Annotated in this window: 113 protein-coding genes and 4 tRNA genes (1 of these 117 cut by a window edge); 46 read left to right on the forward strand and 71 right to left on the reverse strand. The window is 48.0% G+C overall.

Annotated features, from left to right (window positions below):
* Positions 1-352: 352 nt before the first annotated feature.
* Positions 353-1,090: a hypothetical protein gene (locus tag NWF04_04425; protein ID MCW4005827.1), complete on the forward strand. Its 738-nt coding sequence runs from the start codon at positions 353-355 to the stop codon at positions 1,088-1,090.
* Between the two features lie 21 nt (positions 1,091-1,111).
* A complete protein-coding gene (locus NWF04_04430) occupies positions 1,112-1,372 on the forward strand; it encodes a GIY-YIG nuclease family protein (protein MCW4005828.1) in 261 nt (86 codons plus the stop codon).
* A gap of 25 nt (positions 1,373-1,397) precedes the next feature.
* Here the strand turns inward: NWF04_04430 and NWF04_04435 are convergent, their stop codons facing one another.
* Together NWF04_04435 and NWF04_04440 are read right to left on the reverse strand one after the other, a co-directional pair.
* Positions 1,398-2,072 carry a hypothetical protein gene (locus NWF04_04435; GenBank protein MCW4005829.1) on the reverse strand — a complete coding sequence of 225 codons (675 nt, stop codon included), beginning with the start codon at positions 2,070-2,072 and terminating at the stop codon, positions 1,398-1,400.
* 291 nt (positions 2,073-2,363) lie between these two features.
* Entirely contained in the window at positions 2,364-3,608 is a 1,245-nt protein-coding gene (locus NWF04_04440; protein ID MCW4005830.1) for an HAD-IB family phosphatase, read from the reverse strand.
* A 252-nt stretch (positions 3,609-3,860) separates the two neighbouring features.
* On the opposite strand from NWF04_04440, the gene NWF04_04445 reads away from it, so the two are divergent.
* Positions 3,861-4,955, forward strand: coding sequence for an ATP-binding protein (locus NWF04_04445; GenBank protein ID MCW4005831.1), 1,095 nt, complete (start codon positions 3,861-3,863; stop codon positions 4,953-4,955).
* A gap of 166 nt (positions 4,956-5,121) precedes the next feature.
* Here NWF04_04445 and NWF04_04450 read toward each other — a convergent pair whose 3' ends face one another.
* A complete protein-coding gene (locus NWF04_04450; GenBank protein ID MCW4005832.1) occupies positions 5,122-6,510 on the reverse strand; it encodes a hypothetical protein in 1,389 nt (462 codons plus the stop codon).
* A 116-nt stretch (positions 6,511-6,626) separates the two neighbouring features.
* On the opposite strand from NWF04_04450, the gene NWF04_04455 reads away from it, so the two are divergent.
* Positions 6,627-6,714 (forward strand) — tRNA-Ser (locus NWF04_04455).
* Positions 6,715-6,852: 138 nt separating this feature from the next.
* On the opposite strand, the gene NWF04_04460 is transcribed toward NWF04_04455, so the two are convergent.
* Both NWF04_04460 and NWF04_04465 read right to left on the reverse strand, forming a co-directional pair.
* Entirely contained in the window at positions 6,853-8,697 is a 1,845-nt protein-coding gene (locus NWF04_04460) for a PQQ-binding-like beta-propeller repeat protein (protein MCW4005833.1), read from the reverse strand.
* A 53-nt stretch (positions 8,698-8,750) separates the two neighbouring features.
* Positions 8,751-9,389, reverse strand: coding sequence for a hypothetical protein (locus NWF04_04465; protein MCW4005834.1), 639 nt, complete (start codon positions 9,387-9,389; stop codon positions 8,751-8,753).
* Between the two features lie 224 nt (positions 9,390-9,613).
* Between NWF04_04465 and NWF04_04470 the strand changes: the two genes are divergently transcribed.
* Positions 9,614-10,420 carry a hypothetical protein gene (locus NWF04_04470; protein MCW4005835.1) on the forward strand — a complete coding sequence of 269 codons (807 nt, stop codon included), beginning with the start codon at positions 9,614-9,616 and terminating at the stop codon, positions 10,418-10,420.
* An 88-nt stretch (positions 10,421-10,508) separates the two neighbouring features.
* Here NWF04_04470 and NWF04_04475 read toward each other — a convergent pair whose 3' ends face one another.
* The 12 genes from NWF04_04475 to NWF04_04530 all read right to left on the reverse strand — a co-directional run bounded on the left by NWF04_04475 (position 10,509) and on the right by NWF04_04530 (position 22,885).
* The gene (locus NWF04_04475; protein ID MCW4005836.1) at positions 10,509-12,026 is read right to left on the reverse strand and encodes an NADH-quinone oxidoreductase subunit N; all 1,518 of its coding nucleotides are present in this window, start codon (positions 12,024-12,026) and stop codon (positions 10,509-10,511) included.
* Between the two features lie 15 nt (positions 12,027-12,041).
* A complete protein-coding gene (locus NWF04_04480; GenBank protein MCW4005837.1) occupies positions 12,042-13,589 on the reverse strand; it encodes an NADH-quinone oxidoreductase subunit M in 1,548 nt (515 codons plus the stop codon).
* A 263-nt stretch (positions 13,590-13,852) separates the two neighbouring features.
* Complete coding sequence (locus tag NWF04_04485; GenBank protein MCW4005838.1) at positions 13,853-15,355, reverse strand: NADH-quinone oxidoreductase subunit M; 1,503 nt, start codon at positions 15,353-15,355, stop codon at positions 13,853-13,855.
* Positions 15,356-15,359: 4 nt separating this feature from the next.
* Positions 15,360-17,378, reverse strand: a complete 2,019-nt coding sequence (locus NWF04_04490; protein MCW4005839.1) for an NADH-quinone oxidoreductase subunit L — start codon at positions 17,376-17,378, stop codon at positions 15,360-15,362.
* Complete coding sequence (locus tag NWF04_04495) at positions 17,378-17,692, reverse strand: NADH-quinone oxidoreductase subunit K (GenBank protein MCW4005840.1); 315 nt, start codon at positions 17,690-17,692, stop codon at positions 17,378-17,380. The genes NWF04_04490 and NWF04_04495 overlap by 1 nt, the downstream gene beginning before the upstream one ends.
* Positions 17,692-18,177 carry an NADH-quinone oxidoreductase subunit J gene (locus NWF04_04500; GenBank protein MCW4005841.1) on the reverse strand — a complete coding sequence of 162 codons (486 nt, stop codon included), beginning with the start codon at positions 18,175-18,177 and terminating at the stop codon, positions 17,692-17,694. Before NWF04_04500 ends, NWF04_04495 begins: the two co-directional genes overlap by 1 nt.
* Positions 18,174-18,563: an NADH-quinone oxidoreductase subunit I gene (locus tag NWF04_04505; GenBank protein MCW4005842.1), complete on the reverse strand. Its 390-nt coding sequence runs from the start codon at positions 18,561-18,563 to the stop codon at positions 18,174-18,176. Before NWF04_04505 ends, NWF04_04500 begins: the two co-directional genes overlap by 4 nt.
* 6 nt (positions 18,564-18,569) lie before the next feature.
* Entirely contained in the window at positions 18,570-19,562 is a 993-nt protein-coding gene (locus NWF04_04510; protein MCW4005843.1) for an NADH-quinone oxidoreductase subunit H, read from the reverse strand.
* A 37-nt stretch (positions 19,563-19,599) separates the two neighbouring features.
* The gene (locus NWF04_04515; GenBank protein ID MCW4005844.1) at positions 19,600-21,171 is read right to left on the reverse strand and encodes an NADH-quinone oxidoreductase subunit C; all 1,572 of its coding nucleotides are present in this window, start codon (positions 21,169-21,171) and stop codon (positions 19,600-19,602) included.
* Positions 21,161-21,691, reverse strand: a complete 531-nt coding sequence (locus tag NWF04_04520) for an NADH-quinone oxidoreductase subunit B family protein (protein MCW4005845.1) — start codon at positions 21,689-21,691, stop codon at positions 21,161-21,163. Before NWF04_04520 ends, NWF04_04515 begins: the two co-directional genes overlap by 11 nt.
* Positions 21,678-22,013: a hypothetical protein gene (locus NWF04_04525; GenBank protein ID MCW4005846.1), complete on the reverse strand. Its 336-nt coding sequence runs from the start codon at positions 22,011-22,013 to the stop codon at positions 21,678-21,680. Before NWF04_04525 ends, NWF04_04520 begins: the two co-directional genes overlap by 14 nt.
* 365 nt (positions 22,014-22,378) lie before the next feature.
* Positions 22,379-22,885, reverse strand: a complete 507-nt coding sequence (locus NWF04_04530) for a DUF1622 domain-containing protein (protein ID MCW4005847.1) — start codon at positions 22,883-22,885, stop codon at positions 22,379-22,381.
* A gap of 142 nt (positions 22,886-23,027) precedes the next feature.
* Here NWF04_04530 and NWF04_04535 point away from each other — a divergent pair, with 142 nt between their 5' ends.
* A complete protein-coding gene (locus tag NWF04_04535) occupies positions 23,028-23,297 on the forward strand; it encodes a hypothetical protein (GenBank protein ID MCW4005848.1) in 270 nt (89 codons plus the stop codon).
* A 194-nt stretch (positions 23,298-23,491) separates the two neighbouring features.
* Entirely contained in the window at positions 23,492-23,800 is a 309-nt protein-coding gene (rpsJ, locus tag NWF04_04540) for a 30S ribosomal protein S10 (GenBank protein ID MCW4005849.1), read from the forward strand.
* Between the two features lie 95 nt (positions 23,801-23,895).
* Here rpsJ and NWF04_04545 read toward each other — a convergent pair whose 3' ends face one another.
* Positions 23,896-24,714: a hypothetical protein gene (locus tag NWF04_04545; protein MCW4005850.1), complete on the reverse strand. Its 819-nt coding sequence runs from the start codon at positions 24,712-24,714 to the stop codon at positions 23,896-23,898.
* Between the two features lie 153 nt (positions 24,715-24,867).
* Here NWF04_04545 and NWF04_04550 point away from each other — a divergent pair, with 153 nt between their 5' ends.
* Both NWF04_04550 and NWF04_04555 read left to right on the forward strand, forming a co-directional pair.
* Complete coding sequence (locus tag NWF04_04550; protein MCW4005851.1) at positions 24,868-26,070, forward strand: DNA repair exonuclease; 1,203 nt, start codon at positions 24,868-24,870, stop codon at positions 26,068-26,070.
* On the forward strand, positions 26,070-28,172 hold the full coding sequence (locus NWF04_04555; protein ID MCW4005852.1) for an SMC family ATPase: 2,103 nt from the start codon (positions 26,070-26,072) through the stop codon (positions 28,170-28,172). The genes NWF04_04550 and NWF04_04555 overlap by 1 nt, the downstream gene beginning before the upstream one ends.
* A gap of 218 nt (positions 28,173-28,390) precedes the next feature.
* On the opposite strand, the gene NWF04_04560 is transcribed toward NWF04_04555, so the two are convergent.
* The 4 genes from NWF04_04560 to NWF04_04575 all read right to left on the reverse strand — a co-directional run bounded on the left by NWF04_04560 (position 28,391) and on the right by NWF04_04575 (position 31,411).
* Entirely contained in the window at positions 28,391-28,792 is a 402-nt protein-coding gene (locus tag NWF04_04560) for an acyltransferase (GenBank protein MCW4005853.1), read from the reverse strand.
* Positions 28,793-29,361: 569 nt separating this feature from the next.
* A complete protein-coding gene (locus NWF04_04565; protein MCW4005854.1) occupies positions 29,362-30,093 on the reverse strand; it encodes a class I SAM-dependent methyltransferase in 732 nt (243 codons plus the stop codon).
* Between the two features lie 174 nt (positions 30,094-30,267).
* Complete coding sequence (locus tag NWF04_04570) at positions 30,268-30,552, reverse strand: 60S ribosomal protein L22 (GenBank protein ID MCW4005855.1); 285 nt, start codon at positions 30,550-30,552, stop codon at positions 30,268-30,270.
* A gap of 388 nt (positions 30,553-30,940) precedes the next feature.
* On the reverse strand, positions 30,941-31,411 hold the full coding sequence (locus NWF04_04575; protein ID MCW4005856.1) for an emp24/gp25L/p24 family protein: 471 nt from the start codon (positions 31,409-31,411) through the stop codon (positions 30,941-30,943).
* A gap of 78 nt (positions 31,412-31,489) precedes the next feature.
* Between NWF04_04575 and NWF04_04580 the strand changes: the two genes are divergently transcribed.
* Together NWF04_04580 and NWF04_04585 are read left to right on the forward strand one after the other, a co-directional pair.
* Positions 31,490-31,810, forward strand: a complete 321-nt coding sequence (locus tag NWF04_04580; GenBank protein MCW4005857.1) for a hypothetical protein — start codon at positions 31,490-31,492, stop codon at positions 31,808-31,810.
* Positions 31,811-31,974: 164 nt separating this feature from the next.
* Entirely contained in the window at positions 31,975-32,661 is a 687-nt protein-coding gene (locus NWF04_04585; protein MCW4005858.1) for a DUF120 domain-containing protein, read from the forward strand.
* Positions 32,662-32,667: 6 nt separating this feature from the next.
* Here the strand turns inward: NWF04_04585 and NWF04_04590 are convergent, their stop codons facing one another.
* The 8 genes from NWF04_04590 to NWF04_04625 all read right to left on the reverse strand — a co-directional run bounded on the left by NWF04_04590 (position 32,668) and on the right by NWF04_04625 (position 38,882).
* On the reverse strand, positions 32,668-33,273 hold the full coding sequence (locus NWF04_04590; GenBank protein ID MCW4005859.1) for a rhomboid family intramembrane serine protease: 606 nt from the start codon (positions 33,271-33,273) through the stop codon (positions 32,668-32,670).
* 6 nt (positions 33,274-33,279) lie between these two features.
* A complete protein-coding gene (locus NWF04_04595) occupies positions 33,280-33,741 on the reverse strand; it encodes an FAD synthase (GenBank protein ID MCW4005860.1) in 462 nt (153 codons plus the stop codon).
* Positions 33,742-33,849: 108 nt separating this feature from the next.
* Positions 33,850-35,361, reverse strand: coding sequence for a hypothetical protein (locus NWF04_04600; protein ID MCW4005861.1), 1,512 nt, complete (start codon positions 35,359-35,361; stop codon positions 33,850-33,852).
* 178 nt (positions 35,362-35,539) lie between these two features.
* Positions 35,540-35,821: a DUF357 domain-containing protein gene (locus tag NWF04_04605; protein MCW4005862.1), complete on the reverse strand. Its 282-nt coding sequence runs from the start codon at positions 35,819-35,821 to the stop codon at positions 35,540-35,542.
* Positions 35,818-36,624 carry a diphthine synthase gene (gene dph5 / locus NWF04_04610; GenBank protein ID MCW4005863.1) on the reverse strand — a complete coding sequence of 269 codons (807 nt, stop codon included), beginning with the start codon at positions 36,622-36,624 and terminating at the stop codon, positions 35,818-35,820. Before dph5 ends, NWF04_04605 begins: the two co-directional genes overlap by 4 nt.
* A 140-nt stretch (positions 36,625-36,764) precedes the next feature.
* A complete protein-coding gene (locus tag NWF04_04615; protein MCW4005864.1) occupies positions 36,765-37,244 on the reverse strand; it encodes a phosphopantetheine adenylyltransferase in 480 nt (159 codons plus the stop codon).
* Positions 37,231-38,175 (reverse strand): hypothetical protein, encoded by a 945-nt coding sequence (locus NWF04_04620; protein MCW4005865.1) that lies wholly within the window; start codon positions 38,173-38,175, stop codon positions 37,231-37,233. Before NWF04_04620 ends, NWF04_04615 begins: the two co-directional genes overlap by 14 nt.
* Entirely contained in the window at positions 38,172-38,882 is a 711-nt protein-coding gene (locus NWF04_04625) for an ECF transporter S component (GenBank protein ID MCW4005866.1), read from the reverse strand. The genes NWF04_04620 and NWF04_04625 overlap by 4 nt, the downstream gene beginning before the upstream one ends.
* A gap of 263 nt (positions 38,883-39,145) precedes the next feature.
* Between NWF04_04625 and NWF04_04630 the strand changes: the two genes are divergently transcribed.
* On the forward strand, positions 39,146-39,490 hold the full coding sequence (locus NWF04_04630) for a hypothetical protein (GenBank protein ID MCW4005867.1): 345 nt from the start codon (positions 39,146-39,148) through the stop codon (positions 39,488-39,490).
* 224 nt (positions 39,491-39,714) lie between these two features.
* Here NWF04_04630 and NWF04_04635 read toward each other — a convergent pair whose 3' ends face one another.
* From NWF04_04635 to NWF04_04645, 3 genes are all read right to left on the reverse strand, one after another.
* Positions 39,715-40,224: a hypothetical protein gene (locus NWF04_04635; GenBank protein MCW4005868.1), complete on the reverse strand. Its 510-nt coding sequence runs from the start codon at positions 40,222-40,224 to the stop codon at positions 39,715-39,717.
* Positions 40,225-40,631: 407 nt separating this feature from the next.
* Positions 40,632-40,994 carry a hypothetical protein gene (locus tag NWF04_04640; protein MCW4005869.1) on the reverse strand — a complete coding sequence of 121 codons (363 nt, stop codon included), beginning with the start codon at positions 40,992-40,994 and terminating at the stop codon, positions 40,632-40,634.
* 163 nt (positions 40,995-41,157) lie between these two features.
* Positions 41,158-41,340 carry a hypothetical protein gene (locus tag NWF04_04645; GenBank protein ID MCW4005870.1) on the reverse strand — a complete coding sequence of 61 codons (183 nt, stop codon included), beginning with the start codon at positions 41,338-41,340 and terminating at the stop codon, positions 41,158-41,160.
* A gap of 199 nt (positions 41,341-41,539) precedes the next feature.
* Here NWF04_04645 and NWF04_04650 point away from each other — a divergent pair, with 199 nt between their 5' ends.
* The gene (locus NWF04_04650) at positions 41,540-42,196 is read left to right on the forward strand and encodes an HAD family hydrolase (protein MCW4005871.1); all 657 of its coding nucleotides are present in this window, start codon (positions 41,540-41,542) and stop codon (positions 42,194-42,196) included.
* Between the two features lie 143 nt (positions 42,197-42,339).
* Positions 42,340-42,954, forward strand: a complete 615-nt coding sequence (locus tag NWF04_04655) for a hypothetical protein (GenBank protein MCW4005872.1) — start codon at positions 42,340-42,342, stop codon at positions 42,952-42,954.
* A gap of 116 nt (positions 42,955-43,070) precedes the next feature.
* Here the strand turns inward: NWF04_04655 and NWF04_04660 are convergent, their stop codons facing one another.
* Both NWF04_04660 and NWF04_04665 read right to left on the reverse strand, forming a co-directional pair.
* A complete protein-coding gene (locus NWF04_04660) occupies positions 43,071-43,259 on the reverse strand; it encodes a 50S ribosomal protein L37e (GenBank protein ID MCW4005873.1) in 189 nt (62 codons plus the stop codon).
* Positions 43,260-43,264: 5 nt separating this feature from the next.
* A complete protein-coding gene (locus tag NWF04_04665) occupies positions 43,265-43,495 on the reverse strand; it encodes an LSm family protein (protein MCW4005874.1) in 231 nt (76 codons plus the stop codon).
* Between the two features lie 376 nt (positions 43,496-43,871).
* On the opposite strand from NWF04_04665, the gene NWF04_04670 reads away from it, so the two are divergent.
* The 4 genes from NWF04_04670 to NWF04_04685 all read left to right on the forward strand — a co-directional run bounded on the left by NWF04_04670 (position 43,872) and on the right by NWF04_04685 (position 46,473).
* Positions 43,872-44,120, forward strand: coding sequence for a hypothetical protein (locus tag NWF04_04670; GenBank protein ID MCW4005875.1), 249 nt, complete (start codon positions 43,872-43,874; stop codon positions 44,118-44,120).
* A 270-nt stretch (positions 44,121-44,390) separates the two neighbouring features.
* Positions 44,391-45,188 (forward strand): undecaprenyl-diphosphate phosphatase, encoded by a 798-nt coding sequence (locus NWF04_04675; GenBank protein ID MCW4005876.1) that lies wholly within the window; start codon positions 44,391-44,393, stop codon positions 45,186-45,188.
* Between the two features lie 107 nt (positions 45,189-45,295).
* Positions 45,296-45,904 (forward strand): VTT domain-containing protein, encoded by a 609-nt coding sequence (locus NWF04_04680; protein ID MCW4005877.1) that lies wholly within the window; start codon positions 45,296-45,298, stop codon positions 45,902-45,904.
* A gap of 62 nt (positions 45,905-45,966) precedes the next feature.
* A complete protein-coding gene (locus NWF04_04685) occupies positions 45,967-46,473 on the forward strand; it encodes an RNA-binding protein (GenBank protein ID MCW4005878.1) in 507 nt (168 codons plus the stop codon).
* A gap of 16 nt (positions 46,474-46,489) precedes the next feature.
* On the opposite strand, the gene NWF04_04690 is transcribed toward NWF04_04685, so the two are convergent.
* From NWF04_04690 to NWF04_04705, 4 genes are all read right to left on the reverse strand, one after another.
* Positions 46,490-47,242, reverse strand: a complete 753-nt coding sequence (locus tag NWF04_04690; protein ID MCW4005879.1) for an ABC transporter permease — start codon at positions 47,240-47,242, stop codon at positions 46,490-46,492.
* The gene (locus NWF04_04695; protein ID MCW4005880.1) at positions 47,239-48,171 is read right to left on the reverse strand and encodes an ABC transporter ATP-binding protein; all 933 of its coding nucleotides are present in this window, start codon (positions 48,169-48,171) and stop codon (positions 47,239-47,241) included. Before NWF04_04695 ends, NWF04_04690 begins: the two co-directional genes overlap by 4 nt.
* A 21-nt stretch (positions 48,172-48,192) precedes the next feature.
* Positions 48,193-48,459 carry a hypothetical protein gene (locus NWF04_04700; protein ID MCW4005881.1) on the reverse strand — a complete coding sequence of 89 codons (267 nt, stop codon included), beginning with the start codon at positions 48,457-48,459 and terminating at the stop codon, positions 48,193-48,195.
* Positions 48,460-48,591: 132 nt separating this feature from the next.
* Positions 48,592-50,088 carry a PAS domain S-box protein gene (locus tag NWF04_04705; GenBank protein MCW4005882.1) on the reverse strand — a complete coding sequence of 499 codons (1,497 nt, stop codon included), beginning with the start codon at positions 50,086-50,088 and terminating at the stop codon, positions 48,592-48,594.
* A gap of 312 nt (positions 50,089-50,400) precedes the next feature.
* Between NWF04_04705 and sepF the strand changes: the two genes are divergently transcribed.
* Positions 50,401-50,736, forward strand: coding sequence for a cell division protein SepF (sepF, locus tag NWF04_04710; protein ID MCW4005883.1), 336 nt, complete (start codon positions 50,401-50,403; stop codon positions 50,734-50,736).
* On the opposite strand, the gene NWF04_04715 is transcribed toward sepF, so the two are convergent.
* From NWF04_04715 to NWF04_04725, 3 genes are all read right to left on the reverse strand, one after another.
* Positions 50,723-52,645 carry a beta-CASP ribonuclease aCPSF1 gene (locus NWF04_04715; protein MCW4005884.1) on the reverse strand — a complete coding sequence of 641 codons (1,923 nt, stop codon included), beginning with the start codon at positions 52,643-52,645 and terminating at the stop codon, positions 50,723-50,725. The genes sepF and NWF04_04715 overlap by 14 nt on opposite strands.
* A 4-nt stretch (positions 52,646-52,649) precedes the next feature.
* Entirely contained in the window at positions 52,650-53,282 is a 633-nt protein-coding gene (gene psmB, locus NWF04_04720; GenBank protein MCW4005885.1) for an archaeal proteasome endopeptidase complex subunit beta, read from the reverse strand.
* Between the two features lie 216 nt (positions 53,283-53,498).
* Positions 53,499-54,224 carry an isoprenylcysteine carboxylmethyltransferase family protein gene (locus NWF04_04725; GenBank protein MCW4005886.1) on the reverse strand — a complete coding sequence of 242 codons (726 nt, stop codon included), beginning with the start codon at positions 54,222-54,224 and terminating at the stop codon, positions 53,499-53,501.
* A 184-nt stretch (positions 54,225-54,408) separates the two neighbouring features.
* Here NWF04_04725 and NWF04_04730 point away from each other — a divergent pair.
* Both NWF04_04730 and NWF04_04735 read left to right on the forward strand, forming a co-directional pair.
* Positions 54,409-54,486: transfer RNA gene (locus NWF04_04730), tRNA-Pro, on the forward strand.
* Between the two features lie 188 nt (positions 54,487-54,674).
* Positions 54,675-54,824 carry a hypothetical protein gene (locus tag NWF04_04735; GenBank protein MCW4005887.1) on the forward strand — a complete coding sequence of 50 codons (150 nt, stop codon included), beginning with the start codon at positions 54,675-54,677 and terminating at the stop codon, positions 54,822-54,824.
* A gap of 267 nt (positions 54,825-55,091) precedes the next feature.
* On the opposite strand, the gene NWF04_04740 is transcribed toward NWF04_04735, so the two are convergent.
* Positions 55,092-57,728, reverse strand: coding sequence for a hypothetical protein (locus tag NWF04_04740; GenBank protein MCW4005888.1), 2,637 nt, complete (start codon positions 57,726-57,728; stop codon positions 55,092-55,094).
* Between the two features lie 180 nt (positions 57,729-57,908).
* Between NWF04_04740 and NWF04_04745 the strand changes: the two genes are divergently transcribed.
* Positions 57,909-58,895: an AsnC family transcriptional regulator gene (locus tag NWF04_04745; GenBank protein ID MCW4005889.1), complete on the forward strand. Its 987-nt coding sequence runs from the start codon at positions 57,909-57,911 to the stop codon at positions 58,893-58,895.
* A gap of 31 nt (positions 58,896-58,926) precedes the next feature.
* On the opposite strand, the gene NWF04_04750 is transcribed toward NWF04_04745, so the two are convergent.
* Positions 58,927-59,715, reverse strand: coding sequence for a hypothetical protein (locus tag NWF04_04750; protein MCW4005890.1), 789 nt, complete (start codon positions 59,713-59,715; stop codon positions 58,927-58,929).
* A gap of 136 nt (positions 59,716-59,851) precedes the next feature.
* Here NWF04_04750 and NWF04_04755 point away from each other — a divergent pair, with 136 nt between their 5' ends.
* The 3 genes from NWF04_04755 to thiI all read left to right on the forward strand — a co-directional run bounded on the left by NWF04_04755 (position 59,852) and on the right by thiI (position 65,432).
* Complete coding sequence (locus tag NWF04_04755) at positions 59,852-62,185, forward strand: hypothetical protein (GenBank protein ID MCW4005891.1); 2,334 nt, start codon at positions 59,852-59,854, stop codon at positions 62,183-62,185.
* 285 nt (positions 62,186-62,470) lie between these two features.
* On the forward strand, positions 62,471-63,979 hold the full coding sequence (locus NWF04_04760; protein ID MCW4005892.1) for a PAS domain S-box protein: 1,509 nt from the start codon (positions 62,471-62,473) through the stop codon (positions 63,977-63,979).
* A gap of 274 nt (positions 63,980-64,253) precedes the next feature.
* Positions 64,254-65,432, forward strand: coding sequence for a tRNA 4-thiouridine(8) synthase ThiI (gene thiI, locus NWF04_04765; GenBank protein MCW4005893.1), 1,179 nt, complete (start codon positions 64,254-64,256; stop codon positions 65,430-65,432).
* A gap of 72 nt (positions 65,433-65,504) precedes the next feature.
* Here the strand turns inward: thiI and NWF04_04770 are convergent, their stop codons facing one another.
* A complete protein-coding gene (locus tag NWF04_04770) occupies positions 65,505-65,774 on the reverse strand; it encodes a ribonucleoprotein (protein ID MCW4005894.1) in 270 nt (89 codons plus the stop codon).
* A gap of 197 nt (positions 65,775-65,971) precedes the next feature.
* Here NWF04_04770 and NWF04_04775 point away from each other — a divergent pair, with 197 nt between their 5' ends.
* Together NWF04_04775 and NWF04_04780 are read left to right on the forward strand one after the other, a co-directional pair.
* Positions 65,972-66,889, forward strand: a complete 918-nt coding sequence (locus tag NWF04_04775; GenBank protein MCW4005895.1) for an ATP-binding cassette domain-containing protein — start codon at positions 65,972-65,974, stop codon at positions 66,887-66,889.
* Entirely contained in the window at positions 66,886-67,701 is an 816-nt protein-coding gene (locus NWF04_04780) for an ABC transporter permease (protein ID MCW4005896.1), read from the forward strand. Before NWF04_04775 ends, NWF04_04780 begins: the two co-directional genes overlap by 4 nt.
* Before the next feature lie 41 nt (positions 67,702-67,742).
* Here the strand turns inward: NWF04_04780 and tuf are convergent, their stop codons facing one another.
* Positions 67,743-69,047, reverse strand: a complete 1,305-nt coding sequence (tuf, locus tag NWF04_04785) for a translation elongation factor EF-1 subunit alpha (protein ID MCW4005897.1) — start codon at positions 69,045-69,047, stop codon at positions 67,743-67,745.
* Between the two features lie 225 nt (positions 69,048-69,272).
* Between tuf and NWF04_04790 the strand changes: the two genes are divergently transcribed.
* Positions 69,273-70,451 (forward strand): 50S ribosome-binding GTPase, encoded by a 1,179-nt coding sequence (locus tag NWF04_04790; GenBank protein ID MCW4005898.1) that lies wholly within the window; start codon positions 69,273-69,275, stop codon positions 70,449-70,451.
* A 65-nt stretch (positions 70,452-70,516) separates the two neighbouring features.
* Here NWF04_04790 and NWF04_04795 read toward each other — a convergent pair whose 3' ends face one another.
* Together NWF04_04795 and NWF04_04800 are read right to left on the reverse strand one after the other, a co-directional pair.
* Positions 70,517-71,107 carry a 30S ribosomal protein S7 gene (locus NWF04_04795; GenBank protein ID MCW4005899.1) on the reverse strand — a complete coding sequence of 197 codons (591 nt, stop codon included), beginning with the start codon at positions 71,105-71,107 and terminating at the stop codon, positions 70,517-70,519.
* Positions 71,108-71,116: 9 nt separating this feature from the next.
* Complete coding sequence (locus NWF04_04800) at positions 71,117-71,557, reverse strand: 30S ribosomal protein S12 (protein ID MCW4005900.1); 441 nt, start codon at positions 71,555-71,557, stop codon at positions 71,117-71,119.
* Positions 71,558-71,763: 206 nt separating this feature from the next.
* Between NWF04_04800 and rnhB the strand changes: the two genes are divergently transcribed.
* Positions 71,764-72,429 (forward strand): ribonuclease HII, encoded by a 666-nt coding sequence (gene rnhB, locus NWF04_04805; GenBank protein MCW4005901.1) that lies wholly within the window; start codon positions 71,764-71,766, stop codon positions 72,427-72,429.
* 15 nt (positions 72,430-72,444) lie between these two features.
* Here the strand turns inward: rnhB and NWF04_04810 are convergent, their stop codons facing one another.
* From NWF04_04810 to NWF04_04820, 3 genes are all read right to left on the reverse strand, one after another.
* Complete coding sequence (locus NWF04_04810; protein ID MCW4005902.1) at positions 72,445-73,140, reverse strand: fibrillarin-like rRNA/tRNA 2'-O-methyltransferase; 696 nt, start codon at positions 73,138-73,140, stop codon at positions 72,445-72,447.
* The gene (locus NWF04_04815; GenBank protein ID MCW4005903.1) at positions 73,124-74,446 is read right to left on the reverse strand and encodes a C/D box methylation guide ribonucleoprotein complex aNOP56 subunit; all 1,323 of its coding nucleotides are present in this window, start codon (positions 74,444-74,446) and stop codon (positions 73,124-73,126) included. Before NWF04_04815 ends, NWF04_04810 begins: the two co-directional genes overlap by 17 nt.
* Positions 74,447-74,542: 96 nt before the next feature.
* Positions 74,543-75,292 carry a hypothetical protein gene (locus tag NWF04_04820; GenBank protein MCW4005904.1) on the reverse strand — a complete coding sequence of 250 codons (750 nt, stop codon included), beginning with the start codon at positions 75,290-75,292 and terminating at the stop codon, positions 74,543-74,545.
* Positions 75,293-75,484: 192 nt separating this feature from the next.
* Between NWF04_04820 and NWF04_04825 the strand changes: the two genes are divergently transcribed.
* Positions 75,485-76,810: a carboxypeptidase-like regulatory domain-containing protein gene (locus NWF04_04825; GenBank protein ID MCW4005905.1), complete on the forward strand. Its 1,326-nt coding sequence runs from the start codon at positions 75,485-75,487 to the stop codon at positions 76,808-76,810.
* Between the two features lie 271 nt (positions 76,811-77,081).
* Positions 77,082-79,367, forward strand: a complete 2,286-nt coding sequence (locus NWF04_04830; protein MCW4005906.1) for a PQQ-binding-like beta-propeller repeat protein — start codon at positions 77,082-77,084, stop codon at positions 79,365-79,367.
* 76 nt (positions 79,368-79,443) lie between these two features.
* Here NWF04_04830 and NWF04_04835 read toward each other — a convergent pair whose 3' ends face one another.
* Positions 79,444-80,418, reverse strand: a complete 975-nt coding sequence (locus NWF04_04835; protein ID MCW4005907.1) for a hypothetical protein — start codon at positions 80,416-80,418, stop codon at positions 79,444-79,446.
* Between the two features lie 287 nt (positions 80,419-80,705).
* Between NWF04_04835 and NWF04_04840 the strand changes: the two genes are divergently transcribed.
* Positions 80,706-81,122 carry a DUF3795 domain-containing protein gene (locus NWF04_04840; GenBank protein ID MCW4005908.1) on the forward strand — a complete coding sequence of 139 codons (417 nt, stop codon included), beginning with the start codon at positions 80,706-80,708 and terminating at the stop codon, positions 81,120-81,122.
* 24 nt (positions 81,123-81,146) lie between these two features.
* On the opposite strand, the gene NWF04_04845 is transcribed toward NWF04_04840, so the two are convergent.
* Positions 81,147-81,833: a hypothetical protein gene (locus tag NWF04_04845; GenBank protein MCW4005909.1), complete on the reverse strand. Its 687-nt coding sequence runs from the start codon at positions 81,831-81,833 to the stop codon at positions 81,147-81,149.
* A 244-nt stretch (positions 81,834-82,077) separates the two neighbouring features.
* On the opposite strand from NWF04_04845, the gene NWF04_04850 reads away from it, so the two are divergent.
* Complete coding sequence (locus NWF04_04850; GenBank protein ID MCW4005910.1) at positions 82,078-82,797, forward strand: NERD domain-containing protein; 720 nt, start codon at positions 82,078-82,080, stop codon at positions 82,795-82,797.
* Between the two features lie 291 nt (positions 82,798-83,088).
* Positions 83,089-83,784 (forward strand): TIGR00266 family protein, encoded by a 696-nt coding sequence (locus NWF04_04855; protein ID MCW4005911.1) that lies wholly within the window; start codon positions 83,089-83,091, stop codon positions 83,782-83,784.
* A gap of 35 nt (positions 83,785-83,819) precedes the next feature.
* On the opposite strand, the gene NWF04_04860 is transcribed toward NWF04_04855, so the two are convergent.
* The gene (locus NWF04_04860; GenBank protein MCW4005912.1) at positions 83,820-85,364 is read right to left on the reverse strand and encodes an AMP phosphorylase; all 1,545 of its coding nucleotides are present in this window, start codon (positions 85,362-85,364) and stop codon (positions 83,820-83,822) included.
* 86 nt (positions 85,365-85,450) lie between these two features.
* Between NWF04_04860 and rbcL the strand changes: the two genes are divergently transcribed.
* The 3 genes from rbcL to NWF04_04875 all read left to right on the forward strand — a co-directional run bounded on the left by rbcL (position 85,451) and on the right by NWF04_04875 (position 89,139).
* The gene (rbcL, locus tag NWF04_04865; GenBank protein ID MCW4005913.1) at positions 85,451-86,680 is read left to right on the forward strand and encodes a type III ribulose-bisphosphate carboxylase; all 1,230 of its coding nucleotides are present in this window, start codon (positions 85,451-85,453) and stop codon (positions 86,678-86,680) included.
* Positions 86,681-86,941: 261 nt separating this feature from the next.
* On the forward strand, positions 86,942-87,748 hold the full coding sequence (locus tag NWF04_04870; protein ID MCW4005914.1) for an AAA family ATPase: 807 nt from the start codon (positions 86,942-86,944) through the stop codon (positions 87,746-87,748).
* Between the two features lie 62 nt (positions 87,749-87,810).
* Complete coding sequence (locus tag NWF04_04875; GenBank protein MCW4005915.1) at positions 87,811-89,139, forward strand: AAA family ATPase; 1,329 nt, start codon at positions 87,811-87,813, stop codon at positions 89,137-89,139.
* A gap of 5 nt (positions 89,140-89,144) precedes the next feature.
* Here the strand turns inward: NWF04_04875 and NWF04_04880 are convergent, their stop codons facing one another.
* Complete coding sequence (locus NWF04_04880) at positions 89,145-90,065, reverse strand: S-methyl-5-thioribose-1-phosphate isomerase (GenBank protein ID MCW4005916.1); 921 nt, start codon at positions 90,063-90,065, stop codon at positions 89,145-89,147.
* Positions 90,066-90,156: 91 nt separating this feature from the next.
* Here NWF04_04880 and NWF04_04885 point away from each other — a divergent pair, with 91 nt between their 5' ends.
* Complete coding sequence (locus NWF04_04885; GenBank protein ID MCW4005917.1) at positions 90,157-91,302, forward strand: GH3 auxin-responsive promoter family protein; 1,146 nt, start codon at positions 90,157-90,159, stop codon at positions 91,300-91,302.
* 8 nt (positions 91,303-91,310) lie between these two features.
* On the opposite strand, the gene NWF04_04890 is transcribed toward NWF04_04885, so the two are convergent.
* On the reverse strand, positions 91,311-91,691 hold the full coding sequence (locus tag NWF04_04890; GenBank protein ID MCW4005918.1) for a zinc ribbon domain-containing protein: 381 nt from the start codon (positions 91,689-91,691) through the stop codon (positions 91,311-91,313).
* A gap of 122 nt (positions 91,692-91,813) precedes the next feature.
* On the opposite strand from NWF04_04890, the gene NWF04_04895 reads away from it, so the two are divergent.
* Positions 91,814-92,308, forward strand: a complete 495-nt coding sequence (locus NWF04_04895) for a hypothetical protein (GenBank protein ID MCW4005919.1) — start codon at positions 91,814-91,816, stop codon at positions 92,306-92,308.
* Between the two features lie 23 nt (positions 92,309-92,331).
* On the opposite strand, the gene NWF04_04900 is transcribed toward NWF04_04895, so the two are convergent.
* The 6 genes from NWF04_04900 to NWF04_04925 all read right to left on the reverse strand — a co-directional run bounded on the left by NWF04_04900 (position 92,332) and on the right by NWF04_04925 (position 99,665).
* Positions 92,332-93,069, reverse strand: a complete 738-nt coding sequence (locus tag NWF04_04900) for a glycosyltransferase family 2 protein (GenBank protein MCW4005920.1) — start codon at positions 93,067-93,069, stop codon at positions 92,332-92,334.
* Positions 93,066-94,859: a phospholipid carrier-dependent glycosyltransferase gene (locus tag NWF04_04905; GenBank protein MCW4005921.1), complete on the reverse strand. Its 1,794-nt coding sequence runs from the start codon at positions 94,857-94,859 to the stop codon at positions 93,066-93,068. Before NWF04_04905 ends, NWF04_04900 begins: the two co-directional genes overlap by 4 nt.
* Positions 94,860-94,893: 34 nt before the next feature.
* Complete coding sequence (locus NWF04_04910; GenBank protein MCW4005922.1) at positions 94,894-96,156, reverse strand: glycosyltransferase family 39 protein; 1,263 nt, start codon at positions 96,154-96,156, stop codon at positions 94,894-94,896.
* Between the two features lie 88 nt (positions 96,157-96,244).
* Positions 96,245-97,363, reverse strand: a complete 1,119-nt coding sequence (locus NWF04_04915) for a mannosyltransferase family protein (protein MCW4005923.1) — start codon at positions 97,361-97,363, stop codon at positions 96,245-96,247.
* Positions 97,364-97,438: 75 nt separating this feature from the next.
* Positions 97,439-98,680, reverse strand: a complete 1,242-nt coding sequence (locus NWF04_04920) for a hypothetical protein (GenBank protein MCW4005924.1) — start codon at positions 98,678-98,680, stop codon at positions 97,439-97,441.
* 97 nt (positions 98,681-98,777) lie between these two features.
* On the reverse strand, positions 98,778-99,665 hold the full coding sequence (locus NWF04_04925; protein MCW4005925.1) for a cation diffusion facilitator family transporter: 888 nt from the start codon (positions 99,663-99,665) through the stop codon (positions 98,778-98,780).
* A gap of 358 nt (positions 99,666-100,023) precedes the next feature.
* Here NWF04_04925 and NWF04_04930 point away from each other — a divergent pair, with 358 nt between their 5' ends.
* Both NWF04_04930 and NWF04_04935 read left to right on the forward strand, forming a co-directional pair.
* Positions 100,024-101,046, forward strand: coding sequence for a flippase-like domain-containing protein (locus tag NWF04_04930; GenBank protein MCW4005926.1), 1,023 nt, complete (start codon positions 100,024-100,026; stop codon positions 101,044-101,046).
* 379 nt (positions 101,047-101,425) lie between these two features.
* Positions 101,426-102,907, forward strand: coding sequence for a formylmethanofuran dehydrogenase subunit B (locus NWF04_04935; protein MCW4005927.1), 1,482 nt, complete (start codon positions 101,426-101,428; stop codon positions 102,905-102,907).
* 120 nt (positions 102,908-103,027) lie between these two features.
* Here the strand turns inward: NWF04_04935 and NWF04_04940 are convergent.
* Positions 103,028-103,181, reverse strand: a tRNA-Tyr gene (locus tag NWF04_04940).
* A gap of 154 nt (positions 103,182-103,335) precedes the next feature.
* Between NWF04_04940 and NWF04_04945 the strand changes: the two genes are divergently transcribed.
* Positions 103,336-103,824: a DUF5752 family protein gene (locus tag NWF04_04945; GenBank protein MCW4005928.1), complete on the forward strand. Its 489-nt coding sequence runs from the start codon at positions 103,336-103,338 to the stop codon at positions 103,822-103,824.
* Positions 103,825-104,117: 293 nt separating this feature from the next.
* Entirely contained in the window at positions 104,118-104,495 is a 378-nt protein-coding gene (locus tag NWF04_04950; protein MCW4005929.1) for a cupin domain-containing protein, read from the forward strand.
* A 51-nt stretch (positions 104,496-104,546) separates the two neighbouring features.
* Here NWF04_04950 and NWF04_04955 read toward each other — a convergent pair whose 3' ends face one another.
* The 5 genes from NWF04_04955 to NWF04_04975 all read right to left on the reverse strand — a co-directional run bounded on the left by NWF04_04955 (position 104,547) and on the right by NWF04_04975 (position 110,727).
* A complete protein-coding gene (locus NWF04_04955) occupies positions 104,547-105,572 on the reverse strand; it encodes a DUF362 domain-containing protein (GenBank protein ID MCW4005930.1) in 1,026 nt (341 codons plus the stop codon).
* 158 nt (positions 105,573-105,730) lie between these two features.
* Positions 105,731-105,808 (reverse strand) — tRNA-Ala (locus tag NWF04_04960).
* Positions 105,809-105,870: 62 nt separating this feature from the next.
* Entirely contained in the window at positions 105,871-108,915 is a 3,045-nt protein-coding gene (gene ileS, locus NWF04_04965; protein ID MCW4005931.1) for an isoleucine--tRNA ligase, read from the reverse strand.
* 104 nt (positions 108,916-109,019) lie between these two features.
* Positions 109,020-109,592 carry a YkgJ family cysteine cluster protein gene (locus NWF04_04970; GenBank protein ID MCW4005932.1) on the reverse strand — a complete coding sequence of 191 codons (573 nt, stop codon included), beginning with the start codon at positions 109,590-109,592 and terminating at the stop codon, positions 109,020-109,022.
* 61 nt (positions 109,593-109,653) lie between these two features.
* Positions 109,654-110,727 (reverse strand): site-2 protease family protein, encoded by a 1,074-nt coding sequence (locus tag NWF04_04975; GenBank protein MCW4005933.1) that lies wholly within the window; start codon positions 110,725-110,727, stop codon positions 109,654-109,656.
* A gap of 140 nt (positions 110,728-110,867) precedes the next feature.
* On the opposite strand from NWF04_04975, the gene NWF04_04980 reads away from it, so the two are divergent.
* Together NWF04_04980 and NWF04_04985 are read left to right on the forward strand one after the other, a co-directional pair.
* Positions 110,868-111,158 (forward strand): winged helix-turn-helix domain-containing protein, encoded by a 291-nt coding sequence (locus NWF04_04980; GenBank protein MCW4005934.1) that lies wholly within the window; start codon positions 110,868-110,870, stop codon positions 111,156-111,158.
* A 74-nt stretch (positions 111,159-111,232) separates the two neighbouring features.
* Positions 111,233-112,228 carry a radical SAM protein gene (locus NWF04_04985; protein ID MCW4005935.1) on the forward strand — a complete coding sequence of 332 codons (996 nt, stop codon included), beginning with the start codon at positions 111,233-111,235 and terminating at the stop codon, positions 112,226-112,228.
* On the opposite strand, the gene NWF04_04990 is transcribed toward NWF04_04985, so the two are convergent.
* The 3 genes from NWF04_04990 to NWF04_05000 form a co-directional block, all read right to left on the reverse strand.
* Complete coding sequence (locus NWF04_04990; protein MCW4005936.1) at positions 112,225-112,809, reverse strand: DUF998 domain-containing protein; 585 nt, start codon at positions 112,807-112,809, stop codon at positions 112,225-112,227. The two genes, NWF04_04985 and NWF04_04990, sit on opposite strands and share 4 nt — an antisense overlap.
* Positions 112,810-112,845: 36 nt before the next feature.
* A complete protein-coding gene (locus NWF04_04995; protein ID MCW4005937.1) occupies positions 112,846-113,985 on the reverse strand; it encodes a DUF763 domain-containing protein in 1,140 nt (379 codons plus the stop codon).
* A 267-nt stretch (positions 113,986-114,252) separates the two neighbouring features.
* Entirely contained in the window at positions 114,253-114,420 is a 168-nt protein-coding gene (locus NWF04_05000) for a hypothetical protein (protein MCW4005938.1), read from the reverse strand.
* On the opposite strand from NWF04_05000, the gene NWF04_05005 reads away from it, so the two are divergent.
* Positions 114,398-115,343 carry the 5' portion of a right-handed parallel beta-helix repeat-containing protein gene (locus NWF04_05005; protein ID MCW4005939.1) on the forward strand. 860 nt of this gene lie beyond the right edge of the window, so only the first 946 of its 1,806 coding nucleotides appear in the window; it begins with the start codon at positions 114,398-114,400; its stop codon lies off the right edge, out of view. The two genes, NWF04_05000 and NWF04_05005, sit on opposite strands and share 23 nt — an antisense overlap.

Below are 115,343 nucleotides of genomic sequence, written 5' to 3' on the forward strand. Positions count from 1 at the left end.
TAAGGTTTGCAGAGTGCAGATAGTTAATGCGCCTACTGTTCTTTGTTGGCACATTCCAGCTTGCTTCTCAACCTGGGTATATAAAATACGTAGTCTATATAATATAAGCGTAGCGTCACAGAAAAATTACATCTGCAATTGACCTCTCAGGGTTTTTGACAAGAAAAATTAAATTAATCCATGTTGCTTAAGCGTGCGGACAAGAAATGATGGTGTGTATATAACTCTGGGCGCTGTGGAGAATCTGATGAGTCAGGGTAGTGTGCAGATGTTTTATTTATATAATCTTGAAGGTTTTTAACTGGTATTCACAATAGGGTATAGAGGCCTAATTTGTTGGTGTTGATTTGGGATGAGTAAGGGCAGGGTTAAGTTTGAGAGGGATATTAAAGCGCTTGTTTCGCGGTTGTCGCTGGACATGGAGACCCTGCATGCTCAGAAACTTTGCAAACTAAAAGATGACCTCATCGAAATGCACAAAGAAAACATTGTGAAAATCAACCACTCCGTAATGGAGCTCGTCTGCGCAAAATACCTTATCCAAAAAGGCTACGACGTCCAAGTCGAATACGCCCTAAACGACATCCTAACCTGCGACCTGCACGCCATCAAAGGCTTAGGCAACTTTATCATAGAAATCGAAACAGGCTACATCCCCCCTGAACACGCCATGGACCCCCTAACCTACACGTACACGCGGTTAGCCAGCAAAATCATACGCTACAGCAGCTTCTCAGGAAAATTCGCCATAGGCGTCCCACCCCACTACATTTTGCCGTTGCCGCGTACGTTGACGTTGCCGCCTAAAAAAAGAGCCGCCGCAGAAGTCGAACGCATCAAAAACCTATGCGACTATTACTACCAAAAACCCCCCGTCACCTACGAGGGCATATGCAACGCGCGCATACACGAAATTTACGTCATCGACGTAGACCACACCCAAGTCATACCCATGGACCCCGAAGCTTACACACGCCGAGTCCTGCACAAAGCCGCCCGATTCGCATTAGAAGAAGAACCCGTCGTGGAGCAACTGCAAACCCAAAAATCACTGCAGGAAACCGAAAAAATCGACCACTACTGCAAATAACACTGTGGAGAACACACAAGCATGAGTTACTATGTTTACATTTTGCTTTGTGAAGACGGCAGCTTCTACACGGGGTACACCAAAAACGTTGTCAACCGCGCCGCCCAGCACGCAAACGGCACTGGAGCTCGCTACACCAAAATGCACAAACCCAAAGAAATCGCATACACCGAACAGTTCCCCACCCGCAGCCAAGCTATGAAACGCGAAAAAGCCATCAAAAAACTAAGCCACGAGCAAAAAGCAAATCTGATCCTACAACAAAAAAAGGGTAGGGAGTAATTTTTGAAGTTATTTTTGAAATGATTTAGTGGTATTTCTTGTATGCAGCGAAAACCACGCCAGCAAGCATCACAGCAACTATGGTGGTAGCTATTGGGGTTTCAGGGACGACAAATAGGTCGAGTCCAGCTTTTACTAGACCTGATGTTTGAGCTTCACCGTCATCGTAGACTTCTATGTGCATTTTCATTGTGTGTGTTCCAGGTTCTAGGATAAATGATGCTTCGTATCCTTGAACGTGTGATGAATCGCCGTCATAACCTATTCCAACCCAAGCGAAGTCGGGGGGAACGCCGTCATTTCCAGAGTCACCGAAGAAAACTTTGTTGCCAGTTGCGTTGATTGCTGCCCATGCGTCAGATTCAGAGAGTAGACCAGGAACGCCTGGTTCAGTCAGAACTAGAACATACATGGTATGTGTGTTCATGTCGTAGCGTAGGTAGGCTTTTGCTTCAACGGGTTTGCTATCTTTGAATGCGCGGTACATGTCTGCAAAGTAATCTTGGGTCAAGTCCCACTCGCCGATGTTGCCATCTACTGTTGCGGTGCCGTAGGTAGGTTCAAAGGGATCAGCTGCGTTTACAATGCTAGCAAAGCCCATGAGAAGAAGCAGGGAAAGAGCAGAAAGCATAAGGAATTTCTTGCTGTGTAGTCTGTGTTTGCCAGTTTGGTTTCGCGAAATTAGTAGTTCTCTATTCAATGTGCCTTTATTCTCCTTTCTGTATATCACTTGTATACACGTACGGATATACAATAAAAACTAAGATTATACTATACTGCAACCAAAAGCACCCAAAACACACATAATATCAAGCAAAAAGCACATATCAAAAGCTAAAATGACCTAAAAACTAAAAAATCTCACCCAAATTCTTTCACGCATTTGAAGCGCGAATTTTTTAACTTTTTATCCACAATCAAACCACCGCGCTGAACGAATCAAACATAAAATAATACACAAAAAACGCAAAGCAAACAAAAATCAATGTAGCTACACAAGAAAAACAAGCAGCAACCCAGTCCCCAACGGAATCAAAAGGTTATCATTCACAGGCAAAGGCAAGTATTCAATAGCCATCGCAGTAACTGCGCCAACTAAAGCAATCCAAGGAGACACAAAAACGGTTCCAGCCAAAAAAGCAAAGAAGAAACCTGCTAGGGTGCCTTCTAGGGTTTTTGTTCGGTTGAAGGGCATGGGTTTTTTGGATAGGGTTCCGCCAAAGAGTGAGGCGGTGCTGTCTCCTAGGGCGAACATAGCTATGGCTGCGCTGCTTGTGGGTGCGGGGAAAATCAGGAGAGTGAGCATGATGCCAACGGCGAAGTATATGGGGGCTAGGGCGAATTCGCAAAGTTCGGTGTTGGAGGCGGCGTGGCGGGTTATGGTTGAGATGAGGGGCATGTTTGTGCCGCGTAGCCTTAGGAACTCTGAGATAGCGTAGACGCAAATCATGGTAAGGGTTATGGCGGTCATTAGGGGTACGCCAATTAGCATGGCAACTATGGGTACGAGGAAGCCTGACATGTGGATGGATTCGCGTAGCAGGTCTTTGTGGGAGGGGAAGGGTTTGGTTTTGGTTTCGCCGTGTATTATGGGCAAGATTTTGGTTAGTTTGCCTGTTACGACTACGTCTGCTTTGTAGCGTATCATGAAGTCGGGGTTGTAGCCGATTTTTTGGATGTCTTTTAGGTATATGCTGGCGTTGTTGCGGTCGTCAGCTACTACTACGCAGTCTTCTAAACGCAGGTTCTCAGCCTCCACAAGCTCCTTTAGAACCAAAACCTTGCCGTTTTGCTCGGTAACATCACCCCAAATCTCGCCTGTCAAAGCGCCGTCTTTAACGCCGATTTCCACACCCACAGCGTAATCTGCCCCAACTATAGACGCAATATGCTCAACCAAACGCGTAGGCACGCCTGAACTAACCAGCGCAGTCTTGCAGCCCTCAGATTTCAAAGCACAAAAAACCTCCACCGCACTAGGCAAAAACGGCATCTTATCCAAAACCTCCAACAAAAACTCCACCCTCACCCCACGAGCAACACCATAAACCCCACGCAACGCCCGCCTCAAACGCAACGCCCCAACCTCATACAAAAAACCATAAACCAAAATCTTAAACAAAGCAAGCACACCCAAGCTTTTGCCTACATCAAAAAACAGGCGATTCTTAGGAACCAACACACCCTCAACATCGAAAACAACCAGCTTAGGCTTCCTACCCCGCTCAACATTCAAAGATTTTCACATCAACCCGAAATTTTAGATACCCAAACTAATAGACACTGAAAACTAAAAAGCTCTTCCACCCAAAACCACAATAATAGCCAAACCAAACGAGGGGAGTCACATTCTTTTGGAGACCCAAATAGTTTTCAACTCTAATAATATTGGTAAACGACCCTAAAATTGAAAAGTTGAATCAAATATTGTTACGTTATGAAGTCACCAAGTAATCTGCGGTTTGGAAAAGAGGTTAATGAGGTTCAGTTGAAAGATATTCAGTTTTTAATCAACAATGGAATTGAAGAGTCCCAAAATCTTGAATACAAACAACCAAACCAAGAGGAGGAGTTCGGTGCCGATTGTGACAATATCGCTAGAATACTGTCTAGTTTCCTCAATACAGATGGCGGGATAATAGTCTATGGCGTTTCGGAAAAAAGGGAAAAAGTGCATAACCGCCCGGCTGAAATTAAATGGTGCACAGCAGAAAAGGAAAGAATAGAAAACCTTCTATTGTCTAGAGTTCAACCGTGGGACGAGAATACAAGAATAAAGAGAATAGAAAATAAAACCAAACGAAAAGAAGGCATTTTCGTTATTGAGGTCCCTAAAAGCAACAATCCCCCACACATGTACAACAGTATTTACTACCAGCGTTTGAATTATCAAACGAAACCCATGGGTCATGAAAGTGTTCTGAGGGCATTTCAAAGTAGTTATACAAGACGACGAGACATAGTCAAAAAGGTTATTGAGCCATTATACGCAGAAATAACAGAAATATGCGAAAGACTACAAAAGTTCAAGAGCACATCGGTGAGTAAACAACCGCAAATAAAACTGCATGATAGATACTTGTACGACCAGCTTAATCCGACTTTAACAAACAGAATTGACGAATTCTATGAAAGAGTCGTGAAGCTCCAACCAGTTTTGGATTGGCAAGCATATAAGATAGCAATAAAGATTATTCGCAACCAACTGATAGAAAGATTTCCTAGAAAAAAGGAAGCATTTCCAGAAGACAGCAACAATAACATCTTAGAACTATACATAAAAACAAAAGACGTGAGCGGAAATATAGAAAACAAGAGAAGCAAAATTGCGTGGGCACTCTTTAAAAAACAAACGATAGACGAATATCTAAAAGCCGAATACCCACATGAAACAATTGCAGGATATACACCAGAGGTTACTCCTTCAACTATCAAGTTTAGCAAGGAAGAATTCGAAGACTTTTGGAAGAAATGTCAAGTAAGTGCCAAACAAAATGACGAAAATCAAAAAGCATGGAACGAAATAACCGAACTTTTAGAAATAGGCAAAAAAATCTTGGAAGAAATTAAGGTACAGGCTTAAACAAACGCAATCAAGCAAATTAACACGGGTGGTAACCAAAACAATAGCCATGTATCGCAGACAGCAAAGAGAGGAGTTAAAAAAAGCAATTACGCATGATTACCAATATAGTCCTCAAAAACAGAATGAAAAAAGAACAGGTTTTCAAATAGCAATAATTAGAAATTTAGGCGGGGTGTTTGTTGAGTTCGGCCATTTTTTTGTGGATGGCTGCGACGGTTTTTTTGACGTTTTTGTCTTCGACGACTATGATGATTTGGCTGGTGTGGGGGGCGAATATGCCGCGTTTGATGTTTATGCCTTGGATTGAGCTGATGGCGGTGGAGGCTACGCCGGGGCTGTTTTTCATTTTGTCGCCTATGAGGGTTACGATGCCTAGTCCGTAGTCGATTTTGAGGTGTTCGTCGAAGCCTTTTAGGCGGTCTTCGTTTTTCTGTAGGTAACCGGAATCGAGGAATAGGAAGTCTCGGATGCGTTCGCCTGTTTCTAGGGTTTCGGCGCCTAGGTCCATGAAGTCGTTGCGGTGTTCCCAGATGCGCAGGGAGTCTTCGAGAGAGCGGCTTTTGTCGTCGCGCATGGAAAGTATGGCGCATCCTGATTTGCCTGTTAGGCATTTTACGACTTCGTCGCCTTGGCTTTGGGTTTGGATGGAGGAGTACATGGCTGGTTCGTCAATGGGCACCACGAGTAGCGGCACAGAGAAGCTGCGTGCTAGTGCTATGGCGGGGCCGTGTACGATTTTCATGCCCATTAGTGAGGCTTTGTGGGCTTCGTTGTAGGTCATGGAGGCGATGTGGCTGGTTTTTTGTCCGCGGACGACTTTGGGGTCGGCGCTTTGGACGGGGACGTCTTTGTAGAGTCTTGTTGTGGTTTCGTAGCATTCGTTGAGAAGGCAGGAAACAAAAACTGCGGTCAAGTCAGAGCCGCCTCTGCCCAAAATGGTTTCTAATCCGTCAGAGGTGACACCGAAAAAGCCGCCCATGACGACGACTTTGCCTTGTTTTAGGGGCTCGGTTAGCAGGTTGAGGCGTTTTCTGCTAAGCTCTAAGCTGGGTATGGCGTCTTCAAACATGTCGTCGGTAACTATGGGCCAGTGATGCGGGGAAACACAAGTTGCGTCTACGCCGTGGCTTTTTAGGATGTAGCACATGAAAGAGGCTGTGGCTAATTCGCCGCCGTAGGTTAAAACTTTGGCTCTTACGCTACCAGCGAAGCGTTTGTTCACTATGCGTAGAGCTTTTTGGGTTTGGGTTCTGTAGTACTCGAGTTCTTCTTGTGCGGATTCAAGCAGATCAGCGTTCACGTAACGTTTAACTAAATTGTTGTAAACCTGAAAGATAGCATCCACAGAGGACTGTTTGTTTTGGGCGCAGGATTCACCGATGTTTATTAACTCGTCAGTGCAGCCTGTGGGAGCCGAAAAAACCACCACAGGACCAACACCATCCAAAGCCTTACGCTCCTTAATACGTTTAACAATTTTAGGGATGCCCTTGCCTTCAATATCAAGCAAGCTGCCGCCGAACTTTGCAATTGAAAGTTTACCATTCATCATAGATAACGCCTTGACGCTCCCATATGGAGGCTCACCAAGACTTTAAATAATTTTTCCCCACCAACCCTAAAGATTTTAAAGACACAGTGAACAAGAGAAGATGAAACCAACAAAGAGCCGAGATGGCAGAGTGGTTAACGCGCGGGCCTTGAGAGCCCGTGGACCTTCAGGTCCGCAGGGGTTCGAATCCCTTTCTCGGCGCCACTTCCCCCTCCCACCAGACACAAAATCTTTTTGTCACTACAAAATCTGCAAGGGCTGGTTCAGCGTTAGCTACGGGTTGAACATGACGTACTTGGGTTTGCTTAAAAGAAAAAAGAAAGAAGGGAAAGGAGGAGGGTTTTATCTGCGTCGTAGGATGACTGCGGCTACTGCGACTATGATGATGATTGCTATGGCTGCTATGGCTATGTAGATGGTCATTGTGGAGGCGTTGTCGCTTGGTGGTGGGGCGGTTGTGGGGGATGCGGAGATTGCGGGTGTGGCTGAGGTTGAGCATACGCCTACTGCGGCTTCAGCGCATGAGCCAAAGTATGATTTGGAGCCGTCAAAGTTTGCGATGATTGTGTATTTGTCTTCTGTGGGTGGCTGCCACATGATGCTGTAGAAGCCGTTGGAGTCGCTTTGGGCGGTGCCGATTTCGTGGGAGCTGCCGCTTGAGTCAACAGCTGTTAAGTGCACGGGGACACCGTTTACTGATCCTGAGAGCGGTTTTTGCATGTAGACGTATTCCATCCACGCGGTCATGTCGTCGTCGGATATGGCAGGCATGCCTTCAGCTCCGGGGGACAGGTCGGTTACGGTGCCGCTTATGACTACGGAGCCGCCAAGGGGAACTGCAGTGTCAGGTGCGTCAACGGTTGTTTTTGTTTGTCCTTTGCCAAAGCAGTAGATTTGGTTGTCGTACGCGTTTAGCCCGACTAGGTAGCCGTCAGCAAGAGCAAAGCTTCCGCCCATGCCGCCGTTAGCCCAGAAGGATATCTTCCAGAGTTCATCACCGCCATCTGCTGTTAGGCAACGCATTTTGAATCCTGGTTCTAGTGAGGGTCCGGGGGAGTGTTCAGAGCCGTAGCAGTAGAGTTTGCCGTCTGCAGCTACACCAACAGATACAGGGGTGTTTGGCCAGTAGCCTGTGTTGCCCATGGATTCTGTTTTGGTGCTCCAGTCGAGGTTGCCTGTTTGTGCGTTGTAGCAGTAGACTGTTCCGCCTTCTCCGATGCTGTCTCCAGAGTACAGTTTGCCGTTGTAGAACTGGGCGGTTACGCCGTACATGTGCAGGTCGGTTTCAGAGGCGGATGGTCCCCAGAGTTTTTCGCCGGTGGTGGTGCTGTAGCAGTACCATTGGCAGGTTTCTTTGGCAAATACTGCGAAGTAGCCTTCGCCGACAGCGTCCACGCTTAGGGTCAAGTTGCCTTCAGGCCAAGGGTTCTCTTGTACCCACATGACTTGCCCAAGGGTTTGAGGCTTGATGCTTATGCCAAACGTAGTATACGATGCAGGTGTGGGGTAAGTTGCCATACCAAGCATGCCCATGCCGCTGGCGAAAACCATCACTTGAGATTCAGAGTCAATGCCGACGTTAGAAGCCATAGGAGGCAAAGGCGAAGAACTGGTCAAAGAGACATTGGTTGTCAAGCCAGAGGAGGCATCTATTGTTCCGCCAAGGGTGGGTCGCCACATCCAGTAGCCGTTGTTGGCTAAGGGCGAGTTAGAGGGGAACGAATCCAAGATGCACGCAGTGGAGTTCCAGACTGCAATGGTGTTTGTTTGCATGTCAACGTTGTATAGGAGTATGCTCCCTGCGGAGTCGATGTACTGGTTTGAAGCGCCAAACATTGCGCCGCCTGAGGGTACACCTTCAAGGGTGCATATCCAGTTGCCAGTGAAAGCGTCAAACATTGCCCACAGGGTTTGGCCATTTTCAGTGTAGGTTGACCACAGGTAGGGTAGGACGCCGTGCTGGTTTGGCGAGTTGTAGTTAAGCAGTTGCCCAAATGATAGTTGTGGGTATTGCTGGTTTAGGAAGCCGCCTGCGATTTGCATTGAGCCAGTGCTGTTCTGGTACCAGATTTCCTCGCCCGTGCGTAGGTCAACTGCGTGGAAGCCGTACATGGGCGGGTTTGGAGTGTTGTAGTAGAGTACGCCGCTGATGATTATTGGGGGCGACCAGTAGCTTTCATAGGACAAGCCAGTGTAGTAGGCATCGTTGCCGAATTTGCCGTCTGCGACACCACCAAAGGTTATGGGTTAGTCCAGACGATGTGTGCGCTTTCGGGGGCTTTGGTATAGGGGTTTCCTTGTCCGTTTCCTAGCCAGTTACCTGCAATTGAGGACCATCCGACTATGGAGTCGCTTATTGGGCGCTCCCAGTAGCCAGTGGGCATCGGAACGGTGTTGTCGGTTGGAATTTGCTCTGTCTGCACTACAATTGAGGCTTCGCTGGAGCTTGGCTCGAAGTAGTCACCTATGTAGGAGGCACCACCAAACATGGAGATGCTACCCCACCCTTCAGGAGGCGGGTTCTTGCCTTCTAGCACTTGTCCAGGGAATTCAAGTTTGAAAGTGTAGGTTCCCGTTTGTGTTGGTGTGTACCCTAAAAAGATGGTACCTACGGGGTCAGAACCAAAGGTTCCTAGTTCCTCAGTTGTTCCGTCGGGTTTGGTTACGGTGACTTTGAGGTTTTCCCATTGGTCGCCGTATTCGCCGCTTGCGGTCGGTGGGACTTTGTCTAGCCATGCAAAGATGTTTACGGGTTGGTTAACGCCTGTTGGGTTTGGGAATACTTCGATGTACGCGAAAGTTGGGATGTCAATTGGGGGGTCGTGTGCGGTGGCTGTGGGTAGAGCAGTGAAGACGATGGGCATTGTTAGAAGCAGCATTAGACAGAGAGGACATAGAGATTTCATTATTGATATTTTCAAATTTCTCTCTCCTGTTTTATGGAAGAAAAACTGTCTGAATTACGTTTTTAATTATTTGTAAAATACACAGTTACTTACAATGTATATGATGTTGTAAAACCATTCAAGCATAACGCAAAAAACATCAGGAAAAGCTTAATTAAGAATCTTTTAGCAAGTTCCAATAATCGGGAGAGGAAAAAATGTCACAAGCCCCAGACCACATTGAACTTTTAATGCAGCTTGGACTTACTCTCAATGAAGCAAGGGTTTACCTTACACTTTCTGAAATGGGAAAAGCCACTGCAAAAGCTCTGTCAAGAAACTCTGGAGTAACACGGGAATTCATCTATCAAATACTGCCAAAACTCTACAAGAAAGGAATTGCAGAAGTAGTCATAACGTCGCCTAAAACGTTTAGGGCTATTCCGCTTAAGAAGGCGTATGCTGTTTTGATGCAGCAAAAAGAACAAGAAAACTCAGAGTTGCAGCAGAAAATTGAGGATGCATGCAAACGATGCCCCGACGTAAGCAGCCAAAACCCCGATGAACCCCAAATATTTATGATACCAACTGGAAAAGCCATGTACTCAAGGATTTCTCAAGAATACAAGGACGTTCACCAAAGCATAGACCTTACAATTCCTTTAAAGAAATTCTTGGATTTAACAAAGTTTTTCTACAACATCTCCAAGGTCATGACAAGAAGAGAAGTCAAACTGCGAATACTTGTAGAAAAACAAGAGCAAGACAACGTAGAAAAATACGAAGACGTAACACCCATGGCAGAAATAAAATTCATAAACACCACCACCCCCACAAACCCCACACCAATTGAAATGATGCTTTTTGACAAAAAACGGCTCATGTTCTCAACTTCAGCCGAAAACAGCATAGACAAAATGACCTGGCTCTACGCAAATAACCCCTTCATAATAAAACTAGCCAGCAACTATTTCAAGACCAAATGGGCCCTAGCTGCGCCTGCAAAGATTATGCAAGCCACTTAAACGACGGATTTTTCAAAAACTTCTGCTATGCTGCACAGCAGGCAGGGCTTTGGTTAGATAACAAAGAAGAATGAAGGGGGATTTTGGTTTAGACAAATGTGGGGATGAGCAATCGGAGTTGCTCGGTTACTGGTTGGATGAAGTCGAGTACTATTTGTGGGTAGAGTCCCAGTACGATGATTGCTCCGATTAGTATGAAGACTGGGATGAGTAGGCGTTTGGGTTCTTTTATGCGTGTTTCGTCTTTGGGTTTTTTGGCGTACATGTAGTTTATGAGGCGTAGCAGGTAGGCGGTTTGGACAACGCTCATCAAGACTCCGATGATGGCTAGCCAGGTCATGTCAGCTTGTATAGCTGCAGTGAACACGAGAAACTTTGCAATAAAACCGCCCAGCGGAGGAACACCCGCAAAGGACAACGCGGCTATGGTTAAAGCCAACGCGGTGAGGGGCATTTTTCTGCCTAGCCCTGAGAAGTCCTCTAGGGTTCTAAAGCCGTAACGGTTGATGATGCCTACTGCCATGAACGAGACGGCGGTGGTTATGCCTCCGATTAGGAAGAAGTACAGGTTGCCCGTGATGCCTAGCGCGGTTACGCTGGTGATGGCTACTAGGTTGTAGCCGACGTCGGCGACGCAGATGTTTCCAATTAAGACTTTGACGTTGTTTTGTATGAGCGCGAACATGTTGCCTACGATCATGGTGAAGGCTGCCATGATGCCGAGCATGAATGTCCAGTTGAGGATTCCAAGGTCAGGGGTTAAGATGTAGATGAGGACGCGTATGAGCACGTAGTAGCTGCCTTGGTCGATTATGGCGGAGAGAAAAGCGGAAGAAGAGGATGGGGCTGCGGCATATGCGTCAGGTAGCCAGAAATGGAACGGTACGATTGCGGCTTCTATGGCGTAGCCTGCAGCTATGAATATGAAAGCTAAAATGAGAAGGCTCTTGTCAGCCAACACGGTTAGGGCTTCGCGTACAGCCCAGAAATTCAAAGTTCCCGTGATGCCATAAACAAGGGATAAACCAAAAACGATGAATGCAGACGCGATAACAATCATGACGATATATTTGAGGGTGGAGTTAAGCGACGTACGGTTTTTGCGGTACAGCATCAAGAAGCTTGAGCCTGCCGCGGCGGCTTCCCAGAATATGAACAGTGTGAGGAGGTCGCCTGCGCATACGGCGCCGATTAGGGCTGCGGTTAGCATGAGCATGATGGCGAAGTATCGTTCTGAGGGGCTTTCTTTGGGGTTGACGTGGAATATGCTGTAGAGCAAAATTACGGCGGTTACGGCTACGAAGATGATTACGAGGTAGAGGGATATTGCGTCTACCATGAAGGCGCTTGATACTGCGGCTATTTGCGGGTCTTGCGTGTTTGACAAAGTTATGTTGACTATGGACTGCTCAAGGGGCAGGGCGTAATACTGCGTAGCGAGGTTTGCAACTGTTGCAGAGGTTGCCACAAAAACTATAGCAAACCAGACAAGAGTCAAAGCAGTAACTTTGCTGGTTCTACGGATAAGCTTGAAAATTGGGATTGTCAAAAGTGCAAAAATAAGCAACGTAGCTATGGGTAACGCTACCTCGAAGATGCCAACCATCGTTTTCTCACGCCGTTAAATAAACCCTACCGTGTTAATCAGGTTTATAAAGAATGTGGGGTATACTCCGAGAATTACCACAAAAACTATCAAAATCAGCATTGCTAGTTTCATGTAGTTGGGTACGTCAACGATTTTTTTGTGGTGGGCGGTGTTTGCTGTTTCGCTGTCTGTGTTGCCCGTTTTTGATTGGCTAAGGAAGATTCGGTAGATAAACCGCAGAGAATACGCCAGTGAGAGCACGGTGGCTATGAGCATGAAAACGGTTGGGAGCAGGTAGAACTGGTTATGCTGGATAACTTCGAAGGCACCAACGAATATGAGGAATTCACTAATGAAACACGCGAACGGCGGAGAGCCCGCGATGCTTAGTGCAGCAATAATAGAGGAAGCACCAGTGAAGGGCATCTTCCAAGCTAAACCGCCCATATCGCGGATGTCACGCACTTCGGTCTGGTGCATAACAGAGCCTGCGGAAAGGAACAAAAGCCCTTTGCTTACTCCGTGAGTGAGTATGTGAAGCACGGTTCCCACAATCGCGGGGGTTAAGGCTAGCATTCCGCCTGCGAGGGGGTTAGCTGGGTACAAGGAGAGCCCAAACATGATGTAGCCCATGTGGGCGATGCTTGAGAACGCGATTATACGCTTGATGTCGGTCTCCACCAAAGAGATGAAGGCTCCAAAGAACGCGGTGATTACGCCAAAAACTGCCAAGCCGTGAAGGAAGGTGACGGCAAATTCTGTTCCTGCTATGGCGGGGAAAACGGTGCCCAAAGATAGACGTAGTATGGCGTATGCGCCTGCGCTGATGATTACTCCGCTAAGAAGGGCGGACATGGTTGCGGGGGCTTCAGAGTGTGCGTCGGGAAGCCACATGTGCACGGGGACAACTGCCATTTTGACTGCGAACCCAGCGGTTAGGGCAAGCAGTATCCAGCGGGCGATATCGGGGGAATTCATGAGGGCGGCTTGGACAGTGGTTATGTCTGTTGCGCCTGTGACCATGTAAATCGCGCCAATGCCTAGCAGCACGAAGACGGCGCCTGCATGGGTGAACACGAAGAACTTGAAGGCGGCGCGGTAGGATTCGCGGTAGCCCCAGCCTCCGATTATAAAGTACGCGGGGACGAGCATAAGTTCCCAGCAGAAGTAGAACAAGAGCAGGTTAGATGTGATGAAGACGCCTACGAGTCCTACGGAGAGCAGGCTTAAGAGGGCGTAGTAGACGGGGAGGTTTTTCTTGCCTTCCATGTATTTTATGCTAAAGATCGCCGAGACAAAAACCAGCAGTAAGCTGATTATTGCAATCGAGGCGCTGATGCCGTCTGCGAACAGTGTGAAGTCGGCGTTTAGGACGGGAATCCAACCGTATTGTTCGGTGTAGGTGGAGTGATCCATTATGGTTGGAACTGTTGTTAATACGAGTCCAATGTTGATAAGTGATATAAGCGCAACCAAGAGGGCTGCAATTTTGGGAGATTTCTTTCCAGCTAGATAAACAAGTGGCGCTCCTAAAGTTGGGAGCAGAAAGACCGCAAGCAGACTATATGGCAAGTTATGCACCTATAGCCAAGATATCATTATCGAATTCAATATAAATCTATCACAAAAAACTCCCAACCAAGTATAGCAAATGAATAAAACATCAAAAAACAGTCAGGGCATACGTTCAATATAACAGCAGTTTTAACGCGATTAACTCTAAGACCATTCAGCATACACCGTAAAGCAATATTCAAATGGAAAAAAGAAGGCGGAGCAGCGTAACAAACGCGCTTTCCCAGGCAGAAACGCTTCTGCAAGCAAAGTTTTCGGGTCTAAACGGTTTAGAGGAAGGTGGAGGTGGCGGCGTTTATGATGTCAACGAAGAACGAGGGGAAGATTCCGATGATGACGACTATAGCGGCTACGAGTATCATGGAGAATAGCATGAACCGTTTGTTTTCGAGTTTCTTGTTTTCGATGGGGGTCTTGGGGGTTCCAAGGAACACGTGTGAGATGAAGCGCAAGCCGTAGGCTAAGGATAGGACTGCGGCGGCTAGCATGAGGGCTGTTGGGATTATGTAGAAGCTGTCGACTTGGATCATTTGGAAGGCGCCCATGAATATGAGGAATTCGCTTATGAAGCAGGCGAAGGGTGGGGTTCCGCCAAGGCTTAGGGCTGCAATGGCTGAAGAGATGCCTGTTATGGGCATTTTACTGCCTAAGCCGCCCATTTCTTTGATGTTGCGAACTGCCACTGCTTGCATAACTGCACCTGCGGTGAAGAAGAACAGACCTTTGCTAAAAGCGTGTGTAACTATGTGAAGCACGGTTCCGGTCATGGCGGTTTCTAGGGTCATGGGTGCGAACAGGGAGACTCCAAAGAGTATGTAGCCCATGTGACTGATGCTTGAGTATGCAATAATGCGCTTAATGTCAGTTTCCACCAAAGCGACAAAAGAGCCAAAGAACGCGCTAATTACACCTAGAAGGGCTAAGGCATGTAGGAACATTGTTCCAAAGTCTGTTCCAGCGACTGCGGGAAAGACGGTTTCCATGGATACGCGTATTACTGCGTAGGCTCCTGCGCTGGTTAGGACACCACCCAAGAGTGCGGACATGGGTGCTGGGGCTTCGGAGTATGCGTCTGGGAGCCAGAGGTGTACGGGGAAGATTGCCATTTTTACTGCAAAGCCAGCCGTTAGGGCGAGCAGTATCCATTTGACGATTTCAGTGTTTGCAGTGAGTAGGAGTTGTTCGGCTTGGAAGAGATCGATGCTGCCTGTGACCATGTAAATCGCGCCAATGCCCAGCAGCACGAAGACGGCGCCTGCATGGGTGAACACGAAGAACTTGAAGCTGGCTTTGTAGGATTCTTTGTAGCCCCAGCCTCCGATAAGGAAGAACGCAGGGACAAGCATGAGTTCCCAGCAGAAATAGAAGAACAGCAGGTTAGATGTGATGAAGACGCCCACAAGTCCTATGAAGAGCAGGGTTAGCAGCGTGTAGTACACTGGCAGGTTCTTTTTGTCTTTCATGTAGTTTATTGAGTAGAGGGCTGCTGCTGCCATTAGCACCATAGTTATGATGACCATGGATAAGCTGATGCCGTCCACGTACAACGTGAAGTCAGAGTTTAGAACTGGAATCCAGTCGTAGCTCTCCACATAGTTATGTTGAGGGCTATCGAGCATAGTTGGAACAGTCGTCAAAGTCAACGCCAGCGTAGCCAGCGAAACCACAGCTAACAAGATAGCCGCGGACTTTGCAGATTTCTTTCCAGCTAAGTAAATGAACGGAACAGCCAAAGTTGGCAGTAGAAGAACAGACAATAGAATTGGCAACATTGTTTTACACTCCTATGCTTATTATGATTAATATGACGAGCATTATGAAGCCGATAAGGGCAGCTGCAAGGTAATGCTGTAAACTGTCGGAAGACCGTTTCGTCACTTTTTTGGCAGAATCCTCAGTGCGGTGTCCGACTACGTCAAGCAGGCGGTCAGCAAGGGAATCTATGGCTTTTACTTTGGAGGCTGAGCTTTCGGTTTTTCCAGCAGCGGCAGTTACCACGTTGTCAGCGGCGGCATCCAAGTATTTGTGGACTCCTCCAGCAAAGCGGATAACGCTTGTAGCGACGGCTTGCGGGAAAACCTCCAACGCCTTGACCTCGACAAACTTTACGCCTGAAGAGAAAGCGTTCAAGCCTCGTACGACGCCTTTTTCGTAGAAGTCATCAAAGAAGTACCCGTGCGCCAACAGTTTGGAGACGGGGTTGTTTGGGCTGCGTATGGCGGTCATTATGGAGTAGTTCTTGAAGTACGTCGCGTAAACGAGCAAGCCTGCGGGGACAAGTATGGCGGCGAATATGGCGGTTTCGATGTTTAGGAAGGCGCCAAGGAAGCTTGTGTGAGCTTCTGAAGCCAAGAAGGTACCTAGATAGGGCATAACAAAGCCCCAGATGATACACAGGGCGCCGAGGACTATGGCGGGGGCAAGCATGACTTTGGGTGCTTCGTGAACGTGGAGTTTTTGGATGTGTTCGGATTCTTTGCCCAGAAACACCAGCTTGATGAATCTTAGGCTGTACGCGAACGTCATGGCAGTTGCGGAGAATATCAAAATCAACTGTAGAATATTACCTGATTCCATGAGGCTTTCAATTACCAAGCCTTTGCTAAAGAACGCCGCGAACGGGGGCAAGCCGCTGGTGGTTATAATCATCAATACAGCCAAGACAAACGTGACAGGCATGAGCTTTCGCAGTCCACCCATCAAACGCATATCGCGGGTGCCCAGCGCGTGGATTATGCCACCTGCCAAAAGGAATCCCAGACCCTCGAAGAAGGCGTGGCTCATCATGTGGAACAAGCTGGCGAACATGCCCAAAGACTCAGGAGAATGCACCGTACCCAAAGCAGCCATCATGAAACCCAGCTGGCTCACGGTGGAGTAGGCAAGAACACCTTTGATGTCGGGCGTGTGAATCGCAAGGGTTGCACCCAAAAACGCGGTCAGGACACCTATCCAGGCTACGGTGGGCAACCAGAGGTCAAGGGTTGCGACCAAGGGTCCTGCGATTAAGATGAAGCGGGCAATTAAGTAGATACCTGCTTTGACCATGGTGGCAGCGTGCAGTAAAGCGCTAACAGAGGTTGGGGCTTCCATGGCGCTGTAGAGCCAAGTGTGCAAGGGGAGCTGCGCGGATTTTGCGACAGCCCCGCCCAGTATCAGAAACGCTATGGCTGTTAGGGTGGGGGTTGGAATCATGGCGATGTTGTCGATGGCGTATCGGAAGCTAAAGGAGCCAAGTTCGGTGAATAAGAGTCCGATGGCGCCCAGCAGTAGGACGTCGCCGATGCGGGTCATGAGGAAAACTTTGTTGCCTGCTTTGACGGATTCGGGGCGGTGGCTCCAGAAGCTAATTAGAGAGTAGCTGCAGAGTCCGACCATTTCCCAGAATATGAACATCTGCAAAAAGTTGTCGGAAACAACAAGGCCTATCATGGAGCCGATGAACAGGAGTAGGAAGAAGTTGTATCGGGTGAGGTTTTGTTCTTCTTTCATGTAGCCGATGGAGTACACGGCGATTATTAGTCCAAAGAAGCTTACCAGGCAGGCGAACAGGACGCCTAAGGGGTCAATGAAGACACCTGCGGATATGTTTTGGGTTACCCAAGGCACGTAGGATTCGAGTCCTGTAGAAGCCACTGGAATAAGTGAGAAAGCCAAAACAGCAGTTACCGCGCTTACTGCTACGACGTAGAGGTTTCGTGCGGTGCTGCCGATTTTAGCGATTAAGGGTACAAAGAGACAGGAAACTAGTGGGAGTATCCATACTAGCCATGCTGAAAGTTCGGTTAATTGCATTATTGTTTCTCCTCGGTTTCTGGTTCAGTTTCTGGGGGAACGATTTTGCTTATGTCGCTTGTTCCATACTTTTTGGAGACGACAACCAGTAGTGCCAAGATGACGGCGCTGACGGCTGTGTCGGTGGAGAACGCCAGTATCAGGAACGCTTGCCCGATGTCTTTGCTCATGGAGGAGGCAAGCATTACGAAGTTGAGAGTGGCGCCAGTTGCGATTAGCTCAATAGACATGAAAACTTTGAGCAGGTGACGTTTAGTTAACAAACCGTAAATGCCAATAGCAAGCATTATCATAGATAAAATGACAAAGTCCATTATTGTTCGTCGCTCCCTGAGTTTTTGTGTTTACGAGTGTAAAGCACTATGACCATGCCTACAGCCAACGTTAACACGACCAATCCTTGCAAGACCACGTCCACGCCTCTTAGGTCCCAAAGGGCTTCGCCAAAGGAAACATCGTAGGCGACCGAGTTGGGAGAGGATAGAGAGAACAGTATGGCAGGCAAGGACAAGACAAAGCCTGTGACCGCTACCGTGAGGGCTTTAGTACTGGAGGTTTTTGCTACGGGTTTTTCGCTGAGCATCTCGCCAGATAGGAACAGGATGGCGATGGTTCCGATGCCTACGGCGAACTGGAATATGGCGACGTAGGGTGCGCCTGTTAGGGCGTACAGTAGCGAGGTGAGTAGGAATGTTCCTGCTAGGGCTGCTACTGCGTAGATTGCTTCGTCTAAAAATATGGCTAGACATGCAGAGATAACTAAGCCTATACTTACTACTTCAAGTACTCCAGGTATCATGCTGTTGCACCTTCATCTTCACTTTTTTGTGGTATTTGGGGTTTGATAACCAGTGACCCTTTGTCTGTTGTTGCTAATTCGAATATGTCTGTGGGTTTGATGGCGTTTCTGGGGCAACTGTCGGCGCATTGGTAGCAGAAGATGCAGCGGTCAAGGTAGAACACTGGGCGTTTTTTGCCGTTCATCTCCACCATTTCAATGGCTTTTGCGGGGCAATCTCTGCTGCACAGACCACAGCTTACACACAAGTCAATATCAAAGACCTGTTTGCCTCTAAAGCCCTCTGCGGGGGTGCATTTAACGAAGGGGTATTTGCCCGTAGCGGGTTTAGCAAAGATGTGCGAGAGGACCCGTCGGAACATTGGTGATATTCGAAGTTTTACCATGTTTTATCAGACCATTGGGTAAATCCAGTATACTAAGCCGATTGTCAGCATCAAAGACAGAACTGATAGAGGCAACACAAACTTCCAGTTGATGTTAACCACCTGGTCAATGCGCAACCGTGCAAACAGCACCGTCAAGTATTCGGAGAGTATGATTATGGCAACTACTTTGAGTGAGAACCACAAAGTTCCCCAGAGTTCAGGCAGAAAACCAAACGGTACAGGACCTGCAGCGCCGCCCAAGAACAGCACGGTAATTAGAGCTGCTCCGAACACGACTTGTACGTCGCGGGCAAGCTTTAGGAAAGCCAGTCTGCCACCGCTGTATTCGGTTTCGTGACCCGCTACAACTTCGCTTTCTGCGTGGGGAACATCGAAGGGGTCTTTTTCAAGTTCGGCTTGCATAGTGATTATGAACAGTATGAACGCCCAGGGCGCTAAGATGGCGAAGGGTAGCCATTGGTTGGCTACTATGGTGGTTATGGTGAGGCTTCCAGCTAAGAATGCAGGTGCCAACGCGAGCAACACTAAGGGGAGGTCGTAGCCTAGGAACTGGGTTAGGACTCTTGCGCCTCCAAGGGAGCTGTAGGGGTTGCTGCTTGACCATCCAGCCAAGAACAGCATAAAGTTTGCAACAGAAACCAGCGTCATAACGAAAATCAAGTCGCCGCCAAAACTTACGTTGGGGATAACTGTTGCGCCATCAATGGGCAAAAAGGATAACGCGAAAACCAGGACAGACACCGCTATTACGGGGACAAAACGGTAGATTTGACGTTTTGAATCACCGGGGGTGATGTCTTCTTTGGTGAGCATTTTGATAAAGTCTGCTAAGGGCTGCAGTATGCCGCTTGGACCAGTAAAGCTTGGACCCATGCGGTTTTGCATGCGGGCCTCTATTTTGCGTTCTACCCAGTCGCAAAACAGGGTAAATGATAGTATGAAAGTGAAGCCTGGAAAGACAAGCACTCGGAAGAGGAGCAATAGGATGTCAATCATGTTTTTTCACGTGTTTTGTTGTTGTATTGTGTTGTGTTTATCTGTCTGTGCATGAGAAGCATGGGTCAAGGCTTACGAAGTTTGGTGGAACATCCGCGAAGGGTTCGCCAACTGCTGTTGTTAGGAAGGCGGGTATGTTCGCAAATGTGGGGGTTCGCACTTTGACTCGTTCGGGGGAAGTGGTGCCGTTGCTTTTAACGTAGTAGAAGAGTTCGCCTCTGGGGGCTTCCACGCGGTTGATAGCTTCGCCTGCGGGAACAACACGTGGGGCTTTAACCCTGAAAGGTCCAGAGGGCAAGTTGTCAAGAGCGTATTCAATGATGTCAATGCTTTGCTCGACTTCATCCATGCGAACGTTCATTCTTGCCCATGTATCGCCTGCATCATAGGTAATGACTTTGAAGGGAATCTCGCCGTAAGCTTCGTAGGGTTCATCTGCGCGTACGTCAATGTCTACGCCAGAGCCGCGTGCTACGGGACCAACAACACCAAGTTTGAGCGCGTTTTCACGGCTAAGAGTGCCGATGTTTTGCATACGCAATCCAATGCTGGGTTCTTCACGGTAGACCTTACTGTAAAACGGTAGCCGCTTACGAAGGTCAGCGAGGACGGATTTGATTCTTGGGATGTCGGTTTCTTTTACGTCGTGACGAACGCCGCCCACGGTCATGGAAGAGGATATGACGCGGTTGCCAGTGACCATCTCGGTGAGGTCCATAATGGGTTCGCGGTCTCGCCAGAAGTACTGGAATAGGGTTTCGTAGCCGATTTCTAGGCCTGCGTGTCCCAAAGTTAGTAGGTGGCTGTGGAGCCTGTTGAGTTCTAAAATTATGGTTCTTAGGTACTTGGCTCTTGGGGGAACGTCTGTTTTGAGGATTTTTTCTACGGATTCAACAAACGCGCATGCGTGGCAGCTGTTGCAGATACCGCAGATACGTTCTACCAAGTAGACGTCTTGCAGGTAAGTTCGTGACTCGGAAGCTTTTTCAACGCCGCGGTGGACGTAGCCGATTCGTGGTATGACCTGTTTTACGGTTTCGCCGTCAACGAGCACGGAGAACTTTTCGGGTTCCAACAGTGCGGGGTGCTGGGGGCCAATGACGATTTTTACTAGGTCGCCTTCGTCGGATTTTTCTTCAGGAGGGGATGGGTTGAGTTTGACTTCGTCGAGGTTTATGTCTTTGCGTAGGGGGTAGACGCCGTCGGGCCAGGTTTCTGGGAGGACGAAGTGTCCTGCGCTGGGGTTGCCTTCGAAGGTTACGCCTAATAAGTCGGTTACTTCGAGTTCGTGCAGTCCTGCGCTTGGCGCGACGTTGTTGGCGGTTGCAAGCGTGGGGTCTGTTTTGGGAACCTCAGCTTGTATGGTTATGAAAGCGTTGCTTGTGCGAACGTGATAGTAAACGCCGATGTTTTCTCCTAAATCGATGCCTGTGATTGAGGTGACCGCGGTTTTCTCGTCGGCTTCCACCATAGCCTTGAAAACGTCAAGGTGGTCGTTGCCTTTGGTTACAACTGCGGCGGTGCCAAGATGACCAGGCACAATTTGAACAGGTTTACCCTTCAGTTTAGTTTCAAGAATTTTTACAATATCAATTCCATTACTCGGCATCTTGTTTTACTTCCTCTTCAACTTTTTCTGGTGCAGAAGCCTCTTCTTTCTCGACAGGCGCAGGCGCTTCTTTTGCGGGTGCAGGTGCGGGAGGCGCCGCCAAAGCGTTGAGAAGCTTTACTACACCGTCAATTATGGCTTCGGGACGGGGGGGACAACCTGGAATGTAGGCGTTTACGGGAAGAACTTTGTCTACTCCGCCGAGGGTATTGTAGGTTCCTTGGAAGACGCCGCCTGAGCAGGCGCAGGCGCCTATGGCAACGACGAATTTGGGCTGGGGCATTTGGTCGTAGATGCGTTTTAGCCTTTCAGCGCATTGTCGGGTAACTGAGCCTGTTACAAGCAAGACATCAGCGTGCCGTGGGGTAGGTTCTAGCTTAACGCCGAAGCGTTCAACATCATATTTTGGTGTGAGTAAAGCGACAATTTCTATGTCGCATCCGTTGCAGGCTCCTGAGTTAAAATGTATAACCCATGGGGATTTTAGTCGTGCCCAAGTTGCTAAATCAGTCATGTTCATTGCCTCCATCCAGTAAGAGCAATCCAGCTATGAGCATCGTGGCAAGGTAAACAAGCATCAGGGGAACGTTCATTCCCATTTCCATGAATGATCCGTACGCTAAGAGTAATACGGCGCTGTCTAGGACTACGAAGTAGATTAGGTATTTGTAGAGAGATATGCTGATTTTTAGTTTGGGAAAAGTGATTTTTTCTCCGCAGGCGTAAGTGGAAAGTTCTGCTTCTGTTTGGACGGGTTTTGGTGCTGCTCTTCGACCTAGGTAGTAGATTAGTGAGGCAGCAGCTAGAATAAGCAAGAATGCAATTATGGATTCAATGATCAATTATGTTTTCTCCCCCTCGACAACGACTTTTGAACAAGTTTTCCACTTTTCCTCATTAATGTTTCCAAGTGTTTATAGAAATGAGACGTGGCATGAAAATATTTAAGCCTATCGCAGCGTTTTTGAGCTAACTGTTCATCAACATCAGAGAGAACATCAACTAGCCGATTGGACAAAAATTGGTTCCTCGAACAGTCTGATGATAGCCAATAAGGCATACCTTGTAATTTGCTCATGATGCTCCGAGCTTGACTTCATAGATTGACCGTAGGAAGATTTAAAGTTTAGCCCACTCAACCACCATTCAACATGGGGTTAAAGCAAAAAACAGGCAAAACAGGGCATAGAGCCGCAAGCAGCTGCGGTTACTCAGTTTCAGCGTCTGAACCGTGCCAGCGGCGTTCCAGATACAAAATCAAACTAAACAAGCCCCTGCTAAAGATTACAAGAATAAGCAACACAAACTCCTCATAAGTGCGCACAACCACGGTTTTTATAATCTCTGCACCTATGAAAAGCTCCAAACTCAAGGTCAAGTAACCTGAGAGAAAACGTGTAACGCATGAGGGCTGATACGGACTCTTAAGCTTACACTGCAAAAACCGGTAAGCCACCAACACCGCACCAAACGCAATCACACCCCCACCCAAAAGATACAAAATATCCGTAGCAATGGTCAGCAAAACATAGATGACCTCGTAAACTATGCCACCCGCAACATAAGGCACATCCCCAGGCAAAAACCACAAGCCAAAATCGGGGATAGCAAGGGTCAAGTAGGTACCGATGAGCGAGATGGCCGCAAGCAAAAGCAGTATCAAAACCGTCAAATGATCTTTGCCCTTGCGGGTTGGAACAGTACACTCAGCCATAACCAATCAACCACAGACAACAAAACATAACACCACAATAACCATATATCATTTACCACAAAACCCTCAAGAACAGCCCCAAATCACTCAACCCAAAACTATTATTGCCAAAACAGACAAAACCATAAACAGTGTGAAAACCATGGGACTTCTGGAACAGATTAGAACATTCGTAATTGAAAAACACTTCAAGCCTGCAATGTCCAAAGGAGAAAAAACAATCACGCTTGTCTCAGGCGTTATCCACAGACAAATGGGTCTAGAAGATAGGATGCCGGCAGTCTGTAATGCACTCAGAAGCAAAGATCCGTGGGGTTTCCCAGTCACCTTTGTAAAAGAAGAAAGAGCACCAACGGTTAAAAAGGATAGTTCAACAAACGAATACATCTTTACCATTAACAAATCCCAATAGTTTTCTGAGCACAATAGAAAGGCAGTGCTTTTGCTCGAGAATGCGCTTCATCTTCACAGCTAAACTGAGAGGTTTAGGCTACAAAAAACTAGATGGTAAGGCAGAAAACAAGGACGATAGGTTTTTATGTGCGGTTTATGTCTCCTTAGTGTTTGTAGCCTGTTAGAAGGGCAGAATTTAGGATTGATAGTTGAATGGTCAGAAAAGCTCGGATTCGATTAACAAGCACCGATTACGATAAGTTGGAAGATGTATGCGAAGAACTCAAAAGCATCGCCCAGAAGACAGGCGTGAAGATTAATGGTCCAGTGCCACTACCGACTAAACGGTTGCGTGTGCCCGTGCTCAAAGCACCCTCTGGAGCTGGAACCGCAACATGGGACAGATGGGAACTGCGCATACACAAACGCTTAATCGACATAGACAGCGAAGAACGCGTCATGCGAAGAATCATGCGTATCCGTGTACCCGAAGAAGTGCACGTAACCATCGAACTCATCTAAAACCCCCATCAACCTTTTCATTTTGAACTTAGTTTTTGTGTAAAGTTGCTTTTCGCGTTAGCTACGCAGGGGTTTGTTTGTGTAAAAAACGGTTTTTAGAGGCCTGTGTAGAGCATGTATGATGGGATGGCGAGGGCTATTGCGGCTGCGAAGGTTGTGACCCAGGCGAGTTTGTTCCAGCGGTAGATTTTGAAGCCGTCAAGTATGCCAAAGGGTATGAGGTTGAAAACTGCGATGTAAGAGTTTAGCAGGGCTCCTATGGCAAATGCCCAAGAGTACAGGTTGGGGATGACGGTGGCGGTAAGGAACAGGGTGGCGAGGATGATGTTGGTTATGGGTCCAGCTATGGAGATTTTTCCCATATCGTCTAGTCGCGATACACCTGCGATCATGACTGCTCCAGGGGAGATTAGTTTGAAGGGCGAGAACAGGGATATGACTGTGATTATAAGTCCCCAAGTGGTTACTCGGAATTCTGCCCATATGCCGCGTCGTTGGGCGGTTATTTTGTGGGCTAATTCGTGCAGTAGGAAAGATATGGTTAGGAGAGATGCGAGGATGCTTAAGCCAAAGATGACGACTGCGCCTTCGCCGCTAAGAAAAGAGCCTAACCCAAAGGATAAGCCTATGGCGATAATTAGCACGGTGCCTATGGCTAAGTGCATGAGTTCTTTGGGGCTAAAGTATATGCGTCCTTTTACGGGGCGGGGGCGCCCAAAGCTTACTGAGTACTCGTATGAGCTCTGGCGGGAACTAAAAGCGTCTGAAACGGTTTCGTGGCGTTGCGCATGAGCCAGCCCGATGTTGGGGCAACTGTGGTTTTCTGGCAGGCGATGGGCACTGCAGAATTGGCCGCCACAGTAAGGGCAGTGAAAAGGCATGAGGACGTCTTGTCCACATTTTTGGCAGTTCATAATGCGCAACTCTTTTGTGCATAGAGCAAATATGAGGGTTTATATCTTTCCCCTCAAGGCGCTAAAAACGGTTTTAGCCGTGTTACAGTAATTGTTAAGAGGTTCAAGCATGTTAAAAGGATTACTCGCCGCCAAGATTGAGGGGACTTTGGGTTGAAACCGTTTAGTTTCGTTCACACTGCAGATTTGCATTTGGGTTATGCACAGTACGGGTTAGAAGCCCGCAGGCAAGATTTTGACAAGGTTTTTGGAGAAATTGTAGAAAAAACCATCGAGTTAAAACCTGATTTTATGATTATCGCGGGCGATTTGTTCCATCAAGCGCGCCCCTCGAACGTTACCTTGGAAAATGCCATACGCAACTTCAAACGGCTACGCGACGCAGGAATTACAGTGTTAACGGTGGATGGTTCACACGATTCGGCACCTAACTCCATCACGGGCACCATACTAAACCCGCTTGACAGCGCAGGGCTAATTTATCATTTGCCACGCCACAAAGGGGCATGCTGGCGCAAAAAAGACAGCTGCTACGTCTATGGCATACCCAACTACCGAACCCGCCGCAAAACCGACGAAATGCTCCCAGCGTTTATGAAGCAAAACAAACCCAAACCCGACCCCACAGCCGCAAACATTTTCGTGTTCCACGGCGCCGTCGATTTGCCCAACTTCAAACCCCCATACATCGAAGCAGAACTATCACCCGAGCTCGTACCAGACGGGTTTGACTACTACGCGGCAGGACACATACACGAACAGTTCACAAACAAATTCAAAACAGGCACTCTAGTCTACAGTGGATGCACCGAAACCGTAAGCTACACCGAAGCACGCTACACAAAAGGCTTCTACCACGTACACGTAAACGAGCAAGGCACGTTCCAGCAAGAATGCATAGAGTTAGAGTCCCCGCGCAGATTCGTGGTTTTAGAAAATGATTTCACGGGTTTGAATTCTCATAGGATTACTGAGCAGGCGGCGCAGATGGTTAGGGATGAGGACGCGGAGGGCGCGGTTTTGATTCCTGTGCTTAGGGGGGTTTTGCCTTCCGAGGCTAGCAGGGGGGAGATTGATTTGGCGCATGTGCGAAGTGTGGCGGAAAAAGCGTTGCTTGTGCATCCTGTGGTTTTGCTTAAGGAGTCAGCGGTTTCCGAGGAGGTTGTGCGTTCTATTTTTGAGGGCGAGTTTAAGGATTTGAAGACTAAGGCGTTTGAGTATTTTTTGGAGATTTTTGGTGACCGCTACAGCCACGAAGATGCGGAGAAGGTTGCGCATGCGGCGGTGGAGCTTATTGAGCCACTTAAGCGTAAGCAGGAAGACGAAGTTCGCCAGAAACTGGAGGGGCTGCTTTAGTGAAAATCGACATTGTCAAGCTTGAGAACGTGCGTTCACACGTCAAATCCACAGTTCCGTTTACCCGAGGATTTAACTGCTTAGTGGGCGGTATGGGATGTGGAAAAAGCAGTGTACTGTACGCGGTGGATTTCGCGTTTTTTGGTGACCCTGTGGGCAGAAGCTTTGAGTACCTGCTGCGTGAAGGAGAAAACGAAGCAAAAGTCACCGTGCAGTTTGCGGTGAACGGGAACACGTACACGTTAACGCGAGCCATCAGGCGCCGTGGCAAGAGCATAACCCAGAACCTCGAAGAACTCAAGCTGCTTCAGGACGAAAAACTCTTGGCAAGCATGAACACAGGAGCCGTAGCTGAGCAACTCAACGCAATCACGGGACTTAACAAAGATTTGTGGCGCGAAATTGTGTGGGTTCGCCAAGAGCACCTCAAAGAATTAATTGACGCCCAGCCCCGAGACCGCCAAAAACGCATAGACGAACTCTTCGGGCTCTCTGACTACGAAACTGCGTGGAGCCGCATAGCAGAGTACCAACGCGACTACGAAGTAGAAAAACGCCTACTCGAAAAAGACCCCGACATAACAGGCAAAGACAAACTAAGCGCCGAATACGACCGCATAACCGAAGAATACACGCTCACCGAAGTTGAACTGGAAAACGCGCAAGAAAAAATCTATCAGACCCAGCATGTTATGGAAGAAACGGAAAAGCAACTGCAACAGCTCGAAGAGAAGAAACTGGCTATAGAGGAGCTGCAAAGAAAAGAAGCACGGCTACAGGCAGATATCAAGAACGCGAAGGATGCGGCGGCTAGGCTTTTGCAGCAGGCGCAAACTAGGCAAAGGATGATTAGTTCACTGCATCAGCGCCAGGGCAGTATGGATTCGCAGATGATCTCGTGTAAGGGCACATTGGAGAAGTGCGGAATGCCCTCGAACCAGCCTTTGGAGGTACTTCGGGGGGTTTTGCGGGATTTTGATGACCGCATAAGTGGTTTGAGGGCAGAGCAGGAAGCTACTTCGCGCAGTTTGCAGACCGACCAGAAACGGTTGGCGCAGCTCAAAACCGAAACGGATAACCAGTGCCCGCTGTGTCTGCAGCCGCTTAACGACGAGTACAAATCCAGCATGGTGCAACGAATTAACGAGGAAAACGCGGAGCGGCAAGCAGTTATTTCTCAGTTGCAGCAGGAGATTAGGGAGATGCAGGGGGCGAAGCGTTTGGCGGATGAGGCGTTTTCTACGTTGCAGACGCTGGTTTCCAGAGCAGACGAACTCAAAAGCCGCATAGCCGAGGAAGAGAAGAGCCTTGCAGAAGTAACCGAGGAACAGCAAGCCAAGAAGCAGTTGGAGAGCGAGCTTTTGGTTCAGCTTGAAGAGGTGCGCGTTAAAATCAGCGGGTTTGATGTGTCGGAGTTGGAGGAGGCGCGACGCAAAAAAGACCAAGCGTTTAGGCAGTACTACGCGGCAGAATCAGAACTAAAAACCAAAGAGAACCACAAAAAAGACTTGCTCCGCGGCATGGACGACATAACAGCGCGCATCGACCAAGCCCAACAAAAAATCGAACGCCTCGACAAAACCAAACAAACCATCCAACTCATAGCCGCCATACGCGACGCTTACCGCAGCATCCAACCCAAACTACGCAGCGAATTCATCAAAGTCCTGCGCAACTTTGTCCAGCAAGTCCTTGACAGCCTCGTAGGAGGAGAAGCACCCCTGCTAAACGTAGTCGTCGACGAAAAATACACACCCTACGTCAAAAGCGAATCAGGCGCAGACCGCGAAGTCGCCAACCTCTCAGGAGGAGAACGCACCCTACTCGCGTTTGCCTACCGCTTAGGCTTGGGGCAACTGATTATGCAGTCACGCACAGGACAAGGCTTAGGCATGCTCCTACTAGATGAGCCCACCGAAAACCTCGGAACCGAAGACGGCAGCATCGAACGCCTCGCCCAAGCCATCAGCAAATTCAAAGCCATCGAACAAATCATAGCCGTCACCCACAGCGAAAACTTCGCCGACCAAGCCCAACACGTCATCATCCTCGAAAAAGAAGCAAACATCAGCAAAGCATCCATCGCCAAAGACCAAAACTAACCCAAACAGAGACGTAAAAGAGGTTACTGGGTTATCGACAAGGCGTAAAAGCTAAATTCCAAACGTGTTCACATGCTCTACATTTGTGATAGCGCGTTTGGAGTTTGCTCGCCTAAACAATAGAACGCGCTACAAGGAAAATCCTGTTGAGTGTAATTTTGAGAAGAAAAAAAGGATTGCAGGGAAAGATGCTAAAAAATTAATGGGGAGCATTGAAGTTAAGGTGGAACTGGTTTTTTGATTACTTTAGCTGGGTTACCAGCGACAATACTGCCAGCGTCGACGTCTTTTGTTATGACCGAACCGGCTCCAACAATTGCGTCATGTCCAATTCGAACACCTTTAAGGATAATTGCGCGGCAACCGATCCAGACGTTATCCTCGATAATCACGGGCGCAGTTTTTTCAGGTTTTCCATGTATGCCATGGTAATCGCGGTCTAAAATAGTGCAATCCCAAGAGACCAAAACGTGGTTGCCAATGACAACTTTTTCACCTGCATGTATTTCTGTTCGGTCTCCAATTTGGCTGCCTTCTCCGATACGCAATAATGCAGATTGTGAACTTGAACCGACACAGCTTAAGCGTGCATTTCGATATAAATGCCCATAATTAGCCATTTCTATACCCCATTACGCACAGTTACCTTAACGCCCTCATCTACGTGTATAAAGGCGCGATGCGCAAATTTTCGTGATAAAGAATAGCCGCGTAAAAATGCATAAGTGACACGGCATTTACTCCAAAAACCAGGATATCGGCTTAGAGCATAACGGTAAAGTGAAAGGTAGGAGGAAAGGTTTGGAATTTTCTATCCCTCTTTGCGAATTTGTTTTAAAATGTTTCCAATGCTGTCCTTTGCGTACACATGACCGTGGCGTCTTTTGTAGACATATTTAACCCTCTGTCAAAGAGAGCATGAAGTTCAAAACGTAAATAAGTAATCAGATTAAGCGTTATCATTTAAATCACATCAAAGAAATATATGATAAGGTTAAAAGGTTTTTCCCATTCACTCGCCCCAAGCACACAACACCACAAAATAAGGACTTTCCACGACTTTCTAAGACACTTAGGGACTTTTCCAGACGCAATCAAACCCCAAAATAGCCTCTAAATCTTAAATGGGCTTTAGAAATCAAAGTTTTGTAAGATAGGGGGAGGGGGTGTGGAAGAAGAGAAGAGTGTTTTAGGTGGGTTTTAGGGTCCATAGGGCTACGCTCCAGTGTTGTGGGGCGTTGTCGCGTTCGGCTTTGAAGTGGTCTATCATGTTTTGGGCGTCAGCTTTGAGGTCGGGTTTTTCTTTGATGATTTGCGGTAGGGTTGTGAGGAGGGGTTGGACGTATTGTTCCCAGTCTTGTTTGGTGGAGGTGTTTTGGTAGATTATTTTTAGGTTGTTTTGTGTGAAGGTTTGCTGCATCTCGTCTAGGGTTAGGTAGGCTTCTTGGGTTATGCCTAGTTCTTTGAGGACGCGGGGGTCAACGGGTTTTTGGGTGTAGATGGGCTCAGTGAGGATTATGGTGCCGTCTGGTTTTAGCATGCTTTTGAGTTTTTGGAGGGCTTGGGTTCTGCCTCCGTAGATGTATACGTCAAAGCCCAGTGCCGCGACGACGTCATATTTTTTGTTGGGAGTAAAATCTGCGATGTCTTGACAGAAGTATTTGGCTTGCTCGTTGAGGTGTAAAAGTTTTGCACGCGCGTTAGCGTAGTCAACAGCTACTTGGCTACGTTCATATCCCTCAACTGTTACGCCAAAGGTGCTTGCCCACCGCAATGAAGGCGAAGCTTTGCCGCTTGCAAGGTCAATCACGGATATCCCCGGCGCCATCCCTGCAGCTTTGCCCGCAGAAAACAGCGTCTTAGCAGAAACGGGGTTCAGTAAGTCAGAGTTGCGAAAGATTTCAGTAAACGATAACTGCATAAGCTTCACACCACAACTCTCCAAATCAGCTTAATATGCCTATGCTCCAAAATCTATACACCAAAATCCAGCCATGAACCAGTTTAGGGTTCCATTACCTGCCAAATCGTAAAAAAGATACCCGCAGCTAGGCGGTTAATGAAAATGCAGGTTAGAAGAAAATGTTAGGGGCGGTTAGTCTTTTTCTTCGTAGATTTTGCGTTCGTTGATTAAGAGTGCGTTTTCGTCTCCGCCGATTACGCGGTAAGTAGCTTTGAGGTCGTTTTGGTGTAGGAATTTTTTGAGGAGGACTCGGATGTATTTTTTGTTGACGCCTACTTCGGGGGTTTTTACGTTGATTTTGCCGCCTTCGTTTGAGACTTCGGCGCTGGTTTTTTCTTTGAGGAAGCTAATTAGCTGCGATGTAACCGCTGCGCCTTCGCTTTTTAGTTTTGAAGCATCCACTTTTATTTCTGCCATGAAGCTTTCACCTTTGTTTGCTTTTACATAGACTCGTCAAGACAAGGAATGAACCTTAATTGCTAAGGCTGTGTCAATGCGCAAGCCATAAACCTTTGCATCCCACAACAGGAAACACGAAGGTCTGCTTTTCTTTTGTCCCTACCCAGATAAGTCTTACGCATCCCAATGCCAGTTTGCCCGCTTTAGCGTGTCAGTTTGCCCGTCGAGTCTACCTCACAGCCCAAGGGCTCAACGACTCTAGAGCTCATCATCCAACCAAACAAGACACGAAACAACTTAAGAACCTTACAGTTCCAAAAACCAAAAACACAAGGATACTTGAAAAACAGCAGATACACAGGCGCTTTTGAAACAAAAAATATTGGGGGTTGGAAGGAAGGATGGTTTAGCGTTTTCTTAGGGCGAATGCAACTGCGGCGATGACGATTATGATGAGGGCTCCGATTAGTATGAGCCAGAAGTCGGGAAGCGATGTGACGGCGCTTAGCAGGTCTATGTTATAGGATAGGGTGACGACTTTTGAGCTGAGTACTGAGAAGTCGTTGTTGAAGTGGAAGCTAAAGGCGCCTGATTTGTCTGCGGTGAAGTTGAAGGATTTGCCGTCGCTGACTCTGCCTAGGTCAAGAATTGTTTGTCCTTCGGGGTTGGTTACCCAGAAATCGATGTCGTTGTTGCCTCCGCTAATTGCGAGGGAGCCACTGAATTTGACGCCTTCATCTAAATTGAAGACTAAGACTTGTTCGGAGAGAGGGTCAACAGTTACGCTTTCAGTTTCTTCAGCAAAGGCACAGGGACAGACTAAAACGGAAAAAGCCAGAACCATAGTCACAGCTAAAGCCAATTTTTTACTACTCATAACAATCAGGTATAATATAACAGGAAAACCCCTAATAAGACTTGGCGTGACAACATCAGCACAAACCAGCAGGGTTTCTTGGAGCCGCCCATTGTTTGGTTAAGGTTTAATATGCGTGAGAAGCAACAAAGATTGGGTGTTGAAATGGGATTAAGCCAAGAAGAATTCAGAATAGTAAAGTTGTGGTTGGCGGAGAAGGATATTTCTGCAAAGTGTCCTGTTTGCGAAATATCTAAACAGAGCGTGGGAGATATTGTAGAGTTGCCGCAAAGACAAAATGCACAAGCAGATACGGAAGATAACAATGCAGAAAACTATTATGCCGCTGTGCCGATTACGTGTAGAAATTGTGGTCATGTTAGGTTTTTTAGCGCAAAGAAAATGGGTTTAGTCAAATAGCACAGCAACCGTGTTTTGGAAGTGCCCTTGGCTTGGGGAGAAACAGGTTAGCTGCGAAGTAATTGGGTATCTTGTTTTTATGGTTGGTTTTGCTGTGTAGGCTTTAAATATCAACTCAGGCAAGATAGTAAAAGCGGTTTAGAGTTGACATAGGGGTTATTTGGATGGATGTTCAGGAGTGGCGCCAGGTGTTTACGTTGCTTAAGCTTGCTGAGATGGGTGCGCATAAGCGAACAGCTAGGGTTAGTACGGAGTATTTGGCTCAGAAGCTTTTGGTTAGCCAGCAAACTGCTAGCCGTTACTTGATAGAGTTGGAGCATAAAGGCTGGATTGAACGCAGCATTACCCATGATGGCTGCTTGATAAGAATCAGCACCACGGGACTAACGCAGCTTCAAAACCTTTGCGCAGATTTGCGTTCCCTTATGGAGAAAACCACGCAGCCAAGCATAACCCTCGAAGGAACCGTCTTCACAGGCCTTGGCGAAGGAGCCTACTACATAACCAAAGACATCTACCGCAAACAATTCATAGAAAAACTCGGCTTCGACCCCTACCCAGGCACACTCAACCTTAAACTCACCACCGACTACGACATCAAAACCCGCATGGAACTCGAAACATACCCCGCCGTAGAAGTCGAAGGCTTCAAAAACCCAGACCGCACCTTTGGCACCGTCAAATGCTACCCCGTCCTAATTGGCAACAAAGTCAAAGGCGCCCTGATTTCGGCGCTTCGAAGCCACTATGACGTCTCAGTTCTGGAAATAATCGCTCCCGTCTGCCTACGCAAACACTTAGATATTAACAACGGCAACAAAGTCAAAATCCAAGTCCTCCCAACCAACTAAGCGGCGCTAGAAGGGCGTGCGGTAAGAGTAGTGGATTTCGTAGCTGGCTTCTGGTTTTCTGCGTGATGCCAACACGTAACCCATAATTAAGCCTGAAACCAATCCGCCGATATGCGCGAGGTAATTCACGTTTGCTCCAGAGCTTATGATTAGCAAAAAGAACGCGAAAATCAAAGCGCCTGTTATGGATTGTCCGATTCTGCGGCGGTCATAAACTACGCAGGCTCCAAACAGCGCAAATATAGCTCCCGAAGCACCAACAGACGAGAAAATAGGTCCCATAATCAAGGAAAGCAGGTTTCCCACTAAGCCGCCAAAGATGTAGATACCAAGGTATTCGGGGAGGGAGAACATTTCTTCGCCACGCAAGCCAAAGATTAGTAAGAAGAACATGTTTCCTGCAAGATGGATTATGGTAGCGTGGACAAACATGGAAGTGAAGAGTTGATAGTAAGAGCCTGCGAAGACTAGGGCGTTTACTTGTCCCCACTGCCAGACCACGGCGTTGCTGGTTGCTAAGAAGTTGTTGCTTAGTATGGATGTGTAGATGTAGAAGGCTACGTTTAGGGCGATTAGGATGTAGGTTGGTTTGTAGTTTATGCTGTTGGGCATGGTTGTTCATCTGGCGAATTTTTCTACTATTTTTTGTCGGATTTTTGAGGAGCTGTCGAGTTCTTCGGCTTCAAGTTTGCCGATTCTGACTACAGATATGTCAGGCCCGTGTTTTTGCACGTAGCTTTTCACTGCCGCCTCAACCTCTGCTTGGTCATACCCCAAAGCAATAACGTTAGGCTTAACGGTTTCTATAACGTTGCCCAAATCAAAACTTTCCACACCCAAAACAGCCAAGTCCACCACCTTCAAAGACTCAACCAAGGCGCGGCGCTGGTTTTCAGGCATCACAGGCTTGCGGTGCTTAGTTTTCTCCACGGTACTGTCGCGGGCAACAACAACCACCAACTGCGCGTTTTCGCCCCCAGCTTTCTTGGCTTCCTCTAAAAACTTGACGTGCCCAAGATGCAGCAAATCAAAGACGCCAGAAGCTAAAACGACCCTACGTTCACCCTGATGACTTGGCATTTAACTGACCCATACGCGGTTCAAAGATAAAAATTTGGTCATCCAAGTTCAGAAAACTACCTATCAAGAATCTTTGCAGCACCATGGGTTCAACGTGTTTTAGCAAAGCTATTGAAAAGGCAAGATAGGGGAAATAGGTAAACCAGGACGAATTAGCCATTCGCCATAGTTTGCCGTGACAGTGACGTCGGAGGAGGGAACAGTTAGGGTTCCTGAGGCGCCTGTTAAGCCGTTGCCGTTTGTCCAGCTTAGAAACACGTGGGATATGCCGTCCCAGCCCGTAACTGGAGTTGAGGCGACAACAGTGTGGGTTGAACCTATGTCCCATATGAAGTCAGTTTGGTACACTTGCCAGAAATCGTAGGTGAAGCCGTCGATTGTTAGGATGGTTACGCCGCTGTTTATGTTGCTTAATCCGTTGTGGTCAAAGCGTACATGCACCGTTGAGAGGTCATAGTTTGCTGTGACGGTGACGTCTTGTTCGGGTGTGATGAGGGTGCCTGAAACGTCTGTTAAGCCAAAACCGTTGGTCCAGTCCACAAACATGTGACCCACGTTATCCCAGCCTTTCACAGGAGTTATAGCCTCCACAGAATGCTCAGAACCAGCCACCCAAATAAAAGCCATCCAACCAATATCCGAAACCGTATATGTCGTGCCATCGATAATCATGATTTGACCGTTGTAGTTAGTTACACCCGTTGTTGAGAACCTAACAGTGTAAGATACCTTCTCGTAGTTCGCAGTCACGGTTGTATCTTGAGCAGGAACCGTAAACGTTCCAGACTCCGTGACTAAGCCGTTTCCGTTGGTCCAATCCGCAAACTCAAAAACATGACTATCCCACGCAGTAAGAGGCGTTGGGAAATTTACCGTATGAGTTTCTCCAGACACCCAATTAAACACCCTCCACGAAATATCTGACAACGAATACTGCACACCATCTATAACGATGCGATAAGACGAAACAGCAACGTTTTGCAGATTCGCCGTTGCAAACCGTATGGTAACAGGAACACCAGGAGTAGGAGACGGAGAAGGCGTAGGCGTTGGGGTAGGAGTTGGCGTGGGTGTAGGTGTTGGAGTTGGGGTAGGCGTTGGTGAGGGGGTTGGAGAGGGAGTGGGCGTTGGCGTCGGTGATGGCGTGGGAGTAGGTGTTGGGGAAGGTGTAGGTGTTGGTGTGGGGGAAGGAGTTGGCGTGGGCGTTGATGTTGGGGTGGTTGTGGGGTTTGGGGTTGTGGGTGTTTTGGGGATTACGGAGGTGGTTATGGAGATGCCGTTGGTGGAGACTACTTTTACTTTGATTAGTTCTCCTGTGGTTAGGGGGTTTGCTGTGAGGTTTAGGTATGCTACTTCGTTGACTGTGAGTTGGGGTGTCCATGTCGTGGGTGGGATTGTGGAGTTTTCTACGGCTATGTTGTTTACGTATATTTTGTCGAGTATGACCGTGTTGACGCCAGAGTTTCTAACGTACAGGTTTATGGTTCCTGTTGCGGCGTTTGCAGTTATGCTGTCAACTTGGAGTTCGCCGACGCCAGGACTGGGGATTTGTTGTGCATTACCCAACCAGCCTGTTACGTAAACATACACGACGGCACCTGCACTGACAGTAATAAGCATCAAAATCAGAGCTGACACAACAGCCGAAAAAGCCAGCCTGCTACGAAACAATCTACGAAATAGCTTAGTCATCCACTGTTTAACAGCAAAAAATTAGTTTTTATGGTTTGTTTACTCCAAATAAGTATCACAGCAACACGCAAAAACTAAGACTATTCAAAGACAAAAGCGGGTCGGGTTATTTGCCTTTTAGAGGGCTGGCGCTGTTGGGGGTCTGGGCAGCTCCGATAAGTTTTAGCGCGTCCAGCAAGCCTTCGCAGTAAGCAATGGAGACCAAGCTGGTTTCGTACTGTTTTTGGCTGTAAAAGTATTTTGCGTCTTGCAAGTAAGCGTTAACGTACCCAAACACTTCATCAATGCATTGTTTGCTGACCTGAAGGTTTTCACGTCGTCGTTGCATGCCTTGCAGGGTCTGCTCCATAGCCCGAATATACTTAACAGCCAACTCTTCAGCACTCATCGAATCAAACTCCTAAGCTTCACAGGCGCATCCGCCAACGCAATCAACGCCTCAACCTCCATAAAATGCAACTCCCCTGGAAAAACCAACGTCATAGGCGGCTCCCCAAAATCAAAACCCTTCAAAGCACCGACAAAATCCGCTTTCAAGGTGGGGTTTTGGCTTCCTGCTCGGGCTAAACCTACCGCCAGCGAGTTGGGGGCGGCGATGTTTTGCTGTTTTTGCTCTTCAACTTCGCCCAGTAGTGTCAACGCTTCGGAGATGGTTAGGTAGCGGTTGTTGGCGGCGTCCAAATCCAGCAGGCACAGCGTGTGTAGTCCGAGTTGTTTGTTTTGGGCTATCACGTTGTAGGGTGTTGCGCTAAAGTTTTCTTTGAAGGGTACGGTGACGGTTTTGCCGAATTTGTAGTTGTGTAGTCCTGAGAGGCTGATGAGGGCGGAGAGTATGGAGACTCCGTGGATTACGCGGGTTTTAATGCCGCGTTTGGTAGCGTCAATGCGCAACGTGATGTGGGTGGTTGCTATGAAAGGGTCTCCGGGAACTAGGAAGGTGGCTTTGCCTTTTTCAGCAGCGTCAAGGAGGAGTTTGCCGTTTTCTTCTTCCAAGTTGCATCTTTGTATGACCGTGACAGGCTTGCCCACTAACTCTTCAAGGCGCCGCAACGAAAAACCAGGCAGCAAACTCGTGTACAACTCAAGAAAAACCGCATCAGAAGCTTTGGCTTCCTCCAAACCCGCCAAGCTCAAACCACACTCATCGTTCAAGCCCAAACCAACAAACACAAGCTCCTTCAAAGCATCCACACAACAACACTACAGTCACACAAACAAAACTTAAACCGTTCGCCAACCAACCAGCACTACCTACCCCCTCCCCCTATCGTTTCTGCATACAAATAAAATTTGGAACCAAATAGACGGCAAATAGGTTAGTGTTTGGGGGGTTAGGGTTTGTTTTGTAGTAGGTGTCCTTCGTGGTCGATTTCGCCTTTGCGTATGCGGGTGGTGGATATGGGGTGGCTGTTTTGGGAGGGTACCATGTTGACTGCTATGATTTCTAGTGGGGGTAGAGCGTTTTTTTTGCGTTGTTGGTTGATTTTTTGTGCGGTGGGCTGGGTTTCGGCGCTGACTATGATGGCTTGAAGCTGGGGGTCTTGTGTTGAGGAGCCAAAAGCCGTGAACAACGGAATTACTTGTGCGCGGTCGGATAAACCCAAAGCTGCCAAATACTTCTGCAACCCTTTGAGTCGCTCTTGATACGACGCGGTAACATGCGGTTTGCTTAAACGGGACACAAGCTCATCCGAAGTTAAACCAATAGCGACAAACTCGCCAACCTCGAAAGCTTTAGCAAGCAACACCTTATGCCCCCGATGCAACTCATCAAAGGTTCCGCCAACCGCAACTCTACTAAACTTCTTCATGACTGCCTACCAGCCGAGCACCCAAAAAGTCAATCTTGCTCACAACTATTTTTTCTTTCGGTAAAACCGCCTCAAAAGCCGCCGCCACTGACCCCGCATCCTCATCACGCGCCACTGCATGCACCGCCTCACCAACCATGTTCTGCGTCGCTCCAACCGCGCCTGCCTGATTCGCAGCCTCCACCAAGCTCTTGACGCGTGAAGTTGCAAACCCCGCATCCTGAGCGAATTGCCAGCAGCAAGCCAAAAAATTCTCCAAAGACGGCTTGCGTAAAATCGCATCCAAAGTTTGCTTGCCAAAACTGTTGACCCTGCCGCGTTTCTCTGGGGAGGAGAGTACGTCTTTGGTTAGGGTGGGCTCGAAGATGCCTGCAACTATGGTGTAATCGGGCGTTAGGGGTAGGCGGTCTATGACGCTGTGGGTTGGGGCTCCGGGTTCAAGAACTAAATCAACGCCGCCTAGCATCATGGGGGTTGCGGTGCCTAAACCGGTTTTGCATTTGATTTCGGCTATATGTGCGATGGTCCCGATTTGGTTGCAGGTCAAAGGCAAATCCAACGTTTCGGATAGGGCTAACCCCGCAGTTAATGCTCCTGCCGCGCTGGTTCCAAATCCCGCGCCTACGGGAACCGCAATTTCATGCCTAACCTCAACACTGTATGCACCCAAGGCTTGCCCCAAAAGTTCCTGAACCACGGTTTTTGTGGTATAGGCTTGGGGTTCGAGTTTGCCGTTCAAGAAAACCTGCACGCTGTTTTCAGGTGCCTTTTTGACGCAAACGTGGGTTAGTACGCCTTTTTTGAGACCAAAGCCGCCGCCGCGTGAACCCATCTTGGCAAGGTCAGCTATGGGGGTGCCGTCGGGGTTTGTGTCGCAGATTTGAAAAAAACTGGAGATGCCAGCAGGAGAAAAAGCGGAGGCTGTTTTCACTGCTGTTCCCCGGGCTTGTCTTTTGGTTTGAGGTTGGGGAAGGCGCGGTATATGGCGCTTAGGATTGGGGGTCCTAGGACAAGCATGAAGGGGATTTCGGTGGCGAACGTCCAGACGGTGTAGGCGAATATGCCGCCCATGGTTAGGGGTTCCACGGTGGGGGCGAAGTATTGTAGGTATAGGGGTACCATTACGCCGATTATGGCGCTGCCGACTAGCAAGCCGATTACGGAGCCGATTTCGTAGCTTTGCCACTTCTTCGACAACAGCGCTACTGCCAAGAACATTGCGTAGCTTGCGGCTACGATGTACACGTACATTATGTCAGTGTAGAAGTACGCGGTCAACAAGAGCACGGCAAATAGGGCGGTGCCGACGATGTAGCTTTTCATGGAGTTTAGCCACGCGACTTTTTTGTTGGCGATGTATCCTAAGAGCCAAAAGCCTACAAAGTTGGAGGTTACTCCAGCCATTAGGCTCAGCAAGGGATTACCGCCAAGTAACAGGTCGTTTAGGAAGATGCCAAGAGCTGCGCCTAAGCCGCCGACCCAAGGTCCAAAAGCCACGGCGAACACTGCGGGAACCACGGCTTGGGGCCAAAACCGTACTGGTCCAAAGCTTAAGGGTAAAACGCTGTAGAACAGGATTCCAGCTACAACATATAAGGCTGCGTTCAAAGCAAAAGCTGCTATCTTTAGAGACTTCAATTTTCAACCTCGCTAATCAATTAGGCTAACAAGCGACAACGCAGACCCAATTAAGCATTCCGTATGAATTGTTTAAACATGTCTAAACTCGTTTCGTTACCAACAAAGCAAAAACAGAAAAACAAGCAACCCCCAACCAAGCACACCCTCACAAAAAATAACGTTAACATAAAGAAAAATGGCGTTCACAGTGATATGAACCCGAAGTTGTTTTTTGAAACCCTAATAAATGCAACGACCAATTATATAGGGAGGATATGAGAATGGCAAGTAAAAAGCCCGAGTCAAAAGATAGCCGTGACGAATGCGTAAGGAAAATCGCTGACGAACTCAAAAAGGACAGCTGGGAAGTCAAAGCAGATTTGGAGGGATTTGACAGGCCAGATAGTGTTGGGGGTTTGCCGCCTGCTATTGAAGCAAAGAAGGGCTGTTTAAGACGGATTTGTGAAGTAGCTACTGAGGACATGTTTGAAGGTGATAAAACCCGCTATATTGAACTGCGAAACTACTGCGACGAGTACGATTTTCACTTCTATGTTGTCGACAAGAAGGGCAAATACAAAGAAATCGACGCCGACAGCGTAGGCAAAAAAGAGCAAAAGAAATAGTTGGGCACCAAAGTATCAGGCGCGTGTTGGCGGCGCAAGAAGCAGTGAGGGGCAGGTTTAGAACGGTTTAAACGCGAGTTCTGCGTTTGGGGATTTGTAGTGTCTGTGATGAAATTCACGTCAGTATGAAAAGGGCACGGTTAGCTCTGGTGATTAGCTTTTGATTTTGCTTCTGAGACACTGCCTGTAGCACATGAAAAGCTTTGTGCGCCTCAAATGCTCGGTTAGGTTTGGGGTTGTTTGCAGATTATCCTTAGGGAGTCGAAGACTTTTTTGTTATGGGGCTGCTTGGGGTCAATTTGAGAGGCGATTTCGTCGAAGGGTTCCACGACTTCAAAGAGGATTTTGGTTCCGCTCATGCGGCAGATGACGTTGCAAAAGTCTGCGGAGACGTAGCCGCCGTCGTATAGTTGGAGTACGCGTTGGAAGTAACCCAGAACCACGCGTCGGGCACGGTTGATGGGCATAACAGAGAGGTCTTTGCGTTGGTAGCGTTCTCCGAATTCTTTTATGTATGCGTCTTTGTATTCTTCAACCCAGTTGTTTAGGGTCTGCAAGGCGTTGACCATGGCGTCTGCGGAGTATTCGCGTAAAACATCAACTAGCAGTTGAGCTTCCACGGCGTTGCGTGCAGTCTGAGTAACATCTTTGATTTTCCGTCCAATCCAAAACACAGTTACCGCTGTTACAACCGTAGCAACAACAGCAATCACAACACCAATTTCCGCCAACATAGACAACGCAACCTATGCCACGTCGTAACTTAAATAATTGCCCATAAAACCCTCAGCCCAAAAAGACAAGAACAAAACAAAAAGAGGTAAAAAAACAGAAAACCTCAAGCCACGAGGTTAGTATCTTCGGGGAGGTCTTCGTTTAGCATAACATTCGCGGCAGTAAACGGGTCTTGTGCCGTCAGGTTTGAAGGGAACTTGGCATTCTTGTCCACAGTCAGAACATGTAGCCGTGTGCATCTCTTTTTTATACATACTCATTTCTCAACTCCTTTAATTTGATGCGCAACAGGGTTTGCACAAAACCACCTATATCGCAAGTGGCGTTTAAGGTTTATCCATAAACCCGAATAGGTGAAGAAAAGAAAAGTAAACAGCACAGTAAAAGCGGGTAACAAAAAAAGACACTATTTTTTGTGTCGTTTGAGTCTGTCCTGTCTTTGGGATTTCATGCGCCAGTCACGTTTTCGTTGCGTTGTTACAGAAAAGCGGTTATGTCTTCGCTCAGAAGCAGAATCATGGCGGTAACGTGACACGTTGCGGTAAAAGGTTGGGGCGTCAATTTTGTTTTCTTTAAGTTCTTCAAGGTTAAGGTTTAGGTCCTGTTTTTCTTCAGCGTCAATTGCCCCGTCGAACAGTTCGGAGTAAACAAGGTATGCGGCGTGGAACTGAAAGTTTGAGGGGTCATCAATGAGGAGTTTTTCAGGGGATGCGTCTTGGTTGTTTAAGGGTTGTTCAGTCATGTCCATCCAGTCTTCAACGGGTAACAATGTACGACTTTCTACTTTATAGCTTTTACACATGTAGCTGCCACGTAACATATCATGAGGAGAACTTTGAGGAAACAGCACGCAAATCTGACAGTTCAAACATCAAACGAAAACAAAAACCGCTAAAACCAACGTTCATAAACCAAACCTAAACAAAAAACAGTCACTCATAGCCAAATGCGCCATGCTCAAGGCGCCTATGCACACCGCGAAAAGCATCCACATGCTTAGCTTTAGACTCACCCAAAGCATCCAAATGCCGCTTCAAATCAGCTTCACTACAAAAACAGCAAGCACAATGCGGACAACGACAAATATCCACAACAGCCTCTTTACGCTCGTCCACCCACAGCAACCTCCATTTTTGGCTAAAGCTAAACACACACCAATTTACGATGTCCTAAATAGAAGTTTGCATACAAACACCACAAAACGCCAAAAGGGGAACCCACGCCAACCCCTAAGGGCACGTTAATATTCAAATAAGCTTAACGCAACACTCTTATGAACGGAAAAAGCATTCACAGACTTAACAGGCATAGAAAATGAGAAAAGGCAAACTTGCAGTCAAAGGTTTACTTTGTGATTTAGACGGTACTTTGATGAATACTAAAGAGGCGTATGTGGAAGCGGCGAAGCTGGCGTTTTTGGATTTGGGTCAAGATCCGCCTGTGGAGGCTGTGGCGTTGGAGATTCCAAGGCGCATAGAGCAAAGGCTGCCGCTTACGGAACTGGTTAGCTGCGATGACATGGAGTTTCTACGAGCTTACTTGAAGGCGTTTTATTCGGTTTCAAAAGAGAAGGTTAAGCCGTTTCCAGATGTGAAGTCTACGTTGGAGGCGCTTTCGCAAAAAGCCAAGTTAGCTATAATTACTATGCGTTACAGCCCCAAAGAGGTTGTAGCGTCGGAGCTTAAACAGTTTGGTTTGGACAAATATTTTAGCTGCATCGTAACTGCTTGTGATACGCCCGAACCTAAACCCTCACCTGAAGCACTATTCAAAGCCGCTGAAGCCATCGACCTAAAAACAAGCGACTGCGCCATAGTAGGCGACTCCATAATTGATGTCCAAGCAGGCAAAGCCGCAGGAATCAAAACCGTAGCGGTTCTCTCAGGACTGTACTCCCACACAGAACTCTCAAAATCTCAACCCAACTATATTTTAGAAACCCTAACCCAACTCTCAGACCTTCTAGAATAAGGGCGCTACAGGCGATTTTGAGCTATTTCGAGGCTCGTAATATTGCCAAATTCCGCCTAAACCAGTTATATCTGAATTGTTAATAACCTTAATTAGAGCCTCAACATCATAGGTATAGTGGAGAAGGCTTCGAGTGGGTAGAAATGAACTACGTAGAAATAATATTAAGCGAGAAACTCAAAGACGCAGATCCAGCCCTTGACATCTTGGGGTCCGACCGCAAAGTTCTCTACATAGCATGCCAAGACTTCGCGAACTACCTAAAGTTACAGTGGAAACTTGTTGGCAAAGAAGCAAGCAATTTTGAGTTAGCTGAAAGAATTGAAAGACTCTTCAAGAGGGAACCCGAAGAAATTGAAGCTTTCCTGGCAGTCTGGACAGGCATGTGGCTCAAAAAATGGAAACAACGCGTCAAACTACTCATAGGAGACCAAAACGCCAAAAGCTGGAACAAAGTCTCCAAAAACATAGCCGACGCAGAACCCCTCTGGCGAGAAATAGAAAACAAACACGAAATCATGGAAGCCGTAGTAGCCACACTAGAAAAGAACGGCGAAATCTGCGGAACCGAAATCCTCGCAGAAAACCTAATCAAACTCGAACTAGGCGACAAAAACAACCACAGCCTAAACGAAAAAGAACAAATCTGCAACGTCCTCAACAAATCACTACGCAAAGCCCGAGAAATGGCACAAAGCAGAGGTCCACTGATCTTTGTCAAAGTCGACAAAGGCTACTACGATACGCTAGACGAATAAACCACCATTTTCCCTTTTTAGAATCCGTCAAGCTTTTTTGGCATAAAAGTTTTGCAAAAGCAGCCCTTAGAGAGGCAAGCTTGTTTTAAGAAAACTTTGTTAAAAGTAGAAGAGGTTTAGGCGACTCTTTGTCGTGCTAGAGTCTTTGTTTGCCAGTTGTAGCGGCGCAGTTTGGTTGTTTCGCCATACCCGCATGCAGCACATCGCTTGTCACGCACGTGATAGGCGCGCCTGCCGCATCGTCTACATCGTATGTGAACGACTTTGCCTTGGCGTTTACCCATTGATGGTGTTCCTTTACCCATTCATCTCACCTTGGCGGGGGCGAAATTAGAACTACGTTGTCACCGCGGACAATAATAAGTCCTAGTTTGCGTTGATTTTCAATGTTGGTGGTATCCTCTGTCTCTTCGAGAACTAAGTTAAGGTGCTGGTCAAAGCCCTTCAATCTACCGCGCAGGCTCTTTCCACCTTTCAGCCGCACAAGCACTATCTTACTAAGATTCTGCTCAAGGATTTCAGTTGTCATCTCACTCATAATGAACCCTTCGTCTGCTTACGCCCATCTAATTAAAACTAATAGAATTTAAACCTATTGACCAAAACGGGTCAGTCACCACGCGCCCAGTTCCCCTTTCTTTTTGATTTGTTTCTGATATAGTTTATTTAGCCAGGATGGCAAAACTTGGAAGTGATAATCCCTGTTGCTTCTATGACGTTTGAGGCGGCTTTACAGATGAAATTCCCATAAAACTCACGTACGCACTATTCGCAGGGCATAATTTTAAGGCATTAATAAAAGCGAGGTCTTGGAAAATAAGCATAACATTCCCGCAGTTTTTCAAACGGCTGCAAGAATTCACGATTTGCACTATTATTATAAGCTTGGCTTAACAATTCATTACTAGGTGTTTTCGTTGAGTAAAAAGCGACCAGTAAAACATACAGACATAGAAACTTTTGAACCAAAGGAGAATCAGGAATTAGAAACAGAAGACATCTACGACGATAAGCAGCGAGAAACAATGTTAAAAGAGGATGAAATAACCGCATCAGAAAATGCGTTTATGCAAGGCAGAGAAATGAATCTAAAAAAGAACCGTAAAGCAACTCATGATGATTCCATTTCAGTTGAGCTCTCTAAGCAAGAGTACGAAGAAGATTAATTACAAAAACTAATTCGTTTATTCCAGACTAAACGGATTTAAACTTAAGCCTAACCAAGAAAAACACAAACAACCCCATAAAACAAACTTTTTCTCACCTTTAGCCATGCAACGAGTGAGACAGATCAAGAAAAGCGCGAACCAATTTTCTAGCATTTTCTCGTTTTTTGCTAGGCATCTTGTGTTTGGGAGGATAGAGTTTTGGGTGAAAACCTTTTAGGGTTGGGGTTGTGATGTAGGGTATTAAATCTAGTGGTAGTAGGGTTTGGCTTGCTTGATCAACTGTTGCAGACGGTATTGCTTGGTTTGATTCAGGGCATTTCTGAGTGGCTGCCTATTTCCAGCACGGCGCATTTGAAGCTTGCGGGCATCTACTTGGGTTTGGATGTTACGCCGCTGTTTAACATTATCTTGCACGCTGGAACCCTGATGGTGGTTGTTTTCTTTTTCCGCCACGAAGTAAAAGCCCTACTCTCTGCGCTGTTTCGTTTGGATTTTAAGTCAGAAAACGGCCAGCTCATCCCGCGCATAGCCGTCGCAACCATACCTACCGCCGTCATAGCCCTCCTCTACGATGGCTTTTTGGAGAGCACCGCCCGAACCATACCCATAATCGCCTGCACCTTCCTCATCGGAGCCACCGTGGTCTACTCCACCAAATTCTCCAAAGAAATCAACCCAGGTCTGCCCTACAGCATAGTTTTGTTGATGGGTGCGGCGCAGGGTTTCGCGATTTTCCCAGGGCTTTCACGTAGTGGCATAACTATTTCTACGGCGTTGCTGTTTGGGTTGCGCCGAGAAAAAGCGTTTAAGTTCTCGTTTTTGCTTTCGATACCTGCGATTGCGGGGGATTTGATTTACGAATTCTACAGTAGCCGCGGGCAATTTGCGGTTGGGGGCTTGGGCACAGTTGAGGTTCTGGCGGGGGTTGTAGCTGCCATGGTTGTGGGTTACTTTGCCCTAAAGCTTTTAGCCAAGCTGGTGCGCGGCAAAAAATTCCACTTATTCGCGTTCTACACTTGGGCACTGGGCATCGCCCTGCTAATAATCACGTTCCTCACAGCATAAACTCGGGGCGGGCTATCTCTGGGCGGTTATTGCAGTTTTTGTGTTCATTATAGCTTATACTTAAATTAACCAAGCACGTATGCTATGCACGAATACGGGAGCATTCAATGGCGTCATTTATCGAGTTGCTGATTGTTTTACTCAGCGCCTTTGGGTTAAACCTCATACCCTTTGCGGGTCCATCGAACCTTTTCATAGCCTCAACCGCAGCATTGGGCATAGCAAACGCCGACGCCACCACGCTTGTAGCCATCGGGTTTCTCGTCGCCTTGGGAGCGTCCCTAGCAAAAAGCGTCCACTACATGGTCACGTTCTTCATCGGCAAACGCCTAAGCGAAAACCGCCGCAGAAAACTTGATGTGCAAGCGAAAAAAGTCAAGAAATGGGCGTTCTTGCTACTGTTTAGCGCCGCAGCTTCCCCAATTCCCGATGAACCCGTCGTCGTACCCTTGGGACTTATGAAGTACAGCCCCGTAAAGTTTTTCTCCGCGTTTTTCTTGGGCAAAATAACAATCACCATCGCAGGTGCGTTCTTAGGGGACTGGGTTAAAGGTGCCACGGCGGGCTGGATAAGCTCAGAAGTCATGATAGCCATATCCATCGTGTTAACCATCGTCGTAACTGTTGTCCTGCTCAAAGTCGACATAGACAAATGGCTAACAAAAATCTTCAAACGAAAAACCATCCCCGAAGAAGAGCCGCAGGCAGACGCTTAAGGGAAAATTAAAAAAGCTTAGTGCCATCTCGCATACTTGCATAGATGAATAGGAGATTTTGGATGCCTCAGAAAAACCGTCGCTACAACCTCAAAAGCAGGGAATCAAAGCAGATTACCCAGCAGACTGCGGAGCGTTTTCATGTGGATGCAGAAAATGTTTTTGGGTCAAAAGCCAGCGTGGAAGTTGTGGAAGCTGAGTTTGGAGATGTTTTACTTGTCAACGGAAAACCCCTGCTGTTTCGAGCCGAAGACAAAACGGTGTTTCCAACGCTTTTAGCACAGGAAATCGTGGAGCGTTTGCCTAAAGCTGTGGTGGATATGGGCGCGGTCAGGTTTGTTTGCAACGGCGCGGATGTTATGGCTCCAGGAATTGTGCGTTACGAAGGCAGTTTTGGCGAGGGTGATGCGGTGGCGGTGGTGGATGAGAAGCACGGCAAACCGTTGGCGCTGGGTGAGGCACTCTACGACTCACAAGAGGTTCAAACAATCAAGAAGGGCGCAGTCATTAAAAGTAGGCACTACGTCAGCGACAAAGTCTGGAACTTTGCCAAAGCCATCACAGAGTAGCCCCGCAACGTTTCTTTTATTTCCATTTGGTTAGGATTTCTTCTCGTTTGAAGGTTGCTTTGCTTAGGTAGAACAGGGCTAGGTCGGCTGCGGCTAGGGCTGCGGAGACGATTAGTGTCATGGTGGTTAGGGGGAACGTGGTCATGGTGGAGGCAAAGATTACCACTAAGATGAGGGGCATGATGACAAAGGCGCCTAGTTGTTGGGCGGCTCGTATGTCGTTGACTCGCGAGGAGATTATGACGTTGGCTTCTACGCTTAATACACAAGCCAACGGTGTTACTAAACCAAGGGTTATTGCCCAGTAAAAGTTGGGAAGCAGCAAAACCCCCAGGGTCGAAAGCGACCACGCATCGATGATGGCGATGAATATGGCGGTTCCGATGTAGGTTGCTCCGATGCAGGGCAAAAACGCAGCGAGGCTTTTGCCAAAGAGCAGTTCGCTATCGGTTGTTGGCGTGGCAAGCAGCGGTTCAAGGCTTTTCTCGGTTTTCTCACCTACGAAACTGTAAGAAGCAAGTATAGTAGGCAACACAGCGGCTATGATAACAAAGTAGGAAGTGAAGAGATTTAGCAGCATATCCGCTTCCTGCAAAAGACTCGCGGCGGGAAGACTTGCAGATTCACTTTGCAAAGCAAATATCAAAATCGAAGGAATCACAACACCCATCAACAGGGGCATGCCGATAAGCGAATACAAAATGTACTTGTTCTTTTTGAAAACCGCCAAATCTTTAGTCGCAACTATCCAAGCCTTCCAAAACCTCACTGCACAGTCGCCTCCCGAATAACTTTGAGGTAAACGTCTTCTAACGTGGATTTTAATTCGGTAACGTATTGGATGTTTGCGCCTGTAGCAACGATGGCGCGGATAAGTTCGGGGTTGTCGCGTTCGGGGTTGTCCATGTCTAAAATCAGCTTGTTTTCCATGATGCGTGTGCTTTTTACAAAGCTCAGAGTTTTTGCGGCGGCTTCGATTTGGCTGGTGACTTGCTGTTGGAAGTGCACGATGGTTTTTCGGTTGTAAAGGCTGCGTTTAAGTTCTTGAGGCGAACCGACGGTAACGAGCCTAGTTTTCAAAATAGCTATACGGTCACAAAGCCTTTCGGCTTCATCAAGGTTGTGTGTGTTAATGAATATGGTGCGTTTCTCTTTTTTTAGTTCCAAGACAAAGTCGCGTACTGTTTTGGAAGCTTCAGGGTCCAAGTTCGCTGTGGGTTCATCCAAAAACAGCAGCTGTGGGTCGTGTATTAGGGCTCGGGCTATGGCGATTTTTTGTTTGGTGCCCTTTGAGAAGCTGCCGACGTTGTCGTCTTTTCGCTCCCAGATGCCCAGTAGCCGTAGGAGGCGTTCGATGTTTTCTTGGCGTTTTTGCTCGGGCACTTCGTAGAGTTTCCCGTAAAAATCCAGATTCTTGTACGCGCTAAGGCTATCGTATAACCCAACGTTCTCAGGAAGAAAACCTACCAGTTTGCGAATAGCCAAACAGTCCTCGTTGCGGTCGACGTCGTATTCTCCGATGTGGGCGCTACCGCTGGTTTTGGAAATCAAACAGCAAAGCATGCGAACAGTGGTGGTTTTGCCTGCAGCGTTAGGACCCAAGAACCCGAAAACCTCTCCTTCACGAACGCGCAGTGTAAGGTTGTCCACGGCGGTTAGGTCGCCGAATTTGCGGGTGAGATTTTGGGTTTGAATCATGTGAGCCACCACGAAAACTGCTTAGGGTTTTTCGTATTTGGAATCTTCGATGCGTTTTCTTTCGAGTTCTTCGTCTGAAAGCTGCGTTTCCGTTTGCTCTTGCGCGGGTTCTTGCGGCGGCCAAGTCACAGGGTCACTTACAGACGAGTACAGGTTAAAGAAGCTGCGTTTTCCACAAGCGGGACATTTAAGAAAATGGAACGGACCAATATGTGGACCTAAAACAACGCCAGTTAGCATGTCCTGTTCGAAAACGTTTTGGCATTTTTTACATCGAAGCCTAGGCAAATTAGGGTCACCTTTTACCATACTGTACAAAATCGAACTTAAAAATGTGATATATCACGTAACTAAGAATTGTTAGAGCCAAAACCAACAGATGCAACAAAAATCTAATCGAATGCTAAAACGGAAACGGTGTTAGTTAGGTTGGGGTAGCTGGCAGGTAGCTTGTCCTTCTTTGTTTTGTTTTTTGGGTATGGTCATAACAAACTGTACGCCTTCGCCTTCTTTGCCTGTCTCTGTGATAGCCCAGCCGTAAGCGTCGCACATACGTTTCATCATGTAAAGCCCCATGCCCGTGCCTTTGCCAAAGCCTTTCTGGAACAAGTGACTTTTCAAGTTCTCGGGGATGCCGTTGCCGTCGTCTTCATAGATTAGCTCTACCGCATCGGGGTTTTGGGTGTAGCTGAGTTTGATGGTGGAGAGGTTGCCGCCGTATTTGATGGTGTTGTCGAGCAGGTTGTAGAATAATTGTCTGAGCAGGGAATCGGCAAGAACTTTTACGCCGTTGCATTTGTTGATTAACGTGTATTTGGATAGGTCAGAGAAGAGCAGGGTTGCTTCTTGGAAGTACATGCCAACGTCCACGTATGTTAGTTCTTCTGCGCCTACTTGCACGTAGATTTTTTCGCAGTCCAAAATTGAGAGGATTTGTTTGGAAGATGCCTCGAGTTGGGTCACGTAAGTTAAAAGTGTGGGGTTGTCGCGTAGCTGGCGTTTTAGCAGGTAGAGGTAGCCGTTCATGGCGGAGAGTTTGTTTCGTACGTCGTGTCTTGTTAGGCTTTCGACGACGTGTAGTTTTTCGTTGAGTTCTTGGATTTTGTCGATGGTTTCTGATAGGGCGTCAAGCATCCATTTCTGCTCAGTGATGTCAGTGAAAACGCTTATGCTACCTTGGAAAAAACCCGCGGCATCGAGCAGGGGAAAGTTTTTGACAAGCATGGCTAAGGGTCTGCCATCACGGCGTTGAACCACTTTCTCAGTCGTAAAAGCCACCCCCTCCTTTAGGCTACCAAGAATATCCGTAGCCTTATCGGGGAACACTTTAGAAATACCAGCCCCAAGCATCTCTTTTTCTGACCAACCAAAAACCTGCTCCGCCACAGAATTCCAAAAAGTTATCTTGCCATCCTTATCTGCAGCAACCACCACTTGCCCAACAGCCCCAAGCAAGCTAGCCTGAAAACGCAGTTTCTTGATGTTCGCTTTGTAAACAGTTATATCCCTAAATACGCACTGAACAATTTTTTGTCCCTTAACCTCAACAAAGTTTGATTTAATAGCCACATCCCTACGTTCACCTGATTTTGTAACCATTACGGTTTCGATAACTGTACCGAGGCGTTCTTTAAGATGTGCTTTGAAACGAGCCACTTTTTCTGTTTGGTCTTTAGGATAAAGCAAGGAATGGTGCATACCGATTAATTCGGATTTGGACCTGCCAGTGAGTTTTGTGGCTTCTTGGTTGCAGCCTAAAATAACCCCCGTTTCAGCATCTGACAAAACAATAGCGTCCATAGCACCCTCGAACAGGCGACGATATATCTCGTCTGAACCTGCGATAAAATGTTTTGTAGGTTTACCTGTGAAGCCTTCAACGTAGATTTTGTTTTCGGGGTCGACAATGGAATCCATCCCTTTTTACCTCAACATGCGGTGGCTGTGTCAGTACCAAAATCATAAATTTGCAAGTTAAAACCGTTATGAACACAAAATAGTGATTGCTGTTAACAAAAACCCTACAAAACATTGGGAGTTGGGGGCTTTTCGTTGTATGGGGGTTTTAGGTGTGGGGGTGGATGGTTGTAATTTGTGTTTGGTATGGAGAATTCTATTTGAGGAGAAAGAAACGCTTAACTGCACAAAACACTATACAAGTAACACTTGCAGAGTAAATCTTTGCATAGCAACAAGACTCTGTAAACTGGGCAGCATGAGGAAACAAGAATGCAAGAAGAAACCTCACCCGCCGACGTGCCAGAACAAAACGAGGCAGAGGTAACCTATTTACGAGCTATGCCTCTTCGTGACTTGTCAGATCTGGACTACATCAAAGCTCAAGCACAAAAAGGCAACATAATCATCATACGCATAACGCCTCTGGCAAACAAAAGCATCGAAGAAGTCAAACAGGCAATCAACGAACTCTACAGTTTTGTCGAAAACATAAACGGAGACATAGCACGCCTAGGCGAAGAACGCATAGTTGTTTGCCCACAAAAAATAAGAATCTGGCGAGAAAAAACGCCAGCCCAAAACCAGCCGCTGCCTACAACAACCTAAACGTTTCCAAACCCATAGGAACAATCGCGTTTATACCAGATTTGTTAGCTATGTAATTGGCTAGGTTGTAGATTTTGGATTTTTCGCCGTGGCAAAGGAACACGCGCTCTGGCTTGGGGGACATGTTTGTGAGGTAGCTGACTAGTTGCCTGCGGTCGCTGTGACCTGAAAAGCCTTCGATTGATTCGACTTGCAGGTTGCATTGAACCACGGACATTTTGCCTTCGTTGTCAAGCATGGGAACTTCGTTGATGCCTTTTTGGACGCGTTTGCCCATGGTGCCTTCGATTTGGTAGGAAACGAAGATTATCGTGTTTTTGTCGTCGGCTGCCCAGTGTTTGAAGTATTCGATTACGGGTCCGCCTTCAAGCATGCCTGAAGTGGCAAGGACAATGCAGGGCTCACCATCGATAATGCTTTGCCTAATGCTTGGGTGCTCCACGATAGTAAAGTAGTCAGACTGGAACGGGTTAACTTCTTCATGCAGTATGCTATGACGCACTTCCCTACCCAAATATTCAGGGTAAGCCGTGTGAATAGCTGTTGCCTCAGAAATCATACCCTCTATGAAAACAGGCGCTTCCTTCATCATGCCACGTTTCATGTAGCCATCAAGGATTAGCATGATTTCTTGAGCTCTGCCTACGGCGGGAACAGGAATAATCACTTTGCCTCCACGCTGCAACGTCGCATTTATGATGCCAGTTAAGCGCTCTTCAGATTCTACTCTAGAGGGCATGACATCGTCAGGTCCACCGTAAGTGCTTTCGGTAATTATGGTTTCAACACGGGGGAACTCGTTTGCCGCGGCTTCCAAAAGCATGGTCCTAGCAAACTTGTAGTCACCAGTGTAGACAATGTTGTGCAAGCCTTCACCGACGTGCAAGTGCGCCATAGACGCGCCCAAAATGTGCCCGCTGTTATGCAATGTCAAACGAATATCAGGTGCAATGTCGGTGACTACGCCGTATCTTAGGGGTATGGTGTGTAGGACGCATTCACGTACGTCTTTTTGGTCGTAGCAGGGGGTTACGCCTTGTTTGCCAGCGACGTCGAGGTAGTCAAGCTGTAGCAGAGTCATCAGGTTTGACGTAGGCGCTGAGCAGTACACGGGGCCATCGTAGCCGTACTTGTAGAGGAACGGCACCAAGCCGCAGTGGTCAAGATGAGCATGAGTAATAACCACGGCATCTAGGCTGTCGATTTGGAATTCGGGCGAATCAAACCGGGGATAACCCTCAAAGGGACGCTGTGAACCAGGGTTGATTCCGCAGTCAAGGAGCACGCTGCTTTCGCGGGTTTTAAGCAGAAAAGCTGAGCGCCCGACCTCTTGTGCGCCGCCAAGAACCGTCAAACGAATATCACCCACATCATAGGTTTTAGGGCGGAAAATGCGTTCGCCAATAGTGCGAAGCACACGTTCGCGTTCCTGACTCTCCGAATGCAGGTAATGACGCATGTTAGTTACAATTTTGGATTTTAGGGGGGGACTGCGCAGGACGTGGGGGCGCCAACGGGTTTTTTTGATGATTTCTTGCAGGACCACGCCGTTTCTGCCGATGACCAAGCCTGGTTTTTTGGTTTCGATGATGATTTCGCCTAGGCTGGGGTCGAAGTTGATGTCGGTTATTTCGGCTTCTTTGGCGATGAGTTCGCGGGTTATTTTTTCTGCCTCAACTTCTGGGAGCCTTACGGAGGGGTCGGGGCGAATCACGATTCGTTTGCGGATTACGCCGACGATTTCGGCTATGATTGTGCTTTGGTCTACGAGGACTTCGGGTTTTTTGGTATAAACGCTAAGCATGGGTCCTTCGTATTCGATCCTTGTGACCTCTGCTTCTTGGGGTACTTTTTGCAGAATGTATTGGCTTATTTCGATTTTGTCTTTGTCTTGGTGTGTTCGAGCCACAACTTTAACTTCCCTTTAACAAAAGAGCTTGCTTTTCCTCGGCTGAAAGCTCGCGGTAGCCGTCGCCGTTGATTACGATGATGTTGTAGTTGTTGCCGCTGGCTACGTCACGTTTCATGGCAGCGTTCACGGCTTTAGCGATAACAGGCAAAGCTTCCTCAAGCTTCATGCCTTCACGGAACTGGTCCTCCAAAACACCCAACGCCAAGGGCGAACCAGAACCCGTAGAGGACATGGTCTCCTCCATTAGGCTGCCCAAGGGATCCAGAGAGTAAACGTGAGGTCCAGTATCGTCGAAGCCGCCGACGAGAATCTGCGCCATCAAGCCCCGAGCGCTAAACAGCAGGTTAGAAGTCATACGCGCCACGGTTTTAATGGGCATGGGACGGTTCATGTTGATCCTGTAGAGCTGCGCGTTAGCGGTTATAATGTCAATGACCTTTTGGGCATCAGCAACGCTCCCCGCAATCGTCATACCCACATGCTCATCAATCTTGTAAACTTTCTTGCCTTGTTTATGGGCAACATAGTAACCCATAGTCACGCGTGTATCCGAAGCCAAAATAACGCCGTCTGTACAGACGACACCAACTGTAGTTGTCCCCTTAACAATGAGATTACCTGAATTTTGTGCCATATCATTTAGTCTCCCTAAAACGCTAATTCACGGAACTCAAAAAAGAATTCCAACCATAGGAAGTAGCATGGATGATAACATAGTGCGGACTTTATTAACATTACGGTGAACAAATTCATGCGAAAAAAGACGATTTTTTGAGGCATAAACACGTTTTACAGTGGCATTACAAGCAAATCTGCTAAGTTGAAGAGCTAAAAAGAGGGGGCTGAAGGGTTAAGTGGCGTGTTTTGGTGGTGGAGTTGGGGTTTGCAGCGGCGTTGGGTGTAAGTGGGGGATGAGGGAGGGGACGTTTTGTTTGTATTCTTGGAAGGCATCTCCGAAGCGTTCAAAGTTTTCTGCGTCTTCTTCTTTGCCAAGGCGGTAGTACATGACAACGAGCAAGGGCCACATGAGCAGCGTGAACAAAGTTGTCCACTCCAAGTTCATGCCCAAAGTCAGCAGCATGAAGCCAAGGTACTGGGGGTGGCGTATGCGCGAGTAAATACCCGACGTGACGAGCTGGTTGGTGGCTTGTCCTTTGTAGATTTCTTTCCACCCAAAAACTATGAGCAGTATGCCCGCTATCATGAGAAGGGCAGTTGCGGGGAATATGAAGTATGTGAAGGTCGTGTAGAAGAGCTCTTGCCCCAGAACGCCTGAGAGCAAAAACTCTAGCGTGTAGAGGTTGCTTGCGCCAAATGCCCAGCTAAAAAAGTACATGGTCAAGGGGACACCGTACATTTCCGCGTACAACCCAACTATGAAGGCAATGTAGATGCTTGAGGAGCGGCGGCTAACCTTGCGTTTAAACGGCATAAACAGCACAAACAAGCCAAAGAAACCAACATTTAACAAAACAAACCCCCAGTTAGAATCCATCCCAAACCCCTTACCACTCATCAAGTAGTACACTACCAAAAGAGCCACAGCCAAAAACCCAGCCGCAACCAAACGCTTCAAACCTAACATCACTAAATCACACTCCACTCAAAATCTAGGCTTATTTCGCGTAAAAAGCATTTTTGTAAGGATATTTTGACCAAACAAGCCCCCAACACCGCCCAATGCAAGTCAAGAAACCTTGACCTGAGGAAAACTTATCTTACAGACCACTCAATCAAAACAAAGCAACAAACACAAACATGGGGCTGTCGGCTAGTTTGGTCCAGGCTTGTAGCCTCGGGCGCTATAGACCCCGGTTCAAATCCGGGCAGCCCCACCACCAGTTGTATATTGGTTTGAAACGGTGTGCACAAGGCTCTGAAGCGTTTTCGAAATTTGATGGCAATTATGAGGCTGTCAAAATGCTTAATAGTTGAATACAGATAGTTTATGTTGGATACGGCTTTCATTTTTTCTATAATTGAAAATTCGAAAGCTACTTGATAGTGATGAGAGGAGTGTGTGGTTATGGAAGAAGCAATAGTGGCAATATTTTCTTGGGGTTCTCCTGTTGGACTAGCTATTTTCTTCGCTGGACTGGGGTACCTCTTGAAGGTCATCTTTTCGTTAGCACCAAAAGAAGAAAAAACAAAGAACAAATCAGAAAAAACTAGTTGAACCAAGCAACTTCCCGCCGACACATAAACTTTGCATAAGACTAAACAGCGTGCTCCAAGTTCTGCCAAACGAGTAGAATAGGGTTGAGCCTAATTTTTCACACAAGGTACAGCGGGGTTTGCTGGGGCTTTGGGTTCACAAGGAGGAAGAATGAAACCCATTAGTGATGCCTACCAATAGGAGTGATGTTCGCCAAAGCCCATTCAGCCCAGGGGTTGTGTTGGTGAGGAATAAAAAAGGTGGAGGAAGTGGTTTGTGTTTTGTTGGTTATTGTCGTTTGCGAAGGACGATAGCTGCTGCGATGATTATGATGATGGCTGCTGCGGCTCCGATTGCTATGTAGGTTGTTGTTGGCGTGTCGCTAGTTGGTGGGGGTGCGATGCTTGGGGAAGGTGAAGCGGATTGTGGGGGTGTTTGTGTTGGTTGTGTGGGTGTTGGTTGGGCGGAGGCTGCGGGTGTTGTGGAGGTTGTGGTTTCGCCGACTATGAAGTAGGCTGTTTGGGTTGAGCCGTAGTAGGAGTTGGTTCCGTGGAAGGTTGCGGTAACTTGGTAGATTCCTTCAACTGGAGGTGTCCATGCGACTGCGTAGTTGCCGTTTGTGTCAGTGGTAGCGGTTCCAAGGTCTTGGGTGTTGCCGTTGGGGTCGATGGCTGTTAGCTTTACTGTAACGCCGTCTGCGTCAGGGGGCATTGGTTTTTGCATGTAAAGATATTCCATCCAGTCGCTCATGCTCTCGTCAGAGACAGCGGGAACAACGTTGAATTCGCCTGTTTCCACTAACTCTTTGGCGCCTGCACAAACGTCCGTGACGGTACCCGTTATCAGCACCTGAGAGCCTTTAGGAAGCTCAAGCTGAGGAGCAGAGACAGTTGTCGCGGTTGGTCCTTTGCCTACGCAGTAGATTTGTCCATCGTATAGGTTGTAGTATGTCAAGCAGCCGTCAGCAATTGCCAAGGAGCGGTCGCCGCCCCAACCCATGATTGTCCAGACTTCGTCGCCTGTGGTTGCGTTTATGCAGCGGACTTCAACGCCTTTGTAGGGTGGCGCGTTTGGAGAGTGGTCAATGAAGTAAGTGTAGACTTTGCCGTCTGAGATTGCTCCTATGAGAGAGGAGTAGCCGCCGTAGGGTGTTGCAAAGCCGCTTGGGGTGCTGTAATTCCAGATCTGGTTGCCGTTGGACATATCGTAGCAGTAGAGTATGCCAGAGAAGCCTGTGGAGTAGAGTTTGCCGTATGCAACCATGGAGGTGCCTGCGCTCATGACGCCTGCGCTGGTGGCGTAGTAGTTAAAGGGATGCTCAGAAGCAGTTGGTCCCCAAACCTTATCGCCTGTATCAAGGCTGTAGCCTGTCCACTGCACAGCTTCCTTGTCGTACATGGTAAAAACGCGTGTTGCTGGGTCTATTTTGCCTGCTACGCGGGTGAGATTGTCGTTGGGTGCATCGTAGCTTTGTATCCAAAGTAGTTCGCCGCGGCTTTCAGGTTTTAGGCTTATCGCCCATAGGGTGTAGGGGTCAGGGGTTCCAAAGCCAGTTAGACCTGCAAATGCGCTGCTTCGCCCAAGCACCAAATCACCGGGGATAACGTCTATAATTGCTGATCCTGCGCTTATCTGCTCAGGCAACGTCACGTTCCACGAGTACGCGGTGCTTGCGTCAACGCTTTTGCCGCCTGGTCGCCATTGATACGCGTTGCTGCTTGTGTCATCTGCATTTGATGCTCCAGTTAGACCCCATGCGGCAGTGTTATTCCATAGAGCCAACCAGTTGGCATCAGAGCTAAGTACGTATCTTAGGCGTTCGCCGTTTGTGCCTACCTCGTTTGTGCCGCCAGGAACGTTGGTTAGGTTAAAGAGCCAGCTTCCAGTAAAGCCGTCATACGCCATCCATGTGCTTCCTACAACGCGCCAGATGTAGCCGTTAGGAATTACGCCGTGCTGGTTCATAGATTCATAGTCGTAGAGTTGCGCGAAGGGCAAACCAAAGGGTTCAGCTCCGAAAGATTCTTCGATTGTCCAGAGGGTCTCACCGTTTGTCAAGTCAACACAGGTAAAGCCGTAAGCAGAAGGTGAATTGCTAAGGGGCATGCTGTAGTATAGTCGTCCCTGCATTATGATGGGGTTAGCGAATTTGCATTCGTACATTAGTCCGCCGTAGTAGGTCATGCCGTCGCTGCCAACGTTGCTGCCTCCAACGACACCGCCGTAGTGAACTTCTTTAGTCCACATTACGTGGGCGCTGTTAGGGGCTGAACCGACTGTTTGGACTCTGCTGTAAGGGTATGCAAAGGGGTCGCTTAGCCAGTTTGAGGCTATGCATGACCAGTCAGTGTTTTGTCCTTCGATGGGGCGCGTCCAGTAGCTTGTTGGAAGCGGGGGGCTAATAGGGTCAGAAATCGGTTCTTCTTGCACAGTCAAAGTGGCAGTTGTGGTACTAGAGGAATAGGTGTCATTGACAAAGTCACTGGGGTTGCCCGCGACGCCCGTTTCAGGATGATAAAGACTAGCGGTTTGTCCAGGGAAATCTAACACGAAGGTGTAGGTGCCAACCTGTGTGGGGGTAAACATTGCGTAGCTTCCACCCACGGAGTCTGTTGTGAATGGTCCTAGAGTGTCTTTAGAGTTGTCGGGTGCAGTGACTTCGATTGTTATGTCGGTCCATCGGTCGCCGCCGCTGCCTGCTGCTGTTGGGGGAGATTTATCAAACCAGAAAACGATGAAAGCGGTTTGGTCGACGCCTATTGGATTTGGTGAAACGTTCATGTAAGACCAGATGGGTATGTCCCACGCTGGAGTGTGTGCGTTAGTGACGGGTAATGCTGCGAAAGCGCTTGCTAATAACAGAAATGATACCGAGATTGCCAGTAATGTTGTTTTAGTTAAGGGTTTTTTTGAGGTAATTTTCATTTTTATGCCTCGTTTTTGAGGCTCTGTATCCCCGAAACTGTATATAAAATTTTTCTCACAACAAGCCAAATAAGAAAAAAAATGCAGACAATCCCGAGTTGCATCACATAATTTGTCTACGGGTGGTGACAAGAAAATTTAACTGTGGGAAAGGCACATTAAAAGAAGATAGGCTTAACCTTGCAAGACCAAATAAGAATCGACGAGACTGATGCCAAGATTCTAAAGATGCTGCTAAAAGATGCACGCACCAGTTTCACCAAGATTGCCCAGAACTGCGAGATTTCTGTTGGCGCGGCACGAATGCGCTTTGCACAGTTGAAGAAAACAGGGGTAATCACAGGTGAGATTATGCAGGTGAATCCGCATATTCTTGGTTACAAATGCGTTGCTGATATTGGCATCATAACAGCAGTGGAAAATGTACAGGATGTTGTAGAGTTTCTTAAAACTAAGCCGTATATGCCTACAACTACAGGCAGATATGGAAAATACACCATTGGAGCTATAGTTGTACTGCGTGAGGTTGAAAGGCTCTCGAAGATTTTGGATGATATTGGTTCTAACCCGAAAATCAAACGCGTGGACGCTCAGATTTGGGTAGAAACCTCAAACATGGACCACACGGAAAATCTAGCAATTAAGCCACTTGGAAAAGAGTTGCCACCTAAGGAAACCAAGTCCAAACCCACAGAATATGCACCTGAGAAATTCCAGATGGACGAAGTAGACCGGCAAATTGCAAAGCTTTTGGTGTATGATGCACGAGTGCCGTTTAGCAGTATTGCAAAGCAAGTTGGCATTTCAACAAAAAACGTGATACAGCGGTACAGGCGGTTGAGTGGGCAATTGTTGACGTTATCCACTATAACTGTTGATTTAGCGAAGCTTGGGTACAAAGCGTTGGCACACGTTTTTATTAGAGTTGCAAACAGGGGAAAAACCGCGGAGATTCATGCCCAGCTGCTTAAAACTCCAAATCTCATGTTTGCCGTAAGGCTAATTGGCACATACGACCTAAAAGCCCTAATCGCGTTAAACGAATTCAACGACCTTTTCGAGCTAACAAATCAAGTCCACAAAATCCAAGGCATCGACCAAGCAGACATCTTCGTAGTCAAACCCTTCAAGTCATGGCCCCTAAACATCTTCGCTTCACTCATCTAACCAAAACACACACTCTTTTTCACGGGCACGATTATTCTGGCGTGACGTTATCCCACGTATTTTTGAAGTGGTCTTGGAGTATGGCTATGAAGCTGGGGTTGTTTGTCCACAGCGCGTTGGATTGTGTCCAGTGTGAGGTTGGGTGGGTGAGTAGGCTGGCTTCGTTGTGGTCGGATATTGTGAGAACTGCTTTTGGGGGTTCTGGGAGGTAGCGGATTTGGACGTTTTGGTGTTTGAGCAGGAGGCGGTGTTCTTTGGGGTAGTTGTCGGTTTCGTGGGGTTTTTCGGTTATGATGCGGATTTTTACTCCGCGTTTTGCGGCTTTGATTAGTTCTTCGTGCAGGTGGAAGGATGCGTGGAAGACTCTTCTTTTGGAGCTAATTACGTGGAAGGTTTTTTTGGCGTTTTCTATGGTTTGTTTCCTGCGTTTGAGGCTGGCTTCTTTTTGGGGGATTATCATGAAGTAGTGGTCGTCTTTTTGGTGACCGTTTTCGGGGGTGTTTTCGAAGTGCTGGAGCATTTGTGTTGCTTTTTGGTGTAGTTTGCTGTGGTGCTGTTTTTGGCGCTCCATCAAGATGGGTATGACTTCGTGGATTGGGACGGCTTGGAACGTGGTTGGGGAACCCAAGATGGTTTCGATTAAGCCTAGCCGTTGTAGGGCAGGCATTATGCGGTAGATGTCTTGGCGTGTGACCTTAGAGGCGGAGGATATTGTTTTTGCCGCAGAAGGTTTGGCAAGCCGCACAAGTTCAAGGTAGACCCTGCTTTGACATGAAGTTAAACCTAAACCAACCAAAGTTTGCACGTAACTTTCTTCCAAGTTGAATTGCCCCGCGAGTTTTCATGGCAAAAGGTAAACTTGCTGTTAAACATTCCCGTACTGTCAGTGGGAATCACACATGCTGCTCGTTAAATTTGAGTGGGGTGGTTTGTGATGTGGAAGGGACAAAAGGGGCATGAATTCAACGTGCCTAGACGGCAAAACCAAACGACGCAAACAACTCATTCTCGCAGCCATTTTGTTAGTGTCGTTTTCCAGTTTAATGCTTGAAATCCTAATAACCCGCATCTACTCAACAGTCATCTGGTACCACTACGCATTCATAGCCGTCTCCGTCGCCATGCTCGGCTTAGGCTTTGGAGGCGTCTTCTCACACTTCCTAGGCAAAAAACGCGAATTCCTCGACATAGCCACCGCCGCCACCCTCATCTTCTCAATATCCATACCCGCAATCCTCTACACCATCCTACGGTTCCCCATATCCATGTACGCCCTATACGTTTTCTACGCCGTATCTGTAATCCCGTTCTTCTTTTGCGGAGTCTGCATCTCGGCAGTTTTCCAAAGCCAAAGCAAAACCGTGTATTCTCTATATTTTGCGGATATGATTGGGGCAAGTTTGGGTTGCTTTTTGGTTGAGCCTGTTTTGGGGCCTTTGAGTGCGGGAACTGCCGTGTTAGTCGTGGGCGTCATAGTGGCGGTTGGGGGATTGTTTTTTGCTTTTGCTGCAAACAAACGCAAATTGATTGCGTTGGGGTTTGTGGTTTTGGTGGCGTCGTCGTTTATGGCGGCAAGCAACGCGGAGAATTCGTGGATACGCGCAGAACCTAACACGGCTAAATCGTTGTACCGCACCCTTGAAGACCCCGCGTTATTCAACGCTTACACGGACTGGAACTCTTTTTCCCGCGTTGACGTCGTGGCAGGTTACCCCGTGACAAGCCCCATAGCAGCCAGCATATTCATAGACGCAGATGCAGGAACCAACGTTTACCGCTTCAACGGCTCCCTCAACGACGCCGAGTTTCTCAGGAACATGATATACTACACGCCCTACAACGTGGTGGATGACCCGTTGCATACGCTGGTTATCGGTTCAGGCGGAGGCGGCGACGTGTTGATGGCATTGCAGGGAGGCAGCGACTTAGTAACAGCCGTCGAGATTAACCCAATTGTGATTCAGGTCGTGAAAGATTTGGGTGCAAAAGCGGGGAACATTTACAGTTATGATGATGGGTTAGCGCCGTATGATGACGTTAACGAAGTTATTGATGATGGCAGGAGCTACATTAGCCGCACTGAAGAAGAATTTGACGTTATTGTTTTGACTATGGTGGATTCTTGGGCGGCTTTGTCTTCGGGCGGTTATGCGTTGGCGGAGAATTACTTGTACACAGAGGAGGCTTTCCAGCAGTACTATGACCACTTAACCGACAGAGGCATTCTGAGCATAACACGGTTTATCAAGGAAGTCCCCAAACTCGTAACCACCGCCACGGAGTTGCTCCTCTCGCGGGGCGTCGCACCAGAGGACGTGAGCAAGTATATTTCGGTGACAACTTGGGAGTACGAACCCGGAAGAGTCGCCGCCCTATTCATGCTAAAGAAGACGCCCTTCACCGTGGAGCAAGCCCAAAACGTGCAAGTCAACACCCTCGCGTTAGGCGACAACCACGAAGTCGTAACCCTTGCCCACGTAAGCACCCAAGAACCCTACACACAACTATTCAACGGAGACATCACCTTAGAAGAGTTCTACGAAAACTCTGAGAGCCAAATTCGCCCCGCCACCGACGACAACCCTTACTTCTTCTCTTTTGAAAAAGGCATCCCTGAAAGCCTCCAGCCACTTGTCATAGCCGCCGCAGCCGCAGCCATAGCCGTCTCAGCAGCCCCGCTCATACGCAAACGCCAAGACACCAAAACCAAAGAAATTTTGCCGTTTGTCTTATACTTTGGCGCGCTAGGCATTGGGTACATGCTAGTCGAGATTGCACTGCTCCAGAAATTCATCTTGTTCTTGGGGTACCCGACTAGAACGCTTTCAGTTATCCTCTTCACGCTGCTGCTATCCACGGGCATTGGCAGTTTTGTGGGCAGGTTCATAAAACCTGTGAACTGGCTAAAAACCGTCATGATTGCAAGCGCCACCGTCATAGCGTTGACTACCGTGTATTCGGTTGCTTTGAATCCGCTGCTTGCCATGTGGCTGCCCCTTGACGCGGTTGTTCGAAGCGCCATAACCATCCTGCTAATCTTCCCGTTGGGCTTCTTCATGGGCATGCCCTTCCCCACAGGCATAAGCCTAATCAGCCACTCCGACACCAAAATCAGCATCCCCTGGATGTGGGCAATAAACGGCGTCATGTCCGTCTTAGGCTCAGTTTTAGCAACGGCAATAGGCATCACCGCAGGACTCTCCATCTCCCTCATAGCAGCCCTCACATGCTACCTCACCGTCTTCCTCATCAGCCTTAAATGGCAAAAAACCAACATCCAACCCGTATAAACAACAAACTTATACAAACTGATTTAAGGGACTACCCAGGTGAAGCGAATCTGCTTTTCTGCGTTGAAGGTTAAGTGTGGGACGGCTTGGGAAAAAGGGTTAGGTCCGCGTCGGATTGGTGGGTTTCTTGAAAATGAAAGTCAAAGGCGTTATCGGGTTCTTTTTGAGTTTTATACGGTTTAATCCGTTTAATTCCGTCTTTAACTCTTAATTTCATATACAAATTTCAAGTTAACAATGCTCTTATTTTAAGAACAGATAAAGTCAAGAAGAAAGGTATCGAAGATGGCAGCTAAAGCGTGTAGCATAGAGTATTATCAATCATTTGAATCATTGTTAGAAGCCATCCCTATTCCAGCAGTTATAATTGACTTAACTGGCAAAGTTGTCGCCGTCAATGAATTAGCAGAAAGGTACACTAGCTACAAAAAAGAAGAGATACTTGGAAGGACTATTCTTGAACAACTTTTTCTTGACAGAGAAGAAAAAACCCGTTTAATAGAGAATTTCAAAAAAAGATTACAAGGAAAAAACATTCCTCCATACGAGACACAATTTAAGCTAAAGAACGGCGAAATCAGGTTTACCGAAATCACAGCAAAAATAATCGTACATGAAAATGCAATCTTTGATTTGGCACTTTTCACCAATATCACTGAGCGCAAAAAAGCGATACAAGAATTAGCTGACAGCAAGCACCATATAGAAAACATGTTTAACTTAATGTACACAGGGGTCGTTGTCATAGATGCTGCCAGCCACCAAATTGTTGACGCAAATAAAATGGCGTTGCAGATAATTGGCGCCAGTAAAGAGGCAGTGTTAGGAAAAGAGTGCCACAACTTTATTTGTCCCACACAAAAGGGAAAGTGCCCAATAACAGATTGCGGGTTAGAAGTAGACAGCCAAGAAAGAATAATCTTGACGGCAAATGGGAAAAGGGTTCCAATTTTAAAAAGTGTAGTTAAGGCTAAGATAAAAGAGAAGCTTTTGCTAGTGGAAAGTTTTGTTGACATATCTGACCGTAAAAAGTTGGAAGAGCTTACGGTGAAGGCGGAGAGGCTTTCTTCGATAAGTGACTTAAGCAGACAACTGGGGCATGACTTACGTAACCCTTTGGCTGCCATCAAAAACTGTGCGTATTTTCTGGAGAAAAAGGGCGACACAATTGATGCTGAGCAAAGAGAAGACATCTTGAAGACGATTAACCTTGCCATTGACGATGCGGACAGGATTGTAACAAGCCTCATTGAGTATTCGGGCGAGGTGGTGCTGCATCCAAAACAGTGTACACCAAAAACGCTAATTCAAAATGCCCTGTCAAAGCTAAAAGTCCCACAAACCGTACGCATACAAGACAAAACCCGTAACGAACCCACTTTACTACTTGACGCCCAAAAGATAGAAAAGGTCTTTTTGAACATTCTTCAAAACTCCATCCAAGCAATCCCCCAAAAAGGAACAATTTGGGTCAACAGCAAAGTTGAGGGCACAAATATCCAATTCACTTTTAAAGACCAAGGAGTCGGCATACCTGAAGAACTCCAAAGAAGGCTTTTTTCTCCGCTAATTACAACCAAAGCAAAAGGCATGGGCATGGGATTAGCAATATCCAAAAGAATTGTAGATGCCCACAAAGGCAAAATCAGCTTTAAAAGCGCAGTTGGAAAAGGCACAACCTTCTCAGTAACACTACCGTGCGCCTACAACAGAAACAGCGGCGTAGAAAACGTAAAGAAAACAAGTCCAAAGACAAGTTTCACTGCCGTTGAGATACCAATCTACCAAAAGTAAAACCACAATCACCCAAACACACTACGCAGCAGTCTTCAGCATAAGCTCAAAAGGCAAAAAACCAACGCCTAACCCTAACCCCCCGCTTTTCACCAACCTATTTGCCGCCTATTTGGTTCCAAATTTTAATTGTATGCAGAAACGATAGGGGGAGGGGGTCTATGTGCTTGCTGGTTTTGGGTCGGGTACTGCCAGCAGTTGCCGTATTGGTTGGGAGGCATAACTGTTAAATCGGCTGTTGTGGTTCAGGTTTCTTAAAATTGTGAAGTAGGTTTTGGTTACGCAGCCCGATACGATTATTGTTCGCTTTAGTGGCGAGATTGGCATTAAAAGTGAGTGGACGAGGCGTGTTTATGAGAAGCAGACCCTGCAGAACCTCAAGTTGGCGTTGAAAGCGCAGGACCTCAAACCCAAGGCTGTTGTTCGTATGCGCGGCAGGATCTACCTGAAGACTTCTGAGCCTGAAAAGACTGCGGAGGCGTTGAGCCGCGTATTTGGCATAACCAGCATATCCCCCGCCGTGCAAACCACCGCAGACCTTGAAGATATTACCGCGACTGCCATAGAAGCCGCCCAAGAAGCCATGCCCAAAGGCAGCACGTTTGCAGTTCGATGCCACCGCGTCGGTACCCACCCGTACAGCAGCATCCAAGTCTGCCAGATTCTGGGCGAGAAAATCCTTGACAGCTTGGAAGAGCGCAGTCTCAAGGTGAATTTGACTGACCCGCAGGTTACGTTGACTGTTGAGGTGCGTGAGCAGGAAGCTTTTGTTTATGCACAGACGGTTCAGGGCGCGGGGGGTTTTCCGTTGGGGACTCAGGGCAAGAATGTTTGTTTGCTTAGCGGCGGCATTGACTCTCCTGTAGCGTGTTGGTTGGTTATGAAACGCGGCAGCCCAACGGTTCCAGTGTACATAGATAATGAACCCTACACGGATGCACAGTCGCGCGAGAAAGCCGTAGACGCCGCCCGCAAACTCCAAGACCACGCAATTGGCTACCTAAGCAAAATCCTCATAGTTCCAAACGGCGAAAACATGAAAGCCATACACCAAACGGGGGACAGGTACACGTGTCTTTTGTGTAAGCGTCTTATGTACCGCATCGCCCAAGAAATCGCAACGCAAGAAAACGCTGTGGGCATTGTTACGGGGGAAGCTATCGGAGAGCAAGCTAGCCAGACCATGCAAAACCTCTACGTTATAGACCAAGCCGCAACCCTCTACCCTATCCATCGCCCCTTGCTGGGTTTTGACAAAAACCAAACCGAAGCCGTAGCCAAAAAAATCGGCACCTACCCCGTATCCACAAGAAAAGATGCGGGATGCAACGCTGTTCCAAGCAAACCCTCTACCCAAGCCAAACTTGAAGCAGTCCAAGAAGCCGAAGCAAAACTAGACATAAACAGCATGGTCAAAACTGCAGTGCAAAACACAAAAACCATCCAGCTATAACACGCAAACCTAAAACGTAGAAAAGCAGAGCCACCGCTTATGCGGGTGGAAACTTAGAAGTAGAAGAAGGGATTAGTGGTGGATGGTGCTTAGGACAATGTAGAGCACGTTGTTTCCACGCAAAAGCACGTTACCATAGTTAGTGAGCATCTGTTCATCTTTGAATTCAGTTGCGCCTTCCAACAAGATATTCATGTGTCCGTCAACGCGTATCATTTTCCCTTTATATTCACATCCGTTTTTCAGAACTACCTCGATGTTACCGTGAAGCTGCTTGATGAGTACATTTAACGGTTTTTTGCTGGGTTCCATTACAGCACCGTGGTCCATTGGATTATTCATAACCACAAACCCCTTGCGGAATATAAAAGTTTTATGAAACAAAAAAAAGACAAGACCCACTCAAGGGGCAAAACATTTCGAATCCATCAGGTTTTGGGGGACGTTTTCTGCAGGTTTTTGCTGGCTGAAAGGTTTATAGCGTTGGGTTTTGAGAGTTAAGCTGTTATTGTGCACGGCAGGGTTTGTGTGGACAGCGTATGGTTTCTGAAGTTCTCATCAAAGCTGAAGGCTTAACGAAGCGGTTTAAGGAGTTCACAGCGGTTGACGGCATAGATTTTGAGGTCTACAAGGGCGAATGCGTAGGGTTTTTGGGTCCAAACGGCGCAGGCAAAACCACCACGGTAAGCATGATTTACTGTTTTTCGCCCGTAACCCAAGGCAGGTTGACGGTGGCGGGGTTGGATGTTTCGTTGCAGGCGCGGCAGATAAAGAGCATGATAGGTGTTGCGCCCCAAGAGGACAACTTGGACCCTGACTTTAGCGTCTTAAAGAACCTGCAGGTTTACGCCCGCTATTTTGATATGCCAAAGCAGCAAGCTACCCAACACGCCATGGAACTGCTAAAGTTCTTTGCTTTAGACGAAAAACAAGACGCTAACATCATGGAGCTCTCAGGCGGCATGAAACGACGCCTCATCATAGCCCGCGCATTAATCAACCAACCCAAAATCCTGATTCTAGATGAACCCACCACAGGATTAGACCCGCAGGGCAGGCACACGGTTTGGGATGAAATCCGCAGCCTACGCAAACAAGGTGTGACCATAATCTTAACCACGCATTACATGGAAGAAGCCGCGGCGTTGTGCGACCGCATCTTGATAATGGATAACGGCAAAATAATCCAGACAGGCGCACCTAAAGAGCTCATCAAAAAGTATGCTGGGGAAGATGTTGTGGAGATGTCCTACAGTCCTGAAACGTTAAAGGCTCTCAAGGAAGAGTTGCCTGACGCGGAGATGGAGGTTTATGGAGAGCAAATCCACGTGTATCTTCGAGAACACAGAGTTTTTGAGCGCATAGTCAAGAAATTTCCAGGGCAGCATATGTCCATTCGTAATGCTAACCTTGAAGATGTCTTCCTTAAAACCACAGGCAGGAAACTACGAGAATGACAAATCAGGCAGTGAACCCCAAGTTCAGGTTAACGTATCGCGTGTGGAAGGTCTGGCGGCGAAACTTTGATGTGTTCATGAAAACGTGGCAAACCAATTTCTTGCCGTCATTGCTTGAGCCGATTTTGTATCTACTTGCTTTCGGGTTTGGCTTAGGCACTTTTGTAAACGTTATCGAGGGCACATCATACATTCAGTGGATTGCCCCAGGATTGGTTGCAATTACAGTTATGTACGGCGCATTTTTCGAGTGCACGTATGCTTCGTTTGTACGCATGTACTTCCAACGCACCTTCAACGCAATTATTGCCACCCCCATCAGTGTAGAGGAAGTCATTGCAGGCGAAATCCTATGGGGCGCCACACGCGCAACCATAAACGCCACCATCGTTTTGGGAGTAATTGCGGCTTTCGGGTTGATTTCCAGCCCATGGGTTTTCTGCATGATCCCGGTTGCGTTTGTTGCGGGACTGCTTTTCTCAGCCATGGGAATGTGCTTCACCGCCATAGCACCCAGCATCGACTTCTTCAACTACCCTATCTTCCTTTTCATAACCCCCATGTTCCTAATCAGCAACACCTTCATCCCGCTATCAACACTTCCAGAAGCCATCCAAACCATAGCCCTTGCCACACTACCCCTAACGCACATAGCGAACCTGTCACGCATACTCATAATCGGAGAAATAACCACGCTAGGCGGACTATCACCCCAAATAATAATCATCTTAGCCGCAGCATGGACAACCGTAGTAACAATTGCACTTTTTGCGCTAAGCATCTATTTGATGAAAAAACGGTTAATCCGCTAAAACAAATCAACAAAAAAAGAAAACAAAAAGGAAGGAAAGGTTTACGGACCTTTCTTGGTGATTTCTTTGATGACGCCTGCAGCGACGGTGGTGCCCATGTCTCGGACGGCGAAGCGACCAAGTTCTGGGAATTCAAGGTATGTTTCGACAGCGATGGGGCGTAGGGGTTCCATTCTTACGATAGCAACATCACCAGTCTTGATGAAGCTGGGGTTTTCTTCTGTGACTTGACCAGAGCGGGGGTCAATCTTCTTTAGCAGTTGTGTAAAGCGGCATGCGATTTGTCCTGTGTGGTAGTGAAGTACGGGGGTGTATCCTGCGGCGATTGCTGTTGGGTGGTGGATAACGATGACTTGTCCGATGAATTCTTTGGCTACGGTTGGTGGGTTGTCAACTGGACCTGCGACGTCTCCGCGGTGTACGTCGTTTTTGGCGATGCCTCGAACGCTCATGCCGATGTTGTCTCCGGGTTCAGCTACGGGAACAGAGGTGTGGTGCATTTCCATGGATTTGACTTCTGCTTTCTTGTTGCTGGGCATGAAGACGACGCTTGTGCCTGGTTTGAGGACACCAGTTTCGACTCTGCCTACGGGAACAGTACCAATACCAGTGATGGTGTAGACGTCTTGTACTGGGACACGCAGGGGTTTGTTGGTTGGTTTTGGTGGAAGTTCTAGTGCGTCAAGTGCTTCAAGAAGGGTTGGACCTGTGTACCAGGGCATCTTGTCGCTTCGTTTGACAAGGTTTTCGCCTGTCCAGCCTGAAACGGGAACACAGTTGAGTTTGTCAACTTTGTAACCGACCATCTTGAGCATGCGGGTAACTTCGTTCTTGATTTCGTCGTACCTTTCTTGGCTGTAGTTAACCGAGATGTCGTCCATCTTGTTGATTGCAACGACTGCTTGGCGTACACCCAAGGTGAAGGACAAGAAGGCGTGTTCACGGGTTTGACCGCCTGGGCCAATGCCTGCTTCGAATTCGCCTTTCTTTGCAGAACAGAAGAGAACACATGCGTCTGCTTGGCTTGCGCCTGTAATCATGTTCTTTACGAAGTCCCTGTGTCCGGGGGCGTCAATGACGGTGTAGTTGTATTTCTTTGATTGGAACTGCAGGAACCTAAGGTCAATGGTTACACCTCGTTCTCGTTCTTCCTTTAGGTTGTCAAGAACCCAGGCGAACTTGAAGGTGCCTTTACCCATCTTTTCTGCTTCGTCTTGGTATGATTTGATAATACGCTCGTCAATTGCGCCTGCCTCATAGAGCAAGTGTCCAGTGGTAGTTGATTTTCCGTGGTCAACGTGCCCCATGATGATAAGGTTAATGTGGGGTTTATCGCTTTTGCTCATCTCAATTCATCCCTATTTTAATCTATTTTTCCTTAAATTTTAGTGATTTCGCTTAACACATCAGTTCATCCAATTATTTTAACTTTGTCGTACCCTACACGATGTTTACCACAAACAGCCAACCCAACCAGCCACAACAATTCACACTCCAAAACAGCCAGCTTACGCCCCAAGACCAGAAATTGTATTAAAGCCGTGTTTGCTGTATGTATGGCTGAAGCGTGTATGCCGGCAAATTTACCTCCTGAAGCAAAGGACAAATGGGCTGAGGTAGAAGCAACCAATGACCCAAGAAAGAAACTGCAGAAGTATCAGGAATTCTTAGCTGCGGTTCCCCAGCACAAGGGCACCCTCAAGCTTCGAGGGCAAGTCAAGAAGAAAATGGCAATTATCCGCAAGGACCTTGACGACAAGAAAAAGAAGGGCACTGGAAAAAGCAGTGGACCCAAGATTTTTGTGGAAAAAGGAGGCGCCGCACAAGTTGCCTTGCTGGGCATGACAAACGTTGGAAAAAGCAGTTTACTCTCAGCTTTGACAAACGCAAAAGTACCTGTTTCACCTGTGCCGTTTACGTCTCATGAACCCGTCCCCAGCATCATGACCTACGAGGACATCCAGTTCCAGATTGTAGAAGCCCCCGCCGTTATGGAGGGTTCCGCAGAGGGCAAAGTATGGGGCATGGCAACGATAGGGTCAGCTCGAAACGCAGATGGCATAATTTTAATGGTTGACCTTGCAGATAACCCTGTGCAGCAGCTCAAACTGCTCAGAGAAGAGCTTGAAAAAGCCCGCATACTCCTTAGCAGACCCAAAGGACGCGTAGAAATCGACCGCCGCCACACAGGCGTATCACTACGCATCATCTTGGTGGGCAAACTCATCGACACCACCATGAAAGAAGTTGAAGAACTCCTACGCAGCTATCGAATAAACGACGCCATCGTAAGAATCAGCGGCGAAGTCACCCTAGAAGAAGTCGAAGACTCCATTTTTGAGAGCACCATCTACAAACCCGCTCTAATCATAGCTAACAAGCTGGATTTGCCAAACGCCCAAGCAAACCTAAAACAACTACAAACCCAAGCAGCAGGCAAAATCCCAATCATAGCCATATCCGCCCAAAAACAAACAGGCCTAGACCAAGTCGGAGAAGCATTATTCAAAACCATGGGCATAATACGCATCTACACCAAAGAACCCGGAGCCAAAGAACCCAGCAAAAACCCCTTCACCCTCAAAAAAGGCTCCACCCTACACGACCTAGCCAAGAACATCCACGGCGAATTCGTCAAAGACTTTGCCTTCGCCCGCGTCTGGGCAAAACGTTTACCTTTTAGCCCCCAAAAAGCAGGTTTAACCTTCGTTTTAGACGACGGCGACATCGTGGAACTGCACACGAAATAGCCACAAAACTCTTTTTGAAAACAAAACTGCTGTAAAATAAAATAGAAGTAAAGAAGAGGGCGCGTTTATCTGGATGATTGCGCGACTCGTTCGATTTCGTTTCTTTTTGCTACGCCTGCGCTCTTGATGTCGTTGTTGGAGGCTAGGATTAGTTCGTCGGCTATGCATTCTTCGATGGAGCGGGGGTTTTTGGCTGCTGATGCGCGTGCGCCTACGGTTATGTGGCGTATGGCAAGGTCGATTCTGCGTTGGGGTGCAACGTCGACGGATAAGTGGTAGACGACTCCACCGTAGCTGATGCGTGTGGTGTCTTCGCAGGGTGCGCTGTTTTCTACGGCGCGGACTAGGATTTCAACGGGGTTTTTGCCTGTGCGTAAGTGTATGATTTCAAAAGCTTGTTTGACGATGTTTGCGGCTTTGGCTTTTTTGCCTGCGTTTTTGCCTGGGCGCATGAGGTTGTTGATTAGGCGTTCGACGATGTTGACGTTTGCTTTGCGGAATCTTTGGTGTTCGTGCCTGCCCATGCTGTGGGGGGCAACCATTGGGATTAGGGTCATGTAACGTTGTAGACCAAAGTCGGTGACTTCGATTTCTTTGAAGCTCCATTTCTGGAAGAGCTTAATTTCGTTGTCTACAGCTTGTGATGTTGTACTCATAACTTTTTATCACCTTGCGGGTTTTTGTTTCCTGCCGTAAACCATTTCGTTTAGGCTTACGCCGTTGACCATAACAACTTTCCAGCGTACACCGGGAATGTCACCCATGGCGCCTCCGCGGGTTCCGCCGATGCCTTCGACGGTTACTTCGTCGTGTTCATCTATGACGTTGAGGGCGCCGTCTCCGGGTAGGAAAGCGCTGATGACACGTCCGTTCTTGATAAGTTGTGTCCGGACACATTTGCGGATGGCACTGTTTGGCTGTTTTGATTCGACACCGACTTTTTCTAGTACGATGCCGCGTGATTGTGGTGCTCCCTGCATAGGGTCTACTTTTTCGTCGAGCATAAGCATGCGACGGTTGTAGTAGCGGTCGCTCCAACGGAAGTTCTTCCGTTTGTTTTGGAGTTTGCGAGCGGCGAATTCGCCTCTTGGAGACTTTGAACCCATTCGATCTATCCTCTTTGCACAGTTAGAATTCCAACACTCATATTTAAACCAGACGAACCAAAAAACACAACTACAGCGTATTCACCAAAAAAACAGCCCCAAAACTAACAAGCAACAACTCAAGAGGCACCCAACCCAAAACCCGTTCTGCGAAAAGCGTTATAGGATACAACATGCTTTAGGCACAGCGTAGGGAGCAATTTGGTTTGTTGGTTGCAGGGATAGATGAAGCAGGCAGGGGCTGTGTTGTGGGTCCTTTGGTTGTTGCGGGTGTTTTGATGGATGAAAATGAGCTGCATTTGCTTTCGGGTTTGGGAGTGAAAGATTCTAAGCTGCTTGCACCCAAAAAACGCGAAGCCATCGCCAAAGAAATCATCAACGTGTGCAAGAAACATTTTGTAGTGAAAGTGCCCCCAGCAGAAATTGACCGCGCCGTGGAAAGCCAAATCAAACTCTACAAGCTAAACAGGCTCGAAGCAAACACCATGGCACAAATCGTAGACCAGCTAAAACCCGACACCACATACGTCGACGCAGCCGACATCATAGCCGAACGTTTCGCCCAGCACATCCAACAAGCCTGCACAATAACAACCACTAGAATCGTCAGCGAACACAAAGCCGACAAAACCTACATCATAGTCTCAGCCGCATCCATAATCGCAAAGGTCGAACGCGACAAAGAAATCGCCGTGCTACGTGAACGGTACGGAGATTTTGGTTCAGGCTACCTAACAGACCCGAAAACCCCGGCGTTTCTTAAAAACTGGCTAAAAAATCATCCAGACTACCCAGAATGCATTAGAAAATCGTGGAAACCCGCAAAAACCCTAAAAGACCAGCAGGGAACCACCCAGACCAAACTGGGATAAACCCCAAGCGGCGGGTTATCTTTGGGCGACTATCATGGCGTGGGCTTTGTCGTAGGGGTCTAACTCGATGACTTGTTCGACTTTGAAGCCGCGTTTTCTGAGAACTTTTGCTTCTTGCTGGTAGACTTCTGCGGGTGGCTTGGTTACGTCGATGCTTTGGGATTTCACGGCAAGCATAACCCAACCCTCGGGCTTAAGCAGGACATCCGCGTTATCAGCCAACACCTTAGCCTGCTCAGGCTGCGCGATGTCACAGTAGATTTCGTCGACTTTGCCAGGTAGGAACATGGCGTATTTTTGGGGCATGCGTGCGTCGGCGAGGAAGGGGGACATGTTGAGGCGGTAGGGTATGACGTTGGTGACTAGGTCGCGTAGGCTTCTTTGGGCGAATTCGACGCAGTAGACGTGCCCGGTTTCGCCGACGATGTCGCTGATGTGGCTTGGCGTGGTTCCAGATGCGGCACCTAAATACAGCACCTGATGATTAGGCTTGATGGGCACGATCTCAAGTTTTTTGAGTATGGCGCCTGCAAGTTTGCTTCTAAAAGCGTCCCATAGGCGGTATTCTACGCCGTCGTAGCGGATTATGCGTTCGCCGTAGACTGTGCGTCCTTTGGCGAGGTTGCGTGTTGCTAAGCGGTGGGCGCCGTCTTCGAGGGTGGCTTGGTAGATTTCCGTGAATTGTGGGTGGGGCTTAACTCTTATTTGCACGCTTGTTCTTTCTCCACTTTCGGTCACGTCCGCCGTCGCCGCCGCGTCTAAAGTTTCTGCGTTTGTCTCCACCGCCACGGAAGCTTTTGCGGTCTTTGAAGTCGCGTCTTTGCTCACGGGGTCGTTGCTCTGCGGGTTTTTGCTCTTGAACTGGAGGCGGCTCAGGATACTTTTGGTGGATTTCTTCGATGCGGCGGTTCAAATCAGCCTTTAGCTTCTTGCCTGCGTACTGTCCACCAAACGCGTCGATACGCGCAGCTATGGAAAGTTTTCCTGCAACTGCGCGGGCGATTTTTCCTCGTTGCCACCGTTTAGCATCATGAATTAGGGTGTGCTGGAAAATCAAGCCGTGCTTTGGAGGTCGCGCACCCGTTTTCAAGGAACGAAACAGCGCTTTCTCTGCACCCAAAACCTGCATGGTACTGGCTGGGCGACGCGCAAGATTTTGCAGTCCACCAGCTATGGAGATTAAACGTGCACCCAACAAAGAACCGACAATGGCTTTGATGTTGGGGGCGATTTCGTCCATGGTGTTATCCAAGTAGGCTTCCATGTTTTCGCGCAGCTTGTACATGTCAAAAACATTTTTGCTCAACGCCTGAATCTGGTTAAGGTCAACTTCGGCGGTGTCGGCGCCCATGGAGGATTCAGCGATGCGGCTAATCTGCTCCACTTTATTTTTGGGCAAATCCTCTTTTTGGAGGGCAACGGCGGTAAAGTTTTCCTTGGAACCCAAGTCCAAGACTAATCTGGCGTAGGTTTCGTGTTTCTCAACTAGCCTGTCGAGTTCGGGGAAGTGGACGCCGTACCATTCGCGTAGGCGACCCATGAACAGGTTTAGGGTGCGGTCGAGGTCGTCTAGGGTTTGGATGGCTTGGGCTACGATGAGGTCGCGTTTTTCGGTTTCGCCTTTGACTTGGAGTTTGGCGAGTTCCATGGTTACGTTGCGTGTCCACAGGGCAAGTTCTTGGGCGTCTTTTACGAACCCCACAGCCACGGCTAAGTTTTGCGAGTTAGCGCGTATCGCCTCTGCCTGTTTGGGCGTGGCTACTTCAGTTTGGATGCCCAGTTGAGTTTTGGTTTGCTCTGCTAGCTGGGCGTTCTCAAAAAACAAGGTGTCATAGCCAAGGGTTTGAAGAGAAGAAACCAAGTTTTCAATGTCGCTTGTGAGTTTTCCCGATTCAAGCTTTGAAATTATTTTCGCGGCAGCTTGCGCACGCTTAGGAAACAGGGCTTTCTCAACAACTTGACCTTGCTCACCAAAAGCCACCAATCCAAAGGGAAACTGCACTATAGATGATTTCATTACGTGATGTCACCGTTACTAAACTGGTATATTGCACGCAATGTCTTAATAAATAGATTTGCATCCCAACCCCCATCTGCAACGCGAAACAAGGAGTTATTGGGTCTGACTTGTGTTTTGGTCTTCGGGCGTTGTTGGTTGTTCTTTGTGAGGGGTGGTGAGGACGGCTTTGACTTTGTTGGTGATTATGGGTCCTAAGCCGTTGACGGTTTTGCTCCAGTCGTCTATGTTTATGAGGGCGTTTTGTGGGGTTTGGTAGGATTTGAGGATGGCGGTGGCTTTTTCTCTGCCGATGTTGGGTAGGCTGGCTATGAAGTAAAGTTGTGATTCAGAGATGGTGTCGAGTTTTTTGCAGGCGTGAACGATGGGGCTGCGTTTTTCTACGATTTGTTCTTGGCGCGCGGCGACGTAGAGGAAGTCAACGGTTTCTTTGTAGCTGTTGGTGTTGACCATGGCGACCCCGTTTTTGGCTAGGTTGAACATGGCGCCCCAGACGGCTACGGGCTGGATTTTGCTGAACTTGTAAATCATGGGCAGGTAGCCTTCGATGAGCAGCAGTGATTTGGGGTAGGCTTCTTTGAGGCGAAAAATCTGCTCGAAAAGGTACCTGCGAGTAAGCGTGTAGACAAAGTCGCTAACGGTTTTGCGTTCCACTGCACATTGGTCACTTAAGATGTAGTCGCCTTTCTCCAACGCCTGAGCCTTAACCACGGCACCTCGCTCCCGCAACCCCTTAACAACCTTCGCCGCGCTAGTAGCTTCACGGCTATCCACAATGATCGTTGGAGCTTCCTCACCATTCTTCTTTGGTTTGACAAAGGGGATTAGGGTTTCAGTGCCAGACATGCATTTTTCACCTGTGCGTGCCAAGTTAAGCTCAAGCTTGAATCTTATTTCATTTTCGTTTCTAACCACCTGTGCAAGGCAAAGCAGCAAAGACATGCAGCTCATAGGGGGTTTAGAAAAAGTTTTTGTCAAGAATTCTCTACAAACAAGTTTTTATCTAAAATCACAAAAATTATGCATCAGGGTGTTAACATGAAAAAAGGGTTAGTAACAGCTTTCTCGATTTTAATAATTTTTGGCGGATTATGCGCTTCCAGTTTAACTGAAATTGCCTCAGCTCAAGAAGAAAGGTTCAAAGTTTCAGGGTACATCGTGGATGAAAACGGCAACGGAATCGCAGGCGCACACATCATTTTTTGTGTGCCGGACATTGTCCCCAGCGTCTACTCAAGCGTTACGGGTTACTATGAAATGTCTGCACCCGCAGGCGTCTACCATATGGACGTTTGGCCACCTTTTGATTCCCATTACATCTACTATGACGAACCAACGCTTGCAGTAAACGCGGACATGACCAAAAACGTCACCCTGCCCACAGGATACAAACTGTCAGGCTACATAACTGACGCCAAAGGAACCCCCGTACGAAACGCCCTTATCTTCCTTGACGGCTACTTTACAGGCTGGTTCTCCAACTACCAAGGCTACTACTTCACAACAGCCCCAGAAGGCACCTACACCCTAACAATCCGACCAAGAGCAGGATACAGCCACATAACCCCCCAAACAGAATACAACTTCACACTAAACAGCGACAGCACAAAAGACATCACCCTCACCTCAATAACAACCCACCCAACACCCACCCCCACAGCAACGCCAACCCCCACACCTGTCCCAACACCTTCCCCAACCCCCACAACTACACCAGCACCCACAACCACGCCAACCCCAACACCTACAAACACCACAGAACCAACACCAACGCCAGATACCACGTCAACTCCTGAGCCAACAACATCTGACGCGCCTATGCCTACACCAACACCCACAGAGACAACAACAGCTACCCCCACACCTACGCCTACGCCTGCGATGTCACCTAGCCCTACTCCTGTCGAGACGGTGGCTCCTTCACCTTCTTCAACGGGGGTCATATCCTTTGGCAATACGGGCGTGTTTTTTGTTGAATCCAACAGCACCGTTTCCGAGTTAGCTTTCAACAGCACCAGCTCTGAACTCAGCTTCACCGTCAGCGGACCATCAGGAACCACAGGCTACGTAGACTTAACCGTCGCTAAAACCCTCATACCAAACCCGCAAAACATCAAAGTCTACCTCGACGGCAAACAACTCTACTACGAAGCAAAATCCACAGACGACGCCTGGATACTCTCCTTCACCTACCAACACAGCACCCACCAAGTCGTTGTAGATGTAGCAGACAGCCAAATCCGTAGCCCAGAACAGACAGTTCCGCTTCTTGACTTACACACCGCCATAGCCCTAACAGCAGTAAACGTCACCGCAATTTGCGCAGCAGTCATCTACCTAAAAAAACAAAAACCCCGTAGCTAACCCCTCTTTTCGGTTACGCCTTAATTTGCCAATTAAGAAACCAAGAACAGGTGGGGTTTACTGTTTGTTTGCAGGGGGTGCACAATTTTTCTTTTGTCAGAGAAATTCAACAGATAGCTTTTTAGCCGAACTATCGAAACGGATAGCGGGTGTGTGGGAAACTATAGAACCAGTCAGAATGAGGTTTTTTGCGGGGGTTCTTTTGTGTATATTGCTCTTTTTGTCTGCCTCAGTATTTGTCCATGCACAAGCATCAGAAGATAGTTGGTCCATGTTTCGCCATGATTCTAGCCATTTGGGCTTTGGAGCAGCTAATAGTTCAGCAAACTCTGCCGAGCTTTTGTGGACGTACACGACCTATCGGATGGTGCAGTCTTCACCTGCGGTCGCTAACGGATTGGTGGTTGTAGGCTGCAGAGATGGCAATGTTTACTGTTTCAACGCCTCCGATGGAGACCCCCTGTGGACTTATAGGGTAAGAGAGGAAGTTTGGTCATCACCTGCCATTTGTGAGGAACGGGTTTATGTGGGCGCTGATGATGGCGGAGTTTATTGTTTTGATTTGTTTTCAGGGGAGGTTTTGTGGAGGGCTTCTGCTGGCGGTAAGGTAAGGTCTTCTCCAGCAATTGCAGACGGGCGTGTGTATGTTGGTTCTGGGGGCGGTGGAGTGTTTTGTTTTGACGCTTTGGATGGAGCTCAAATCTGGAATTACCCGCTTTCCTGCAAGGTGGACTCCTCGCCTGCGGTCTGCAAGGAGGTAGTTTATTTTGCGGCGGACGATTTTCATGTTTACGCGCTTGATGCATCAACGGGGGACAGGCTTTGGCGCAGTCATCTTGGAAGCACCACCTCTTCGCCTAGCGTACACGACGGTTATGTCTACGTGGGTTCAATCGAAGGGTACGTTTACGCCTTAAACGCGACAACAAGCACTGTGCTTTGGAAGTACCAAACAAACGAGTGCGTACAGTCCTCACCTGCCGTAGCATATGGCTGCGTTTACGTAGGCTGCAACGACAACAACCTCTACTGCCTAAACGCCACAGACGGCAAAAAAATCTGGCAAAGCCCCACAGGATACTGGATTCAATCTTCCCCCGCCGTAGCAGACGGCAACGTATACGTCGGCTCTTACGACTACAACATCTACTGCTTCAATGCATCCACAGGCACAGAAAAATGGAGTTATCCCACGGGCAATTTTGTGGAATCTTCCCCTGCCGTTGCTGAGGGGGTTGTTTATATTGGCTCTGATGACAGTTTGGTCTACGCTCTTGCCTTAAGCAATTCACCTATTGACCCTGCATCACCAATAGCCGCAAACGCTATGCCGTGGACAACCGTCGTGTTTGATCTGATTTTTTGCAGTGTAGCTGCGGTGAGCAGTTTTGCGGTGGGGTATTATCTTGTTTGCTCAAACAAGCAGGCTAAACAAGTAGCAGACCAGAAAAAGGGCAACTGGCTTAACCAGAAAATCTCATGGTTTTCAGCGCACCCCAACGCCCTGTATCTTTTGGCGATTCTGGCGTTTTCCACGGTTTTTTTCATCAATTTAGGCAATGAGCCGTTGTGGTTTGATGACGAGCAAACCTATTCTCAGTGGGCATTTCACATGATTAAAGAGGGGGATTATTTGACGCCGTGGGCGTTTGGGGATGTATCTTTTTGGATAAGTAAGCCGCCGCTTGCCATGTGGCTTATGTCGTTTAACTACCAAGTCTTAGGCGTCAACAATTTTGCCCTCCGACTCTGGAGCCCCATATTCTCCACGCTCTCCTTGATTATAATCTTCTATCTAGGACGCAACCTCTACAACGCGAAGGTAGGCTTCCTATCAGCAATTGTTTTGGGGACGTTTGCCATGTTTTTCTCGTTTGCACGCCACGCCATGACCGATGCACCCTTAATCTTTTTCATGTTAGCTAGCCTGTATTTTCTGCTGCTTAGTGAGAAACAAAAAAACCGCGGCTTCTACACGGTTTTAAGCGGCGTATTTTTTGGGTTAGCTTTGATGACTAAACAGTTTGAAGCTCTGCTGCTGCCCATGATTGTGTTTGCATATTTTGTTGCTACAAAGAAAAACCTGCGTTTTCTGGTAACAAAACCGTTTACCCGTTTTTTGGCGGTTGGTTTTCTGGTTTTTGCTCCTTGGGTTTTGTATATGGTTTTCACTTTTGGACCTGAATTTTGGGAGACCCATTTCCTGTACAGCGTTGTTGCAAGAACTATGAACCCTCTCGAAGGGCACAACGGCGGTTACCTCTTCTACGTTAACTACCTTATCAGCCATGAAAACCCATTATGGATAGCGTTGCTGCCTTTTGCTTTGGGACTTTGCGCATACAAAGCAGTTTTCAAAAAGTCAAAAGAAAACACCCTGATTCTCCTCTGGGCAATAACCGTACTTGCAGTATTCACATTTGTCCAAACCAAACTGTACTGGTACATCCTACCCGCCCTACCCGCCTTCGCCCTCGCCATAGCCAACCTCATATACCAACTCGCCCAAAAACTCAAATTCAAATATCAACAACCTCTTAAATCCAAAAACGGCTAAACCAAACTGCCCCTAACCAAAGCCACTTTAGGAAAATAGACAGGCGCAGCACAAAAAGAAAAGAGGAGAAAGGGGGTCATTTGGGTTTTGGGGTTTTTGTTAGCATTAAGGGGAGTCCTATGAAGAAGAAGATTAGGCACCACAGGTAGGGGTTGTGGGGGACGATGAGTTCGAACCATGCGGAGCGGTGGGTGGCGAAGCCTCCGGCGTTGAAGTAGACGAGTATGGCGAAGATGAAGTATGCTCCAAAGGCGGTGCTGGTTGCGGCTACGTGTTTGGGGTTTAGTTTTGTGGCGGGGTTTTGGATGGTGGGGTAAGTGGTTTTGAGGGCGTAGAAAGCGACCACGAGCAGGAAGATGGAGGAGGAGACAAAGCCTGCGGTGTTCATGGAGTCAAGGAGCAAATCAGTGCCCCAAGTCGCAAGCATACCCGTCCACTGCATGGCAGAGTTAAACCAGAAAACCACAAACAAATACGCCACCGCCACAACGCAACCCCACTTAAGCATCTGCCCAAAAGAGTCATGCAAAACCACCCCACGCAGCTTCAACAGGACAGGCGGCAAAACCAAAACCATCGCCAAACAAGCAATGCCCGCTACGAAGAAAACTTCAGGCACAGGCGTTACTTCAAAGTACCAGACTTCGCCGTTGGTGGAGGGGAAAATCAAGCCCAGCCAAACGGTGGGGATTAAGAGCAAAAAGTATCCTGCCTCCAGCAGCAGTGCCCAACCGATTTTTCCCTTGATTTTAGAAAAAACCGCGTTACCGCCTCTCCAGTACGCAAACGCCGCGTAAAGCGCCAAGAAACTAGCTAACCAACGCAGTATGCCCCCAACAGTGCCGCCTAGTTCGCTACCGTAAAAAGTTGCTGCCCACCATGGTGCCCCCAACATCTCCGAGTAGATGCCAAAGTTTGCAATCAAATCGATGCTAAAGAGGGTGCTTTGGTATATTTCGTATTGAGTCCACACGAAAAAGGCGCAGACTCCAATTAGGACTAGAAAACTGGGGGTTTTAATTGAAGGGGTGTAGTCTGAGGGTTTGTTCAAGTAGACACCGTTTTGTTTGTGTGTGGGGGAGTTCTAATTATTCGCTGTGGAACAAAATGTTCCGTCGTGGGAACAGCAGGGTTGGTTGTTTCAGAATTTTGTCGTGGTTGTTGTGGAAAACTGCAGTGGATTTTAGGAAAATCAGGTTTTCGCAAAAATAGCAGTAAGTAAAGCGTCGAACACTGCTGTTTTTAGGCGAAAAAAAAAGAGTAAAACCAAACGCGCAGGCGAACATGAGTCTTTGAAATAAACAGACATTTCAAATACCGCCCTGAGGATGGTTTATTATGTTGCCTAAGCCGTTTACGCCTGAGTTGATTGCCCCTTGTGGCATGAATTGTGGGCTTTGTGTTAGGTATTTGCCTTATGCATGTGGGCTTTCAAAAGAGCAAGCTAAGAGGGGGCAGTGTGTTGGTTGCCGTGCACGGGGCAAAAACTGCGCGTTCATCAAACGCAACTGCAAGAAAGTGGGCACACAGCAAATTCAATTCTGCTATGAATGTGACGAGATGCCCTGCGAGAAGCTAAAGCGGCTGGATAAGGGATACCAGAAACGCTACAGCATGAGCATGATAGCAAACCTCACAACCATACGTGATAAGGGCATGCAAGAGTTTCTAAAAAAGCAGCAAGCCAAGTACCGTTGCCCAAACTGCGGCGGAACCATCTGCATACACAACCAAAAATGCTACAGCTGCAACTAAACAACCCAACCCTGAACGTGCGGGCTAGATGTTTAGTTTAAGCCATGTTTTGAGTTTGGCGCTTGTAAGTGAGGTTAAGCTGGTGACAGATAAAGTGCCGATGAGGATGATGTTTGCAAGGGTTATCCACTGAGGGTTGTAGATTATGTGCAATGTAATGGCGAGGGCAAAGTATGCTGCGATGCAGCCGAGCAGGAACTGTAGGGGATGTAGGAATTTTTTGGCTTTGTAGGCGGCGGTTTTTAGTTTGGTGAGTAGGCGCGCGGAGGTTTTGCAGACATCAGGCAAGTCATCTATGATAAGCGCTAAGCCGCCTAGCAAAAAGAATCGGCCCGCGTTAACCGCAACGTTAGTCGTGTCTATAAGAAAAAGGTTGAAAATGGAAACGGAAGTAAAGAACACGACAAACAAAATGGCTAACCCTGAAACTATGAAGCCGTAAACGTAATGGTGAAACCAAAGCCTGCCAGTGTGAACCTTGCCCAAACACGCCGAAGGAAAAATATTCACCACGGCACCCAAAATAACCAGCCAAAACAGGTTCGCATCCACCAAAAACGGCTCATACGGACGCCAAAACGGATAAGCCCGATAAAACCCAGAGAGAATACCCACTGCACAAGCAATCGTAAGCAACGCATTAAAGATTAACACAACACTAGAAATTTTTCGCCCGTAGACCACAACGGTATGGAGCTTTTGCTTCGCCATTCCAGTAGACGCTCCCAATTTGCGTGTAAACCACGCCGTTTATGTCTGTCGGCACAGCCCTATTATTCTGTTACGGTAAACTACCCAGAAAACAACGAAAGTAGACCCCCTCCCCCTATCGTTTCTGCATACAAATAAAAATAGCATCCAAATAGGTTGGTGTTTGCGGCGGGTTTTTGAACGGGTTTTGGATATCGTAATATATGTTGAAGGTCTAAGGGGTTGTAGTAGAGAGCGTTTTGGTATGCGAAGAGTTAAGACGGCGCGGAGTTATGTTCAGGTTCAGATGCGTAAGAAAGCGTTGAATGCGTTTTTGTGTGTGCTCGTTGTTGTTGCGGTGGTTTTGTCTGTTTTGGCTAAGCTGTTTTTGACGCGTACGTTGGGGGTTTTGGAGCAGGGGCTTTTGCTGTTTTGTGTAGCGCCTCTTTTGGGTTTTTACTATTACTTGGGGGAGTACCGCGTTTACCGGGGCGGTTTGGAAGGGGAGAAGCAGGTAACCAAACGGCTCAACAGCACGTTAAGTGATGATTACTATTTGCTTAACGGGGTTTCCCTTAAAGGCAGCCGTTCAGATATTGACCACATCGTGGTTGGACCCAACGGCGTTTTTGTTATAGAAACTAAGAACTGGAGCGGCAGCATAAGCTGCAAAGGTGACAACTGGCAACGCCAAAACAGCCACATAAACGCAAGCCCAAGCAAACAAACCAAAGCTAACGCCGACAAAATCAAAGACATCCTCAACGCCTCCACATCAATCAGACGCCACGGAGTCTGGGTCGAAGGCATACTCGTCTTCACCAACACCAACGCCAACACAAAACTCAACCTAAAAAACCCAACCACACCCACCCTACAACTACACCAACTCCCAAACCACATAACCAACTACAAAAACCACAACCCCTACACCCAAAAACAACAACAGCAAATCATCAAACAAATCCAAAAACAAACCCAATAACCAGAAAATGGCTCCTCTGCACTTTGGATGCGCTTAAGTATCCAAGTGAAAGAGAATCGGTATATTGTGTGGTACTTGCATGAGGAGTATTGGCGAGGTTAAAGCCAAGTTGTAGTCACTAAGCCTGTTTTGATAAGTCGAGAAAACAGCAAGAAGTGTCGGCAAACACTAAAACTGCTAATAGGAGAGCTCTTACAAGGATAAAGAGTCTTCTCTGCCCGCGGCGTGTGCGGTATCCATAAATTTGTAATTCGCATTATGTGAGATTTGTTCGTTAGGAGTTGATTTGGTTTGAAGTATGAGATTAAGTATAAGCCATCTTATTCTATGCTTGTTGTGAATTTGGATCAGGGTGAAACCATAACGGCGGAGTCGGGTGCCATGACGTATATGTCGCCCACTATTGAAGCGCGTACGCGTAAACGTGAACGTAGCCTGCTTGGGACTTTGGGTCTGAAGCTTATCGGCGGACAGAGCTTTTGGGTCAACGATTACACCTCCACGCAGGGCACGTCTGAAGTAGCGTTCGTAGCAGCGCCCGTGGGTGACATAGCTCGGTTAGACGTCAAACAAGGCAAAGGATACGTCATCCAAAAAGCCGCCTACATAGCCAGCACCCAAAACGTAGATTTAGACGTCAAATGGGAAGGCTTCACCAAAGGACTCTTCGGGCAAGGACTGTTCATGCTGCGCGTTTCAGGAAACGGAGACCTCTTCATCAACACGTTTGGAGCCATCGACACCCACATCTTGAAAGCAGGCGAAACCCTCATCGTCGACAACTTCCACCTCGTAGGCTTTAGCGACACCTGCAGCTACAAAGTCACCAAATTCGGCGGCTTCAAAGAAACCATCCTAGGCGGCGAAGGCTTCGTCACACAAATAACCGGACCAGGCGAAATCTACATCCAAACCAAGAACCTACGCGAATTCGTAGACTGGATCTGGACCCTACTCGAACCCCGCGTACAATCCCGCTCCCGCTAAACCACCAAACAGATTTCTTCTTTTCTTTTTTTGTTTTAACGTTCTAGGTTGAATTGTCGGTCAGGCATTTCTTTTGGTGGGTATTCGCCTAGGAGCATGCGTTCTTCGCCTTTGTGGCTAAGCACTACGGGCTGGAGTTTTTGCGCCACTTCTAGAGCGGTTTCAAGTTTGCTGCTTTGCTCGGCGTAGACTTCAAAGAGCACATCGCCCTTGTTTACGGCGTCCCCGATTTTAGCTTTAAGCAGCAGCCCTGCACCTTTTGCTTTGGGAGTCCCTGCCGCCCGCGCTACCTGCACGATACCATCAGTTTTTATCCAAAGCACCCTGCCTGTTTCCTGCGCATACACAGGGGCATGTCTGGCTCCTACGGGGAGGTCTTCGGGTTTGATTTTAGGGTCGCCGCCTTGGGCTTCGATGATTTCACGCAGTTTGGCTTCGGCTTTGCCTGAGGATATGAGGTCTTCGGCTTGGGCGCGTCCGTTTTTGACGCCGACCATTTCAAAAAGCATGCCTGCAAGGCTCACGGCTTTTTCGCGCACATCCCATGGACCTTCACCCATCAAAGTCTGCAAGGCTTCACGTGCCTCCAACGCGGGACCAATTCCAGAACCCAACGGTTGCTCACCAAACGTCACGGCGCAGCGCACCTGCAAACCCAAATGGTTACCCAAATGCACAAAATCTGAAGCCAACGTATACGCCTCCGAAGGCGTCTTGATTTTCGCGCCCATCCCCGTGGGTATATCAATAGCTACATGCGTGGCACCCATAGCAGTTTTTTTGCTCATGATCGAGGGTAACAGTAAAGGGTCAATGCCCAAGGGGTACTCAACTTGGATGAACAAATCATCAGCTGGAGCTAGTTCGAGGGCGCCGCCCCAAACAAGGCAGCCGTTGGTTTTTTTGACGACGCTTCGGATTTCGTCGATGCCTAGGTGTACGGGGCATAGTGTTTCGACACGGTCGGCGGTTCCTGCGGGGGAGGTTACGGCGCGGGAGCTGGTTTTGGGTATGGTGTAGCCTGCGGCGGCGATTATGGGGACTACGAGGATGGAGGTTTTGTCTCCGGGGATGCCTCCGATGCTGTGTTTGTCGAGGATGGGGGCTTTTCCAAAGCTTAAGCGTTCGCCTGTGTCTATCATGGCACGGGAAAGCGCTTGGGTTTCGCTCATGTTCAACCCGTAAATCTTAAGAGCAGTTAGAAACGCCGAGATTTCAATGTCACTAAGGTGGCGCTCCACGACGTCTTGTACGATGGTTGTGAGGTCATGTTCTTGCAGGCGTTGACCACGCAGTTTAGCCCGCACATGCACTAGCGATTCAGGAATAGGCGCCAACTCTACATCCAACGTTTCGCCGTCCTTCACGCCTAGGGCTTGGGGGATTTCGGCGTAAAGCCATATACGGTCAGCAGGGTACCCCGCAGCTACGTTGGCTATGGCGATTATTTCTTTGTCACAGTATCGTAGGCGTATGCGGTCTGAAGAGTGCACGCCTAGCGTATTGGCGGTTTCCTGATCGATGATGGCGATTCGTTTGCCGCCTGCGGTGATGTATAAAAGTCCAGCAATAAGCTCCATGCAATCACTCTCCCTCTAAATGGTTGTGGGGATAGTTAAAGATTTTAAGCAACAAAGGCTTTTTTAGGGCATTGTAGGAGTAAAGAATTGTTTTGCGGTATACTGACTTTGTAGATTTGGATTACAAGCCTAAATCGTCTGACCTGGTTTGCACGTTTACGTTAGAGCAGGAAGGCATGACCCAAAAAGAAGCGGCGGGAGCTATAGCTGCGGAGAGCAGCATCGGAACCTGGACAGAGCTCACCACAGAGAAACCTTACGTGAAAGCATTAGCAGCCAAAGTGTTTTCTCTCAAAGACGACACTGCCAAAATCGCGTATCCCATTGAACTGTTTGAGGGCGGCAACATGCCCAACATTTTAAGCAGCGTCGCAGGCAATGTCTTTGGACTCAAAGGCTTAACGAACCTGCGCCTCTACGACATAGCTTTCCCCAAGGAACTCGCAGGCAGCTTCAAAGGCCCCCAATACGGCATCGAAGGCGTCCGCGACCTCCTACAAGTACCAGAACGCCCCCTTGTTGGCACCATCATCAAACCCAAGCTGGGGCTGAAAACCGAAGACCATGCGCGCGTGGCGTATGAGGCGTGGGCAGGCGGCTGCGATATAGTTAAGGACGATGAGAACCTAAGCAGTCAGGATTTTAACTCGTTTGAAGCCCGCATCGCTGAGACGATGGAGAGCCGCGACCAAGCCGAAGCAGAAACAGGCGAGAAGAAAGTGTACATGGCAAACGTCACCGCTGAAACCCAAACTATGCTCAAACGCGCCCAGTACGTGCAAGAGCAAGGCGGACGCTACATCATGGTCGACATCCTAACCTGCGGCTGGGCAGCACTTCAAACCCTGCGCGACCAAGAATTCAAACTAGCCATACACGCCCACCGCGCAGGACACGCAGCATTCACCAAAAACCCCAAACACGGCATATCCATGCAAGTCATAGCCAAAGTCGCCCGCATAATCGGAGTCGACCAACTCCACGTAGGAACCGTCGTAGGCAAAATGTCCGAAACCAAAAAAGAAGTCACAGAAAACATCAAAGCCAGCAAAAACAAACTCCACACCGTAAAACCCGTCTTCCCCGTCGCCTCAGGCGGACTCTACCCCCAACTCGTCCCAGCCCTCCTCAAAGTCTTCGGAAACGACGTCATCATACAAGCAGGCGGAGGCATACACGGACACCCAAACGGCACCACCAACGGAGCCAAAGCCATGCGCCAAGCCGTAACAGCCACCCTCGAAGGCAAAACCCTAAAAGAATACGCCAAAACCCACCCCGAACTAAAAGCAGCTTTAGACACGTGGAAAACGTAAACCTAACGGATTTCAAGTCTCAGCTTGTCGAGACAATTCCCTTCTATGTTTACGGAATTCCTTCAAAGTTATCTTTACAGAAGCCTCCTCGCGAAGCAGATCTTCAATCTTAGCAGGCTCTTTAGAAGAAAACTCCTTCAAATCCTCACCTCTTTCTTTCAACCCTATTTCACCAACAATTCAAGACAGCGTTAAGGGATAAATCTTGCTAAACGTGTTTACACAAAAATTAAAAGAATTAACCACTCAAATAGCAGTGAAATGAAACTACGCTATCTCAAAGCAAAAAACATTCTATCGTTTGGGGATGAAGAGGTTGAAATCAATTTTGGTTCTTTCAATACAATAGCAGGGCCAAATAATTCTGGCAAGACAAATCTACTAAGAGCACTGCAACTCATAGGAAATGCCTTTGACTATAGGAATCCAGCCTGGGAAGGCATCTTTTTCAAAGGAGATAAAGAAAAGCCCTTCCGTCTGGAGGTAGGCGTAGAGCTTGATGATGATGAACTGGAATTCTTAGCAACAGTAATCATATGTTTTGAGATGCAACAAATTGAAAGAAGAAGCAGCGATACTATAGGAATTACAGAAAACAAGCACTGGAAAGATATTCTATTGAAATATGGCAAACCTATTTTACTGAAAACGTTCAAGCGACTCTCATTTGTTGTACGCACAGATCAATTGAGCATCGATCAACCCGAAAAAGAGATACAGTTTTTGAATCAGAATGAGCTATTTGTTATTGAAAGGGATTTCAGGATTTCAAGAATAAACCAAGATTTATCAGGTGGGTATAATAACCGAATTTTTACAAAACTTCTTCTTGAGAGTCTTGAGGAAAAGGGAAAAAATACAGAAGAGAAAATAGCGTTTCTTTCAAATAAAGAGCGTTTATTCAGAGAAAGTCCTACGCTATCAGAGCTACTTAAAGAAGGCATGGACAGTTCACCACCTGATATTCTCAGCTTTGGCGGGATTACCTTGTGGGAATGCCGAAACTCCCTTCAAACTGAACCAAGTTTAAGCAAACTTTACTCGTCAGGCAAACAGGAAGAGGAATAAAAGAGCAAAGGATTTCGCTTTGGGACAGCCTTAGAGAAATGTACCAAACATCATTTGTGAAATTGAGCGAACTAAGAGTCTTCCAGTCAAGCGATTCATCAGGTGAACAAGAAAGACCAAAATTACCCGTTTCAGGAAGTAATTTAGCGATAAAGCTTTTCAGATTAATGACATCAAGCAATCGAAAAGATAGGCAGAAATTCAATCAGATCAAAAATAACTTTCAAGATTTTACAGATGGCGCAGAATTTGAAGTTGTTATTAGAACAAAAAACAGTGAGAATGTTGAAACAAGATTCGGAGTGTTGCAGTCCAGTGAGGATTCAAGCCCTGCTGAACAGTTTTTACCTGCCGGTGTTTACTCAGAACCAGTGACGCACTCAGCAACTGAAGCGTGCATCCAAATAATCGCCGATGATTACCCCATAGGTATTGAACAGACTGCAAGCGGTATTCAAGAAATACTCTCATTACTAACGACCATAATTGGAGAAAACAGAAAAGTATTGCTACTTGATGAACCTGAACTTCATTTACACCCCACAATGCAAAAAAGGATATACAATTTACTTTTAGAATCAATAGGCAAGGAAGAAAATCAAATAGTGTTGGTTACACATTCTCCATATTTAACTTCTGCAGAGAAGATAGACAGCACTTGGCGTTTTTCGAGCACATCTGATGGTACTAAAGTACATAACATTCAAGAAGTGCTTTCAAGCCTACATGATAGAGAACAGAAAAAACTTGAGATATCCTTGTATAGCCCAGATGTAAGAGCCATTCTTTTTTCGCAAGGCGTGATTTTTGTTGAAGGTGTATCCGACAAGATAGTTGTCGAACAAGTTGACAGGCATCTTTCGGCAAAGGGAAAAGGTGCGAACATTGACGAGAACGAGTGGCCAATCATAAGTATGAACACCAAACATAATCTACCAGCATATATGCTGCTAAGTCAAAAACTGGATGTGCCCAGTGTAGCGGTTCTTGATTATGACGCGCTTATGCATGTAGAAAAAACAAAAATAAGAACAAAAGAATTCGAAGAAAGCACGTCCACTGTAATGTATACTCTATGGCATACAGGTAAACTAACAAACCCTGAGAGCTACAAAGGCTTTTCATCAAAAATCGGCGATAACGGGTGTTATTCTGAAGCTTACCATGAAGAATTCAAAGAATTAGCAAACAAAAACGGAATTTTCGTATTTCCAAAAGATTTAGAAGGCGTAATGCAATATCATGCCACAAATAGAAAGAGTAAACCATTGAAAGCACTAGAAAAAGCAATAGAGTTTATCAAATCCGACGAAATTCCCACAGAATTCATAGAGATGTGTAGTTTCATCAAAGAAAACATGAAAGCAACAGAGAAGAAACAACAACAATGATACCACTAGTGGAATAGCCAGGGGTGGGTTTGTTGCATGAGTTGGGTTATAGTTTGGGGTGGGATGATGCCTTGTTCGGTTATGAGTGCGGAGATGAGGTAATTCTGGGTTAGGTCGAATGCGGGGTTTTGGATGTTGAGGTTTTTGGGGGGGTCTGTCCAGATTTCGTTTGGGTTGCGGTATTCGATTTTTTCGGTTTCGCCCTGTAGGGTTTGGGGGTCGTATTTGAGCAGTTCGGTGACGGAGTAGAGGGGTTTTTTGGCTTCGCGGGCTATGAGGGCTATGGCGGCGGTTCCGATTTTGTTTATGATGTTGCCTTCGCTGGTTATGGCGTCGGCGCCTACGAGGACGAGGTCGGCTTTGGGGAGGAAGGTTTGGGCGGCGGAGTCAACGATGAACGTGGTTTCTATGCCCAGATTGGTGAGTTCTTTGGCGGTGAGCCGCCCTTGGAAGGCGGGTCGGGTTTCGGTGCAGATGACTTGGAAGGTTTTGCCTTGCTGTTTTGCTTTGGCGAGCAGGTTAGTTACGGTGGAAGAGTGGCAATGCGTGAAGACGACGGCGCCGTTTTGGATGCGCCTTGAGCCGATTTCGGCGATTTTTTGTTTGGAGGCTTCAAGGTCTTTTTGGAACCCCTGTGAACGCTTAGAAACCAAGTGGGCAAGTTCGATAACGTTGCGCTCGTCGCTGTCCTCAACTTGAGTGATTACCCACTGCACCGCGTTGCGCATCAAAGGCTCAGTTTCGCGGCTCTGGAAAAGCACGGAGCGTGCTTCGTACAATTCGGAGAGGAAGGCTTTGCGGGTTTGCGTGCTGGTTTGCTGTGCTAGGGTTTCGAGGGCTTGGATGGCGGCTATGGCAACGTTTCGGGCACCCTGTACCTGCAATTTGCGGATGCGTTCTGCGGTGTCTTGTAAGTTGGGGTTCATAGGCGTTTCACGGCTCGTGGATGATGTGCATGTATTATAAGGGTATGACATATAAGGTGATTGAAATATGCGGTTGTGAGGTTGCGTTGTGTTGTCTGAGGACGAATATGTTGATGCTAGTTCTGTTTTGCAGCGGTTTGTGGGTCCATGGTACAAAGCGTTGGAGAACCCAGCAGAGGCGCAGGAGCAGGTGCTTTTAGAGTTGTTGGGAAAGTACGCGCAGACCCAGTACGGCAGCCAGTACCACGCAGGGCAAACCACGAGCATCAGGGAGTATCAACATAATTTTCCTGTAGCAGACTACCTTGCGTATCAGCCGTATTTGGGCAGGGTTCAAGAAGGAGACTACCGCGCGTTTTTGTCTGAGCCGCCGCAGACGTGGGTTATGACCAGAGGCTCCACAGGCAAACAATCCAAAGTGCTCCCCACAACCCCTAAGCATTTGGAGCAGATTTTTCTTTGCGGTGCCCGAGCAATCATCCACTTTGCCATGCGAACCGAAAACTTTGAAGTGCTAACGGGGAACATTTTGAATTTGAATTTCCCAAGCACAGTGCACACCATGACCAAAGGCGGCGAGCAGGTCGCGTATGGGTACAGTTCAGGCACGTACGCACGTCTTAATCCGATGCTTAGCCAAGTTAGTTTGCTGCCGCGCCAAGAAGACATCGACGCTTTGGGTTCAGGCATTGGCAGAGCCGACTGGGAACGCCGCTTCGAACTTGCGTATCAGCAAGCCATGGAGAAAAACGTGGTAGCGACTATGGGCGTGACTCCCGTGGTTTTAGCGTTTGCCAAATACGTGCAGCGAAGACACGGCAAGACCCCCGCAGATTTGTGGCGGTTTCAGGCATTGTTTTGCACGAGCGTAGCTAAAATTCACAGCAAATACGGACCAGTTTTGCAGAAATATTTTGGTAAGGCGCCTGTTGTGGAGATGTACACGGCAACTGAGGGCGTGTTTGGGCAGCAGTATGATGATTTACCGTATTTTACTCCGAATTATGATGCTTATTTGTTTGAGGTGGATATGGGCGGCGAATTCAAGTTGTTGCATGAGCTTAAGCGGGGTGAGTGGGGGCGTTTGATTGTTTCGTCGTGTATGTTTCCGCGGTATGATATTGGGGATATGGTTGAGGCTGCGGGTGAGAACCGTTTTCGTATTTTTGGCAGGCGTAGTGCTTGGACTTTGTTGGAGCACAGGCTCTTTAGGCTGTTTTTGGGTTGGCTTCTATAGCTTGGGGGTTAGGGGTTGTATCGTCGTGCTTTGGCGGTGAACCAGAGGGCAACAACGATTAGAACTACACCGATTAGCACGAGAACTAAGGCGCCTTGCAAAGGACCAGATAAAAAGCCCACTGCCCGAGCATACGCCGAAACGCCGATAAGGATTAAGATTAAGCCGCCGATTAGCCAGCCAACAAAACTCCACTCGCCTTTCTCGTGCACCTCGCCTTTTTCATGCTCGTTTTTCTCCTGTTTCTCGGCTTTCTCTTGCTTCTCAGCCTTCTCATACTGCACGTGGCTATGAGGCGGCGTGGCTTGCGCTTTTAAAGGTGCACCGCAACGGGGACAAAACGCCATTTCTTCATCTACTTTGCTGCCGCATTTAGGACAATAAGACAAGTAAGTTTCACCTAACAACTTATGCAGACAATTAGTATTTAAAACATACACTGCAGCAGAGGACAAAAAAAGGTTATATGTTCAGTCCAGTGATTATGGTAGGTGTAGAGGAAAGTGAGTTTTTGGCGTGGCATGAAAGGCGTGAACAAAAGGGCTTTGCTGAGCGTGTGATTACTGCGGTAGCTGTTGGAGGCAGCCTCATAATACTGGGTATTGTTATTGCAGCAAACCCGGGTGTTTTTGGGAATTTGTGGGATTTCTTGGGGGACTTAGGTATTGTGCAGGTTTGGGGTTCGTGGCTGTATTTGCCTGCTCCTGAATCTCCGTGGATGCACACATCGCTTTACAGCGCAGTTTGGAGCCTCTCGCTGGGCGTTAGCATCTTGCAAGCGGTTTTACTCGTGGCGCGGGTAGCGTTCCATTCACGCACCTCAAAGATTTCTGAAACCGTGGGCAACCTTGTGTTTTGGGGTGGACAAACCTACTTGATTACCGTGTTTCTTAACTTGCAAACTACGCGGGCACTATGGTTTGAATTCTGGGCTGCCATGATAATAGTCATCGGAGTATCCTTCATAGCCCGCGGCTTAGTGTACTTAGCCAAACAAAAACTATAACCACCCTCGTCTCTTTTCTTGGGTTAGGGGTTTTTGAATTGCCACCAGAGGTTGAGGACTTGTTTGCCCATGTTGTAGCTGTCTTTGAAAAGGTTGACTTTAGTTTGGCGTCCGCTTCTCCATTGCACGGGGATTTCTTTGATTTTGTAGCCGTTGCGGGCTGCTCGGACAAGGATTTCGGTGTCCCAGAACCAGTGGTTTGCTTGCACTTCCTCGATTAGCGTGAGGGTGGGTTCTCGTTTGAAGGCTTTGAAGCCGCATTGGTGGTCTTTGAGTTTGGAGCCAAGCATGTTCCTAACAAGCCAGTTGTAAGTTTTGCTGCTTATGCCGCGTGAGAAGCTGCGTTCCACCTTGCTTTCAGGAAGCATACGCGACCCCGTCGCAAAATCGTACCCCTCTAACGTGACTGCTTCCACCAGAGGCTTTAGATACTGCATGTCAGTTGCTAAATCCAAATCCATGTAAACAAAAACTTCTCCGCTGCACTGTTTGAAGGCGTTGTTAAGGGCGGTTCCGCGTCCAAGGCGCTGTTCTCGGTGGACGTGTTTTATGTAGGGGTGTTTTTGGGCTAGGGTTTCGGAGAGTTCTGCTGTGCCGTCGCTGCTGCCGTCTTCGGCGATTACGATTTCGTAGGAGCTTGTGAAGGCGTTTAAGGCTTGGGTTGCTTGTTGTACGGCGGCGTCTATGAAGTCTACTTCGTTGTAGGCGGGAAAAACCACTGAAACTTGCAAAGGCTTGCTTGATTTGGGGGTTGTGGTCATGGTGCAAAGTACCAGCTGGGGAACCATTTTAGGTATTGGATGTAGGAAGAGTCGGTTGGGACGCCTGAAATTACAGGGTAAAACAGTATGAACATTGCCACTACGGCGGCAAAGAAGATAAGGGTAACGATTTTGCCTTTTCGGGTGCTCCAGTGGTTGTTGATGACGTACGCCGATGCTAAACACAGCAGGGGCACGCAAACAAAATAGTGATAGATGAAGGTCACTCGGGAGATTAGAACGTAGGGAATCCATGAGAAGAAGAAAACGGTTGCTATGAAAACTGCGGCAACGTTCCAGCGGCAACCAGCAGGGGCAGATTCTGGAATTTGCGAAGGCACCTTTGCATCCAAGGACGGCGGTTGCGTTTCACCAAGTTGCTCCGCAGATTCCTTGACTCGCTTATCCAAAACATGGCGAAGCCGCTTAAACAAAGCTTTTATGTCCACTGCTTCTATGGCAACAACAATCATGCTTGCAAAGCCAACCCACCACACCGCGGGGTTTCCAAACGCCGATATGGTGGAGACGACGTTGTTTGGCAGGTAGGTTATGTCAAGCCAGAGGGGAACGTATCCGCTGGTGCTTACCATGAAGGGCCAACTCCACCAGGGTGACCCGAAACTGTGTGAGGCTTCTAAGGTTGAATGGTAATTGTACATGGCAAACTGCAGGTCGACTACACCTCTGCCGCTGCCCTCGTAGAAGGGACGCCCCGTGAGCATGTCGGGTATGTAGATTAGGAAGTAGATGCCTACGGCTATGGCTGCAAAAGCGATTAGCAGCAGGAAGGGGTGGTCAAAGAAGCCGGCGAATTTGTAGCTTAGGCTTTTTTTAAGTTTGCGCAAATCGTTGATTCTCATCGCCGCCAAGAGAGCAAGCATGCCCAGTGTGCCGTACATGACGACCCATTTGGTGGAAAACGCCAACGCAAAGAACACTAACGCCAAGAACAAGGGCAAAACGGGGGTTTTCCAGCCGTTTTTGGCGACGTTTTTGAAGTAAGTGAAGAAGCTTAACTGCGAGAGCAACGCAAAAAACACAAGGTAAGTATCCACCGTGCCCATGCGTCCCATCGCGAAATGCATGAAATCAAACGTTAACAGGAAAGCTGAGGCAAAGCCGCCAATCCAAGTGCCAAACAGCTTCTTACCCAGCAAGTACATAACAGGAATCATTAGGGTGGCAAATAGTACGCCTGTGATGCGCCATCCAAAGGGGTTGTATCCAAAAGCTGCGATGCCCGCGGCTTGGATAAGTTTGCCCAAGGGCGGGTGAGTCCATTCGTAGGGGGATTGAAGGTTTAGGTATTGTTCGGCGGTTCGGGCGAAGTAGATTTCATCAAAATAGGTTTGTGACATGTAAGTTATGGGCAACTGGATTTTGTCTTGCTCATCGACAAGGTTTTGGACCTTAACGTTTTCCGAAGACAAGTTGACTATGGTGGTTATGGGGATTTGCTCGTTGTCAGAGGTGGAGGCGGTCATTTCGGAGATTACTGCGTTGGAGGATGCGCCGAACTCGACTTTGATGTACTGGGTGGTTTGGCTAAAGCCGATTTGGTCCCATTTGTAGTATTCGGATTTTTCCCAGTTGGAAGTGACTGCTTGCCAGTTTTCAGGTGACCCCTTGTAGAGCGAGAGGTTGTAAGAGTTGTCTTTGAGCAGGAAAAGAACCGAATCAACAGGGACTTCTTCGCCCAAATCAACATAGAAGCTGTCGTCTGAAGAAAACTGCGCCGTAGTTATGGGGGCTTGGTTTACACCCAGATTCCAAGTTGCAACGGACATGAAAACCGCTGAAAGCACCACAATCGTAAGCAGGTCACGTTTGTTTAACTTCGTCTTTTTCTCCTCCAGCAGGTTCTTTGGGTTCCTGTAGGCGGGTTTTGGTTGGGGTCAGCCAGTGTTTGCCCTTTAATTCGCTCCACATTAGTGCAAGGACGTATAGGAACGAAGCTGAATTAATCAAGCTTACGATTAACACCACAGGGTCACCTGCACCGATGAAGTCGTTGGTAACCAAAAACGACAACACATACGCTTGGTTCACGAAAACCGTTGCCGTCAAAGCAACATACAAGGGACGCGTCTTTTTGAGCAAAGGAAACATTAGAGCCAGAACTGCCAAGGCGGGGAAGAGGTAGCGTTCGTGAATGCGGGTGGGCAGCATGAAAAACGCGAAGAACAAGACAAACGCGGCAAACCAAACCGCCATCTCCCTACTCACGTGCAATCGTTTTTGCACAAAATACAAGCTAAACACGGCTACGGCGCCAAACATTGCCCAGCCCAGCAAAAAGGTTGCCTGCGTGTCGGGAACCCACATGCCCCCAAACCCCCACAAGTTGAAAGCGTTGATGGTTGTGTAGGCGTAGGTGCTGTAGGCTCCAAAGTAAATGTTGGTCAAAAACGTAACGGGGTTGCTCCATTCGAAAGGCAAAATCACGGCGAAAACCGTAACCACAGCCGCCAGCACCGTAGAAACGAACTGTTTAAGGTCAGCGTCACGCCACAGGACAAAAAAGAACAACGGCGCAAGGGCTATGCTTTGGGGCTTGGTTAAGACGCCTAGCATGAAAACGGCGATTGCCAGTTTGGGTTTGGATTCTAAGACCAGATAAAGCGAAAATATGAGAAAGAAGGTGTAGATGGCGTCGAATTGTCCCCACACGGCGGTGTTGAATATGACTGCGGGGTTGAACGCGTACAGGGCAGCGGCGAAAAATGCGGATTTGAAGTTTAAGCGTTTGCGGATAAACGCGAATATTACAAAAGCTGTTGCCAAATCAAAAAGGTTTGAGGGCAACTTCATAACGTACGTGAAGGCTTCCGTTCCAAAAACCCCCAGACCCTCGGCGAGGGAACCAAAAATCCAGAACAGGTAAATGTTAAGGGGGGGATAGTCGCACCAGGTTTGGCTGTAAAATATGCGTGGTCCATGTTCGGCGGCGGTTTGGAACCATACCATGAAGTCGTGGGTGTCGATTTGTGCGTAGCCTTGATGCCAAAAGAACAGGAAACGAACGATAAACGCTGCCAGCAGCAAAACGCCCAAGAAGGCAAATTCACGTTTCCCAAACGGCACTTTCAACGCAGCGTTCTCCTCAAGAAAACTACAATCACAGCACTACAGATAAAAGGTTTTATCCACAAACCCCAGCCAAAAAAGCCCACTAAAACGCCCACTGCCCAACTGCAAAAAGACCCGTAAAATAGCACAACCCCACCACGAAAACGCCCGCGATGACAGCAACGGTGATTTCGCGTTTGGCAACCAACCCCAGCAGCATGAACATGGGGAACAGTGCCATGATGTAGCGCGGAACACTTATCCACCAAGATGTGGAAACCGCAAGACCCCAAGACAAAAACATGTAAACCAAGTAAACAGGACGAAGCCGCCGCCAAACACCCAAACCCACCATCAACAACCCAAACACGCCAAACACAATCGGCGCGACGCCTATGGTTACGTTTGCAGGATAAGCCCCCGAAACTGCCCAGCTATACGCCTGCGTTAAACCTGTCAGGGGTGCAAAGACGTTATTCCAATGGTCGCGCTGGATTTCTAGGAACATGAAAGGGTTTGCGGTGGCTTGATAGTTTATGCCCAAATACATTAGAAAACCAGTTAATGGAAGTGCAGCCCACAAAGCTTTGCAGTCGAAGTTTTTGGGTTTCCAGCGTTTTTGGTGCAGGTACTCAACGAGCAGAGTTGGCAGCAGCAGTAGCCCTGCGATTCTTGTTAAAGCGGAAAGCAAGCCAAGCATACCTGCGAGTTGCCATTTGCCTAATCTTGCGTAGTAGATGCTGGCTATGGTTAGGGCAAAGAAGAGCCCTTCGGTGTAGGGGGCGGACAGGAAGTAGGCTGTAGGGAAGAGGCTAAGGAACAGGACAGCTTTTACGGCTACGCCTTCGCTGAATTCATGCACGGCAAGCTTGTAGAGGTAAACAAAAGCAACCAAGCTGCTTAGGTTCGCAACCAAAAGCGCAGACAAACTTGCGTAGGCAAAATCAAATGTGACCAAACGAACACACACGGGGTACAGCGGGAAAAACACTATGAAATTTGCGGCGTCCCCAGCATTGACGTACCAGTCCCGCGCGATATCCACGTAATGCGGCGCGTCCCAACGGTTAAACATCGACAGCAAAACCGCCAATGAACCGTCCCCGTTAGAAACTGACGCGGCGTATCCTACACAGAAAACCAGAGCCTTCGCGGCGAGAGCGATAACCAAAGCAGCCTTCAAGGAGTAGGGAACCTTGGACAGCAAAGCTAAAACGCCCATGAAAACTCACATGCCTAAACCTAACCAACATGCCATTTAAGACTGTTCAGTCGCGTCAAGACAAACCGCAAGGGTTTATGGCGTGAAATACGAGGACAAGACGGCTTCTTCACGTGGCGAGCAGGCAATTAAGGTGGAGTTTTGGGTTTGGTCCCAAGTGATGGAGATGTATCTGCCGTTGGTGTGCCAGTGGGTGCAGTTTTGTTTTTCTGCGCCTGTAGCGTTTAGCACGTTATTGAAAGCTATGTAAAATTCGCTTGCGTCACAGTTGGATTCCCACTGTATCTTCCACGTGAACAGGTAGTTGCTGTCTTGTTCGTAGTAGTTGAGTTTGTCGCCGTCCCAGCCTGCCGCGGCGTTTTTGGCTTCGGTTAAGGAGAGGTGGCGTTGCAGTAGCACTTGGATGAAGTATTCTCCGTAAGTGTCGGTTTTAAGTTGCTTCCAGCCATCCTCAGAAAGCGTTGGAGCCGTAACCTGCACGGCAGACTCGTTCTCAAAGTACTTGTCAACATGCAAAATCTGCTCCGTCGTATTAGGCGGATTACCATAAACCCTTGTTACAGTTTCCCAGCCGCCCAAATCATACAAAGCCCCCACGAAAGCTTTACCGTAGTCGTAGGGGAAATAGTTGAGCTTCCAAATAGTATCAGGAATATCCGCGTGCACTTCTTGCAGGGCAGGGTTAGTTAACAAGAACGCGGGCACATCAGCAATCATGGCTAGGTCGAAGGGGTTTGCCTGCGCGGTGCTTGAATTCATCAGGTAATCGCCCATCAAGCTGGCGTCGCCTTCAACAAGAGCGGTATGAGCCTTATCCATGTCAAAGCTGGTTGTGTAAGGAAGATTAGGCTGCCAAATATGCGTCAACTCATGCACAAACGTCGCCTCCGCATTAGGCAAATTCCACGGGTCAAAGTTCTCTTGTACTACATAGATTTTTCCAACCCAGGTAGCCGCCCCAAAGTTCCCTGCCCAGTCCACGTTAGCTTGGTACAAACTGGCGTCTTCAGCTATCAAGAACAGTCCTTTGTAGATTTTTTCTTGCCGTAGGATGTTGGTTAAGTCGGGGTCAGCGTAGCCTTTGCCCCAAGTATCTATAGCCCACTGTTTAGAAACAACCCGAAGCTCCACGTCGGGCAAAGAGGCGTTTCGGGCTTCCTCAAAAAAGACTCTGGCTTCTTGGAAGACTTTCTGGGCTTGCGCGTCATAATCAGAAGCGTTTATTTCGCTAATCAGTCTTCCCACGCCAAAAGCAGTTGCAAAAACAAGAGTACACAAAACAGCAGATAAGACAACTAAACGGGTTTTAGCGTTCATACCATGCACCAGTTCTTGGCTTGTAAGGTAAAGGAGATGTGAGGAAATAAGGTTTGCCACAAACGCTCCTTAAAGCCGCAAAAACAAGCAGAACGTGTTATGGTTTGTGTTTGCTGTTGGAGGTGGTTGTGGCGTTTTGTGGGGGTTCTATGTGGATGGTTAGGCTTGCGTTGGGCAGTTCCTGTTTGAGTTCGTCTTCTAGATGTTCGGTTAAGTCGTGGGCTTCGTTTACGCTCAAGGAACCATCAACCGAGAGATGCAACTCACAAAGCACACGGTTGCCGTGCCGCCGAGTCTTCATGTCATGAAAATCGATAAACCTAAAACGGTGACGCAGCAAAACCTCACGGATTTTACTTTCCTCTTCCTTGCAGGCTTTATCCATGAGCCCCGAACACGACTTGGTAATTAAGCCAATGCCCATACGAGCAATCAAAGCGGCAATCACAAACGCCACCAACGGGTCAACAATGCTCCACCCCGTAAAATACACAATAACCAAGCCGACCCAAACGCCCGCTGAGGAAATTACGTCTGAGAGCAGATGCTTCGAGTCGCCCTCCAACGCCGCAGAACCCGTCGCCTTGGCAGCCCGACCCAAAACCAAAGACAAACCCCCATTCAAACCCGTCGCAACCACCGAAACCCCAATAGCCAAATCCAACTGCACAGGCACAACCGCAACAAACAAACGCCCAACCCCAGCGTACACAATAAGCAACGCAGCCGCAAGAATAAGAAAACCCTCAACCATACACGTAATATCCTCAATTTTCTGGTGCCCATAATTATGGCTATCATCAGGAGGCTTCTCAGAGAGCCAAACCGAAAAAAACAGCAACCCCGAAGCCGCAATATTCACCGTAGACTCCAAAGCATCAGAAAGCAAAGCCACAGAATCAGATACAAAAAACGCCACCAACTTGATAAGAAAGATTACGACCCCGCCAACAATTGCCAGCAGCGCCAACTGCTTTTTTTGCATACCATTTTAGCTCTGCACTCGGCGGCTTTTAGAATTTTCCATCCAAAAACCCCACAAAACACGCTAGCACCACGCACAAACCCCAGTCAACCCAACCACAAGGCTACACACCAAAACACGAACCTATTAGCAGCCTATTTGGTTCTAATTTTAATTGTATGCAGAAACCATAGGGGGAGGGGGGCTATATTTTGCGTTGGCAGTGCAGGGTCTGGTGTTTGGTGAAATGTTGCGGGGAGGAACCTTGTTCCATAACAGATTTAACAGACATTTTAGAGGAAGGTAATGGAAAACTGTTAGGATTGTTGATGTGTTGGATTCGCGGCGTGTTGTTCAGTGGGTTGTTCAGGCTGTTGTTATGGTGGCTATTTTTGCTGCTTTGTTATGGTATGTTGGGGTTGATTCGCTGTATGATGCGTTGTTGAACATTAAGGTTGAATATTTGGTTTTGGCGGCGTTGTGTTATGTTGGGATTAACGTTTTGTTTGCGTTTAGGTTGCAACGGGTTTTGGGGAAAGAGGGCATAAAAACCTCGTTTGGCAAAACCTTGCTCGCCCAATTCGCAGGCATGCTAACCAGCGACGTAACCCCCGGACGCTCAGGATACATCCTAACACCGTTCTACCTTAGCGACCAAAAAATCCCCACCTCAAAAAGCCTCTCAGCCATACTAGGAATCCAAACCATCGAATTTCTCGTCAAAGTCGCAGGCGGCACAGGAGCCATAATCTTTTTGATAAGCACAGTTCCCGCTCAGAACTGGGCAGATTTTGGAGAATTCGCAGGCATAAACATCGGCATTTTAGTTGCAGTTTTAGGCGTGGCGTTGATGCTCACAGGAGCAGTGGTGCTGGCGGCGTTCACGTGGTCCAAACGGGCAATCTCAGTTTTCGACCGCATCCTAAACTGGCGCTTCATCAGACGATTCACAGGCAAAATCCGCGAAAAACTCGTAGAATACAAAGACAGCTCCCACAAAACCCGCAAAGCCATACCCGAAATCGCCCTCATAACCGCGGTTTGCTGGGTTCTAAAAGGCTTTGAATGGTACTTCCTCGCACTAGCACTGGGCATAACCCAAATCCCATGGCTGGGCTTCTTCCTAATACACCCATTAGTAACCGCCCTAGCGTTTGTACCCATCACTCCGGCGGGCGCAGGTGTCCAAGAATTCGGCATAGTTGGCATCTTCACTCTGCTCTTCACCAACCCCACCGCCGAACAGATAGGAGCCATAGGAGCCTTCGCAGTTCTTGCACGCGGCATACTAATCATCATGGACTTAGTGGGCATACCCCAAATCGCCAAAACAACATCTAAAATCACGCTCTTCAAAACAAAACCCGCCACCACCATTGAAGACAACACCAAAACAAGCTAAACCCTCTTCTTCTGCTTTTCAACAAGTCAGTCTTCAGAAGGCGAGTAGCCTGCGGTCAGGCACCCGATTACGAATCAAGCTATCGATACTTTGGTGAGGGTACAGGTTTTGTTTGGGGAAGCAACCTGTTTTTGGTTTTTGCTATGAGGAGTTGATGTTTATGGTGATTCCACGCATTTATCATCAAAAAACTTAATAGCCCATATTAGTTTTTGTGATAGCTCAGGGTTGGGGCATGGTATCAAGAAAGTCAAAAAGAGGTTTTACCAAACCGCAAATCCAATTCAATGTAAAAAGCGGCGTAAAAACTCAGAAAACCCTTCTTGGTGTTGCCCTGATTTGTTTCCGTAAAGCAAACATGTAAGCGTAGGGGAATTGTATGACTGAAGTTAAGTCGATTGTTTGTCCGATTTGTGGTTGTCTGTGTGATGACCTTGAAGTTACTGTGGAAAATAACGAGATTGTGAAGATGAAAAACGGCTGCGCCGTATGCGAAGCCAAAATGGTTCACGGCTACAAGACTGAGAGAATTATGGAGCCAATGATTCGCAAGGAGGGCAAGCTGGTTCCAGTTAGCATGGACGAAGCGGTAACCAAAGCCGCCCAGATACTTACCGACGCAAAATATCCACTCCTGTTCGGATGGGAATGCTGCACCAGCGAAACCCAACGCATCGGCATCGAACTAGCCGAAGAACTAGGCTCAGCCCTAGACAACGTCTGCAGCATCTGCCACGGACCCTCAATGATGGCAACCCAAGAAGCAGGCTTACCCACTGCGACTCTGGGGCAAGTTAGGCACCGTGCAGACTTGATTATTTACTGGGGAGCCAACCCTTGGGCGTCACATCCGCGCCACGTAGAACGCTACACCGCCTTCCCCGAAGGACGCTTCGAAAAAAGCGAATGGACCAACTATATCCAAAAAATGAAAGCTAACTCGGGCAAGAAAAAAATCGACACCGTCATGAAACGAACCACACTAAAATACAAGCCGCCCGCACGCCAACAAACATGCGCGGTAGATGCGCCGCCTCAAGGCATAGAAAAGATGGGGCGTAAAATGATTGTTTTTGACGTACGCAAAACCATGACCGCCGAAGCTGCAGACTATTTCGTGCAAGTCGAGCCTAACAAGGACTACGAAATCTTCCAAGCCCTACGCTGCCTAATCAACGACCAAGAACTCGACGTAGACAAAGTCGGCGGCGTCCCCGTAGAATACCTAAAAGAAGTAGCCCACGCCATGGTAAACGCCGAGTTCGGAGCCATCTTCTTCGGGTTAGGCTTAACCGCAAGCGCAGGCAGATTCCGCAACATCGAAATCGCCATCAAACTAACCCAAGACCTCAACAGAAAAACCAAATTCACCATAACCCCCATGCGCGGACACTTCAACATCACAGGCGCCAACGTAGTCGCCAGCTGGCAAACCGGTTACCCCTACGCCTTAGACTTCTCCCAAGGCTACCCCCAATACAACCCAGGAGAATTTACAGCAGTTGATTTGTTAAAGCGCGGCGACAACGACGCCACCCTTGTCATATCCTCAGACCCCGGCGCACACTTCCCCGCAGTATCAATAAAACAGATGGTAAAACACCCCCTCATCGTCATCAACCCCGACATGAACTGCACCTCAAGACTAGGAGACGTCCTATTCCCAACCCAGTGGGGAGGCATAGAATACGAAGGCACCGCCTACCGCATGGACCTAGTGCCCATCATGATACGCAAAGTCGTCGACCCCCCACCAGGCATACCCAACGACGAACAAATCCTAACCAAAATACTCGCCAAAGTCAAAGAAATCAAAGCCAAAAAAACACAACAAGCCACCAAAACCCCGAACATAGCATAACCCGCCAACAACGCAGTAGCAGCTAAGCAAAGCAAAAACGCCTTCAACGCTTCTTTTCTTCTTCAAACCGTTTTTTACAAAACAAACGTATTTGTCAACATCAGAAATTATAGAAATGGGTGGTCGGGAGGGCAGGATTTGAACCTGCGACAGCTCGGTATCTGTGGCCTGCACAGGCTTGAATGAAGCCCACCATGGGTAGACCTCTACAGCGTCTCCGTAGACTAAGCACGTTAGCCCACTCGAGAGCTCTGCCAGGCTGAGCTACCTCCCGCCAGAAACCTACAATCTAAACAAACCAATTTATGCTTTGTGGCATAATAGGGGAAATAGAGCTTAGAAGAATGTGGGAGTTGTGACTGCAGGGTTGTTTTTGGGTGTTAAAGAATTTAAGGTGCTTTGGGGAATAGTATGGTGAGGGTTGTTTCTTGATTGAAGAACAGCGCAAAGTCTTGAAGTTTATGAGTGAAGTTACGGGTCGTATGGATGTTAATGCGTTTGCTGAGAAGATGGGGTTGACGGTTAATGAGACGATTGATTGTGTGCAGGAGCTTGCTAAGGAAGGGTTTGTGAGGAAAGTTGGCACGGGTTATGCTATGACTGAAAAAGCCCGAACCACGCTTAAAGCTTCAGATGCGGTGCCTGCAGAAAACAGTTTCCAGTTTTACACGGACATGAACCAGCCCACAGGCTTAAACGCCGCTTCCATACAGGAATTCTACGAGGCAATCTTGAAGGTTGACTTCAAATCCGTTGAATTCCACGTAAACCGAGACGACTTCGAAAACTGGATTCGAGAAACAATCAAAGACGAAGAATTAGCCGAGGAAATCGCCAAAACCAAGCAGTCAGACGCCAAAGGAGAAGAACTCCGAGAGGAAATCGCCAAAGCAATCCAGACAAGATACAACCTCTAAAACAGCCAAACAGGCACTTCAACGTTTCATGTGACTGTTTAAACAAAAATATTTCAAGCGCGGATATATACTGTGCATCAGCATAAGTGATTTATAAAGAGATGGACACTTAGAGAGTGTAGGTTGGAGCAAAGGAGAAGGCATCCATTACCTCATCCCTCAAACGCTCTGCGCAGAAGCGTCCAAATCACCCTCAAGCAACTGTAGGAACTGCTGCTTGCGGATACAGTGAAAACTTTTTGTCGTTAACTATATCAGGGGCTTTTCTGTGACACATAACCCAGGCAGGGAACATGGAACCCAAAATTGTGAAAGCCAATGCCGTAAAAGATGTCCTTACGCCTGAGCGGTGCACGGTCGCGGAGAACTGGGGCTACTCAACAGGCGACCCAACAGTTTCAATAGCCAGAGCCACTGTAAAACCGGGAGTTACCACCAAAAAACATCATCTCGAAGGCGTACAAGAAATCTACCTAATCGCAAAAGGAAAAGGCAAAGTCCACATAGGAGATTTAGAGCCTGCTGAAGTCTTTGAAGGCGACGTAGTAGCTATCCCCGCAGGCGTAACCCAGAGCATAACCAACATCGGAGACGCCGACTTGGTTTTCCACTGCATCTGCACACCCAGCTTCACCCAAAACTGCTACCACAACGACGAACCAGAACCCTAAAAACGCAGCAACCAAGCTTTTAGGTAAACAAAATAAAAGAAAAGAAGTGGGTTATGCGATTTTTGTTATTTGCGGTTTTACTTCGCCTTTGATTCCCAAGTTTTTGGCTTCTGTTACTTGTACCATGCAGTCCACGTTGTAGTCTTTGTTGAATCGTTTGTAGTCTATCATGCCCAAAAAAGCGGCGTCAACCGAGACGGGCGAGTTTGAAGCCAAAATGCCAAGGTCGTCCATTGCGATTTTTCCAGGGGCGGGTAGGCAGTCGCAGTATTGGGTTATGTCTTTTGCAAAGCTAACGCAGGAGACTTTGTCAGGCTTAAAAGTTGAGAGAACACCGTACGCGGCGGAGGCTAAGGCTTTGAGCAAGTCTTCTTTATGGGTCAAAGTGATAGCTCCCGCGGGACAGTTATCAGAACATACGGGGCAACGCATACACAATTCAGATTTGTTATGGGCTTTTCCATCCACAATTACGGGCAAGCTCATAGGGCAGACGTCTTTGCATTTGCCACAGCCCGTACATTTGGACGCGTCTATTTCTAAGCCGACAACTCGGTGCTGACGCAGCTTACCCGCATGAGGAGTGCAACCCATGCCCAAGTTCTTGATGGCACCGCCGTAACCGCTTAGTTCGTGTCCTTTACAGTGGGAAACTATAATCATGGCGTCCGCTTGGTCTATGGCTCCTGAAACTTCGATTTCCCCAAGCATACCCTTAGTTTTAACTGTTCGGTAGTTTTCGCTACGCAACCCATCAGCCACAATAAAAGGTGCCATGTTAAAACCGTTAGTCAACGCAGTTACCATATGGTCGTAAGCGTTGTGACGTTGGGCGCGATAATACGTGTTAGAATCAGTAAGGAATGGTTTGCCGCCAGCTTGCTTGATACGCGCTATGATGTCGTGGACAAAAAACGGCTGCACATAATACGGGTTACCCAACTCACCCACATGCAACTTAACAGCAACCAAATCACCCTCCTTGATGCAATCGAACGTGCCAGCAGCCTCATACAACTTGCCCGCTTCAGCCAACAAGTTATTGCCGGTATCCCAAGGAACATAATACACACTCACGCCAGAAAACCTCCCACACAAGCAAAGCACAAAGCAGTGAAAACATGTAATTTTGTCATAGAACCAGCGTTAGATATACAGTAAACCATCTCATTACCTCACAAACAAATACACAACAAACTATAAGGAACTAGCTATCAAAAACGCTGCAAAAATTGTGGTGGACCGGGGGGGATTTGAACCCCCGACTTCCGCGTTGCGAACGCGGCGATCATGCCAGACTGATCTACCGGCCCGTGTTGGGTTTGTTTTTGAATATGGATGTGGGGTTGGAGTAAAGGGTTTTGGTTTTGGGGGGTTAGTGTTGGATGGTTATGTAGATTTTTTTGCGGTCGAGTTCGGATTCGTGCCATTTTGCTTGGGGTAGGTCGTTGGTGGTGTCGTGTAGGCTTATTTTGTTGGTGCGTACTAGGCTTGCCATTTCTTGCAGGAAGGGTTGCAGTAGGGTTTTGTTTTCGGGGGTGAGTTGTGCGATGTGGGCGGCTTCGAGGATGTCGGTTGGCATGAAGCCAAGTTCTTTGCGTAGGGATTGGACGCGTCTTGCGAGGTCGCGCATTATGCCTTCGCCTAGGAGTTTGTCGTCGCGTTGTCCGCAAATCAGAACGGTTACCTCGCCCTCAACTGCACTGACCCAGTTCTCGTCGGATGCTTGCTTGGGGGTGGCTTGGGTGTACTGTGCGGTTTTGATGTTAGTCATCTCCAAGAACAGGTCCTCCACGCTTTGCAGGGCTTGGGCAACTTTTGGGGGAGCGACCACGATGACTGTGCCTAGGGGCCAGCGGCGTTTGAGTTTGGCGGTTTGTCTTGCCGCGTTGACTAGCGAGACGCATTCGAAGAGGATATCAAAGGTTTCTTCTACGTTGGGGTCGCGCATTGCAGGGTCAGGCTCTGGCCATGCTTCAAAGTTTACGGATTCTGGCAGGGTGGGGTCGAGTTTTCGGTACACGTTTTGGTGCAGGGCTTCGCTTAGGTAAGGCGTGACGGGGTTGAACAGGAGTGTTATGTTGCGTAGGGCGTGGTAGAGTACGGCGTATATTGTTTGGCGCCTGTTGGTGGTGTCGGGTTCGTCTGTCCAGAGTTCTTTGCGTATCATGGGAACGTAAAGCCTGCTTAGGGTTTCGATGACAAAGTCTTCTAGGATGGCAACGGCGGCGTTGAATTGGCAGGCTTGTAGGCGCGTGGTGTATTCTTGGGTTTTGTGCTGTAGTTTGGAGAGGAGCCATCGGTCGGGGTTGTTTAGGGTGCCTGCGGTTTTTGCGGTTTGGATGGTTGTTGTTTGGGGGTTGAATTTGTCGAACTCGGCATTTTGCAAGAAGAAGCGGCTTAGGTGGTAGAGGGTGCTTAGGATTTGGTAGGTGCGGCGGCTGAGTTCTTGCAAATCAAAGTTCATGAAGTCGATGGGGGCGCATTTTCGCATCATGTAGAAGCGGCTTAGGTCGGCGCTGGTTTCCTGCAACAGCTTGTTAGTTTCGATTACGTTGCCGATGCTTTTGCTCATTTTCCTGCCTTTAGAGTCCTGTGTTAGTCCTTGGAACAAGAATGCCTTGTAGGGACTCTCGGCTTTACCCGTTAAGATAACGTATTCGAGGAGCAGCGAGTTTGCCCATCCGCGGGTCTGGTCGATGCCCTCAGTTAGGAAGGCGGTGGGGACAAAGTTTTCGACTTGTTGGTCGGTGAATCTGGCGAAGTGTGAGGCTCCGCTGTTGTGCCATGTGTCCAAGACAAAGTCTTCTCGGCGCATAACACCTGCGCAGCTGGGGCACTTGAAGGTAACGCGGTCTACCCAGGGCTTGTGAAGCTCAAAGTTCTCAGGAATAGATTCTTGCGCTTGGCTAAGAAACTCTGCTTTGCTGCCTACCACACGTTTTTCGCCGCATTTCTCGCAGCTCCAAACAGGCAACGGCGCGCCCCAGATGCGTTCTCGGCTAATGCACCAGGGCTTGGCTTCTTTGAGGAAAGCAAAGAAACGGTTTTTGGGTTCATCAAAGAAGTATTCGACTTTGTCGGCGGCTTGCAACACTTTGGCGTTGATTTTGTCGGTTCGCAAAAAGTATTCTTTGCGGGCTAACCAGACGAGTTTGTGGTGGCTGCGCCAGCAGGTGGGGTATTCGTGTTTGATGCGTTTGACTTTGACGTAGGCGTTTCGGGTTTTGAGTTCTTCGACGACGAGCAGGTCGGTGTCGCGGGCGAATTTGCCTTCAAAGATGCCTGCTTCTTTGGTGAAGTTGACTTCGTCGTCGTAGGGTACAAAGATGGGGACTCCGCGGCGGTTGGCTGCCCAAAAGTCGTCTTCGCCGTTTCCAGGGGAGAGGTGTACGACTCCTGTGGCGGTGGTTACTTCTACGAAGTCTTCGCCTATGACGTGGTGGACCAGCGGATGTTTCTTTTCAAGCTCTGCTTGGGCGGGTATGGCGTCTTTAAGGGGGTAATCGTATGCTGTGCCTTCTAAGGTTTTGCCTTCAACGGTTTCAGTTACGACGTAGTTTTCGATGCCCAGCTCCTGCATGAGGGGCTCGACGCGGGGCTCAACCATTATCCAGATTTCGTCGCCGACTTGGACTTTGGCGTACTGCGCCGTTGGCTGCACGGCGAGCATGGTGTCGGTTATGATGGTGAAGGGCATGGTTGTCCAGACAAGGAAGTACTGGTTTTGGGTTCCCGTGACTTTGAATTTGAAGTACAAGGAGGGGTCTTCGACTTGCTTGTAGCTGCCCTCGTAACCAACCTCAGCGCTGCTTAGGCTAGTTTGGCATCCTGGACAATACGCGACCACGTAATGCCCTTCTTCAAGCAGGTTTTGGTCCCACGCACGCTTAAGAATCTGCCACTCACGCTCGATATACTCATCTTGGTACGTCCAGTAAGCCTTCTCCTGATTAATGAAAACGCCAAGGCGACTGTCGGCTTCAAGCCACATCTTGTGGTAACGCAAAATTGCCTGTTTGCACTCTTCAATGAAGCGCTCCATGCCCACATGCTCCAAAAGCTCCCGTTTGTTCTTCACGCCCAGACGCTTCTCAACTTCTAGCTCCACAGGCAACCCTTGGCAGTCCCAACCAGCCCAAAACGGAACAAAATAACCCTGCATAGTCCGCCAACGATACCAAATATCCTTCATGACCCTGCCGCGTGCGTGACCAATATGAGGAATACCATTCAAAGTAGGTGGACCTTCAATATAGCCCAAGTTGCCCTTGTTAGGTTCATGCTCACGCTGCTCTAGCTTACTGCGGATTTGGTTCTTCTCCCAAAACTCCCGAACCACACGTTCCAGTTCAAGCGGACGATAATCCGTAGAAAGCACACCAGAACTATTAACTTCAGAGCCAGTCTTATCAGCCAAAGTACCTACCTCACGTTACTGCCAAAATACAACAAGAAGCGTATAAAAACATAGTTGTCTTTTGCAGCCCCACTGATTGCCAACAAACTAATGGTGCCAAATGATTATGCACTGTTTTTATTTAACTGGTTGAAGAGTTCGAGTTCTTCTTTTGTGTGGTCGGTTTGTTGTAGTTTGTTTTGGGTGTTTTGGTGTTGTTTTTGGGTGTGTTTTGTGGGTTTGATGGGGCGGGTTTGGTTGGTGTAGAGTAGGGTTTGGCGGGTTTTTCTGCCTTTTTTGAGGGTTTTGAGTTGTGTTTTGAATCGGTTGAGGGCGGGGCAGTCGGTGCTTTGCATGCCAAAGAGTGTGTTGGGGAATTGTTGGCATCCGTCGGGTCTGATTGGGTAGATGGTGCATTTGTTGTTTTTTTGGAAGATGCAGGGGGTGGTTTGTATGTGTTGGTCGTATTTGTCTGGGTCTTGTCTCCAGAGCTCGCCTAGGTCTTGGTAGAGCTGGTTTGCTTTGGCGTGGGCTTCACTGTCGGTTTCGGGGGTGCCGTGGAGTTTGCCTGCGGTTAGAAATCCTTCAATGTTGCAGCAGATGCCGCATTGGGTGCAGACAAAGGGCAAATTAACAGACCAGGGCGTTTTGCACAAAAACTCTATGTGAGCGTAAACTGTTTCTATCAGCCCAAACACCAAACACAACAGCTGTCAAACGCCTAATAACCCTTCCTTTGTAAAACAAAAAATAGTGGGGTTAGTTTGGGTTTTTGGCTTTTTCGTAGGCAGCGGATAGTCCTTCGGAGGTTAAGGCGCAGACAACTTTTTGGGTTTGTTTGTCGATAACGGGGAGTACGGCGAGTTTTTCTCGGGTCATGGTTTTTTGGGCTTCAAGTATGGAGTCGTTAGGATATACGAAGGCTGCTCTGAGGGGTAGCTGTTGGATAGTAAGTTGGCTACGCTGGTTAGGCAAGGTCTTGGCGATTTCTTCCCAGAGAACGATGCCTTTGAAGACGCCGTTTTCTTCTACTATGGCGTCGTGGTAGCGGGCTTGGAACATGGTTTCCATGGCGTCGGATAGGGTGGTTTGGGGGGTTACGGTGGCAACGTTTGAGCACATGACGTCGCGGACTCGCACTTGGGCAAGGCTTGTGGAAACTATGGTTTGCTCAGCTTCCTCGCTAGCACCAATGTAGATGAACGCCCCCACAATAATGAGCAGCACATATCCAGGATAAACTATGCCCACAAAAACCATGCCTATGCCAAGGATTCTGCCGATGTAGGAGGCGTATTTGGTGGCGTCTGAAAAGTTCATGCGTTGGGCTAGTAGGGCGCGAAGGACTCTGCCGCCGTCCATGGGGAAAGCAGGTATAAGGTTGAAGGCACCCAGCAGCAAGTTAAGCGTTGCAAGGTCCAAAAGCAAAGTGCCAGCGGTGCTAAGCGAACCCCCGCCCAAAGCCATTTCAGGAACTGCCACCACCACAACCTGACTTAGCAAAAACAACACGGCAGCAATAAGAAAACTCATCAAAGGACCCGCTATAGCTAATCGCCATTCTATTCCAGGGTTTTGGGGAATTTCTTCAATTTCAGAGACGCCGCCAATGGGGTACAAAACGATTTTTCGAACGTTAATGTTGTAGTGCCGCGCGACAAAGGAGTGTGCCAGTTCATGCACGGTAACAAAGGCGAACAGCAGCAAAATCAGGGAAAACCAGTACAACTCTGGGAACGTTATGATGAAGACCGCGGCGATAAGCAAGATAAAAGTCAAATGCAGCTCAATGGGGATACCCCAAACAGAGCCGATGCGAAAAGAATATTTCATACACTAAACCGTGGGAACAGCGGTAGATTAGGGTTTCCGTTGCAGGTTTTGGTGGGTAATTGATATTTTTGTTCATGATTTGGGGTTCATAATTTCTTTATTTGTAGGGTGCTTAAGGAGGGTTGGTAGAAGGTGCGAATGTGTATCGGTCAAGGTTGGAGATTTACGAGGAAATCTTGAGTGCGTTGGCTTGTATGCCGCAGGGCATTGAGAATTTGGCGTTTTCCTGCTCTATGAACTGTGTGAACCTTAAGGGGTATTTGCGGTTTTTGCTGCAAAACGGGGCGGTTCAGCAAAGAGCCATCAACAACAAAAACTTTTACGCCCTAACACACCGAGGCAACGCTATACTTGCCCAGCTAAACCAAGCCAAACACCTGCAAAAACTCCAAGACAAACCCAAACCCCACAGCCGCCAAGCCATCCACTAACTCGACCCGACGCCAACGCAAAAGAGGCAGGGTAACCAGAAAAGTTAAACAAGCCTCCGCCGTTTTGAACCGTTATGGGAAGCCTTAGCGCAGACGAGGTCTGGAACCTTAACCCCGCCCAACTACAAAACTTGCTGGACACAGGCAGCCTTGCCTCCAAAAACAAGACCGCCCGCTTTTACGCGCCAAGTTTTTCTTACTACAAAACAAGCCAGCACCAAACCCGCCCGACAGATTTCCCCACCATATCCATAACGGGCAATAGCTGCGCCCTAAACTGCAAACACTGCAACGGCATAGTCCTCCAAACCATGCACTCCACCACCACCCCAAAACAGCTTCTTGAATTCTGCACAAAAATCAAAAGTCAAGGCGCACTAGGTTGCCTGATAAGCGGCGGATGTACCCCCAGCGGCGTGGTTCCGCTCCAAGGTTTTGTGCCCACAATTGCTCAAATAAAGCGGGATTTGGATTTGACTGTTATGGTTCACACGGGCATTATTGATGCGCAGACCGCGTTGCAGCTTAAGCAAGCTCAAGTGGACACTGCACTTATCGACGTTATCGGGTCAAACCAGACCATCAAACAAATCTACAACCTAAAAGTTACCACCGCTGACTACGACCGCTCCCTGCAAGCTCTTGAGCAGTCAGGCATACCGTTTGTGCCCCACATAATCGCGGGGTTGCACCACGGCAAACTACAAGGCGAACTTGAAGCCCTGAAGATGGTTAGCAAATACAAGCCCTCTGCAGTAGTTATCATCAGTTTCATGCCCATCCACGGAACCGCCATGGCATCTACCACTCCCGCCGCGCCTATGGATATAGCAAAAGTCACCGCCGCCGCCCGCACGCTGTTCCCTGATACGCCAGTGGTTTTGGGTTGCATGCGACCAAAAGGCAAACACCGCAGCCAAACCGACGTTTTAGCCCTCAAAGCAGGCTCAGATGCTATAGCTTTTCCTAGCCAAGAAGCCATAGCTTATGCCCAGCAAAACGGCTACCAAACCACGTTCTCGTCATACTGCTGTGCACAAATCTACAAAGACCTAACAACCAAGGACTAAGCCTTGTTTTTGAGCATGCGGTAGCTTTGCACCCACACCCATATGCATCCTGCGGCGGCTGAGATGGTTTCGGGTATGGCAACGTTGGGAACATAATGCACGGTGAACTGCAGTACCCAGACGGAGGCGGCGATTAGGGCAATTGCTAAGGTGAAGAGGCTTAGGTTGCGTTTGTTTTGTTTCCAAAAAGCAGCCACGAAAGAGAGCATCGAGATGGGCAGAAACACGAAAAGCATTACGGAGACGATGTAGTGGGTGGGTCGAAAGTCTTCGTTGAAGATGCCGATTAGGATTATGGATATGCAGGCGATGAAGAAAAGCGCGGAGGATACTTTGCCTAAGGTATCTGTGCCTGCAAAACGGTAAAGTCCCAACGCAAATATGCAAAAGAGGATACCGCCTGTGATGAGTCCGCCGTTGAAGAGAGGCGCGGTTACGCCGCTTTGCACGCCAAGGTCGCTTAATGCGTTGTTTGTCCAGCTAAACTCTGGCCAAGAAGCAATAGAAAGCAAGATACAAGCAAACGTGAACAGCGGCGTAAAAAACCCAATTGCCGCGTAGAGTTTAGGTTGTCTAAACATCAAGTTGTTCTCCACATAAATGTTGCAGGGTTGGGTTTATGAGATTTGTGCATCTTCTGGCACGAACCGCCGCAGACCCTGGAGGGCGCGGGTTTTTTCTTTGTTGCCCAGTTTGGCTTCTTCGACGGCTTGTCGTAGGATGTGGATGGATTGGTCCATGGCTTTGCGGTTTACGGGGTAGGGGACGCCGTCTTTTCCGCCGTAGGCAAAGGAGTATTTGACGGGGTCTTTCCAGCTGGGTGCTTCGCCGTAGACCAGTTCAGCTACGAGGGCTAAGCCGCGCACGGTTGCGGGTCCAACACCATCTATGGCAAGGAGCTCCTCATAGTTGCTGGGTTGGGTGTGGTAGGCATTTGAGAGGGCTTTCCAGTTGATGTTACGTGGCATGTCTAGTAGCGTGATGTGTGGCTGGGCAGGGGGTTTTTGGGGGAGCCATGCGTGGAGCGTCTGCTGGTTGGGTTGTTTGGGGGGCATGGCGTCTTGGGCGAGGCGTTGGAGTTTTTGGGTGGGTTCCTTGGCTAAGTCCACGGAGGCTTTGCGGGCGGCTTCGCTTACCTTGGCGGTCATGTTTAGCACTGCGGGGTGGGTGGTGTTGCAAACTATCGCGTTGTGGGGTTCGACGATGAAGTTTTTGGTTTTGCTGCTTATCCAGTGGTAACGGCGGGCGGCGCGCTCTATTTGGCTCATGCCCTGCTGCACAACTGCCCATTTGCCTTCTTGCGAGATGAAAAACGCGTGGTGGTAGAGTTGATAGCCTGCTTGCACAGCGGTGTTGTCGACTTTGGCGGTTATTTTGCTTGTGTAGGTTAACTCGCGGATTTGGTCTTGGGAGAAATCGAATTTGTCGGCGGTTTTTTCGATGTCGCTTGGGGTTTTGCGGCTGGTCTTGCCCTTGCCCCCACACACAACTATGCCGTGCGTCTGCGCTGAAAGAGCCGTCTTCAAAACACCCGTAACCACCGTAGTCACGCCGCTACTGTGCCAATCGTAACCCAACACGCAACCCAACGCCTGAAACCAGTACGGGTCACTAAGCCGCTCCAAAAAAACATCCGCGCCATACTCATCAACAATAATCGAAGAAATCTCCCTTGCAAGCCCACACATCCTACCCGTCAACCAAGCAGGAGCCTTCCCACCATGCAAAGGCAAACGCGCATAACCCGTCCGATTCATAAACCCACAACAGACCTTCACAGCCTGAGCCTATTGTAGATATTTAACACATTCATGCCAAAAACTAACCTACCCTCCCCTTAGCGGCAAACCCCAATTTGGGCTGCTTCCAAGCTTTCGGGTTCAAAATGGTTGTTTCACGCGTCAATAAAAGTCACAGAAAGTCTGGATTCGTCATTTTTCGTCGTTTTTTGGTCAAGGTTTCTTGACTATGGCGTGCGTGTTGGGGGTGTTGGGTTTGGTCAAGTTTTCCTTACGAAAATGGATTTATCTAAAGTTTGTGCTGGTTAGTTTAGTTGAGATGTAAGAGATGAAGAGTTTGCCTTTGCGGGTTGCTTGCTGTGTTTTTGCGTGTTTGATTGTCACGGTGGGGTTTGCGGGGTTTGCGGGGGCGAATTTTTTCCCTGTGCCAATGCCTGAGCCCGCAATTGTCATTCAAAGCGACGGCAGCATAGACCCACCCTGCGAGGCAATCACCCAAGACGGCAGCACATACACGTTAAATCAAAACATCACAGGCTACACGTTAGCAGTTAAATGCAACAACATAACCTTAGACGGCGCAGGCTACACCCTACTCGGCGTTGAGAACAGCGCAGGAATTTTTCTGCAAGCTCAAAACAACGTAACCATCAAAAATTTTGGCATCTGCAACTTCACTTACGGAATCCTGTGCACGTGGTTAGGTTATAACCCTGGCATGCAGCTTGCGCTAAATAACACGTTTGTAGGCAATAGTTTTTCAAACAACACGTATGGCTTGTATGTTGAGGATATGTCCACGGGCAACCGCATCTTGGATAACACATTCACAGACAACACGCATGGCATCTACCTAAAAGAGTGCTCAGAAAACACTTTGCGAAACAACCGCATGCAAAACAACACCTACAACTTTTACGTCTACAGCTCATACATGCAAAACAGCGTAAATGACATCGACCAATCCAACACCGTCAACGGCAAACCCATCATATACCTCGTCAACCAAAACAGCGCCTCAATCCCCGCAGACGCAGGCTACATCGCGTTAGTGAACTGTACAGACATAACCGTGCAAGGTTTTGAGTTAAAAGGCAACGGGCAAGCCCTGCTTTTGGCAGGCGTAAGCAACGTGACCATAAAACAAAACACAATAACCGTCAACAAAAACGGCATCTGGCTCCTAAACTCCCAAAACAACACCATAACAGCAAACACCATAGCAGACAACACCTACGAGGGCATTTACATCAAAGAATCCACAAACAACACCATAACAGCAAACATTTTTGAGGGGAACGGTTTGAATGGAACCCAGGCGTCCCAAGTTCTTGGGTTAACAGGACGCGCAGCCATCCGACTATACGAAAGCTCAA

It is taken from the genome of Candidatus Bathyarchaeota archaeon (assembly GCA_026014465.1).
Lineage (GTDB): Archaea > Thermoproteota > Bathyarchaeia > Bathyarchaeales > Bathycorpusculaceae > JADGNF01.

What these genes read in the sequence shown, in the direction of transcription:
- NWF04_04790 (MCW4005898.1), top strand. Translation starts at nt 69,273, where the DNA reads ATGCCGGCAAATTTACCTCCTGAAGCAAAGGACAAATGGGCTGAGGTA.
- NWF04_04545 (MCW4005850.1), bottom strand. Translation starts at nt 24,714, where the DNA reads ATGAACTGCCAAAAATGTGGACAAGACGTCCTCATGCCTTTTCACTGC.
- NWF04_04825 (MCW4005905.1), top strand. Translation starts at nt 75,485, where the DNA reads ATGAAAAAAGGGTTAGTAACAGCTTTCTCGATTTTAATAATTTTTGGC.
- NWF04_04740 (MCW4005888.1), bottom strand. Translation starts at nt 57,728, where the DNA reads ATGAAAATTACCTCAAAAAAACCCTTAACTAAAACAACATTACTGGCA.
- NWF04_04490 (MCW4005839.1), bottom strand. Translation starts at nt 17,378, where the DNA reads ATGCAATTAACCGAACTTTCAGCATGGCTAGTATGGATACTCCCACTA.
- sepF (MCW4005883.1), top strand. Translation starts at nt 50,401, where the DNA reads ATGCAAGAAGAAACCTCACCCGCCGACGTGCCAGAACAAAACGAGGCA.
- rpsJ (MCW4005849.1), top strand. Translation starts at nt 23,492, where the DNA reads ATGGTCAGAAAAGCTCGGATTCGATTAACAAGCACCGATTACGATAAG.
- NWF04_04920 (MCW4005924.1), bottom strand. Translation starts at nt 98,680, where the DNA reads ATGAACGCTAAAACCCGTTTAGTTGTCTTATCTGCTGTTTTGTGTACT.
- NWF04_04850 (MCW4005910.1), top strand. Translation starts at nt 82,078, where the DNA reads ATGCGAAGAGTTAAGACGGCGCGGAGTTATGTTCAGGTTCAGATGCGT.
- NWF04_04780 (MCW4005896.1), top strand. Translation starts at nt 66,886, where the DNA reads ATGACAAATCAGGCAGTGAACCCCAAGTTCAGGTTAACGTATCGCGTG.
- NWF04_04935 (MCW4005927.1), top strand. Translation starts at nt 101,426, where the DNA reads ATGACTGAAGTTAAGTCGATTGTTTGTCCGATTTGTGGTTGTCTGTGT.
- NWF04_04570 (MCW4005855.1), bottom strand. Translation starts at nt 30,552, where the DNA reads ATGGCAGAAATAAAAGTGGATGCTTCAAAACTAAAAAGCGAAGGCGCA.
- NWF04_04595 (MCW4005860.1), bottom strand. Translation starts at nt 33,741, where the DNA reads ATGCCAAGTCATCAGGGTGAACGTAGGGTCGTTTTAGCTTCTGGCGTC.
- NWF04_04775 (MCW4005895.1), top strand. Translation starts at nt 65,972, where the DNA reads ATGGTTTCTGAAGTTCTCATCAAAGCTGAAGGCTTAACGAAGCGGTTT.
- NWF04_04880 (MCW4005916.1), bottom strand. Translation starts at nt 90,065, where the DNA reads ATGAACCCCAACTTACAAGACACCGCAGAACGCATCCGCAAATTGCAG.
- NWF04_04995 (MCW4005937.1), bottom strand. Translation starts at nt 113,985, where the DNA reads ATGAATCGGACGGGTTATGCGCGTTTGCCTTTGCATGGTGGGAAGGCT.
- NWF04_04735 (MCW4005887.1), top strand. Translation starts at nt 54,675, where the DNA reads ATGGAAGAAGCAATAGTGGCAATATTTTCTTGGGGTTCTCCTGTTGGA.
- NWF04_04505 (MCW4005842.1), bottom strand. Translation starts at nt 18,563, where the DNA reads ATGGTAAAACTTCGAATATCACCAATGTTCCGACGGGTCCTCTCGCAC.
- NWF04_04830 (MCW4005906.1), top strand. Translation starts at nt 77,082, where the DNA reads ATGTTTCGCCATGATTCTAGCCATTTGGGCTTTGGAGCAGCTAATAGT.
- NWF04_04515 (MCW4005844.1), bottom strand. Translation starts at nt 21,171, where the DNA reads ATGCCGAGTAATGGAATTGATATTGTAAAAATTCTTGAAACTAAACTG.
- NWF04_04520 (MCW4005845.1), bottom strand. Translation starts at nt 21,691, where the DNA reads ATGAACATGACTGATTTAGCAACTTGGGCACGACTAAAATCCCCATGG.
- NWF04_04585 (MCW4005858.1), top strand. Translation starts at nt 31,975, where the DNA reads ATGGATGTTCAGGAGTGGCGCCAGGTGTTTACGTTGCTTAAGCTTGCT.
- NWF04_04685 (MCW4005878.1), top strand. Translation starts at nt 45,967, where the DNA reads ATGCCTCAGAAAAACCGTCGCTACAACCTCAAAAGCAGGGAATCAAAG.
- NWF04_04900 (MCW4005920.1), bottom strand. Translation starts at nt 93,069, where the DNA reads ATGACCACAACCCCCAAATCAAGCAAGCCTTTGCAAGTTTCAGTGGTT.
- NWF04_04930 (MCW4005926.1), top strand. Translation starts at nt 100,024, where the DNA reads ATGGTGGCTATTTTTGCTGCTTTGTTATGGTATGTTGGGGTTGATTCG.
- NWF04_04680 (MCW4005877.1), top strand. Translation starts at nt 45,296, where the DNA reads ATGGCGTCATTTATCGAGTTGCTGATTGTTTTACTCAGCGCCTTTGGG.
- NWF04_04650 (MCW4005871.1), top strand. Translation starts at nt 41,540, where the DNA reads ATGAGAAAAGGCAAACTTGCAGTCAAAGGTTTACTTTGTGATTTAGAC.
- NWF04_04915 (MCW4005923.1), bottom strand. Translation starts at nt 97,363, where the DNA reads ATGGGCGTTTTAGCTTTGCTGTCCAAGGTTCCCTACTCCTTGAAGGCT.
- NWF04_04820 (MCW4005904.1), bottom strand. Translation starts at nt 75,292, where the DNA reads ATGTCTGGCACTGAAACCCTAATCCCCTTTGTCAAACCAAAGAAGAAT.
- NWF04_04925 (MCW4005925.1), bottom strand. Translation starts at nt 99,665, where the DNA reads ATGCAAAAAAAGCAGTTGGCGCTGCTGGCAATTGTTGGCGGGGTCGTA.
- NWF04_04530 (MCW4005847.1), bottom strand. Translation starts at nt 22,885, where the DNA reads ATGGCTGAGTGTACTGTTCCAACCCGCAAGGGCAAAGATCATTTGACG.
- NWF04_04985 (MCW4005935.1), top strand. Translation starts at nt 111,233, where the DNA reads ATGGGAAGCCTTAGCGCAGACGAGGTCTGGAACCTTAACCCCGCCCAA.
- NWF04_04605 (MCW4005862.1), bottom strand. Translation starts at nt 35,821, where the DNA reads ATGAGTGCTGAAGAGTTGGCTGTTAAGTATATTCGGGCTATGGAGCAG.
- NWF04_04705 (MCW4005882.1), bottom strand. Translation starts at nt 50,088, where the DNA reads ATGGATTCCATTGTCGACCCCGAAAACAAAATCTACGTTGAAGGCTTC.
- NWF04_04425 (MCW4005827.1), top strand. Translation starts at nt 353, where the DNA reads ATGAGTAAGGGCAGGGTTAAGTTTGAGAGGGATATTAAAGCGCTTGTT.
- NWF04_04815 (MCW4005903.1), bottom strand. Translation starts at nt 74,446, where the DNA reads ATGAAATCATCTATAGTGCAGTTTCCCTTTGGATTGGTGGCTTTTGGT.
- NWF04_04660 (MCW4005873.1), bottom strand. Translation starts at nt 43,259, where the DNA reads ATGGGTAAAGGAACACCATCAATGGGTAAACGCCAAGGCAAAGTCGTT.
- NWF04_04600 (MCW4005861.1), bottom strand. Translation starts at nt 35,361, where the DNA reads ATGCTTATTACTGTCAGTGCAGGTGCCGTCGTGTATGTTTACGTAACA.
- NWF04_04870 (MCW4005914.1), top strand. Translation starts at nt 86,942, where the DNA reads ATGAAACTACGCTATCTCAAAGCAAAAAACATTCTATCGTTTGGGGAT.
- NWF04_04630 (MCW4005867.1), top strand. Translation starts at nt 39,146, where the DNA reads ATGGCAAGTAAAAAGCCCGAGTCAAAAGATAGCCGTGACGAATGCGTA.
- NWF04_04475 (MCW4005836.1), bottom strand. Translation starts at nt 12,026, where the DNA reads ATGGTTGGCATCTTCGAGGTAGCGTTACCCATAGCTACGTTGCTTATT.
- NWF04_04465 (MCW4005834.1), bottom strand. Translation starts at nt 9,389, where the DNA reads ATGCTGCTTCTAACAATGCCCATCGTCTTCACTGCTCTACCCACAGCC.
- NWF04_04755 (MCW4005891.1), top strand. Translation starts at nt 59,852, where the DNA reads ATGAATTCAACGTGCCTAGACGGCAAAACCAAACGACGCAAACAACTC.
- NWF04_04495 (MCW4005840.1), bottom strand. Translation starts at nt 17,692, where the DNA reads ATGGACTTTGTCATTTTATCTATGATAATGCTTGCTATTGGCATTTAC.
- NWF04_04990 (MCW4005936.1), bottom strand. Translation starts at nt 112,809, where the DNA reads ATGTTTAGACAACCTAAACTCTACGCGGCAATTGGGTTTTTTACGCCG.
- NWF04_04795 (MCW4005899.1), bottom strand. Translation starts at nt 71,107, where the DNA reads ATGAGTACAACATCACAAGCTGTAGACAACGAAATTAAGCTCTTCCAG.
- NWF04_04575 (MCW4005856.1), bottom strand. Translation starts at nt 31,411, where the DNA reads ATGAGTAGTAAAAAATTGGCTTTAGCTGTGACTATGGTTCTGGCTTTT.
- NWF04_04905 (MCW4005921.1), bottom strand. Translation starts at nt 94,859, where the DNA reads ATGTCCGTTGCAACTTGGAATCTGGGTGTAAACCAAGCCCCCATAACT.
- tuf (MCW4005897.1), bottom strand. Translation starts at nt 69,047, where the DNA reads ATGAGCAAAAGCGATAAACCCCACATTAACCTTATCATCATGGGGCAC.
- NWF04_04695 (MCW4005880.1), bottom strand. Translation starts at nt 48,171, where the DNA reads ATGATTCAAACCCAAAATCTCACCCGCAAATTCGGCGACCTAACCGCC.
- NWF04_04770 (MCW4005894.1), bottom strand. Translation starts at nt 65,774, where the DNA reads ATGAATAATCCAATGGACCACGGTGCTGTAATGGAACCCAGCAAAAAA.
- NWF04_04760 (MCW4005892.1), top strand. Translation starts at nt 62,471, where the DNA reads ATGGCAGCTAAAGCGTGTAGCATAGAGTATTATCAATCATTTGAATCA.
- NWF04_04860 (MCW4005912.1), bottom strand. Translation starts at nt 85,364, where the DNA reads ATGGAGCTTATTGCTGGACTTTTATACATCACCGCAGGCGGCAAACGA.
- NWF04_04800 (MCW4005900.1), bottom strand. Translation starts at nt 71,557, where the DNA reads ATGGGTTCAAAGTCTCCAAGAGGCGAATTCGCCGCTCGCAAACTCCAA.
- NWF04_04655 (MCW4005872.1), top strand. Translation starts at nt 42,340, where the DNA reads ATGAACTACGTAGAAATAATATTAAGCGAGAAACTCAAAGACGCAGAT.
- NWF04_04560 (MCW4005853.1), bottom strand. Translation starts at nt 28,792, where the DNA reads ATGGCTAATTATGGGCATTTATATCGAAATGCACGCTTAAGCTGTGTC.
- NWF04_04845 (MCW4005909.1), bottom strand. Translation starts at nt 81,833, where the DNA reads ATGGCGAAGCAAAAGCTCCATACCGTTGTGGTCTACGGGCGAAAAATT.
- NWF04_04635 (MCW4005868.1), bottom strand. Translation starts at nt 40,224, where the DNA reads ATGTTGGCGGAAATTGGTGTTGTGATTGCTGTTGTTGCTACGGTTGTA.
- NWF04_04485 (MCW4005838.1), bottom strand. Translation starts at nt 15,355, where the DNA reads ATGTTGCCAATTCTATTGTCTGTTCTTCTACTGCCAACTTTGGCTGTT.
- psmB (MCW4005885.1), bottom strand. Translation starts at nt 53,282, where the DNA reads ATGGCACAAAATTCAGGTAATCTCATTGTTAAGGGGACAACTACAGTT.
- NWF04_05000 (MCW4005938.1), bottom strand. Translation starts at nt 114,420, where the DNA reads ATGACAATTGCGGGCTCAGGCATTGGCACAGGGAAAAAATTCGCCCCC.
- NWF04_04450 (MCW4005832.1), bottom strand. Translation starts at nt 6,510, where the DNA reads ATGATGAATGGTAAACTTTCAATTGCAAAGTTCGGCGGCAGCTTGCTT.
- NWF04_04500 (MCW4005841.1), bottom strand. Translation starts at nt 18,177, where the DNA reads ATGATACCTGGAGTACTTGAAGTAGTAAGTATAGGCTTAGTTATCTCT.
- NWF04_04950 (MCW4005929.1), top strand. Translation starts at nt 104,118, where the DNA reads ATGGAACCCAAAATTGTGAAAGCCAATGCCGTAAAAGATGTCCTTACG.
- NWF04_04430 (MCW4005828.1), top strand. Translation starts at nt 1,112, where the DNA reads ATGAGTTACTATGTTTACATTTTGCTTTGTGAAGACGGCAGCTTCTAC.
- NWF04_04565 (MCW4005854.1), bottom strand. Translation starts at nt 30,093, where the DNA reads ATGCAGTTATCGTTTACTGAAATCTTTCGCAACTCTGACTTACTGAAC.
- NWF04_04510 (MCW4005843.1), bottom strand. Translation starts at nt 19,562, where the DNA reads ATGATTGACATCCTATTGCTCCTCTTCCGAGTGCTTGTCTTTCCAGGC.
- NWF04_04590 (MCW4005859.1), bottom strand. Translation starts at nt 33,273, where the DNA reads ATGCCCAACAGCATAAACTACAAACCAACCTACATCCTAATCGCCCTA.
- NWF04_04975 (MCW4005933.1), bottom strand. Translation starts at nt 110,727, where the DNA reads ATGAAATATTCTTTTCGCATCGGCTCTGTTTGGGGTATCCCCATTGAG.
- NWF04_04470 (MCW4005835.1), top strand. Translation starts at nt 9,614, where the DNA reads ATGTCACAAGCCCCAGACCACATTGAACTTTTAATGCAGCTTGGACTT.
- NWF04_04535 (MCW4005848.1), top strand. Translation starts at nt 23,028, where the DNA reads ATGGGACTTCTGGAACAGATTAGAACATTCGTAATTGAAAAACACTTC.
- NWF04_04840 (MCW4005908.1), top strand. Translation starts at nt 80,706, where the DNA reads ATGTTGCCTAAGCCGTTTACGCCTGAGTTGATTGCCCCTTGTGGCATG.
- NWF04_04615 (MCW4005864.1), bottom strand. Translation starts at nt 37,244, where the DNA reads ATGAAGAAGTTTAGTAGAGTTGCGGTTGGCGGAACCTTTGATGAGTTG.